This window comes from Hymenobacter translucens (genome assembly GCF_020685205.1).
GTDB lineage: Bacteria > Bacteroidota > Bacteroidia > Cytophagales > Hymenobacteraceae > Hymenobacter > Hymenobacter translucens.
This window is the reverse complement of the sequence record NZ_JAJERB010000003.1, coordinates 111,363-224,450: the sequence shown is the minus strand read 5'-3', so window position 1 is coordinate 224,450 and position 113,088 is coordinate 111,363. Positions and strand designations below refer to the sequence as shown.

General features: G+C 61.5%; 101 protein-coding genes, 1 tRNA gene and 1 pseudogene (2 of these 103 running past the window's edge). 47 read left to right on the top strand and 56 right to left on the bottom strand.

What is annotated here, in order from left to right; all coding sequences use genetic code 11:
• From LJY25_RS08145 to LJY25_RS08110, 8 genes are all read left to right on the top strand, one after another.
• Positions 1-13, top strand: the end of a protein-coding gene (locus LJY25_RS08145) for a hypothetical protein (RefSeq protein ID WP_227607827.1). The gene continues 287 nt to the left of window position 1, outside the view; only the last 13 of its 300 coding nucleotides appear in the window; its start codon lies beyond the left edge, outside the window; its stop codon occupies positions 11-13.
• A 1-nt stretch (position 14) separates the two neighbouring features.
• Positions 15-1,289, top strand: coding sequence for a hypothetical protein (locus tag LJY25_RS08140; protein ID WP_227607826.1), 1,275 nt, complete (start codon positions 15-17; stop codon positions 1,287-1,289).
• A gap of 27 nt (positions 1,290-1,316) precedes the next feature.
• The gene (locus LJY25_RS08135) at positions 1,317-2,255 is read left to right on the top strand and encodes a DUF6712 family protein (protein ID WP_227607825.1); all 939 of its coding nucleotides are present in this window, start codon (positions 1,317-1,319) and stop codon (positions 2,253-2,255) included.
• Positions 2,252-2,740, top strand: coding sequence for a hypothetical protein (locus LJY25_RS08130; RefSeq protein ID WP_227607824.1), 489 nt, complete (start codon positions 2,252-2,254; stop codon positions 2,738-2,740). The genes LJY25_RS08135 and LJY25_RS08130 overlap by 4 nt, the downstream gene beginning before the upstream one ends.
• Positions 2,721-3,527 carry a hypothetical protein gene (locus LJY25_RS08125; RefSeq protein ID WP_227607823.1) on the top strand — a complete coding sequence of 269 codons (807 nt, stop codon included), beginning with the start codon at positions 2,721-2,723 and terminating at the stop codon, positions 3,525-3,527. The genes LJY25_RS08130 and LJY25_RS08125 overlap by 20 nt, the downstream gene beginning before the upstream one ends.
• Before the next feature lie 66 nt (positions 3,528-3,593).
• Positions 3,594-4,058 carry a hypothetical protein gene (locus LJY25_RS08120; RefSeq protein WP_227607822.1) on the top strand — a complete coding sequence of 155 codons (465 nt, stop codon included), beginning with the start codon at positions 3,594-3,596 and terminating at the stop codon, positions 4,056-4,058.
• Positions 4,051-4,590, top strand: a complete 540-nt coding sequence (locus LJY25_RS08115) for a hypothetical protein (protein ID WP_227607821.1) — start codon at positions 4,051-4,053, stop codon at positions 4,588-4,590. The genes LJY25_RS08120 and LJY25_RS08115 overlap by 8 nt, the downstream gene beginning before the upstream one ends.
• Positions 4,591-4,593: 3 nt before the next feature.
• Positions 4,594-8,340, top strand: coding sequence for a hypothetical protein (locus LJY25_RS08110; protein ID WP_227607820.1), 3,747 nt, complete (start codon positions 4,594-4,596; stop codon positions 8,338-8,340).
• Between the two features lie 86 nt (positions 8,341-8,426).
• On the opposite strand, the gene LJY25_RS08105 is transcribed toward LJY25_RS08110, so the two are convergent.
• Positions 8,427-8,498: transfer RNA gene (locus tag LJY25_RS08105), tRNA-Glu, on the bottom strand.
• Positions 8,499-8,746: 248 nt separating this feature from the next.
• On the opposite strand from LJY25_RS08105, the gene LJY25_RS08100 reads away from it, so the two are divergent.
• From LJY25_RS08100 to LJY25_RS08090, 3 genes are all read left to right on the top strand, one after another.
• Positions 8,747-10,528, top strand: a complete 1,782-nt coding sequence (locus tag LJY25_RS08100) for a glycoside hydrolase family 15 protein (protein WP_227607819.1) — start codon at positions 8,747-8,749, stop codon at positions 10,526-10,528.
• Positions 10,529-10,616: 88 nt separating this feature from the next.
• A complete protein-coding gene (locus tag LJY25_RS08095) occupies positions 10,617-11,651 on the top strand; it encodes an endo-1,4-beta-xylanase (protein ID WP_227607818.1) in 1,035 nt (344 codons plus the stop codon).
• Positions 11,651-12,118 carry a hypothetical protein gene (locus LJY25_RS08090; protein ID WP_227607817.1) on the top strand — a complete coding sequence of 156 codons (468 nt, stop codon included), beginning with the start codon at positions 11,651-11,653 and terminating at the stop codon, positions 12,116-12,118. Before LJY25_RS08095 ends, LJY25_RS08090 begins: the two co-directional genes overlap by 1 nt.
• A gap of 42 nt (positions 12,119-12,160) precedes the next feature.
• On the opposite strand, the gene LJY25_RS08085 is transcribed toward LJY25_RS08090, so the two are convergent.
• A complete protein-coding gene (locus LJY25_RS08085; protein ID WP_227607816.1) occupies positions 12,161-14,353 on the bottom strand; it encodes a bifunctional alpha,alpha-trehalose-phosphate synthase (UDP-forming)/trehalose-phosphatase in 2,193 nt (730 codons plus the stop codon).
• Positions 14,354-14,545: 192 nt separating this feature from the next.
• Between LJY25_RS08085 and gap the strand changes: the two genes are divergently transcribed.
• From gap to LJY25_RS08065, 4 genes are all read left to right on the top strand, one after another.
• Entirely contained in the window at positions 14,546-15,553 is a 1,008-nt protein-coding gene (gene gap, locus LJY25_RS08080) for a type I glyceraldehyde-3-phosphate dehydrogenase (protein WP_227607815.1), read from the top strand.
• 102 nt (positions 15,554-15,655) lie between these two features.
• Positions 15,656-16,525 (top strand): diacylglycerol/lipid kinase family protein, encoded by an 870-nt coding sequence (locus LJY25_RS08075; protein ID WP_227607814.1) that lies wholly within the window; start codon positions 15,656-15,658, stop codon positions 16,523-16,525.
• Between the two features lie 133 nt (positions 16,526-16,658).
• Positions 16,659-16,994, top strand: coding sequence for a translation initiation factor (locus LJY25_RS08070; protein WP_227607813.1), 336 nt, complete (start codon positions 16,659-16,661; stop codon positions 16,992-16,994).
• Positions 16,995-17,126: 132 nt separating this feature from the next.
• A complete protein-coding gene (locus LJY25_RS08065; protein WP_227607812.1) occupies positions 17,127-18,149 on the top strand; it encodes an LLM class flavin-dependent oxidoreductase in 1,023 nt (340 codons plus the stop codon).
• A gap of 98 nt (positions 18,150-18,247) precedes the next feature.
• Here the strand turns inward: LJY25_RS08065 and kdsB are convergent, their stop codons facing one another.
• Positions 18,248-19,000 carry a 3-deoxy-manno-octulosonate cytidylyltransferase gene (kdsB, locus tag LJY25_RS08060; protein ID WP_227607811.1) on the bottom strand — a complete coding sequence of 251 codons (753 nt, stop codon included), beginning with the start codon at positions 18,998-19,000 and terminating at the stop codon, positions 18,248-18,250.
• Positions 19,001-19,220: 220 nt separating this feature from the next.
• On the opposite strand from kdsB, the gene LJY25_RS08055 reads away from it, so the two are divergent.
• Both LJY25_RS08055 and LJY25_RS08050 read left to right on the top strand, forming a co-directional pair.
• On the top strand, positions 19,221-20,243 hold the full coding sequence (locus LJY25_RS08055; protein WP_227607810.1) for a LysM peptidoglycan-binding domain-containing protein: 1,023 nt from the start codon (positions 19,221-19,223) through the stop codon (positions 20,241-20,243).
• Position 20,244: 1 nt separating this feature from the next.
• Entirely contained in the window at positions 20,245-21,027 is a 783-nt protein-coding gene (locus LJY25_RS08050) for a TIGR02757 family protein (RefSeq protein WP_227607809.1), read from the top strand.
• A gap of 89 nt (positions 21,028-21,116) precedes the next feature.
• On the opposite strand, the gene LJY25_RS08045 is transcribed toward LJY25_RS08050, so the two are convergent.
• The 3 genes from LJY25_RS08045 to LJY25_RS08035 all read right to left on the bottom strand — a co-directional run bounded on the left by LJY25_RS08045 (position 21,117) and on the right by LJY25_RS08035 (position 24,559).
• On the bottom strand, positions 21,117-22,748 hold the full coding sequence (locus LJY25_RS08045) for a hypothetical protein (protein WP_227607808.1): 1,632 nt from the start codon (positions 22,746-22,748) through the stop codon (positions 21,117-21,119).
• 147 nt (positions 22,749-22,895) lie between these two features.
• Positions 22,896-23,531 (bottom strand): hypothetical protein, encoded by a 636-nt coding sequence (locus LJY25_RS08040; RefSeq protein ID WP_227607807.1) that lies wholly within the window; start codon positions 23,529-23,531, stop codon positions 22,896-22,898.
• A gap of 101 nt (positions 23,532-23,632) precedes the next feature.
• Positions 23,633-24,559, bottom strand: a complete 927-nt coding sequence (locus LJY25_RS08035) for a WD40/YVTN/BNR-like repeat-containing protein (protein WP_227607806.1) — start codon at positions 24,557-24,559, stop codon at positions 23,633-23,635.
• A gap of 339 nt (positions 24,560-24,898) precedes the next feature.
• On the opposite strand from LJY25_RS08035, the gene LJY25_RS08030 reads away from it, so the two are divergent.
• The gene (locus tag LJY25_RS08030; protein ID WP_227607805.1) at positions 24,899-27,316 is read left to right on the top strand and encodes an endonuclease MutS2; all 2,418 of its coding nucleotides are present in this window, start codon (positions 24,899-24,901) and stop codon (positions 27,314-27,316) included.
• Between the two features lie 128 nt (positions 27,317-27,444).
• Here LJY25_RS08030 and LJY25_RS08025 read toward each other — a convergent pair whose 3' ends face one another.
• From LJY25_RS08025 to LJY25_RS08005, 5 genes are all read right to left on the bottom strand, one after another.
• Positions 27,445-29,745 (bottom strand): phospholipase D-like domain-containing protein, encoded by a 2,301-nt coding sequence (locus LJY25_RS08025; protein ID WP_227607804.1) that lies wholly within the window; start codon positions 29,743-29,745, stop codon positions 27,445-27,447.
• Positions 29,746-29,906: 161 nt separating this feature from the next.
• Entirely contained in the window at positions 29,907-30,896 is a 990-nt protein-coding gene (locus tag LJY25_RS08020; RefSeq protein WP_227607803.1) for a fibronectin type III domain-containing protein, read from the bottom strand.
• A gap of 178 nt (positions 30,897-31,074) precedes the next feature.
• Positions 31,075-31,797, bottom strand: coding sequence for a phosphodiester glycosidase family protein (locus LJY25_RS08015; RefSeq protein WP_227607802.1), 723 nt, complete (start codon positions 31,795-31,797; stop codon positions 31,075-31,077).
• A 79-nt stretch (positions 31,798-31,876) separates the two neighbouring features.
• Positions 31,877-32,896: a UDP-N-acetylmuramate dehydrogenase gene (gene murB, locus LJY25_RS08010; protein ID WP_227607801.1), complete on the bottom strand. Its 1,020-nt coding sequence runs from the start codon at positions 32,894-32,896 to the stop codon at positions 31,877-31,879.
• A gap of 200 nt (positions 32,897-33,096) precedes the next feature.
• Positions 33,097-34,506, bottom strand: coding sequence for a sugar MFS transporter (locus LJY25_RS08005; protein WP_227607800.1), 1,410 nt, complete (start codon positions 34,504-34,506; stop codon positions 33,097-33,099).
• Between the two features lie 130 nt (positions 34,507-34,636).
• Here LJY25_RS08005 and LJY25_RS08000 point away from each other — a divergent pair, with 130 nt between their 5' ends.
• Positions 34,637-35,827, top strand: coding sequence for a THUMP domain-containing class I SAM-dependent RNA methyltransferase (locus LJY25_RS08000; protein ID WP_227607799.1), 1,191 nt, complete (start codon positions 34,637-34,639; stop codon positions 35,825-35,827).
• Between the two features lie 49 nt (positions 35,828-35,876).
• Here LJY25_RS08000 and LJY25_RS07995 read toward each other — a convergent pair whose 3' ends face one another.
• Entirely contained in the window at positions 35,877-36,347 is a 471-nt protein-coding gene (locus LJY25_RS07995) for a hypothetical protein (protein ID WP_227607798.1), read from the bottom strand.
• Positions 36,348-36,484: 137 nt separating this feature from the next.
• Between LJY25_RS07995 and LJY25_RS07990 the strand changes: the two genes are divergently transcribed.
• The 9 genes from LJY25_RS07990 to LJY25_RS07950 all read left to right on the top strand — a co-directional run bounded on the left by LJY25_RS07990 (position 36,485) and on the right by LJY25_RS07950 (position 46,691).
• Positions 36,485-37,300 carry a mechanosensitive ion channel family protein gene (locus tag LJY25_RS07990; RefSeq protein ID WP_227607797.1) on the top strand — a complete coding sequence of 272 codons (816 nt, stop codon included), beginning with the start codon at positions 36,485-36,487 and terminating at the stop codon, positions 37,298-37,300.
• A gap of 213 nt (positions 37,301-37,513) precedes the next feature.
• Entirely contained in the window at positions 37,514-39,742 is a 2,229-nt protein-coding gene (recQ, locus tag LJY25_RS07985; RefSeq protein ID WP_227607796.1) for a DNA helicase RecQ, read from the top strand.
• A gap of 162 nt (positions 39,743-39,904) precedes the next feature.
• On the top strand, positions 39,905-40,615 hold the full coding sequence (locus LJY25_RS07980; protein ID WP_227607795.1) for a DUF2306 domain-containing protein: 711 nt from the start codon (positions 39,905-39,907) through the stop codon (positions 40,613-40,615).
• A gap of 117 nt (positions 40,616-40,732) precedes the next feature.
• A complete protein-coding gene (locus LJY25_RS07975) occupies positions 40,733-41,500 on the top strand; it encodes a hypothetical protein (RefSeq protein WP_227607794.1) in 768 nt (255 codons plus the stop codon).
• Positions 41,501-41,537: 37 nt separating this feature from the next.
• Entirely contained in the window at positions 41,538-42,434 is an 897-nt protein-coding gene (locus tag LJY25_RS07970; RefSeq protein WP_227607793.1) for a hypothetical protein, read from the top strand.
• Positions 42,435-42,623: 189 nt separating this feature from the next.
• Positions 42,624-43,433: a helix-turn-helix domain-containing protein gene (locus LJY25_RS07965; RefSeq protein WP_227607792.1), complete on the top strand. Its 810-nt coding sequence runs from the start codon at positions 42,624-42,626 to the stop codon at positions 43,431-43,433.
• Positions 43,434-43,604: 171 nt separating this feature from the next.
• Positions 43,605-44,324 carry a pirin family protein gene (locus LJY25_RS07960; protein ID WP_227607791.1) on the top strand — a complete coding sequence of 240 codons (720 nt, stop codon included), beginning with the start codon at positions 43,605-43,607 and terminating at the stop codon, positions 44,322-44,324.
• A gap of 9 nt (positions 44,325-44,333) precedes the next feature.
• Positions 44,334-45,044 carry a GAF domain-containing protein gene (locus tag LJY25_RS07955; protein ID WP_227607790.1) on the top strand — a complete coding sequence of 237 codons (711 nt, stop codon included), beginning with the start codon at positions 44,334-44,336 and terminating at the stop codon, positions 45,042-45,044.
• 210 nt (positions 45,045-45,254) lie between these two features.
• Entirely contained in the window at positions 45,255-46,691 is a 1,437-nt protein-coding gene (locus LJY25_RS07950; RefSeq protein ID WP_227607789.1) for an erythromycin esterase family protein, read from the top strand.
• 99 nt (positions 46,692-46,790) lie between these two features.
• Here LJY25_RS07950 and LJY25_RS07945 read toward each other — a convergent pair whose 3' ends face one another.
• The 8 genes from LJY25_RS07945 to LJY25_RS07915 form a co-directional block, all read right to left on the bottom strand.
• Positions 46,791-48,656 (bottom strand): M2 family metallopeptidase, encoded by a 1,866-nt coding sequence (locus tag LJY25_RS07945; protein WP_227607788.1) that lies wholly within the window; start codon positions 48,654-48,656, stop codon positions 46,791-46,793.
• Positions 48,657-48,804: 148 nt separating this feature from the next.
• Positions 48,805-49,746 (bottom strand): M90 family metallopeptidase, encoded by a 942-nt coding sequence (locus LJY25_RS07940; protein WP_227607787.1) that lies wholly within the window; start codon positions 49,744-49,746, stop codon positions 48,805-48,807.
• A 177-nt stretch (positions 49,747-49,923) separates the two neighbouring features.
• On the bottom strand, positions 49,924-50,262 hold the full coding sequence (locus LJY25_RS07935; RefSeq protein WP_227607786.1) for a hypothetical protein: 339 nt from the start codon (positions 50,260-50,262) through the stop codon (positions 49,924-49,926).
• Between the two features lie 175 nt (positions 50,263-50,437).
• The gene (locus LJY25_RS07930) at positions 50,438-50,773 is read right to left on the bottom strand and encodes a hypothetical protein (RefSeq protein WP_227607785.1); all 336 of its coding nucleotides are present in this window, start codon (positions 50,771-50,773) and stop codon (positions 50,438-50,440) included.
• 21 nt (positions 50,774-50,794) lie between these two features.
• Positions 50,795-50,926 carry a hypothetical protein gene (locus tag LJY25_RS21225; RefSeq protein ID WP_262908700.1) on the bottom strand — a complete coding sequence of 44 codons (132 nt, stop codon included), beginning with the start codon at positions 50,924-50,926 and terminating at the stop codon, positions 50,795-50,797.
• A gap of 34 nt (positions 50,927-50,960) precedes the next feature.
• On the bottom strand, positions 50,961-51,320 hold the full coding sequence (locus LJY25_RS07925) for a low molecular weight protein tyrosine phosphatase family protein (protein ID WP_227607784.1): 360 nt from the start codon (positions 51,318-51,320) through the stop codon (positions 50,961-50,963).
• Positions 51,313-52,701 carry a DEAD/DEAH box helicase gene (locus LJY25_RS07920; RefSeq protein WP_227607783.1) on the bottom strand — a complete coding sequence of 463 codons (1,389 nt, stop codon included), beginning with the start codon at positions 52,699-52,701 and terminating at the stop codon, positions 51,313-51,315. Before LJY25_RS07920 ends, LJY25_RS07925 begins: the two co-directional genes overlap by 8 nt.
• A gap of 108 nt (positions 52,702-52,809) precedes the next feature.
• Positions 52,810-53,760 (bottom strand): YihY/virulence factor BrkB family protein, encoded by a 951-nt coding sequence (locus tag LJY25_RS07915; RefSeq protein WP_227607782.1) that lies wholly within the window; start codon positions 53,758-53,760, stop codon positions 52,810-52,812.
• Positions 53,761-53,875: 115 nt separating this feature from the next.
• Here LJY25_RS07915 and LJY25_RS07910 point away from each other — a divergent pair, with 115 nt between their 5' ends.
• A complete protein-coding gene (locus LJY25_RS07910; RefSeq protein WP_227607781.1) occupies positions 53,876-54,403 on the top strand; it encodes a DUF2062 domain-containing protein in 528 nt (175 codons plus the stop codon).
• Positions 54,404-54,457: 54 nt separating this feature from the next.
• On the opposite strand, the gene LJY25_RS07905 is transcribed toward LJY25_RS07910, so the two are convergent.
• From LJY25_RS07905 to LJY25_RS07880, 6 genes are all read right to left on the bottom strand, one after another.
• Positions 54,458-55,402 carry an enhanced serine sensitivity protein SseB C-terminal domain-containing protein gene (locus LJY25_RS07905; RefSeq protein ID WP_227607780.1) on the bottom strand — a complete coding sequence of 315 codons (945 nt, stop codon included), beginning with the start codon at positions 55,400-55,402 and terminating at the stop codon, positions 54,458-54,460.
• A gap of 127 nt (positions 55,403-55,529) precedes the next feature.
• On the bottom strand, positions 55,530-55,943 hold the full coding sequence (locus LJY25_RS07900; RefSeq protein WP_227607779.1) for a c-type cytochrome: 414 nt from the start codon (positions 55,941-55,943) through the stop codon (positions 55,530-55,532).
• Positions 55,940-56,629 (bottom strand): SCO family protein, encoded by a 690-nt coding sequence (locus LJY25_RS07895; protein ID WP_227607778.1) that lies wholly within the window; start codon positions 56,627-56,629, stop codon positions 55,940-55,942. Before LJY25_RS07895 ends, LJY25_RS07900 begins: the two co-directional genes overlap by 4 nt.
• A complete protein-coding gene (locus LJY25_RS07890; protein ID WP_227607777.1) occupies positions 56,626-57,063 on the bottom strand; it encodes a hypothetical protein in 438 nt (145 codons plus the stop codon). Before LJY25_RS07890 ends, LJY25_RS07895 begins: the two co-directional genes overlap by 4 nt.
• A 31-nt stretch (positions 57,064-57,094) precedes the next feature.
• Positions 57,095-57,871: an oxygenase MpaB family protein gene (locus LJY25_RS07885; RefSeq protein ID WP_227607776.1), complete on the bottom strand. Its 777-nt coding sequence runs from the start codon at positions 57,869-57,871 to the stop codon at positions 57,095-57,097.
• A gap of 339 nt (positions 57,872-58,210) precedes the next feature.
• Positions 58,211-58,726, bottom strand: a complete 516-nt coding sequence (locus LJY25_RS07880) for a DUF4112 domain-containing protein (RefSeq protein ID WP_227607775.1) — start codon at positions 58,724-58,726, stop codon at positions 58,211-58,213.
• A gap of 162 nt (positions 58,727-58,888) precedes the next feature.
• Here LJY25_RS07880 and LJY25_RS07875 point away from each other — a divergent pair, with 162 nt between their 5' ends.
• On the top strand, positions 58,889-59,878 hold the full coding sequence (locus LJY25_RS07875; protein ID WP_227607774.1) for an aldo/keto reductase: 990 nt from the start codon (positions 58,889-58,891) through the stop codon (positions 59,876-59,878).
• Positions 59,879-60,099: 221 nt separating this feature from the next.
• Here LJY25_RS07875 and LJY25_RS07870 read toward each other — a convergent pair whose 3' ends face one another.
• Complete coding sequence (locus LJY25_RS07870; protein ID WP_227607773.1) at positions 60,100-61,548, bottom strand: diadenylate cyclase; 1,449 nt, start codon at positions 61,546-61,548, stop codon at positions 60,100-60,102.
• A 227-nt stretch (positions 61,549-61,775) separates the two neighbouring features.
• Here LJY25_RS07870 and LJY25_RS07865 point away from each other — a divergent pair, with 227 nt between their 5' ends.
• On the top strand, positions 61,776-62,033 hold the full coding sequence (locus LJY25_RS07865; RefSeq protein ID WP_227607772.1) for a hypothetical protein: 258 nt from the start codon (positions 61,776-61,778) through the stop codon (positions 62,031-62,033).
• A gap of 43 nt (positions 62,034-62,076) precedes the next feature.
• Positions 62,077-62,343: a hypothetical protein gene (locus LJY25_RS07860; protein ID WP_227607771.1), complete on the top strand. Its 267-nt coding sequence runs from the start codon at positions 62,077-62,079 to the stop codon at positions 62,341-62,343.
• A 37-nt stretch (positions 62,344-62,380) separates the two neighbouring features.
• On the opposite strand, the gene LJY25_RS07855 is transcribed toward LJY25_RS07860, so the two are convergent.
• The 8 genes from LJY25_RS07855 to LJY25_RS07820 form a co-directional block, all read right to left on the bottom strand.
• Positions 62,381-63,640: a BaiN/RdsA family NAD(P)/FAD-dependent oxidoreductase gene (locus LJY25_RS07855; protein ID WP_227607770.1), complete on the bottom strand. Its 1,260-nt coding sequence runs from the start codon at positions 63,638-63,640 to the stop codon at positions 62,381-62,383.
• Positions 63,641-63,680: 40 nt separating this feature from the next.
• Complete coding sequence (locus LJY25_RS07850) at positions 63,681-65,459, bottom strand: chloride channel protein (RefSeq protein WP_227607769.1); 1,779 nt, start codon at positions 65,457-65,459, stop codon at positions 63,681-63,683.
• 113 nt (positions 65,460-65,572) lie between these two features.
• Positions 65,573-66,400, bottom strand: coding sequence for a mechanosensitive ion channel family protein (locus LJY25_RS07845; RefSeq protein WP_227607768.1), 828 nt, complete (start codon positions 66,398-66,400; stop codon positions 65,573-65,575).
• A 94-nt stretch (positions 66,401-66,494) separates the two neighbouring features.
• Positions 66,495-66,860 (bottom strand): magnesium citrate secondary transporter, encoded by a 366-nt coding sequence (locus tag LJY25_RS07840; RefSeq protein ID WP_227607767.1) that lies wholly within the window; start codon positions 66,858-66,860, stop codon positions 66,495-66,497.
• A gap of 2 nt (positions 66,861-66,862) precedes the next feature.
• Entirely contained in the window at positions 66,863-67,171 is a 309-nt protein-coding gene (locus tag LJY25_RS07835) for a hypothetical protein (protein WP_227607766.1), read from the bottom strand.
• Between the two features lie 74 nt (positions 67,172-67,245).
• A complete protein-coding gene (locus LJY25_RS07830) occupies positions 67,246-68,247 on the bottom strand; it encodes a transglutaminase family protein (protein ID WP_227607765.1) in 1,002 nt (333 codons plus the stop codon).
• A 68-nt stretch (positions 68,248-68,315) separates the two neighbouring features.
• The gene (locus tag LJY25_RS07825) at positions 68,316-69,254 is read right to left on the bottom strand and encodes an alpha-E domain-containing protein (RefSeq protein ID WP_227607764.1); all 939 of its coding nucleotides are present in this window, start codon (positions 69,252-69,254) and stop codon (positions 68,316-68,318) included.
• A 79-nt stretch (positions 69,255-69,333) separates the two neighbouring features.
• Positions 69,334-70,803 (bottom strand): circularly permuted type 2 ATP-grasp protein, encoded by a 1,470-nt coding sequence (locus LJY25_RS07820; protein WP_227607763.1) that lies wholly within the window; start codon positions 70,801-70,803, stop codon positions 69,334-69,336.
• A gap of 529 nt (positions 70,804-71,332) precedes the next feature.
• On the opposite strand from LJY25_RS07820, the gene LJY25_RS07815 reads away from it, so the two are divergent.
• Entirely contained in the window at positions 71,333-72,403 is a 1,071-nt protein-coding gene (locus tag LJY25_RS07815; RefSeq protein WP_227607762.1) for a zinc-binding metallopeptidase family protein, read from the top strand.
• Positions 72,404-72,568: 165 nt separating this feature from the next.
• Here LJY25_RS07815 and LJY25_RS07810 read toward each other — a convergent pair whose 3' ends face one another.
• On the bottom strand, positions 72,569-73,003 hold the full coding sequence (locus LJY25_RS07810; protein WP_227607761.1) for a nucleoside deaminase: 435 nt from the start codon (positions 73,001-73,003) through the stop codon (positions 72,569-72,571).
• A gap of 126 nt (positions 73,004-73,129) precedes the next feature.
• Positions 73,130-76,099, bottom strand: a complete 2,970-nt coding sequence (locus tag LJY25_RS07805) for a PD-(D/E)XK nuclease family protein (protein ID WP_227607760.1) — start codon at positions 76,097-76,099, stop codon at positions 73,130-73,132.
• 237 nt (positions 76,100-76,336) lie between these two features.
• Between LJY25_RS07805 and LJY25_RS07800 the strand changes: the two genes are divergently transcribed.
• Positions 76,337-77,260, top strand: a complete 924-nt coding sequence (locus LJY25_RS07800; RefSeq protein WP_227607759.1) for an alpha/beta hydrolase — start codon at positions 76,337-76,339, stop codon at positions 77,258-77,260.
• Positions 77,261-77,347: 87 nt separating this feature from the next.
• A complete protein-coding gene (locus LJY25_RS07795; protein ID WP_227607758.1) occupies positions 77,348-77,500 on the top strand; it encodes a hypothetical protein in 153 nt (50 codons plus the stop codon).
• Positions 77,501-77,598: 98 nt separating this feature from the next.
• Here the strand turns inward: LJY25_RS07795 and LJY25_RS07790 are convergent, their stop codons facing one another.
• A complete protein-coding gene (locus LJY25_RS07790) occupies positions 77,599-81,030 on the bottom strand; it encodes a UvrD-helicase domain-containing protein (protein ID WP_227607757.1) in 3,432 nt (1,143 codons plus the stop codon).
• A 132-nt stretch (positions 81,031-81,162) separates the two neighbouring features.
• Between LJY25_RS07790 and LJY25_RS07785 the strand changes: the two genes are divergently transcribed.
• The 3 genes from LJY25_RS07785 to LJY25_RS07775 all read left to right on the top strand — a co-directional run bounded on the left by LJY25_RS07785 (position 81,163) and on the right by LJY25_RS07775 (position 83,765).
• A complete protein-coding gene (locus tag LJY25_RS07785) occupies positions 81,163-81,732 on the top strand; it encodes a hypothetical protein (protein ID WP_227607756.1) in 570 nt (189 codons plus the stop codon).
• Between the two features lie 214 nt (positions 81,733-81,946).
• Entirely contained in the window at positions 81,947-83,182 is a 1,236-nt protein-coding gene (locus LJY25_RS07780) for an exo-beta-N-acetylmuramidase NamZ family protein (protein ID WP_227607755.1), read from the top strand.
• A 226-nt stretch (positions 83,183-83,408) separates the two neighbouring features.
• A complete protein-coding gene (locus LJY25_RS07775) occupies positions 83,409-83,765 on the top strand; it encodes a hypothetical protein (RefSeq protein WP_227607754.1) in 357 nt (118 codons plus the stop codon).
• 80 nt (positions 83,766-83,845) lie between these two features.
• Here the strand turns inward: LJY25_RS07775 and LJY25_RS07770 are convergent, their stop codons facing one another.
• Positions 83,846-84,265: an acyl-CoA thioesterase gene (locus LJY25_RS07770; RefSeq protein ID WP_227607753.1), complete on the bottom strand. Its 420-nt coding sequence runs from the start codon at positions 84,263-84,265 to the stop codon at positions 83,846-83,848.
• Positions 84,266-84,790: 525 nt separating this feature from the next.
• On the opposite strand from LJY25_RS07770, the gene LJY25_RS07765 reads away from it, so the two are divergent.
• A complete protein-coding gene (locus LJY25_RS07765; protein WP_227607752.1) occupies positions 84,791-86,746 on the top strand; it encodes a DEAD/DEAH box helicase in 1,956 nt (651 codons plus the stop codon).
• 182 nt (positions 86,747-86,928) lie between these two features.
• Here LJY25_RS07765 and LJY25_RS07760 read toward each other — a convergent pair whose 3' ends face one another.
• The 3 genes from LJY25_RS07760 to LJY25_RS07750 form a co-directional block, all read right to left on the bottom strand.
• Positions 86,929-87,381: a ferritin-like domain-containing protein gene (locus LJY25_RS07760; protein ID WP_227607751.1), complete on the bottom strand. Its 453-nt coding sequence runs from the start codon at positions 87,379-87,381 to the stop codon at positions 86,929-86,931.
• Positions 87,382-87,595: 214 nt separating this feature from the next.
• Positions 87,596-88,825: a BaiN/RdsA family NAD(P)/FAD-dependent oxidoreductase gene (locus LJY25_RS07755; protein WP_227607750.1), complete on the bottom strand. Its 1,230-nt coding sequence runs from the start codon at positions 88,823-88,825 to the stop codon at positions 87,596-87,598.
• A gap of 100 nt (positions 88,826-88,925) precedes the next feature.
• Positions 88,926-89,777 (bottom strand): Rossmann-fold NAD(P)-binding domain-containing protein, encoded by an 852-nt coding sequence (locus LJY25_RS07750; RefSeq protein WP_227607749.1) that lies wholly within the window; start codon positions 89,775-89,777, stop codon positions 88,926-88,928.
• A gap of 116 nt (positions 89,778-89,893) precedes the next feature.
• On the opposite strand from LJY25_RS07750, the gene LJY25_RS07745 reads away from it, so the two are divergent.
• Positions 89,894-90,769 carry an SDR family oxidoreductase gene (locus LJY25_RS07745; protein ID WP_227607748.1) on the top strand — a complete coding sequence of 292 codons (876 nt, stop codon included), beginning with the start codon at positions 89,894-89,896 and terminating at the stop codon, positions 90,767-90,769.
• 107 nt (positions 90,770-90,876) lie between these two features.
• Here the strand turns inward: LJY25_RS07745 and LJY25_RS07740 are convergent, their stop codons facing one another.
• From LJY25_RS07740 to LJY25_RS07710, 7 genes and pseudogenes are all read right to left on the bottom strand, one after another.
• Positions 90,877-91,725, bottom strand: coding sequence for a DUF1571 domain-containing protein (locus LJY25_RS07740; RefSeq protein ID WP_227607747.1), 849 nt, complete (start codon positions 91,723-91,725; stop codon positions 90,877-90,879).
• A 127-nt stretch (positions 91,726-91,852) separates the two neighbouring features.
• A complete protein-coding gene (locus tag LJY25_RS07735; protein ID WP_227607746.1) occupies positions 91,853-92,164 on the bottom strand; it encodes a hypothetical protein in 312 nt (103 codons plus the stop codon).
• A 144-nt stretch (positions 92,165-92,308) separates the two neighbouring features.
• The gene (locus LJY25_RS07730) at positions 92,309-92,740 is read right to left on the bottom strand and encodes a hypothetical protein (RefSeq protein ID WP_227607745.1); all 432 of its coding nucleotides are present in this window, start codon (positions 92,738-92,740) and stop codon (positions 92,309-92,311) included.
• A gap of 479 nt (positions 92,741-93,219) precedes the next feature.
• The gene (locus LJY25_RS07725; RefSeq protein WP_227607744.1) at positions 93,220-93,780 is read right to left on the bottom strand and encodes a hypothetical protein; all 561 of its coding nucleotides are present in this window, start codon (positions 93,778-93,780) and stop codon (positions 93,220-93,222) included.
• Between the two features lie 64 nt (positions 93,781-93,844).
• Positions 93,845-95,134: a metal-dependent hydrolase family protein gene (locus LJY25_RS07720; RefSeq protein WP_227607743.1), complete on the bottom strand. Its 1,290-nt coding sequence runs from the start codon at positions 95,132-95,134 to the stop codon at positions 93,845-93,847.
• Positions 95,135-95,603: 469 nt separating this feature from the next.
• Positions 95,604-97,847, bottom strand: coding sequence for a S46 family peptidase (locus LJY25_RS07715; protein ID WP_227607742.1), 2,244 nt, complete (start codon positions 97,845-97,847; stop codon positions 95,604-95,606).
• A 275-nt stretch (positions 97,848-98,122) separates the two neighbouring features.
• Positions 98,123-98,222 (bottom strand): annotated as a pseudogene (locus LJY25_RS07710) (YkvA family protein); the annotation flags it as partial.
• Positions 98,223-98,598: 376 nt separating this feature from the next.
• Here LJY25_RS07710 and LJY25_RS07705 point away from each other — a divergent pair.
• Positions 98,599-99,120: a DinB family protein gene (locus LJY25_RS07705; protein ID WP_227607741.1), complete on the top strand. Its 522-nt coding sequence runs from the start codon at positions 98,599-98,601 to the stop codon at positions 99,118-99,120.
• A 408-nt stretch (positions 99,121-99,528) separates the two neighbouring features.
• Here the strand turns inward: LJY25_RS07705 and LJY25_RS07700 are convergent, their stop codons facing one another.
• The 3 genes from LJY25_RS07700 to LJY25_RS07690 all read right to left on the bottom strand — a co-directional run bounded on the left by LJY25_RS07700 (position 99,529) and on the right by LJY25_RS07690 (position 101,645).
• Entirely contained in the window at positions 99,529-100,152 is a 624-nt protein-coding gene (locus LJY25_RS07700; protein WP_227607740.1) for an AlbA family DNA-binding domain-containing protein, read from the bottom strand.
• 39 nt (positions 100,153-100,191) lie between these two features.
• Positions 100,192-101,067, bottom strand: a complete 876-nt coding sequence (locus tag LJY25_RS07695; RefSeq protein ID WP_227607739.1) for an SDR family oxidoreductase — start codon at positions 101,065-101,067, stop codon at positions 100,192-100,194.
• A gap of 152 nt (positions 101,068-101,219) precedes the next feature.
• Positions 101,220-101,645, bottom strand: a complete 426-nt coding sequence (locus LJY25_RS07690; RefSeq protein WP_227607738.1) for a DUF3127 domain-containing protein — start codon at positions 101,643-101,645, stop codon at positions 101,220-101,222.
• A 139-nt stretch (positions 101,646-101,784) separates the two neighbouring features.
• Between LJY25_RS07690 and LJY25_RS07685 the strand changes: the two genes are divergently transcribed.
• Together LJY25_RS07685 and LJY25_RS07680 are read left to right on the top strand one after the other, a co-directional pair.
• Complete coding sequence (locus LJY25_RS07685) at positions 101,785-102,726, top strand: isoaspartyl peptidase/L-asparaginase family protein (RefSeq protein ID WP_227607737.1); 942 nt, start codon at positions 101,785-101,787, stop codon at positions 102,724-102,726.
• Between the two features lie 79 nt (positions 102,727-102,805).
• Positions 102,806-103,372: a GNAT family N-acetyltransferase gene (locus tag LJY25_RS07680; protein WP_227607736.1), complete on the top strand. Its 567-nt coding sequence runs from the start codon at positions 102,806-102,808 to the stop codon at positions 103,370-103,372.
• Positions 103,373-103,444: 72 nt separating this feature from the next.
• Here LJY25_RS07680 and LJY25_RS07675 read toward each other — a convergent pair whose 3' ends face one another.
• Positions 103,445-104,344: a cyanophycinase gene (locus tag LJY25_RS07675; protein WP_227607735.1), complete on the bottom strand. Its 900-nt coding sequence runs from the start codon at positions 104,342-104,344 to the stop codon at positions 103,445-103,447.
• Positions 104,345-104,439: 95 nt separating this feature from the next.
• Positions 104,440-106,239, bottom strand: coding sequence for a M1 family metallopeptidase (locus LJY25_RS07670; RefSeq protein ID WP_227607734.1), 1,800 nt, complete (start codon positions 106,237-106,239; stop codon positions 104,440-104,442).
• A gap of 263 nt (positions 106,240-106,502) precedes the next feature.
• Here LJY25_RS07670 and LJY25_RS07665 point away from each other — a divergent pair, with 263 nt between their 5' ends.
• The 3 genes from LJY25_RS07665 to LJY25_RS07655 all read left to right on the top strand — a co-directional run bounded on the left by LJY25_RS07665 (position 106,503) and on the right by LJY25_RS07655 (position 110,161).
• Entirely contained in the window at positions 106,503-108,269 is a 1,767-nt protein-coding gene (locus tag LJY25_RS07665; protein WP_227607733.1) for a L,D-transpeptidase family protein, read from the top strand.
• A 324-nt stretch (positions 108,270-108,593) separates the two neighbouring features.
• Positions 108,594-109,229, top strand: a complete 636-nt coding sequence (locus LJY25_RS21430) for a helix-turn-helix transcriptional regulator (RefSeq protein WP_394799952.1) — start codon at positions 108,594-108,596, stop codon at positions 109,227-109,229.
• 761 nt (positions 109,230-109,990) lie between these two features.
• Positions 109,991-110,161: a hypothetical protein gene (locus tag LJY25_RS07655; RefSeq protein WP_227607732.1), complete on the top strand. Its 171-nt coding sequence runs from the start codon at positions 109,991-109,993 to the stop codon at positions 110,159-110,161.
• A gap of 136 nt (positions 110,162-110,297) precedes the next feature.
• On the opposite strand, the gene LJY25_RS07650 is transcribed toward LJY25_RS07655, so the two are convergent.
• Both LJY25_RS07650 and LJY25_RS07645 read right to left on the bottom strand, forming a co-directional pair.
• Positions 110,298-110,789: a hypothetical protein gene (locus tag LJY25_RS07650; protein WP_227607731.1), complete on the bottom strand. Its 492-nt coding sequence runs from the start codon at positions 110,787-110,789 to the stop codon at positions 110,298-110,300.
• A gap of 192 nt (positions 110,790-110,981) precedes the next feature.
• Positions 110,982-112,355 carry a DEAD/DEAH box helicase gene (locus LJY25_RS07645; protein WP_227607730.1) on the bottom strand — a complete coding sequence of 458 codons (1,374 nt, stop codon included), beginning with the start codon at positions 112,353-112,355 and terminating at the stop codon, positions 110,982-110,984.
• A gap of 289 nt (positions 112,356-112,644) precedes the next feature.
• Here LJY25_RS07645 and LJY25_RS07640 point away from each other — a divergent pair, with 289 nt between their 5' ends.
• Positions 112,645-113,088 carry the 5' portion of an NUDIX domain-containing protein gene (locus LJY25_RS07640; RefSeq protein WP_227607729.1) on the top strand. 81 nt of this gene lie beyond the right edge of the window, so the window shows 444 of its 525 coding nt (coding positions 1-444); the start codon lies at positions 112,645-112,647; the stop codon falls past the right edge of the window.

Here is a 113,088-nt window from a genome sequence, read left to right as displayed (position 1 = left end):
CCTGCACGTGTAAGATGGGACAGGAGCAGAATGTAGTCCAGGTCGGCGAAGATTTCTACGTCCTGAAGAAAGCCGGCGCCCTGGTTGAATTCACCGGGGGCCGGGTAAACGATACCAGCTTCGGCGGTGAAGACCTGAAGGTGGGCGGCCTGCGCATTGCTCCCTGGGGCAAAAACAACCTCAAGCCGCAGGAAATGCTCAAGCTGGTGTACGGCAACCACCTCAAGCCGCAGCTCATCACCACGGCCCGGGATTTCCTGCTCGGGGCGGGCCTGGTGGTGTACGAGCGGAAGATTGTGGCCGGCAAGAAGGTGCTCGAGGAGGTCATTGATACCGAGATGGAGGACTTCTTCGAGTACATCGACGGCGACAAGCTGCTGCTCAGCACGGCCTTCAACCTCGAATTTGCCGGTAACTACTTCTCGGCCTTCTCCCTGGACGGTTCCCGGAAGGTGGAGCGAATCAAATCCTTCGACGCCACCGACGTGCGCTGCTGCGTGACTAAGAAGAGCGACGTCGAGAACTACGCCATTCACCCCGATTGGGCCAACGTCAAAGCCGCTGAGGCGAAGATTGTGCGGGCCTACGACCCGCGCAACCCGACCAAGTACGGGGACTTCCTATACCAGGGCCGCGACTGGACCACCGGCCAGAAGTACTACGATATCCCGCCCTACTGGGGAACGGAGAAGTGGACCATCGTGAGCAACAAGGTGCCGCAGTTCCACATCAGCGGCCTCGATAACGGCTACAACATCAAGTACCATATCAAGATACCGAAGGACTACTTTTTGCAGTTCGGCGACGAGTCGGCCCAGAAGCGTGCTGAGGCGGACCTGATGGACTCGATGAACGAGATGCTGGCCGGCGTGGAAAATGCCGATAAGGCGTTCGTGTCGAAATACGGCGTCGACTCCCAGGGCAAGCCGATGCCCGGGTTCCAGATTGAGCCGATTGCCAACACGATGACCGACAAGGCTTACGAGTCGGTGAACCAGCAGGCCAACTCGGCCCACACCAGCGGCCACGGCATCGACCCGTCGCTGGCCGGCATCGACACCGGCAGCAAGTTTGGCGGCTCCGGCAGCGAGAAGCGGATTTCCTACCAGCTGCACATTGCCCTGCGCACGCCCACCAAGCGGAAAATCCTGCTCCGGCAGTTCCAGATTGCCAAGCAGCTGATGGGCTTCAACCCCAACCACGTGTACGGCTTCGCGGATATCGAAATCACCACCCTGGCCGAGTCCAAGTCGGGCAAGAAAGAGGGCGTGCCCACGGCTCACGAGTAGCGAAACTTCACTTATAAGTTAATTTCCATGTTGTTCTCAACGACTGAGGAGCTGAAGGAAGCACTCGGAAGCACGCACAAAAATCTCAACTTCGAGACCGTCAAGTCCTTCGTGGACCAGGCCGAAACCGTTCACCTGGTACCGGCCGTGGGCTTCGAGCTGCTGGCCGAACTCTCTGCCGGCGACGAGGAACTGAACGAGGCCCAGAAGGCACTCCGGAAGCACCTGCGGGCCGCTCTGGGGTACTACGCGGTGCTAGAGTCGGCTCCGTTCCTGGCCGTATCGATGGGGGAGCTGGGCATGATGGAGGCCCAGACCCAGAATATGACCGGCGCCCGGCAGTGGGTGTACAATAATTTCGTGCAGGCCGCCGCGGGCAACGGCGATAAGATGCTCGACGTGGCGCTGACGTGGCTCGAATTCAAGGCCACCGACTTCCCGACGTGGACCAGCTCCGAAGCGTACCAGTCGAGCCAGGAGCTGTTTATTTCGGGCGCGCACGTGCTGGGCAAGTACATCGGCATCGGCGACAGCCGGCGCACGTTCCTGGCCATGCTGCCGGCGCTGCGCCGGGTGGAAGACCTGAACCTGCGGCCGCTGCTGGGCGACGAGGCCTGCGACGAGTTGAAGGCCCGCATCGTAGGGCGCACCACCACGCCTGCCGACAAGAAGATGCTCGACCTGCTGCGGCCCGCGCTGGCCCACCTGGGGCTGAGCAGCGCCCTGCCGGAATTGAGCATTGCCATCACCGGCAGCGGGTTCCGTCTGCTCAGCGACAACGACAGCATCCGCCAGAGCCAGGCCGCCCCCGCCGAACGGGTGGCCGCCCTGAGCCGGTCAGAGGCCAGCATTGGCACCTCGTACATTGAGCGCCTGAAGCGCCACCTCGACGCCCTGCACCCCGAAGAGGAAAGCTCAGCTGCCTCGCTCTACGACAACGCAGGCAAACCCTCCTTTGTCGTATGAACAACCGTGCCCTTTGGATAAGCCTCGAAGTCGGGGCCGTCGTCGCCGGCGCCGTGAGCAGCTTTGTGGAGAAGCACATCTGGTCGCCGTCATACAGCTACTTTATGCTGATGCTGCTGCTCATTGTCGACCTGACGGCCACGGTGCTGCTTAAGCAGCGCAAGTTTCGGCGGTGGTGGCTGCTCATCCTGCCCGCCTACACGTTGGTGCTGAGCTTCGCCCACAGCTTCGGCACCCACGAGCCCGGGCTTATCTGGCTCCCGCAGGCCGTTATCGGCCTCGTGGTGCTGATTCACCTGCGCCGCCTGATTATCAACTTCGGCAAGCTCCAGCTGATGGACGACGACGTGGCCACCGTGCTCAATGCCCGCCTGAAGCGGCGCATCGATATGATTGAGGCCGAGAAAGCGGCGGAAGATGCCGCCGAAGAAGTACCTGAAACCGCCCCCGCTACCCTCCCCGAACATGAAGCAGTTCCGGCTTAACGGCAAAACCTTCGACCTGCCCACGTGCTGGGCCGACCTGACGGCCGCGCAGGTGCTGGGCCTGGCTCCCTACCTGTACGCCGAGCCCGCCCGGGGCGGGGTGAAGCTGAAGGTGCTGCGGGTGCTCTGCCCCAAACTGCCCCGCAAGCTGCTGGTTCTGCTCACGCCCGACAAACGATGGGACCTGTGCCAGGAAACGAACTGGATCTGGGCCGAGCCGGTCGACACGGCGGCCGTCACGGAGTTTGAGCACCGGGGCGTGCGCTACCTGCTGCCGGAGCCGAACCTGGCCGATGCCGTCGCCGTGGAGTACGCCATGGGGAATATCTACTTCCGCGCCTTCGCCCACCCCAAGAAGCCCAACGCGGCGGCCCTCGACCAGCTGGTGGCTACGCTGTGCCGGCCGGAGCGGGCGGGCCTCGATACGATGGACCCGGCCTGGGACGGTCAGCGCCGGGAGCGGTACAACGGCAAGCTGGCCGAGGTGCGGGCCGCCGCCCTGGCTGACTTGCCGTTGGCAACCAAGATTGTCGTGCTCCAGCATTTTCTCGGGGCGCAGCGCTTCATTCACCAGGGCTACCGGGGGTTGTACAAGAAGGGTGGTGCAGCAGTCCCCCAGGGCCCGCAGGCCGGGCCGGTTTCCGATGGGTCGGAAGTACTGGAAATGATTCACGCCCTGGCCGAGCGCGGCACCTACGGCAGCTACGAGGAAACGGCCTATACCAGCGTGCACACGCTGTTCTACAACCTGAATAAGCAGGCCCTGCGCCAGCGGGAAGAGCAGTAGTTGCGTCCTACGCGCCGGGCCTGCAGGAGCGCAAGTTGGGGTATTCACTCTAACCGCTTCGGGCTTATGCTACTCTTCGCTTACCTGGCTGCTTTCTACTCGGCCGTCTACTTTCTCTGTTGCAGCCGGCGTGACTGGCTGGCCCTGACGGCGGGCATGGCCGTGCTGCTGGCGGTGGTCGGCATTGCGGGCTGCGCCGGCACCCGGGAGCTGCCGCCGCTGGTGCGCCCGCTCGATATCGACTCGCTGGAGCGGGTGGCCCAGCTGCCGGCCTACCTAGTGCCGGCCCCCGCCCACGCCACGCCCCGGCAGCAGGCCGATTGGTTCGAGGCCCAGACGAAGGCCCTGAGCAACGTCGGGGCCCCGGTCGGCAAAATCAAGATGAAGAACGTCGGCAACGTGAAGGATAAGAGCCGCCAGAAGTCGAAAACCGCCACGGGCGGTACGCCCGGCTGGGTGTATGCGGTGGCTGGCCTCCTGGTTCTCGCAATCATCGTGCTCGTGCTCCTGACGCGCTTATTCCGTGGCTGAGGGCACGAACTACCAGGCCGATTTCCGGCGAATCATCGACGAGGAATTAGGCGAGTACTCCACCCACGTGCTGGAGCTGCTGGCGGCCGCGCTGCAGGCCCGCGGCCTCGTCCTCAGCGCCGAGCTGCTCAAGTCCCTTCAGACCACCGTGCTGGCTACCTCCGTCGAGCAGATTGCCCAAATGGGCGTCGAATTCGAGCAGTACGGCCGCATCCGGGAAATGAAGAACCTAGGCCGCACGAAAGCCCCGCCGATTGAGGAAATGGAGGCTTACGTGAAGAAAGTAGGCATCACCAACTTTCCCTACGTGCCCGGCTACGGCTTCAAGTCCCGCCCCCTGGGCAATGCCCGCACCATCAACCGCATTGCGTGGGGCCTGGCCCGGGCCAAGATGCGGGACGGCGGGCAGGTGCGCCCGAAGGCGTGGTTCGCCAAGAACTTCTACAAATCCATCAACCGCTTCATCGATGCCGTGGCTACGCGCTACGCGGCCCAGACCGGGACGCACATCGCCGGCAGCATCAAATTCTAAGTCATGGCTACCGTACGAAAGGATAAAGTCCAGATTGAGCTTGATATCGACGGTTCGCAGTCGAAAACCGAACTCGACAACCTCACCCGCAAGGCCGGGCTGCTCAAGGAGGATCTGAAGGGCCTAAAGAAGGGCACCCAGGAGTATATCGACAAGAACAAGGAAATCAGCCAGGTCAACACCCGCATGGCGGAGTTGCAGAAGCAAATTGGCCTCTCTTCGTTGTCCTACAATCAGCTCAATACGCTCAGCCGGCAGCTGAATCGGGAGCTGCGGGATCTGGCCCCAGGCACCGAGTCATTTATCCAGAAGTCCAAGCAGCTGCAGGAAGTAGATACCCGCTTCGCGGAGGTGAAGAAGGAAATCCGGGGTATTGATGACGAGTTGGAGAAGTCGGGCAACGGGATGCTCAACTTCCTCAAAAAGTCGGTGGCGTTTACCGGTATTCAGCTGGGCATTGAGTCGCTCGTGGGCAGCCTGAAGGCGTTGGCCAGCGAAAGCATCGATGCGGCGGCCAAGGGCAGTGATTCCATAGCCGACATGGAGAAAAGCCTGAACCTGTCCACGGAGCAGGCCCGGGCCCTGCGCGAGCAGCTGGAGGGAATTGACACCCGCACCAGCCAGGAAAACCTCGAAGGCATTGCCATTGCGGCCGGCCAGCTGGGCGTTGCCGCCGACCGGGCCGACGAATTCACCGAGTCCGTGGACCAGGCCGTCGTCGCCCTGGGCGACGAGTTTACGGGTGGTGTCGACGACGTGACCAAATCCATTGGCGGCCTACAAAAGCTGTTCAAGGAAACGAAGGAAATCGAGCCCGACAAAGCCATTACCAAAATCGGCTCCGCGTTGAATGCCCTGGGGGCCGATGGATCGGCCACGTCGCCGGTGATTGCCGAGTTCACGTCCCGCATTGGTCAGCTGGGCGACCTGGCTCCCGAGATTACCCAGACGCTGGGTCTGGGCGCGGCTTTTCAGGAACTGGGCCTGTCGGCCGAGATTTCGAGCGGCGGCGTGACCAACGTGCTGCTTACCGCCTCGAAGGAAACGGGCAAGTTCGCCCAGCAACTGGGCCTGACGGAGAAGGAGTTTACCAAGCTGCTTAACTCGGACCCGAACGAGATGCTGCTGCGCCTGGCCGAGAGCCTGAAGGGTGCCAGCAACACCGAAATCGTCAGCACCCTCGATAAGCTGGGCATCAAGAGCCAGGAGGCGACCAAAGTAGTTTCGCTGCTGGCGAACCAGACCGACATTGTGCGCCAGAAGCAGGCGCTGGCCGCCGCTGAGTTTGAGAAGGGCACGAGCCTACTGGAGGAGTTCAAGAAGAAAAACACCAACGCTGCCGCTGAAATCGACAAATCGGAGAAGGCTTTCGCCCGGTACCGCCGCGAGCTAGGGGAATTCCTGATTCCGATTTATATCAAGGCCCTGCAAACGCTCGGCTTATTCATCGAGGCACTAAAGGCCGCCCCTGAGTTCCTCAGTGAGAACCGGGCCCTGCTGCTTGCCCTGGGCGTAGCCCTGTTTACCCTCAACCTGCATACCATTCGGGCCACGGCCAGCACGCTCGCGCAGCTGGCCGTCGAGAAGGGGCGGGCCGTCGCCACCCGGGCCAGCGCCGCCGCACAGTGGCTGCTTAATGCCGCGATGAGTGCCAACCCCATCGGGATGGTTGTGGCGGCCGTGGCGCTGCTGGTTGGGGGCCTGATTACGCTTTACGAGCGCAGTGAGCGGGTCCGCGAAACGTTCGCGGGCCTCAGCGCGGTGGCTACGCTCGTGTTCAACAACATCAAGCAGGTGGCCATCGATACGCTCGGTAGCGTAGGCAAGCTGCTGCTGGGCGTGTTTACCGGCAATATCGCGCTGATTCGCTCCGGAATCAGTGATTTGAAGGGCGTCGGGGCCCAGGTATCCGAGGCTTACCACAAGGGCTTCCAGGAGCGTGAGCAGCAGGAGCACGCCAAGCAGGCCCAGGTTACGGAGCAGCGGAACGAGCTGAGGCAGAAGCAGGCCAAGAAGGCCGCCGAGAAGGAAGCGGAGGTCGACCGGCAATCCCGCATTGACGCGCTAAAGTTGCTGCAGGCGGATCTGGAACTTCGGCTGTCCAAAACCAAGGAGGGCAGTGAGCAGGAGCTAAAGCTGAAGCAGCAGCTGGTACTCGTGGCCCGGGACCTGGAGCTGGAGGGGGAAAAGAAGTCGGCTGCCGATAAAGCCGTCATTCGGGGCAAGGCCCAGGTCGAGTTGAATAAGCTCAATCAAGCCTACGCCAAACAGCAGGCAGAAGAAGCGAAGAAAGCCGCTGCCGAGGCCCTGAAGCAGGCAGAGATAGAGGCGGAAGCGGAGCGGGCCAACCTGAAGCGCCGGGCCGATCTGGAAAAGGACGCCTACAAGCGCCGGGCGGCTGAGTTGCGGGCCGCCGCCGTGGCGGAAGCGGAGAAGCTGAAGGGCACCGAAGCCCAAATTGCCGAGGGGCGCCGGCTGATTGCCGCCAAGCTGGAGCAGGACTTGCTTCGGCTGGCCGAGGAGCGCGTAGAGCAGGAAACGGCGATACTGCGGCGCATCGAGCAGGTCGACGCCGACATTGCCGTGCGCCGGGCCGAACGGGCATCGGGTAAGGCCAGCGCCAGCGGTAAAACTCTGCTCTATAAAGGGGGCGAGGCCGAAGAGGGAGCGGAGAAAGCGGCCAAGGCTGAGGCCCTGCGCCTGGCGCTCGAGGAAGATTTGGCAAATGACCGGCTGACGCTGGGGGAGAAGCTGGCTCTTCAGCGCAAGTACCTCGAGGACCGGGACCAGTTGGACGAGGATTTCACGGAGAGGGCGAAAAAGCGGGAACGGGATAAGGTGGCCACGTGGCTGGAGTTGAGCAGCCAAGCGATTCAGCTGGTGCAGGACTTCCAGAAGATTGCTACTGACAAGGAGCTCACGAAGATTGACAAGGATAAAAAAGCCCGTTTGCAGAAACTGGAGCTGGAGTTCGCGGCTGGCAAGCTGAGCAAAGAACAGTATGAGCAGCAGAAAGTCGGGATTGAGACCAATTACAGCGCCCAGAGCCGGGCAATCAAGAAGAAGGCAGCCGAAACGGAAAAGTCCTTCAACGTAGCCCAGGGTATCATCCAGGGCACATTAGCCGTGCTGAAGGCCGCGCCGAGCATCCCGCTGATGGTCGCTACCGGCATCCTCGCCGCTGGTGCCGTCGCCAAAATCATTGCGACCCCGATTCCGGAGTTTGCCAGGGGCGGCGTAGTAGGGGCTCCGCGCCCGGGCTGGCGGGAGCGGGTGCGGCAGTTCGCCCAGGGCGGCCGCATTAACTCGACTGCCGGCGTGGCCGACGTGGGCCAGCGCCACTCGGGCGGCGGCATCCGGATGGTCGACGGTGCTACGGGCGAGCACCTGGGCGAGTGGGAGCGAGGGGAGCCGTACATGATTCTCTCCCGCGACACCTACGCCAACAACAAGGAGCTAGTCGATGACCTGATTGATACCAGCTTGTACCGCGGCGGGGCACCAGTGCAGCGCCGCAAGGGCGGGGGCATCTACGCGGAGGACGGCGCCGTCGTAGGCGGCGGCACGGCGGCCATCGGCAAGGCCACCAGCAGCGCCGATCCGATTGTTGCGGCGGTCGACCGGAACACCGAAGCAATTAACCGCCTGCCGACCCGGCTCCGGATTGCCTGGGAAGAGGAGGACACAGGGCACGTCGAGGATGAATTAGCTGCTCGGCGGCAGTTGCGGAATTCAGCGCAAGTCAACTGATTTGCCACCCAATTTGCCACCCAAAAAAGAAAAAGGCCCTTAGCGTTGCGCTAAGGGCCTTTTTTCTCTCAAAACGACAGGGTTAGTAGTCCGTAGGGGAATCGAACCCCTGTTGGTAGAATGAAAATCTACTGTCCTAACCCCTAGACGAACGGACCAGGTGAAGTGCCTTAGTCGTTTAGAGTGGTGCAAAGATAATAGCGCGAATCTTCAGCGCAATACCCGGTTTGAAAAAAAAGCCCTCCACGCCGGAAATAGACTGACTTTCAGGGATAAAAATTTGGCGGCCCCGGGCAGACTGCCGTCTGAATTGAGCCTAAACAAGCAGTAACCCTACGTCCGTTGCCGGGGTAAACGAAGCCATGCCTTTCCACGGGCCTTCCTTAAATCCCTGCAACTCCTGCTCATGAGCAAACATACCTACGACATGGGCCTGATCGGCAACTGCGCCTATCTGGCCCTGATCCGGAAAGACACCTCCGTGGCGTGGCTGTGCTGGCCCCGCTTCGACAGCAGCTTCGTATTCGGCTCCCTGCTTGACCGGCAGAAGGGCGGCTCCTTCGCCATCTTGCCCGCCTCGGCCGACTTCCAGTCCAACCAGTATTACGTCGAGAACACCAACGTGCTGTGCACCGAAATCGAGTGTGCCGACGGCGCTTACCGGGTTACGGATTTTGCCCCCCGCTTCCCGCAGTACGACCGGTACTACAAGCCCCTGATGGTGGTGCGCAAGCTCGAGCCCCTGGCCGGCGCCCCCCGGGTGCGGGTCAGCTGCCAGCCGATGGGCAGCTACGGGGAGCAGACCCTGGGCCGACGCCGCAGCTCCAACCACATTGCCTACCTCGGCCTGGAAGAGGAAATCCGGCTGACCACCAACATTCCGCTCACGTACATCCTAGACGAGGAGCTGTTCGTGCTCAACGAAACCAAGTACCTGGTGCTAACCTACGGGGCCCCGCTCGAAGCTCCGCTGGAAAGCACCGTGGAGCAGTTTCTGCGCTCCACCGAGGATTACTGGCGGCAGTGGGTGAAAAGCACCAGCATCGGCTCCTTCTACCAGGCGCAGGTGCTGCGCTCGGCCCTGGCCCTCAAGATTCACCAGTACGAGGACACCGGCGCCATCATTGCCGCCTGCACCACGTCGCTGCCCGAAGCGCCCGGCAGCACCCGCAACTGGGACTACCGCTACTGCTGGATGCGTGACACCTACTATACCCTCACGGCCTTTAACAACATCGGCCACTTCGAGGAGATGGAGCGCTACTTTCACTATATCGTGAACACCACGGCCGGCGCCAAGGACCGCTACCAGCCCCTGTACGGCATCAGCGGCCGGGCCAAGCTCACGGAGGAAGAGCTGCCGCTGGAAGGCTACCTGGGCAACCAGCCCGTGCGCATCGGCAACGATGCCTACACCCACATTCAGAACGACGTGTACGGGCAGGTAATGCTGGCTTTGCTGCCCCTGTACGTGGACCGGCGCTTCGCCAGCAAGGAGCGGGCCGCCACCGCCAAGCTCATGTACCAGACGCTGGGGCTGATTCAGCAGACGATGGACATGCCCGACGCGGGGCTGTGGGAGTTTCGCCACATTGCCCAGTACCACTGCTACACCTACCTGTTTCACTGGGCCGGGGCCCAGGCTGCCGGCAAGCTGGCCCGCTACCTCGGCAACCCCGACATGGAAACCTTGGCCGACGAGCTGGCCGAGCAGGCCAGCAGCAAGATTGAAGGCTGCTTCGACCCGCGCCGGGGCGTGTACACCAACGCCATCGGCTCGCCCCACCTCGACGCCAGCACTATGCAGCTGATTTTGATGGGGTACCTCGACCCGGCCTCCGACCTGGCCCGCACCCACCTGGTGGAGCTGGAAAAAGAGCTGAAGACGCCCAACGGCCTGTTTTACCGCTACCGCCACGCCGACGACTTCGGCACGCCCGAAACCACCTTCCTGATCTGCTCTTTCTGGTACGTGGAAGCCCTGGCCTGCGTGGGCCGCCTCGACGACGCCATCCGGGAGTTCGAGCACCTGATCAGCTATACCAACCACGTGGGGCTGCTCAGTGAGGACGTGGACGCCCGCACCGGCTCGCAGTGGGGCAACTTCCCCCAGGCCTACAGCCACGTAGGCCTCGTGAATGCCGCGTACCGCATTGCCAAAAAGCTGGACCTGCCGAATTTTCTGTAGGCCGGCCGGTTTCCTTGCTTTCCGGTTTAGCTTTGAGGCCGACAAGTTTGCCCGCTGGCAGCATTGTCGGCCTCACTTGCTGTTTGTCGTGCTTCGATTCTGCCTTTTGCTGCTGACCCTCGTCGGCCTTGCTGCCTGTCAAAAGGAACCGCTGACGCAGTGCGACGCGGCCCAGCCCCTGCATGGCTACTATCCGTTTCCGGTGGGCGCGGCCATCAGCATGATCGAGCTGGGCCGGGGCACGGCGTACGATGAGCTGGCCCGCCGGCAGTTCAACAGCGTCACGCCCGAAAACTGCTTTAAGCCCAGCTACCTGCACCCCGGCCCCGGGCAGTATTACTGGGCGGAGGCCGACGCGCTGGCCGACTTCAGCCAAGCCAGCAACCAGCGCCTGCACGGCCACGTGCTGATCTGGCACCAGCAGCTGCCGGGTTGGATGTGGGCCTTTGCCGGCTCTCCGGCCGACTGGGAGGCCCTGTTTAAAGACCACATTCAGACCGTGGTCCGGCACTTTCGTGGTCGGGTGGCGGGCTGGGACGTGGTGAACGAGGCGTTTGAAGCCGATGGCACCCTGCGCAGCACCATCTGGAAGCAGCATTTGGGCGCCACCTACCTCGAAAAAGCCTTCCGCTACGCCCACGAAGCCGACCCTGAGGCGCTGCTGTTCTACAACGACTACGACCTCGACTCCAACCCCGTCAAGCGCCGGGCGGTGCTGAGCTGGCTCCGTACCATGCGACAGCGCGGGGTTCCCGTTCATGGGCTGGGTTTGCAGATGCACATCTCGATTCTGAACCCCGAGAACACCCAGATTGCCGAAGCCCTGGGCGAGGTGCAGCAAACCGGCCTGAAGATTCACCTGTCGGAAATCGACGTTGCGGTGAACCCGCTGGGCAAGGCGGTGACACCCAACAGGGAACTGCTCCAGCGCCAGGCCGACAAGCTCGCGTTTCTGGTGCGCACCTACCAGGAATTGCCCCGGGACCAGCAGTACGGCATTACGTTCTGGGGCATCAGCGACCAGAACACCTGGATTCGCCGCTACTTCCAGCGCGACGACTACCCCTTGCTATTCGACGACAACTACCAACCCAAACCCGCCTACTGCATCCTGGCCCGCTAATGACAAGAGTGCTTCTTCTTTTGACTGGTCTGGTCGTCAGCCAGTCGGCGGCTGCGCAGGTGGCCGTCACGTACTTCCCGTTTCAGTCGGTGCTGGGCGTCAGCTCCGATACCGAGCGGCGGGTGTGGGGCGGACTGAATCTGGAAACCAACACCTTTATTTCCAACGTGAACGTGGAAGTACAGGGCGTGGTGAATGTGAAGCGGGGTAGCTGGGTGAACTACTATACCGGCCTGGGTTTGAACACTAATCCGCTGTACGCGGTGAATGAGCTGCCGCTGGTCAACGGCTACTCGCTCACCTTCGGGACCCGCATCAAGCCCCTGCCCAACCACCGCAACCTTCAGGTTGTGTTTGAGCTGGCGCCCTACGCCAACCGCTACCTCGACGGCGGCTACCTCCGCACGATGCTGGGCCTGGCCTACAACTTCCGCCGCAACACCCCGGCAGCCCCGGTTTCGGAGTAAACAAGAAGCAAAAGCTATCAGCCGAGAGCTAGCAGCCAATAGCTATTGGCCAGCAGCTGAATCAGCTAACTCCCGCAGCAGAACGCGCACGGCCTGCCAGTCGGTGACGTGGTAGCGGGCCAGGGAGCGGACGGTCTGGCCGACCTTGATGGTATAAGCCGAGTCGGGAAGGGCCCGGAAAATGTCCTCGTCGGTCCGGTCGTCACCGAGGGCCAGGATGAAGTCGGCCGGGTAGGTGTCGACCCAGCGGGCCGTGGCGGCGCCCTTGTGCACGCCGGCATTCTTCACTTCTACCACCTTGTTGCCTTCCAGTACCTGCAGGTCGGTGTTCGAGGCCAGAAAGTGCAGGTGGTTGCTCAGCTCCCGGGAGCGCAGCTCGCCCAGGTCAGCATCGACGCGGCGGTAGTGCCAGGCCAGGGAAAATTCCTTTTCCTCGATAAACGCCCCGGCCGTGCGGTCGACGTGCAGCTCCAGCAGCGGGCGGATTTCCCGTTTCCAGAGGCTGTTCAACGGCTGAATCGTGGTCCATTCCTCGCCCCGGGGGCGCAGCCAGGCCCCGTGCTCACAGATCAGGTCGATGGGCAGGTGGCCCAGCCACTGCGCCAGGGTCTGCCGGTCGCGCCCGCTGATGACCACCACGCGGTTCCGCTCGTCGGCGGCCAGATCCGTCAGCAGCTGAAGCAGCTCCTGGTCGGGGCGGGCCCGCTGGGGGGCGCGGTTAAAGCCGACCAGCGTGCCGTCGTAATCCAGGAAGAGCAGGCGTTTTCCTGCCTGCCCATAGCCCTGTACCAACGCGCTCCGGGCGGCTTCGTCGAGCTCAAACGTAGCCAGAGTCTGCTGCTTGAGCTTGATGTACTGCAGGCGGTCCATGAACAGCTGCACCCAGTGGTGCACGTTGTAGCGCTGCACGAGCTCCTGCATGGCGCTCATCCGCTGGATCTGCTCTTCCTCGGGCATCGCCAGGGCTTCGCGCATGGTGTCGGCGAGCTGACTGGTATCGGTGGGGTTGATGATGAGGGCGTCGGACAGCTCCCGGGCGGCCCCGGCCCGCTCGCTTAGAATCAATACCCCACGCTGCTGGGTCTGGCTGGCTACGAACTCCTTGGCGACCAGGTTCATGCCGTCGCGCATAGGCGTGACGAGGGCCACGTCGGCCACGCAGTACATGGCCGACAGCTCCTCGAGGGAAAACGAGCGGTAGAAGTACTGAATCGGGTTCCAGGTAAGGGTGCGGTAGGTGCCGTTGATGCGGCCTACCAGCTCGTCGATTTCCTCTTTCAGCTCCTTGTACTTCTCCACCTGGTCGCGGGAAGGCACCACGACCATCAGCAGGCACACCTGCTCGCACAGCTCGGGGTAGCGCTTGAGCAGCAGCTCAAACGCCCGCAGGCGCTCGGCAATACCCTTGGTGTAGTCGAGGCGGTCGATGCTCAGGATGACGTGGGGCGTCTGCAACGCCTGGCGGTAGGTTTCGAGAACAGCCTTGGTTTCGGGCGTCGTCGCCAGCTGCGCGTACTTGTCGTAGTCAATGCCCATCGGGAAGGCGTCGACCTGCACCGAGCGGGAGCCGGCATCAATGAGCCCGTTCTGGTTGGCAAAGCCCAGCAGCTGGTGCACCGAGCTCAGGAAGTGGCGCATGTAGCCAAAGGTGTGAAAGCCGATCAGGTCGGCCCCGAGCATACCTTCCAGCAGCTGGGTGCGCCAGGGCAGCACCCGCAGGATTTCCTGGGAAGGGAAGGGGATATGCAGGAAAAAGCCGATGCTGGCTTCGGGCAGGGCCTTGCGCAGCAGCTGGGGCAGCAGCAAAAGCTGGTAGTCGTGCACCCAGATGGTGTCGTCGGGGTGAGCCACGGCCAGCACGGCCCGGCAGAATTTCTCGTTTACGGCCACGTACGATTCCCAGTACTGCTGGTCGTAGACCGCGTACTGCGCGAAGTAGTGGAAGGTAGGCCAGAGCGTTTCGTTGCTGAAGCCCTCGTAAAATTCCTTGATTTCAGTTTCGGTCAGGAACACCGGCGTCATGCTGTCGGCGCGCAGCTCCTCGGTTACCTGGGCTTCCTCGGCTTCGGAGTCGAGGTAGAGGCCGGGCCAGCCGATCCACTGCCCGTCGTTGGCTTTGTAGATCGAGCCCAGGCCGGTGGCCAGGCCGCCCTCACTGGGCGTGAACGACACACCGGCCTCGGTGCGCTGGGCTTTGGTAGGGAGGCGGTTGGAAACGATAAGGGTGCGGGGCATCGGGCGGATAAATGGTCGTAATGCCGGTTTCTACGGGAGAAAAGCGCCGGCTGACGAAAAAAGTAACGGCCCGCTATACGGTCGGGCTTGCTAAATCAGGCCCGATTTGGCGGTTATATACCCACCCCGTACCTTCGCTCCGCGTTTCCCAACCCCGGTCCCGCGCAGGGCCGTTAACCACTTTCCCGCATTATGGCTAAAATAAAAGTCGCCATCAACGGTTTCGGCCGCATTGGTCGCCTGACGTTCAAGTCGCTGCTCAGCCGCGACAACGTGGAAATCGTTGCCATCAACGACCTCACCGACAACAAGACGCTGGCTCACCTGCTGAAGTACGACTCCGTGCACGGCCGCTTCGACGGCACCGTGGCCTACGACGAAGAAAGCCTGACCGTAAACGGCGTGCGCATCGCGGCCCTGGCCGAGCGTGACCCCAAGCTTCTGCCCTGGGGCAAGATGGGCGTTGACGTAGTGCTCGAGTCGACCGGCCGCTTCGTGGACGAGGCCGGCGCTGGTCAGCACATCACCGCTGGTGCCAAGAAAGTAGTTATTTCCGCTCCCGCTACCGGCAACATCCCGACGGTAGTACTGGGCGTCAACGAAGACATCCTGACCGGCAACGAGACCATCATCTCCAACGCCAGCTGCACCACCAACTGCCTGGCCCCGATGGCCAAGGTCCTCGACGAGGTATTCGGCATTGAGAAAGGCTACATCACCACGGTGCACGCCTACACCTCCGACCAGAACCTGCAGGACGCCCCCCACAAGGACCTGCGCCGCGCCCGCGCCGCCGCCTACAGCATCATCCCCACCAGCACCGGCGCCGCCAAGGCCGTGGGTCTGGTGCTGCCCACGCTGAAAGGCAAGCTCGACGGCCTCGCCATGCGCGTGCCCGTGCCGGACGGCTCGATGACCGACCTGACCGTTATCCTGAAAAAGGAAGCCACGAAAGAGCAGATCAACGAGGCGCTGAAGTCGGCCGCTCAGGGTGCCATGAAGGGCATCATCGAGTACACCACCGACCCCATCGTGAGCATCGACATCGTGGGCAACCCCCACAGCTGCATCTTCGACTCCGAGCTGACGTCGGCCAACGGCACGCTGGCCAAGGTAATCGGCTGGTACGACAACGAGACCGGCTACAGCACCCGCACCGCCGACCTGATCCAGAAGCTGGGCGTGGCCATGAGCAAGTAGTCTTCGGACGCTGCTGAAAGTAAAAGGAAAGCCTGCCCGGTCCGGGTAGGCTTTCTTTTTGCGCCGCCCGTACCATGCAGTTCCCCGTACCCTTATCTCCCTATGGCCCGCATCTGCTTTATCTTAAACCCCATGTCGGGCACCAACCGGCAGCAGGACGTGCCCGCGCTGCTGGCTGCCGCCGCTGAAGAGGCCGGGGTGGAGTACGAAATCCAGCTGACGGCGGCTGCCGGGCACGCCACCGAGCTGGCCCGGGCCGCTGCCCGGGCCGGGTTCCGCATCGTGGCCGCGGTCGGCGGGGATGGGACGGTGAACGAGGTAGCCTGCGGGCTGCTGGGTACACAGGCGGCGCTGGGCATCGTGCCCCGGGGCTCGGGCAACGGCCTGGCCCGCCACCTGGAAGTGCCCCTTACGCTGGCCGGGGCCGTGCAGCGAATGGCGGCGCCCACCTTTCAGCAGATTGACGTGGGCCGCATCAACGGGCGGGCGTTTTTCTGCACCGCGGGCCTGGGCTTCGACGCCCACGTGAGCAAGATGTTTGCTTCGGCCGGCACCCGGGGCCTGAGCACTTACGTGAAGGTGGCGCTGCGCGAGTACCGCACCTACCAGCCCACGCCGGTTACCGTTACGCTCAACGAGCAGACCTTTGAAACCGACTGCTACGTGCTGGCCTTTGCCAATGCGGCCCAGTACGGCAACAATGCCTACATCGCGCCTCTGGCCGACGTCCGGGACGGGCTGCTCGACCTCTGCCTGATTGATGCCCTGCCCGTAACCCGGGCGCTGCGGGTAAGCCTGGGGCTGGCCCTCGGTAATCTGCCCGCTTCCAAGGCCGCTGTTTACCACACCACCCGCCACGTGCTGGTCCGGGCTGCCGCGCCCATCGGCTTCCACGTCGACGGCGACTACGTGGCCGACGCCCAGGAATACGAGGTGACGCTCACGCACCTGGAGCTGGAGGTAGCGGTTTAAGGGAGCGGTGCAGGTATCCGTGCGAGGGAAGCCTTAAATGGAGTGCACGGAATCAGAAACGCCCCCTTTGCTGTTCCAGCAACCACGACTGAAAAAGAAAAGCAGAACGCTATACTCTCCCAAAACAGACCTTATGAAGAACCGGCGCGAAGGGGTTGTTTACTCGACAAACCCCGACTTTGAATACCAGCAGACCGGGGGCGAAGAAGCCGTTACGCTGCCGCCCCAGCAGCAGAACCTGCGCGTGCAGCTCGACAAGAAAAGCCGGGGCGGCAAGCAGGTCACGCTCATCACCGGCTTCGTAGGCAAGGACGAGGACCTGCAGACCCTGGGCAAGCTGCTCAAAACCAAGTGCGCCGTGGGCGGCAACGTCAAGGACGGGGAAATCCTGATTCAGGGCGACTTCCGCGACAAGGTGCTCGACGTGCTCCTCAAGGCGGGTTACAAGGCCAAGAAAGCCGGGGGCTGAAATCATTATGTTGGAAAATCGGCATTCCTCGGCTACGCTCGGAATGACCGCCTTTGGTTTGGCTAAGGCACCCTTCGATTAACCCCCGGCTATTGAAACCCGCACGCAGAAATTAGCTTAAAACAGCATATCATGGAAATCGGAATTGACTCCTTCGCGGCCGCCCTGCTGGATAACGGCACCGGCACGACCCTGCGGGGCGCCGACGCCATGCAGGAGCTGCTCGACCGGATTGTGCTGGCCGAGCAGGTTGGCCTCGACGTGTTCGGCATCGGGGAGCACCACCGCCCGGAATACCTCGACTCGGCAACGGCCGTCATCCTGGCCGCCGCGGCCGCCCGCACCAGCCGTATTCGCCTGACCAGCGCCGTGACGGTGCTCAGCGCCGCCGACCCGGTACGGGTGTTCCAGCAGTTTGCCACCCTCGACCTGATTTCCCAGGGCCGGGCCGAGCTGGTAGTGGGCCGGGGCTCGTCCATCGAAGCGTTTCCGCTGTTTGGCTACGATCTGGAAGACTACGACGCCCTGTTCGCCGAAAAGCTGGATTTGCTGCTTCAGGTGCGCGACCAGGAGCACGTGCACTGGTCGGGCCGGTTCCGGCCGGCGCTGACCGGTCAGGGCGTGTATCCACGGCCGGTACAGCAGCCGTTTCCCATCTGGCTGGGCGTGGGCGGTACGCCGCAGTCATTCGTGCGGGCCGGGGCCCTGGGTTTGCCGCTGATGGTCGCCATTATCGGGGGCGAAACGCACCGGTTCCGGCCGCTGATTGACCTGTACCGGGAAGCCGGGCGCCGGGCCGGACATGCGCCCGAAGCCCTGCAGGTGGGCTTACACTCTCTGGGCTACGTGGCCGAAACCACCGAGCAGGCCGTCGAGGACTTTTACCCCGGCTACGCGCGCACCTTCAGCAAGCGGGCCCGGGAGCGGGGCGGAATGCCGGTTACCCAACCGCAGTTTGATGCCCAGGCCGGCCCGCTGGGCGCGCTGCTGGTCGGCAGTCCCGAGGAAGTGGGTGCCAAGATCCTGCGCCACAGCGAGGCGCTGGGCGGCATCAGCCGGGTTACGTTCCAGCTCGACGTCGCCACCCTGCCCCACGAAAAGCTTACCCGGTCCATCGAACTGCTGGGCACCCGTGTAGCTCCTCAGCTGCGCTGAAGTAAATAATAATTAGTAATGAATAATTAAGAAGTGATACTTTGGCAACCCTGCGTTTCCAGTCGAGTACCAAATTCTTAATTCTTAATTCTTAATTCTTAATTCTTAATTCTTAATTGAATTAAGGCTCGCTCTACGTCCTCGGGCGTATCGATGCCGAGGGTAGCCAGCTCGGTTTCGGCGGTCAGGATGCGGTAGCCGTGCTCAAGCCAGCGCAGCTGCTCCAGGCTTTCCGCCAGCTCCAGGGACGAGGGAGGCAGGCGCGTGATTTCCGCCAGGATGTCGGGGCGGTAGGCGTAGAGGCCGATGTGGCGCAGGTAACGGTGATGGTCAAGCCAGGCTTCGGGCGGGTGCTGGCGCTGGTAGGGCAGGGGGTGGCGGCTGAAGTACAGCGCGTAGCCCTGCCGGTCGAGCACAACCTTGGGCATATGGGGGCTGTGCAGCTCCTCGGCGCTGACGACCGGCTTGACGAGCGTGGCCAGCTGGGGCCGGGATTCATTGGCAAACAACTCAACCAGCGCATTGATCTGAGTTGGATGAATGAAGGGCTCGTCACCCTGGATGTTGATAATGCAGTCGACCGGAACGCCGAGCTGCTGGTAGGCATCGAACACCCGGTCGGTGCCGCTGGGGTGGTCGGGGCTGGTCAGCACGGCCTCGCCGCCGAAGCCCAGTACGTGGTCGAGAATGCGCGCATCGTCGGTGGCCACCACCACCCGACTGAGGTTTGCCTGCCGGGCCTGCTCCACCACGCGCTGAATCATGGATTTACCGCCCAGGTCAACCAACGGCTTGCCGGGCAGGCGGGTGGAGGCGTAGCGGGCGGGGATAATACCGATGGCGTTGACCATAAGAGCAGGAAGATGCGGGCGAGGAGTGAAAGCCCCAAGGGGCAACCAGGGCGGGAATTACGGCAGAAACGTGGCCGAAACCGCGGGTTTTGGCATTCGCACCACCAAAATGGCCGCAAACGGCGGGGAATATTTTATCTTTCGGCTGTAATTACCCGTTCGGAGCGTATTGCCGGCCTCTTTTTCGCCGCTCGCTGTTAACATCCCGCAAACCGCCTCTATGAACCGATTCTCGTTTCTGTTTGCCACGCTGGCCTTCACCAGCTTTTCTGCTTCTGCCGCTTCCTTCACCGTGCTGCCGCCCGACTCGATCGGGGTGGAATACCGGGGCAACAAAGTGCTGATCAAGCACAAGGTCGCTCCCGGCGAAACGCTTTATGGCATTTCCCGCAAGTACAAGGTTCCCGTCGACCAGATCGTGGAACTCAATCCCAAGCTGGCCGGTGCCCTGGCAGCGGGCCAGGTTGTCCTCGTGCCCCGCAACCGGGTGGTGCTGAATACGCCTACCCCGGCTCCCAAAACCGCCGCGGCACCTGCCGCTGCCCCCGGGGCCACCGGAAACAGCACCAAGGGCCTGACCACCGATGCCCAGGGCAACAAGGTGTATAAAGTAGAGAAAGGCCAGTCGCTCTTCGCCGTGGCCCGCCGCTTTGGCGTGACGCCCGACGACCTGAAGGAACTCAACCGCCTGCCCGCAGATGGTAGCCTGCGCCTGGGGCAGACGTTGATTATTATTCCCGCTCCCGGCACGGGCAAGTCGCCGGCAGCCGTTGCGGCAGCCCCGGCCAAGGTGGCCCCGGTGGCCCCGGCTTCCCGCCCCGAGCGCGACGACGAGCCGGACCGCCCCAAGGAGCAGCCCCAGCCCAGGGAAACGCCACGCGAAAAGGAAAAGGAAGTTATAGCCACCGTAACGCCGGCTCCCGCCGACAAGGAGAAGGAAGCGGAGGCGGCTCCCACCCGGGCCAGTGAAATTGTGCACCGCACCACCGAAAGCGGCCTGGCCGCCGTGATTGAAGGCAACATAACCGACAAGTACCTGGCCCTGCACAAAACCGCGGCGGTGGGTACCATCATGCAGGTGCGCAACATCATGAACGGGCAGTCGGTGTACGTGCGCGTCATCGGGCCCCTGCCCGACACCGGCGAAAACAGCAACGTGCTGATCCGCCTTTCCCGCCGGGCCGTGCAGAAGCTGGCCAGCCCCGACGCCCGCTTCCGCGTCGAAACGTCCTACGTGCCGTAGCGTGCCGAGCTTTGCGAACGAGGCCGAAGTAGGCCGGCTGCTCGAAGAGCGGTACCGGCGCTACAACCAGCCGGGCTTTATTGCGGCCGACCCCATCAGCATTCCCCACCGGTTTTCCCGCCTCCAGGACGTGGAAATCAGCGGGCTGTTTGCGGCCCTGCTGGCCTGGGGGCAGCGCAAGACCATCGTGCAGAAAACCACCGAGCTGCTGGCCCGGATGGATGACGCGCCCTACGAGTTTGTAACGCAGCATGAGGACGAGGACCTGAAAAAGCTGCTGGGCTTCTGCCACCGCACGTTCTGCGACACCGACCTTTTGTACTTCGTGCACTGGCTGCGCGGGCACTACCAGCAGCAGGACTCACTCGAAGCAGCTTTTCTGCACGGCACCAGCCAAAAGGAGCGGCTCGAGAGCTTCCACCGCCTGTTCTTCCGTTTGCCCGATGCCCCGCCGCGCACCCGCAAGCACGTAGCCACGCCCGCCCGGGGCTCGGCCTGCAAACGGCTGAACATGTACCTGCGCTGGATGGTCCGCCGCGACGAGCAGGGCGTGGACTTCGGCCTCTGGCGCCGCCTTTCGCCCGCCGAGCTGATCTGCCCCATCGATGTGCACGTAGAGCGCCAGGCCCGGCAACTGGGTTTGCTTTCCCGCCCCAAGGTCGACTGGCAGGCCGCCGAAGAGCTGACGGCCAACCTGCGCCGCTTTGATGCCCAGGACCCGGTGAAGTATGACTTCGCCCTGTTCGGGCTGGGGGTAGAGGAGAAGTCAGCGCTTAGAGGATAGGAGCCTGAGTCTCTGGTTTCAAGGATTGTTCACTAAAAAAGCCCAACTGGTTTACCAGTCGGGCTTTCTGCTGCACCAAAGCAGGTCACTTAAATCTTATACACGCTGAGCTTGCCGCCCAGCACGGTGATGCGCTCCAGCAGCAGGCCCGAGCCGGCACCGGTGGGCGAGAGGTAGTACTCTTTCTTGTCCGAGGCCTTGGCGGCGGGCTGCAGCCGCAGCTTTTCCAGGGCGGCGTAGGCCGGGGCGTCAAACGAGTTGATTTTCGAGCCGAGCAGGCGGGAAACGGTGTCGGTGCCGTCGCGCTTGTACAGCCAGAAGGGGCTTACGTAGTTGACCGGGGTGAGCAGGCCCTTCGTGCTTTTGTCCTTTTCCTGGTACGAGTAGCCCAGGTACTTCAGGTCCTTGTCGAGGCGCACCCGGAACAGGCCGCCGCCTCCGCCCATCATGCCGAACTTGCGGATACCGAACTCCAGGCTGCCGTCGAGCGGGTCGAGGCTGAACATGTAGGAGCGCATGGCCCCGGCCAGCTCGGAGCCGGCAAAGGCGTTGGGTGCGGTGGCCTTCATTTCCTTGGGGTAAAGGGTCTGGGTCTGCTGCACTACCTTGCCCGACACGTCGTAGCGCCGCACGAACAGGCCCTCTTGGTTGCCGAAGTCGCCATCCTTGGAGAATTCCCCGAAAATTAGCACCTCGCCGGTAGCATAGTCCAGAAAGAACTCCCCGATGCCGCCCGAGCTGACATCGTACTCGTCGTAGATGTACTTGCCCCGCGTGACGGCCTTGTAGAGGTGCTGCTGCTCCTGCAGCTGGGGCATGGAGTAGGCCGAGTAAGCGGGCTGGGTTTTGGGCTCCAGGCCCAGGGTGGTGGTGAAGCCGCCGGTAGTAGCGCCGTTGTTGTCGAGCGTCAGAATCTGGTATTCCATCGGCATGTCCCGGAACGACTCCTTTTTACCGTGGCCCTTCAGGCGACGGAACATATAGGTCTGGCCCGCCCGGTGGCCGAGGTAGCCCCACTCGTTGTAGAACACGTTCATGCGGGTCCGCTCGGGCGTCTCGGGCAGCTTGAGCAGGACCCGCTCCATTTTACGGGTGGCCATCGGGTACTTTTCCAGCACGTGCTGGGCCATGTCCTCGCGCTCGTTGCGCTCCTCGGTGATGCGGTACAGAACGCCGTCTTCCACGTAGGTGCTCAGCACCCGGCGGTCGACCCGCTTAATCTCAGCCGGAGCATCGAAGGCGGCGCGGTCCAGCTGGCCTTTCTCGTTGAGGTGCTGCACCAGCACCTGGCCGGCCTTCAGCTCCCCGCCCTTGCCCTGCTTGCGGGCTACGTTCTCGCTGATGATTTCGACCGCGTACAGGTCGTTGCCGCTGGTGTATACCTGCACCGGCGCCAGGGTGCTCGACGAGGTTTCTTCCTCGGCCTCGGCAAACAGGCCGGAGCGGCGGCTGCCACCTTTAATCTGCTGAAAGCGGGTCAGCTTGGCTTCCCATAGCGTCTGTCCGTCGGGGCCGAGGGTGCGGACGCGCACGTCGGGCGTTTCGCTGTTGGAAAGCAGCAGTACGGTGTTCTGGTTGGTCAGGTGCACCACGCCCCCGAGCATTTCCCGCGGGTCGAGGGAAATCGTCTGGACCGGCGTAGGCTGGGCAAAGACGGTTATGGCGCCCGGGAAGGTAGCCGTGGCAAGCAGGCCGGCGGCCAGCAGGATAAAAAGCTTCATTTGGTAGGTCTTAGGGACGTAGGTCGTAGGGCTTAGTGGGATGGTGATAGGGCAGGCCGTTGGCATTGGGCACCGGATACCTGGCAATTGGAGCAAGGCTCAGGAGCAGGCGACTAAGCCCTAAGTTCCTAAGACCTAAGCTCTGATTTAAAAGGTATAGCCGAGCTGAAGCTGCGTTTCGCGCACGGAAAAAGACTTCACCTTGCCCTCGCTTGAAAACTCGTTGTAGAACTGCCGGGCCACCGGATCGGTGCTCAGGCGCAGGTACCAGTCGGTTTTTCGGCCCCCGTACACCACCTCTGCCATCACGCTCGGGGCGCTGTAGGGAATCATGGGCAGGGTGTAGCCGAAGCGGTAGCCGGCCCCCAGGCCCAGCCCGAAGGTCGACTTGGAGTGCTTCGACGACTTGGCTCCATAGCGGTAGGTGGCGTACTGCGGAAAGTCGGCAAGCAGGCGCTGGTTGTCCTGCTGGTCGTTGGTAGCACCCTGGATGCCGCCGGTGGCGTTCAGGCAGATGCCCAGGGCCTGCTCGTCGCTGAACTGGTAAAGCGGGGCGCTGTAGCTTAGGCCGAACGTCAACAGCAGCGCGTCGCTGTTGACGGACCGCACCTCGTAGGTTTCGTTCTGGATGCCCGAGTCGAGCAGCTGCTCCACGCGCACGGGAGCCGTACCGCGGGTCATCACGGCTCCGCCCCCGATAAGCCAGCTGAAGTTGCTGATCTGGGCCTGCGCCGCTACCGAGGAACCGGCCAGCAGCAGGCCGGTAAGTAGAAATTTAGTCATTGGGGAAAGCGACTGATGGGATGTGGCTAGTTGATGAGTGTTGGTTGCTGCTTGTTGGGAGACAGAAGGGTAGAGCAGCTTTTTAAACAATCAGCAATCAACTAGTAATGAAACCGGGTAATCACGCCATCCTTGCTGACGGCGTAAAAGGTGTTGGCATCGGCGAAGTCGGCGGCGAGGTAGCTGCGCTGGAACGAAGCGCCGTCGGGCCCGTGCACCTGCACCCAGGGCGAGCCCTCCTTGCCGAACTCGGCGTGCTGGCGGATCACGTTGCCGTTGCCCACACCCACCACCCGGCCTTGCCACTGCGCCAGGCCATTAGTCGGAAAGGTATTGCGGGGGTGGGCCTCCAGGGTTTCAAGCACGGTGCCGTCGGGGCGGGCCTGCACGGCCCGGAAGCCGGTGATGCCAAAGGAGGGCACGCCGATGCCGGCCGTGCCCACCACAAAGTAGCTGCCCGAGCGAAGGCGCAGCACGTCGAGCACGTCCCGCTGGCTGCCCGAGCCCTGACTGCCTTTCTGCACCCAGGTAGAGCCGCCGTTGGTGGTCGTCAGCATCCGCTGGTCGTCGCCCACAACCATGCCGGAGTCGGGCGCAGAAAAGGAAACGCCCCGCAGGGGCGGAGCGCCAAACTGGGCCACAAACGAGTTAAACCAGGAGATGCCCCCGTTGGTGGTCTTGATGATGGAGCCGTTGCCGGCGGTAGCGTACCCGATCAGGCTGGTCACGAACTGCACATCCGTAAAGGTACCCCCCGCCCGCTGCTGCCAGGACTGGCCGCCGTTGGTGCTGTGCTGAATGCCGTACTCGGTGGCCGCCCAGATGGTGGTGGCCGAGGTCATCACCAGCTTGTTGATGGTGCCCAGGCCCGGATTCGGCGTCAGGGTCTGCCAGGTCTGCCCGCCGTCGGCGGTGGTCAGCAGCAGGCCGTTGCTGCCGCCCGCCACGCCTTGATTAACCGTGAGAAAGTCGATGGCGCGCAGCTCCTTACCGGCCGAAGCCGCCGGCTTCAGCTCCTCGAAGCGCATAGTGGAGAAAGCCAGGGGCTGGTACTTTTCTTCTTCAGTACAGGAAGCGACTAAAAGGCTTGTAAAGAGGAGAGGTTGTAGAATTTTTCGCATTAATCGGAATATAGGGAGGGCAAATCTATCAGGAATAGCCTGTATTCTGAATAAAGATTCTTCGTAAACTGAAAATAAAGCCGGTGGCCGGGTGCCCGCAGCCGGGTGACCGATGCGTAAGGCCCGGCTTGTGAAAGCCGGAAAAAATGCAGGCCGGATAAATCAGAGAATCTGAATCTTTCCGGGGCTGGCAGATGTTTACCTTCGCATCCCATTCCGATTTTATTCCTCATACCCGCACCTCACTTGATTTTACCGCAGAATTTCGAGCAGAAAATTGGCTTCGCGCAGTTGCGCGAGATGCTGGATGGCCTGTGTCTGAGTGCCCTGGGCCGCCAGTTCGTGGCCAAGATGACGTTCCAGACCAAGCACGACCAGCTCCATCGGCTGCTGCTGCAAACCGACGAGTTCCGCACCCTGCTGCAGTCGGGTGCCGACTTTCCCAGCCAGCATTACCACGACGTTCACCCGTATCTGGTGCGGGCCAGCCTGCCCGGTGCCTACCTCGACGTGCCCGCCTTCTTTGCCCTGAAGATGAGTCTGCGGACCATCCGCCAGGCTTTGCTTTTCTTCACCCAGGCCGAGGAAACGCTTTATCCCACGCTGCGCCTGCTGGGCATCGGCGTGCAGGTGGACCGCAACCTGCTGGCCGCCCTCGACAAGGTGGTGGACGACGAAGGGCTGGTGCGCGACAACGCCTCACCCTTGCTGATGCAGCTGCGCCAGGAGCTGATTGCCCGGCAGGGCATGCTGCGCAAGCAGATTGCCGGCATCCTGCGCCACGCCAAGTCCGAAGGCTGGATTCCCGGCGAGGCCGAGCCCACCATCCGTGGGGGCCGCCTCGTGCTGCCCGTCATTGCCGAGCACAAGCGCCGCGTTAAGGGTCTGATTCACGACGAGTCGGCTTCGGGCCAGACGGTCTTTATCGAGCCGGAGGCGGTGTTTGAGCTCAACAATGATATCAAGGACCTGGAGAATGCCTACCAGCGTGAGCTGATTCGCATCCTTACGGCCCTCACAGACCAGCTGCGTCCCCACATTGCCGACCTGCGCAAGGCGTACCAGTACCTTGGTCTGCTTGACTTTATCCGGGCCAAGGCCCTGCTGGCCGGTCGCCTCGAAGCCTCCCTGCCCGAACTGCACCCCCGCCCGCTGATTCAGTGGAAGAACGTGCGCCACCCGCTGCTGTACCTCACCTTCAGGGAGCTCAAGGACAACTCCCGCGAAGTGGTGCCGCTCAACGTGGAGCTGAACCCTGACCAGCGCATCCTGCTGATTTCGGGGCCCAACGCCGGCGGTAAGTCGGTAGCCATGAAGACGGTGGGCCTGGTGCAGTACATGCTGCAGTGCGGCCTGCTCATCCCGGCCGGCGACGGTTCGGCGGCCGGCGTGTTCGACGACATCTTCCTCGACATCGGCGACGAGCAGAGCCTGGAAAACGATTTGAGCACGTACTCGTCTCACCTGCTCAGCATGAAGCAATTCCTGATGTACGCCGGCAAGCGCAGCCTGGTGCTCATCGACGAATTTGGTACGGGCACCGAGCCTGCCCTGGGCGGAGCCATTGCCGAAGCCGTGCTCGACGAGCTCAACCGCGCCCGCTCGTTTGGCGTCATCACGACGCACTACACCAACCTGAAAAACTACGCCGAGCGGGCCCCGGGCATTGTGAACGGCGCCATGCGCTACGACCCCGAGCGGCTGCAGCCGCTGTACCGCCTCGAAATCGGCAAGCCGGGCTCGAGCTTCGCCATCGAAATTGCCCGTAAGATCGGCCTGCCCAAGCAGATCGTGGAGCGGGCCACCCAGCTCGTGGGCAAGGACAAGATCCGCTACGACCGGCTGCTGGAAGGACTGGAAAAGGAAAAGGCCGACCTCGAGCAGCGCTCCGCGGAAGCTGAAAAGCAGGAGCGGCGCATGAAGAAAGCCGCCCAGGAATACCAGGACCTCAAGCAGTACCTCGACGAAACCCGCCTCGACGTGCTGCGCGACGCCAAAGCCAAAGCCAAGCTTTTGCTCAAGGACACCAACCAGCAGATCGAGGCTACCATTGCTGAAATCCGCTCGTCCCAGGCCGACAAAGAGCAAACCAAGCAGGCCCGGCAGAAGCTCGACACGTTCGTGCGCGAGGAGCTGCAGATCGAGCCGCCCAAGCCCCGGGCCACCCGCGAAGCCGCTGACCCCGCCACGCTCAAAGTGGGCGACAAGGTCGCTCTGATGGGGCAGGAGGGTTACGGCGAAATCATGGGCCTGAAAGGCAAAACCGCCGAAGTTTCGTTTGGGGGCATGAAAACCCTGGCCAAGGTCAGCCAGCTGGAAAAGATCAGCCGGGCCGAAGTAAAAGAGCGGGAGCGGAAAGCCGAAAAAGCCAGCGTCGGTGGCGGGGGCAGCGGCATGGACATCACCGGCCGGATGGCCAGCTTCAGTCCGACACTCGATTTGCGCGGGGAGCGGGCCGAAGACGCGCTGCTAAAAGTCATGGCCTTCGTGGACGACGCCGTGATGCTGGGCATTCCCGAGCTGAAGTTTCTGCACGGCCGCGGCAACGGCGTGCTTCGTCAGGTCGTGCGCGACTACGTCCGCAAAGTCCGGGAAGTAGCCAGCGTAGCCGACGAGCATGCCGACCGGGGCGGCGACGGCGCCACGGTGGTCGTGCTGAAGTAGCGCCGAGCACCAGCTCGGCGTAACGCGCTTTACCCGCAGTAACGCTATAAAAAGGGCCCGCTCATCACTGAGCGGGCCCTTTTTATAGCGGCAGGCCAACAGCTAAAAGCCATCCGCCACTAGCCAACCTACTCCACTACCACGCGGCCGGTCTGGATCGACTCGGGCGTAACTACCTGTACCAGGTACAGGCCGCTGCGCAGCTGGGAAGCGTCCACGGTCAGGTCCTGGCCGGCGGTGTAAGGCTTGGTTGCGGTGAGTACCACGCGGCCGGTGGCGTCGCGCAGCGTGATGCTGACGGTGCGGGCCGAAGCGTCGGCCAGCTTGAGCTGGAACTGACCCCGGGCCGGGTTCGGGTACACCTGCATCGTGCTCTGCTGCACCGTACCGGAGCGGGTTGCCAGAATCAGGGTGCAGGGCGTGACGCCCGCGCGGTTCTGGTCGGTGATACGGCGGTAGAACTCCTGGTAGTACTGGTTCACGATTTTGGCGTCGTGCACAATCAGCGTGTTCTCGTCGTTTTCGGTGTTGGCCGAAAGGCTCCAGTTGTGTGAGCCCACGAACACCTGCGGGTCCGACTGCGAAGCGCCGGCATCCATGATGGCGTACTTGTGGTGCATGATGCCGGCCACGTTGTTCACCAGCACGCGGTTACCCAGCGAGGTGCGGATCGTGCGGAAGATGGGGCCGGAGGCGGTGCTGCTGGTCGTGTCGTCTACCAGCACTTCCGAGCAGCCGGCAATGTTGCGCTGCGCAACATGGTCGCGGATGGCGCGGCCGATGTCGCTTTGCGTGATGAGCATGGTGGCAATGTGCAGGTCGTTGTCGGCGCTCTGGATGGCTTCGATCAGACGGCCGTTCACGTTGTCGGTGGGCGAGAACCACGACTCTACCAGCTTGCCGCCGATGTTGAAGTAGTGCGGGGTGTTGTCGGTCTTGCGCGAGCCGAACACAGCCGTAGATTGGGTGCCGCCGCCCCACATCTCGTTGAATTCCATGGTGTACACCCGGGCCAGGCTCTGGTCCTGCAGGGCAATAGAGTTGTTGCGGTCGGTGCTTAGCTGTGCCGGGGTCCAGTTGGTGGAGCCGGTCCACACCCACGCCGCATTGGGGTTGGTGCTGTTGGCGTCAATCACCACAAACTTGTTGTGCATGATGTTCTGCGTGGTCTGGCGGCCTACGCGCGGGATGGTGGCGCTCAGGCTGTTCATGCTCAGGTTGGCGTTGGTGGCCTCGAAAATAACCCGCACGTTTACGCCCCGGGCCTTGGCGGCGTTTACCGCGTTCAACAATACCTGGTTGTTCCAGTTATAGATGGCCAGATCAATGGTTTCCTGGGCGCGGTTGATGTAGCGGGCCAGCGTATCGGCAATGGCGCCGTTGGGCAGGTACAGCGCGTTGTTGCCGGGCAGCGCCAGGCTCGTGTTCACGGGGTTGGTGAAGTAAGAGCGCATCTTACCGCTGGAAAGCGAGGCCGTAATCATCGGTATCACCCGGGACTCCGACAGGCCGGTGGCATTGCTCGAACTGGCCTTGATGTAGTACACTGTAGCCGGCTGCAGACCCGTAATGGCCAGGCTGTGCTGGGTGGTGCTGGAGGTACTGATAACGGCCGTAAAAGGACCCGCCGGCGTCGTGGCATACTCCAGCTTGGTATTGCCGGCGTTCTGGGTCAGGAAGTTTACCGTAAAGCCGGTGGTAGTGATGTTCGTGGGTCGGGGAGAGTTGAGCAGGTTCGGTGTGTTGCCCTGCAGGAAGTCGGTATAGAGGCGGGGCAGCAGCTGATAGCCATTGGCGCCGGGCGCCAGGTTCGTGAACTGGCTCATGATGCCGATGGCGTCGAAGGTCCCGGTCGGGGAGGGCTTGCCAATCAGGCCGTTGGGTCCGCTGGAGCCGGCATTCACGAAGAGCACCGTGTTGGGGTCGTTGTTGATCCGGAACGTCGTGTTGGAAAAGGCCGTCACCGGCGCCCCCGACAGCGTGTTGATGGACGTCAGGCCATTCAGGCGCACCAGCCGCCCCTCATACTGCTCGGCAAAGGCGGCGGTAAGGCCACCGGCCGGGAAGACTACCGGAGAGGGCAGCGGGCGGTTACCGGCCAGCACGGTGATGGACGTAACCGGGTCCAGCTCCAGCAGGCCGCGGAAATTTTTGAGCGTACCCGTTACCTGGATACTGTCGCCCTGGTTTATGCCGACGACGAGGGCCGGTGAATAGGCGGCAATACCACCGGTGGCGTCCTGCAGGTAGCGTATGTCGCGCAGCTCGGCCCCGTTGGTAACCACGCCCCGCACCGTGACGGTTGAGCCGGAGGCGTTAAAGCCCGGGTCCATGGCGCGGGCCGCGGCAATGGTTATGGGCGTCTGGGCCAGCGCCGGCCGGGCCAGCACCGCGCAGAGGAGTAAGGCGAGCAGCGTAACGTTTTTCATGCGGAAGTTGTCAGTAGGCAAAGGGGTGGCTGGTAGTTGATTAGGGATTGTAAAGATGCTGACTTTCAGTGAAAGTGTTTTTCCCGGCAAAAAGGGCGGGCACAGAAACACCCAGCCGGATTGGGCTGGGTGCTTCCCTGGAAAAGGCAAAGGCCAGCAGCTTATTCGTTGCCGTTCTGGGCCGTACGGGTACGGGGCACCGTGCGCTTCTTGGTATCGGTAATCATGGGCACCGGGGGCATCGTGGACGTACCCGCGGAATTGGTCGACAAAACCTTCACGTAGTACACCGTGCCGGGCTCCAGGCCTTCGATGGCGATATCGTGCTGAGTGGTTGGCGTGGCGTTCGAAACCTCGGTGCCCAGGTCGGAAGTGCGGCCGTACTGCACTTTGGTGGTGCCCGGGTTCTGGGTCCGGAAGCTCACGGTAAAGCCCGTGCGGCTCATGTTGGTGGGCACCGGCTCGCCCAGGATAATCGGCAGGCCGCCACCCAGCACGAAGTCGGTGCGGGTGCGGGGAATAATCTGGTAGCCGCCCGAGCCGCTGTTTGAAAACTGACTCACGATGCCGATGATATCAAAGCTGGAGGTGGGGGCGGGCTTGCCCACCACGCCTTCCTCACCGCTGGCCGCGATTGGAACGCGCAGCAACGCTCCGCTCTGCCCGTTCAGCCAGTAGTTGGTGTTGCCGGCAAACGTGGTGACCGGTGCGCCACCCGCCATCGTGACCCGGGCTACATCCTTGATTTTCACCAGCCGTCCCTCATAGGCTTCGGTGTACACCCGGTTCATCTCGGCCGATGATACTTCCGTCATGATGAGCTTGCGTCCTCCGGCCAGCTTGACGACGGCCGTTACCGGATCCATCTCCAACAGGCCGTTGTAACTTTTCAGGGTACCGCGCAGCTCCACGCTGTCGCCGGCTACCAGGGTGGAGAAGCCGGGCAGGCGCATGGCATAGGCCGCCAGGCCGGCATCCTTGTCCTGGATGTAGCGAATAGCGCCCAACTCGGGACCATTAAGGATAACGCCCCGAACAGCCACTGTGGCCCCGGGACCGGCCACACGGGCCGCAGAAATAGAAACGGGAGCCTGGGCATACGCCTGGGTGAAACCAGCCAGCAGGAAAGAAAGAAGAGTAAACGTTCTCATAGGTGCAAAACAATGGAAAGGACGATGACCGCGCGAGGAGGCTACTGCAAATATGCTAATTTTAAGTTTAGCCTGTTTGCGGCAATGGTGCAAAAAACCTGATAATATTTCAATTACCGCAGCCCGTTCGTCCAGACCGTGCCGGCCACTTACCTCCGATGAGCTGCGTCCGCAACTGTTACCGAACGGCTGTTACGCCAATGATAACGCCAAAATCACCATCGGTCTGCACCCAGTTCCGGGCTGGCAAATAGGTGCGGGAAACAAAGCCATCGAAGTACAGTGCCTGCTCGCAGCCCAGGCGCTGGAAATGCTTGGCAAAATTGTAAAAGTTGATTTTATCACGGGACATGGCGAATACCACCGTGCCGTCGGGCAGGATTCCAACCCCGTTGCGGATAGTGAGATTAGTCGATTGCGGCTGAAAAATTGATGGAATCCCGTTACGCACCACCAGCATGGGGCCCGACTGGGTAGCAAACCGGGGAGAGGCTACCTGGGTGAAGTCCGCCGTAGTGCAGATACCGGCGCGGCGGTCAGCCGTGATATAGAAAACGCCGTTGGGCTGCCGGTAGAAGTTGCCGGCACCCGTTCCGGTATTCAGGGGCGTGATGGTGCGGCCCTCCTGGATAAAGAGTCCGACCGGCGAGTAGTCGGGGTGGAACATGCCGCCATTGCAAGCGAAGACAAGGGTTTGCCCGTGCCCGCGAAGCCAGGCTTTCAGGTTGCCGAGGCTACCAAAGCGCTTGCCGTGGTCCTGCCAATACAGGCGGATTTCCTGAAGGCGCGGGTTAACCTGATAACTGATAATCGGATTTCCCGCTCGCTCAAGCCTGGAATAGGCCAGCGCGCCGGCGAGAAGGACTGCAAGCCCCGCCAGTGCCACCTTTGATTTCGTCATGGTAAAGCTGCCGTTGGCTTGCTGAGCGGAAGTCGGGCCTGCCATTGGGGCAGGTCGGGCTCAGACCTCTTGTTCGCGCTTACATAATGTTTACTTCGGGGTGCAGCTCCACGCCGAACTTCTCCCGCACCGAGGCAATGATCTGGTGGGCCAGGTCGCGGATGTCGCCCCCCTGGGCCCCGCCGTGGTTGACCAGCACCAGGGCCTGCTGGTCGTGGACGCCGTGGTAGCCCAGGCGGCGGCCTTTCCAGCCGCATTGCTCAATCAGCCAGGCGGCGGGCACCTTCACGCCGCCCGGGACCGGGTAGCCGGGCAGGTCAGGGTACCGGGCTTTCAGCGCATCAAAGGAAGCCTGGGAAAGCTCGGGGTTCTTAAAAAACGAGCCGGCATTGCCGATCTGGGCCGGGTCGGGCAGCTTGCTGCGGCGGATGCGGATTACGGCCTCACTTACATCCTGAGGCGTGGGGTCGGCCTCGATGCCCATGTCGGCCAGGGTGGTGCGGATGGCGCCGTAGCTGACGTTGAGGCGGGCCTGGCGGTGCAGGCGCAGCAGCACGCTGGTCACGATGTACTGGTTGCGCAGCGGGCCTTTGAACACGCTTTCCCGGTAGCCGAAGCCGCACTCCTCGTGGGTAAAGGTGCGCAGCCGCCCGGTGCTGATTTCCACGGCTTCGAGCCGGTCAAACGTGTCCTTCAGCTCCGCCCCGTAAGCGCCGATGTTCTGCAGCGGCGCCGCACCCACGGTGCCCGGAATCAGGGACAGGTTTTCGATGCCGCTGAGCTTCTGAGCCAGCGCGTACTGCACCAGCCCGTGCCACGACTCGCCCGCCCCGGCCCGGACCAGGGCCGTTTCGGCCGCTTCGTCCTGGTCGACTACTTCGAGGCCCCGGATTTCATTTTTCAGCACCACGCCTTCGAAATCCTTGGTGAAAAGCAGATTGGAGCCCCCGCCCAGGATCAGCTTCTCGGCCGAGGCTACTTCAGGCAGCGCCAGCAAGGCCCGCAGTTCCACCACGCTGGCAAAGCGGCCGAGCATCCGGGCCTTCACGTCGATGCCGAAAGTATTATAGGGGCGTAGGGAAACGTCGTGTTCGAGCATTATTTGGAGGAGCTAGGAGGCAGGAGTTAGGAGTTGCTACGCAGGAGCTGGGAGGAAATCCGCATAGTCATAATGCTTCGTTCGGCAAGGCAAACGCCAGCGCCGCCAAAGGTAAGCCCTTCGTCAGAGTGATAAAACTACTAGCTCCTCCTAAACAGCTTCTGTCTTCATCAACTCCAATCTCCTAACTCCTTCAGAAATTACCGGACCCGGTAGCCGGCTACGCTGTAGTAAAGCAGGTAGGCGTAGCACAGGGCGGGCAGGATAAAGGCGACGCGCAGACCGCCGCCGTGGGTGGCTACGAAGCCCATCAGCGGGGGAATGATGGCGCCGCCCACGATGGCCATAATCAGGTAGGACGAGCCCTGCTTGGTAAAGCGCCCCAGCCCGGTAATAGCCAGCGGAAACACCACGGGCCAGATAATGGAGTTGCACAGCCCGCAAAGCACGACCAGCCAGAGGGCAGTTTCACCGGAGCTGAAGATGGAGGCCAGCACGAACAGCGTACCGGCCGCGCAGACGCCGACCAGCAGCTTGCGGGCATTAAACCGGGTCAGCAGCGGAATGCCGATAATGCGGCCAATCATTAGCCCAAACCAGTACGAGGACACCAGCACGGCGCCCACAGCCTTGGTGAAGCCCGCCGACGTTTCGATGGGCTCGGGGGCGTGGCCGAACAGGGCCCCGGCCCAGCCGGTAGCCACGCTCAGGCCCCGCACCAGCTGCTGGGTAAAGGCGCTGAGCTGGCTGATGCCCTGGCTTTCGCCGTAGCGGATCAGAAACGAGCCCAGCCCGACTTCAACGCCCACGTAAAAGAAAATGGCGCCGATGCCCAGCACCAGATGGCGGTAGCTCAGGGCGGAAGTGCGACCCAGGGAACCGGCTTCGGCGGCTGCCGCGGCTTCCTCATCGGCGGGGATGCTTTCAATTTCAGGCAGGCGCACCAGGAAAAACAGGGCGGCCAGCACGGCCAGAAACACGGCCAGGCCAAGGTAGAGGGGTTTTACCAAGTTGGCTTCCTGGGTCAGGCGCTGCTCCAGGGGCATGGCCGCCAGCTGGGCCTTCAGCACGGCCGAGCCGCCAAACAAAATCAGACCGCCGATAAGCGGGGAGAGCGTACCGCCCAGGCCGTTGGCGACACCCACGATGCTGACCCGGCTGGCCGCCGTGCGGGCCGGACCGAGCACCGAAACGTAAGGGTTGGCCGCCACCTGCAGCAGCGTGACGCCCGCGCCGAGCAAGCTCAGCGCCAGCAGGAACAGGCCAAACGTGCGGGAGTTGGCTGCGGGCACGAACAGCAAAGCACCCAGGCCCATCACCAGCAGCCCCAGCACAATGCCGCGCTTGAAGCCCAGCTTTTCCAGCACCCGCCCGGCCGGCAGCGACATCAGAAAGTAAGCCCCGAAAAACGCCGACTGCACCGCCGACGACTGCAGGTCGGTGAGCTGACACACATCCTTGAGGTAGGGCATCAGCACGTCGTTGAAATTGGTGACGGCCCCGAACAGGAAGAACAGAGTGGTCATCAGCACCATCGGTCCCGCGTAGGAGCGGGTGGTGTCCGGAGTGGTAGGAGTGGTAGCGGCAGAAGTGGAAAGGGGAGCGGCCATGCAGGCGGGAAAGGAATAAGTGGGCCTTAAAGATAGGAATTCGCGCGAAGGGCCATTCAGCGTGTTATTCCGCGGGACCAGCTAAAACCCCGACCTTTGCGGCTTCCCTTTGCCTTCAATCCCCCCTGCTATGGCCGATAACCGCCGCGACGCCCCGTTTTTCATGACTGCCACCACCCAGTTCGGGCTGGAAGAGGTGCTGGCCCAGGAGCTGCGCGACCTCGGCGCTAAAATCGAGAGGATCGGCCAGCGGGCGGTGGAGTTTACCGGCCCCAAGCAGCTGCTCTACGAAGCCAACCTCTGGTGCCGCACGGCCATGCGCATCCTGAAGCCGTTTGCCGACTTCTACGCCCCCGACGAGCGCGCCCTGTACCGCGAAACCGGCCGCATCGACTGGAGCCAGTACATCCGCCCCGACCAGACCTTTGCCATTACGGCCGTGGTCAACAAGTCGAGCTTTGAGCATTCCCTGTTCGTGGCCCAGCTGGCCAAGGATGCCATTGTCGACCAGTTCCGCAACCGCACCGGCGAGCGGCCGAGCGTGGACGTGAAAAACCCCGACATCCGCCTGCACCTGCACATGCTGGAAAACGAGGTGTTGTTCTCGCTCGATGCCTCCGGCGACTCGCTGCACCGCCGCGGCTACCGCCAGCAAACCAACGCTGCCCCGCTCAACGAGGTGCTGGCCGCCGGCCTGCTGCTGCTCACCGGCTGGGACGGCAAAAAGCCGCTTATCGACCCGATGTGCGGCTCGGGTACCCTCCTCACCGAGGCGGCCCTGCTGGCCCAGCGCATCGCGCCGGGGCTGTATCACCAGGGAAAGTTCGGCTTCGAGAACTGGCCTGATTTCGACCGTGCCCTCTGGGAATCGGTGCAGCTCGACGCCCGCAACGCCCGCCTTGAGGAGCCCCAGGCTTATCTGGCGGGGTCCGATCTGTCGGCTGAGTTTATCGAGCTGGCCCGGCAGAACGTAGAAGCAGCGGGTCTCGAAGACTTTATCCGCTTGTCGGTGCGCGACGTGAAGGATGCCAAAGCTCCGGCGCGGGAAGAACCCGGCATCGTCATTATGAACCCGCCCTACGGGGAGCGGATCGGGGACGAGGCGGAAATGGCCGGGCTTTACAAAGTCATGGGCGACACGCTCAAAACCAGCTTCCAGGGCTACGACGCCTATATCTTCACCGGTAACCTGGCCGCGGCCAAGAGCGTGGGCTTACGCACCTCCCGGCGCGTGCCGCTGTTCAACGGTCCCATCGACTGCCGTCTGCTTAAGTATGAGCTGTACCAGGGCACGCGAAAAGCCCGGCCCGACGCCGCGTAAGCAGCACCGAGCCGGGCTCAGGCACAACCGGCGGAAAGCAGCCGGCAATCTACTCGGTAAAGGTAATGGCCGACGTTTTGGCAATAACCTCCGAGGATGTTGCCGAAGTCAGCCGCTGCAGGTAGAAGTAGCAGGTGATAGGGTGTAGGGGCGCCGGATTGGTCCGGTCCCAGATAGACGACAGGGGAGTAGAGATGCTCACGGTTCCCTTGCGGTTGGGAAGTACCACGGTGCCGTTGGAGCCGGAAAAGGTAGTGCTGGGGTTAGTCGACTGAAACTGCAGGGTTACGCGGTAGCCGTACTCGGATTTCTCGGAGTCGTCGAGGTTGTAGTTCAGCGTGGCCGTGACGGTAGTGGACCGGGAAACCAGCGCACCGGCGGCCGGCGTCAGGGTGGCGATGGTAAGCTCATTTTTAGATGCCACGGGCGGCGTGGGGGTAGGAGTTTCATCTGTTTCGCCGCAGCCAAGCAGGGCAAAAGTCAGCGTTAGACCGGCGCCGAAGCGCATCAATAGGGACATGGAATAGAGGTAAGGTGAATAAAGGCGGCAATTTACGCCTTTAGGCGGGCTTCGCTTCAGGCGGAGCGCCTTCCGGCGGGGGCAGGTCCCGCCTTTTGCTTATACTGTCCGGCCCTTCTTGCTTTCTTCTTTTGCCGATGAACCAACTATCTACCTACGCCCAGCAACTCCAGACCCTGGTGGTGCTTTACCTGCCTCGCTTTTTCATGGCCCTGCTGGCCCTGGCCATCGGCTGGTGGCTTATTGGCCGGGTCAGCCACTTTGTTTCCGTCAGCACCGGCCGGCTCGACGTTTCGCTCCGCTCGTTTCTGACCAGTCTGGTCAATATCGTCCTTAAGGTGCTGCTGCTGCTGACCGTGGCCGGCATGGTGGGCTTCGAAACCACCTCGTTCGTGGCCATTCTGGGCGCGGCGGGCCTGGCGGTGGGCCTGGCCCTGCAGGGTACGCTGGCAAACTTCGCGGGCGGAGTGCTCATTCTGATCTTCAAGCCCTACATCGTGGGCGACGTCATTGAAAGCCAGGGCAAGTCGGGGGAGGTCCGGGAAATCCAGATCTTCAACACCATCCTCGTCACGCCCCAGGGCGACACCATTATTCTGCCCAACGGCGCTACTTCCAACAACGTCATCGTTAACAAGACTGCCCAGAACAAGGCCCTGGTGGAAGTGCTGGCCGACGTGGACGCCTCCCACAGCCTGGAAGAGCTGCGCACCTGGGCCGTGCCCCTCCTGCTGACCGATGAGCACGTGCTGAAGGACCCGGCCCCGCAGGTGGTCGTGACGGCCCTCAAGCCCGGCGGCATGACGGTAGCGTTCCGCGCCTTTACGCCCGCCGCCCAGGCGGTAGGCGCCCACGGACGACTGATTGAGCAGCTGCAGCGGGCCCTGGCGCAGCAGGGCGTGAAGGGGCCCGTGCCGGTTTCGTACACCTATACCCGGGCACTGCCGGAGTAGATGCTAATCTTGCAGGGCATTCACCTGAACCCGGCTTACGGGTAAAACAAACAGCGCGGCGGCTCCGGGGTGCGGTTCAGCTACGGTGCTGCGGCCGGTGTACCGGCGGATCCGCAGATGCTAGCGGAAACCTCCTTTTGAGTGCACCATTTTAGCGACGCTATAGTTTGTCTTACCCCAGCAACTACCGGTTTACCGTCGTATTTTTACATCATGTTATTTGCCCCCGAAGCCCTGACTCCTACGCTCGCCTCCGCCCGGCGCGTGCTCAAGCAATACTATGGCTACGACCAGTTCCGGCCGATGCAGGAGGACATCATCCAGAGCATCCTCGACGGGCGCGATACGGTGGTGCTCATGCCCACGGGCGGCGGCAAATCGGTCTGCTTTCAGGTACCCGCCATCGTGCAGGAAGGCCTGTGCGTGGTCGTCTCGCCCCTGATTGCGCTGATGAAGGACCAGGTGGAAGCCCTGCGGGCCAATGGCGTGGCGGCGGCCTACATCAACAGCAGCGTAGGCCAGAGCGAGCAGAACAGCATTGCCGGCGACTCGCTCAACGGCCACCTCAAGCTGCTTTACGTCAGCCCCGAGAAGCTGCTTTCCCAGGGGTTTCTGCAATTCCTGCAGCGTCTGCGGGTGAGCATGTTCGCCATCGACGAGGCCCACTGCATCTCGTCCTGGGGCCACGACTTCCGGCCCGAGTACACCCAGCTCCGGCTGCTGCGCGACCAGTTTCCGCAGGTGCCCATCATTGCCCTGACCGCCACGGCCGACCGCCTCACCCAGCGCGACATCCAGACCCACCTGCGCCTGCACGAGCCCCGGGTATTTCTGTCGAGCTTCGACCGGCCCAACCTCAACCTGATCGTGCGCCCGGGCCAGGACCGCGTTACCAGCATCATCGACTTCGTGGAGCGCCGGCCCGCTGAGCCGGGCATCGTGTACTGCCTCTCGCGCAAGCAGTGCGAAACCCTGGCCCAGAAGCTCAAGGCCAAGGGCATCCGCGCCGGGCACTACCACGCCGGCATGACGCCCCTGCAGCGCGGCAACGTGCAGGAGGCGTTCCTGCAGGACGACCTGCAGGTAATCGTAGCCACCATTGCCTTCGGCATGGGCATCGACAAGAGCAACGTGCGCTGGGTGATTCACTACAACCTGCCCAAGAACATCGAGGGCTACTACCAGGAAATCGGCCGCGCCGGCCGCGACGGGGCCCCGGCTACGGCCGTGCTCTACTACAGCTTTGCCGACGTGGCTTCGCTGCGGGAGATGATTACCAAGGACGTGGATCCGCGCCTGGCCCAGCTCAGCGTAACCAAGCTGGAGCGGATGCAGCAGTTTGCCGAAGCCGCCACCTGCCGCCGCAAGATCCTGCTCAACTACTTCAGCGAGACGCTGGCCGAGGACTGTGGCAACTGCGACATCTGCCGCAACCCGCCCACCACCTTCGACGGTACCTTGCTGGCGCAGAAAGCCTTATCGGCGGTGGTTCGCACGCGGGAGCGGGTTTCCATCACCCTGCTCATCGACGTGCTCCGGGGCATGCGCAACCAGGCCGTGCTCAGCGGGGGCTACGACCAGATCAAAACCTACGGCGCGGGCGGCGACCTGAGCTACCTCGACTGGTACAGCTACATCCACCAGATGCTCAACGACGGCCTGCTGTACATTGCTTACGAGGAAGGCTATGCGCTGAAAATAACGGACCGGGGCCAGCAGGTGCTGAAAGGCCAGCTCACGGTGCCCATGAAGAAGTTCCAGATCACCGAAAAAGCCGAAAAGGTGACCCGGGCCAGCAAGAAAGCCGCCGCTGCCTCGGCCCCATCCGATTCAGCCACCGCACTGTTCGAGCGGCTGCGGGTGCTGCGCAAGCGCATTGCCGACGAGCAGAACGTGCCGCCGTACGTTATCTTCACCGATACCACGCTCCAGGAAATGGCCGCCGAGAAGCCCGTCACGCGGGTGGGCATGCTGGCCATTTCGGGCGTGGGCATGAAGAAGTTCGAAACCTACGGCGAGGCGTTTATCAAGGAAATCCTGGCCCACGGCGGCCGGCCCAACCCGGACGACGCCGAGGAAGCCGACCAGGACGAATTGCCAGTGGTGCCCTCCTCCCGCAAGCGTGAAGCCGGCGACACCCACGAGGCCACCTGGCAGCTGCACCGGCAGGGGCTGACGGTGGAAAATATTGCCCAGCGCCGGAGCCTGAGCGTGAGCACCATTCGGGCCCATATCGAAACCTTGTTCGCGAAAGGTTTCCAGATCCGGCTGGAAGAGTTTCTCACCATGGACGAGTACGCCGAAATCCAGACGGCCCGCGGCAAGCTCGGCGGGGAGCCGCTGTTGCGCGACCTCTACGACCACCTGCGGGAAAAGTACGACTACTTCAAGTTGCGCCTCGCCATCACCTACGAAAAGCGCCTCCGCGGCCAGCTAGCCTAGGTTTCCGATTCTGCTGACCTGATCCGAAGGCCCCGCCCGCTGTCCGACAGCAGGCGGGGCCTTGGTGTTCATGACAAAGCCGTAGAAAAATAATTACTATAGTAAATCATAATAATATACCAGCCACGTTATCCTGACTGAGCCCTCTGCCAGCCGTTTGCCATGCCTGCATCCCTGACGTTTCCCCGCATCCTTCAATTTCTGGCCGGGACCCTGGTGGGTGGCTTTCTGGTGCTCATGGCGACCAAAGTGTGGCCCTACCGCACGTTGGAGCCGGGTATTCACTTTCTGACGACTAAATCGGAGGCCACGAATTCCAGCTTGTTTTTCCGGATCGGTTTCTACGTGCACATCAGCAGCTCCCTGTGGGTGCTGGGCGCGGGCCTCGCGCAGTTTTTTCCGCGCTGGTTTCAGGGGCGGGCCCGCCTGCACCGTAACCTGGGCAAGCTTTACGTCGTGTCCATCCTGGCGCTGGCGGGGCCCTCAGGACTGATCCTCGCCGCTTACGCCAACGGCGGGCTGGTGGCCAAAGTAGGCTTCACCCTGCAGTGCATCGTCTGGATGCTGTGCACCTGGCAGGCTTACCGCCTGGCGCGGCAGCGGCAGTGGGAAGCGCACACCGCTTGGATGATTCGCAGCTTCGCCGTCACGCTGGCCGCCCTGAGCTTGCGCTCGGAAAGCTACCTGCTGTTTTACGTGTTCGGCACCAAGCCCATCGAAACCTACCTGACCGTCACCTGGCTGTCGTGGACCGGCAACCTCGTGCTGGCGGAAGTACTGATTGAGGTGGGGGCCGCCCGCCGTCTGCTGCGCCAGGCCCGGTTCTTCTCTCCCCGGCCCACGGTGGCCCCCGCGGCGGCAGTGGCGGCCTGATAGCCAGCTGGTTTTCCTGTTCTTCCTGCAACGCCCGGATCCCTTTCGAAGGGTCTATGGCGGCGGCGTGCCCTGCCTCATCCTTCTGATTCTGCTTTTCACCAAACCCTCTGTTCCATGAAGCTGCTTCTGATGCTGGTGGTCCTGTTCTCCACCGCAGCCGGCACTCCCCCGGCTATTTCCACCAAACAACCGGCCCGCAAGCCCGTAGCGGCGGCTTCGGCCAGTCTGGTAAGCCGATTCGATCTGGCGCCCCTGTGGTCGCTGCACGGTGATGGCGAAGCCGAAGCGCGGGTGATGCTGGGCTACCTCGGGCCGCAATACCGTCGGCTGGAGCTGGTATTTCAGAAAGTGCGGCGCGACCGTAAAAACCCGGCGGTGTATCACGTGGCGGGCAAAACCCGGGAGCGGGAACGGATTCTGCCCTTCACCGGCACCATTACGCTCACGTCGATGCGCAAAGTCCGGGTGCCAAAGGGCTGCAACTGCGCCCGGGAGTGGAATCATTATCAGGCCACCGGCCGGTTTCGGCTGACGGAAAGCGCGGCCGTGGAAGGGTCCGGCACTTTTTCCGGCACACTGACCATGATGTTTTCACGGACGCCCAACGGCGTTGCGTACCTGCCCGCCTACAAAGATGACTGGGGTTACACGGAAGGCAAAGGGGAGGGGACCACGTTTACCAGCACCTGGCGGAATCCTGAAAGCAAAAAGCCGCTCAACCTGCTCTGGGCAAGTAACTTCATGGAAATTGCCCCCACGGTGATGGAGAATTTCTACGCCGGTGACCGGGGCATGCACATCAACCCCCGGTATGCGCGGATGGGCTGGAACCGCTACTGGGAAAATGAGGAGTGGTGGGCTGATGACGAACCCATTATGTAAAGAATTCCTGCTATTTTACAATCGACATCTGTCCTCTATGAAAAAGCTCCCGCCCGCTCTGGCCGCTCTCGGCCTGCTTTTATCCACTTCCTGTCAGCAGCAGGCAGCTCCCACCCAGGCCACGGCAAAGGCCGAAACAGCAGCGCCGGTCCGAACGGTTACTACCCAGGCCGCTAGGCCGGTGGAGCCCGCCCCGGTACTCAGTCCCGAGATGCTGGCGTTTCTGAAGCAGCACGATCTGACCACGCTGTGGCCTAAAGTGTCGTCCGGAAGCTACTATAACCCGGTTCAGAACGGCTTCTTTGGCGCCGACCACTACCGGATTGAAGTGGTTTTCACCCGCGTGGTCCAAGACTCCGTGCACCCCGGGATTCTGCACGTAACCGGTAAAAACCGCTTCAAAAAAACGATTACTCCTTTCTCCGGGGAGATCATACTGGATCAGCTGCAGGACGCCGCGTTCGAAAACCACGATGCGGAAAACCCGGCCTATTCAGCACGCGGCTCATTTGTGCTACGCGAAGACCCGCAGCAGAAAAATGCCGGCGTCTTCACCGGAAAAGTAACGCTGGACTTCCGGCTGTACCCGAATGAAGAGCAGATCCTGCGCCTGTCCCATAGTATGGCACCGGAAGGGTACGCCGCCCGGGGAGGAGGTGCGACTTTTGAAGGCGAGTGGGTCAATAACGCTTCCGGGCAACGCAAGCCCTGCATCTGGGCCGACGACTTCTTCATGGTTGCCAACACGATTCTGCGGGACTTTGCCATTGCCGAGCGCGACGTCACCATCAACCCCCAGTATGTGCACCTGGGCTGGGATAAGTATTGGGAAAATGATGAGTGGTATGCCGAGGCGGCTGCCCTTACGGCCCAGGCCACAATCGATAGTATTTACGATAATGCGGCCCGAAAAGCAGCATCACAAGTAAATTAACCTGCTGAAATACATTTGCTTGGAGTACAAGGCGGTGCATGGGGAGAAGAATCATTTAGCAGAATGTCAAAAAAACTCTGCCTAAAAAAAACTTTTAGCTAAATGAATTAGTAAAGCCGGGGGCGGGTTAGTAATTTCACGAGCCGTTTCTGTTTTCTAGTAAGGCCTTTCCCCGGCTCCCATTCCACGATGATTAACACTAACCTTAAATTCTGGCGCCGTGAGCTGGGCCTCACGCAGTCACAAATGGCTGATAAGCTGGGGATCAAACGCTCCCTGGTGGGTGCTTACGAAGAAGGCCGGGCCGAGCCCAAGCTCGTGACCCTGGTGAACATGGCCCGCCTGTTCGGCATCACCCTCGACGCGCTGGTAACCACGGACTTTAGCCGCAAGTCCAACGCCAAGGCCGCGCTGCGGCAGCTGGAGCCGGCCACGAACTCGCCCGAGCCTCCGTCGCCCCGCCCGGCCGACCGGCTGCGCATCCTGGCGCTGACGGTCGACAAAGAGCAGAATGAGAACATTGAGCTGGTGCCTCAGAAAGCTGCCGCCGGCTACCTCAACGGCTATGCCGACCCGGAGTACCTTGAGGAGCTGCCTAAGTTTCGCCTGCCCATGCTCAGCTCCGGCGGCTCGTACCGGGCTTTCGAAATTGCAGGCGACTCAATGCTGCCCATTGCTTCCGGTACCGTCATCGTGGGCCGCTACGTCGATGACTGGCTGACGCTCAAGGACGGTACGCCCTGCATCGTGGTCAGCAACAAGGAAGGCATCGTGTTTAAGCGCGTGTTCAACCGCCTCAAGGACTCGTCGATGCTAACGCTGCACTCCGATAACCCGGTGTACTCGCCCTACGAAATAGACGTGGAAGACGTCGTGGAGATCTGGGAAGCCAAGTCGTATATCAGCAGCACGTTCCCCATTGCCGACCTCTCGCTCACGCGCCTGGCCAGCATCGTGCTCGATCTGCAGCAGCAAATGACGACCCTGAAGAAAGCCTAGCCTAACGCTAGGTTTAGTTAAGCTATAGGAAAAGCCCTGGCCGGGAACGGTTGGGGCTTTTTGCTTTACCTACCTGTTGCTATATAGGTTGGCGGCTGCTAACTTAACTTCGCCCGGACTTGCCCCGTATGGGCAAGGAACATTCGCTTATCAACGACCAAACGCCTTCCCATGCTTAAGTATATTCCGGCCACCAGCCGTCACCACGCCGCCCCGGCTCCCTGGCTCAGCAGCTACTTCCTGTTCTCCTTCGCCGATTACTACGACAAGGAAAACATGCATTTCGGGCCCCTGCGGGTGTTCAACGACGACAGCATCGCGCCCAATTCGGGCTTTCCCCAGCACCCGCATTCCGAAATGGAAATCGTAACGATTGTGCTCGATGGGGAAGTAACCCACGAAGACACGATGGGCAATATGACGACGATTCCGAAAGGGGAAGTGCAGCGCATGACGGCCGGTACGGGCCTGGCCCACGGCGAGATGAACCGCACCGACAAGCCCCTGCACATCTACCAGCTCTGGTTTTTGCCCAACCAGCGCGGTCTGCGCCCAAGCTACGAGCAGAAAGACCTGAACTTCCTCAGCACCAACAACAAGCTGATTCCGTTGGTGTCGGGCCAGAAGGTGCTGGAAGACGTGGTGTACATGAATTCCAATACGACCGTATACTGGGCCAACCTCAAGGAAGACAAGGAACTACAGTTTAAGACGTTTCCCATCCGTCTGACCTTCCTTTACGTAAAGGAAGGAACCATCTTCGTCAATGGCACCGAGCTGGGTCCGAATGATCAGGCCCGCATGACTGACGAGCACGTGGTCGATATTAAAGCCAGTAAAGACGCGCAGTTCATTCTGATTGACCTGCCTGCCGCGGAAGCTAACTACTAATCCCCCTGAATGAGTAAGCCCTTCCCCGCGTCGTTGATTCCGGCCGACGACGCGGTCCGCCTTCGCACGCTGTACCAGTACCAGATTGTCAATACGACTGCGGAGGCCATCTTCGACGACTACACGGCGTGGGCCGCACAGTTGTTTAATACCCCCATTGCGCTTATCTCCCTGGTGGATGATGAGTACGTGTGGTTTAAGTCGGTAACGGGCGCCGAGGGTATCCCCGGCCTGCCCCGCGCCGAAAGCATGTGCTCGGCCGCTATTCTACAGGACGAGCCCGTGGTAACCTCGGATTACAAGCCCGAAAGCTGCGGGCTTATCAAGCCGGACGTGGCCCAGGCCATCGGGCTGAAGTTCTACGCCGGCGCCGCCCTGCAAATGCCGGATGGGGCCCGCATTGGGATGCTGGCTGTGATTGGGCGGGAATTCCGGCAGCTTACCGACACTGATTCCGCGGCCCTGGCGCGGCTGGCAAAGCTGGTGAGCCAGACGATTGAGCTGCGCGTGCGCTACGTAATAGCCGATGAGCCGGAAGAATGGTCCAGGGCGCAGGCCGAGCTGACCGAAAGCCTCGACGAAAACGCGGCTCTGGCCCGCTACCTCAACAGCCGCAAGGAGGGCATCGACTTCGACGACGAGGAGGTCGCGCAGCTTATTTACCGCAGTTACGACAACCTAAGCAAAGTACTGCAGCGCCGGATGCTGCAGATGGCCTAAAAAGCCGGGCCCAGCGGCCCGGCTTTTTTTACGTGCGTCGTTGGTGGCTTTACCAGACGCCGGCAATCCTGTTTCAGCGTGCCAGCCCCGGGGATTTTCCGTATTAGTACGGCAAAAAATGCGTATTCCGCAACGAAGCCTACTGCCGTAAAAAAGAAAGCAGCCTCCGGTGGAGGCAGGCATCTGATGGGGCCAAAAGGCTGAAGGAAAATGGCAATCAACAATACGGCAAAGTGGCTGACGGTGGGTCTGTTTGTGCTTCACGCGCTGGCCTGCAGCCACCAGAAGAAAGACGACACCGCTTCCGGCGCGGCAGCGGCAGACTCGGAGCTGCCGGTCCAGCTTACCAGTGAGGGTGCCGCAACCACGGCAAAGGTGGACATTCCGAGCTACCCGCTGCGCTCGGAAAAAGACCTCGACCGGCTGATGGAGCAGGTCGGCAACGCCCGCGTGGTGCTCCTGGGCGAGGCCTCCCATGGTACCCACGAGTACTACGCCTGGCGGGCGGCGCTGTCCAAGCGGCTCATACAGGAGAAGGGCTTTGACTTTATTGCCGTGGAAGGGGAATGGGCCGATTCCTACCGCGTGAATGAGTTTGTGAAAGGCACGCGTCAGGACAGCGCGGCAGCCGTGCGTCTGCTGCGGCACTACAACCGCTGGCCCACCTGGATGTGGGGCAACTACGAAGTCGCCTCCCTGGTGACCTGGCTGAACGGCCACAACCAGCGGGCCGCCACCGAAAAAGTAGGCTTCTACGGCCTCGACGTGTACTGCCTCTGGGAAGCCCTGGCCGACCTCGTACCCCGTCTCGAAGGCCGTGACCCGGCCGCCGCCCAGGCCGCCCAAAAGGCGCACCGCTGCTTTCAGCCCTATAACTCCGACGCCCAGGACTATGCCATGGCCGTGGCTCGGGCCGACCGGGCCTGCGGGCTGGAAACCAGCCGGCTTTGGAAGTCGATGGAAAAGCTGACCGGAGGGGCGGTGCCCCAGGATGAGAACCTGTTTGTGGCCCAGCAGCACGCGCTGGTAGCCATGAACGGGGAGCGGTACTACCGGGCCATGACCAGCAGCAACACCGAATCCTGGAACATCCGGGACCGGCACATGATGGAAACGCTCAAGCGCCTGCTCGAGCGACACGGACCCAGTAGCAAGGCCATTGTGTGGGAACATAACACCCACGTAGGCGACGCCCGCTACACCGACATGGCCAGCAGCGGCGAAGTAAACGTGGGTCAGCTGGCCCGGCAGCAGCTGGGCCGCGACAACGTGTTTATCGTTGGGTTCGGTTCGTACCAGGGCTCGGTCATTGCCGCCGACGCCTGGGGTGCGCCCATCAAGCGGATGCCGGTGCCGGAAGCCAAGGAAGGCAGCTGGGAGGATCTGCTGCACGCGACCGGGGCCACCAACAAGCTGATTCTGTCCAAAGACCTGCGCGAAGTACCGTTTTTCAAGCGCCGTCTGGGCCACCGCGCCATCGGAGTCGTGTACAACCCCCGGGTCGAGCGGTTCGGCAACTACGTGCCCTCCGTCATTCCCCAGCGCTACGACGCGTTTATCTACCTCGACAAAACCACCGCCCTGCACCCGCTGGAAACGCCGGTGAAGGGCAACGAGCCCCCAGATCTGTATCCTTCGGGCACGTAGGCTTAGTGCCGGCGAAGCCAGCTCAGTCTAGCGAAGCACAACACAAAAAAGCGGGCGGGGCCTGTAGCCCCGCCCGCTTAAAAAACGAGCCCACCAGCATTACATCGTGTATTTGCGGCCCTTGTTCTGCTCTTTCAGGTAAGCCATCAGCGGCTGGAAGTAGTCAACCATGGCGCGGGCGGAGAGGTCCTCGCCGGTTTTCTCCTTGAGTACCACCCGCCAGTCGCGGGAGGCGCCGGGGCGCATGATGTCGGCCAGAAAGTTGCCTACTTCCTTGCTGCCATAGTAGTTGGTGGCATGCGGGTCCTGCTTCAGGATCTTTTTGGCAATGTGGTCGTGGAGCTGAAACAGAATGACGTAGCTAAGTGCGTAGTCGTAGTACTGGGCCGGGTCGTCGTTGATGTGGGTTTTGGTAGCGGGGTCCAGAAAGTTCTCACCCCGGCTCGCGGGCGGCACGATGCCCTGGTACTTCTTCACCAGCTCCCACCAGCGTGCGTTTAGCTGGTCGGCGGGCAGGTTTTCGGCATAGAAGCTGTTTTCCCACTCGCTCATCACCCCGGACGAGAACGGGATAAAGGTCACGTAGTTCAGGGCCTCCTTCAGCAGCGTCTGGGTCTGGTCGCTCTTGGCGTTGGCGGGAATCAGGTTCAGGCCCACCAGAAACGGCTTTTGAGTGGCAGCCAGGCCCATCAGGGAGCCCATGGCCTCGTGGTAGGCGCGGTTAGCCCCGCCCCGGAGCAGTACCGGCACCTCGGGGTTGGTGTAGGTGAGGTAGTAGTAGATATGGCCCAGCTCGTGGTGGGTGGTTTCGTACCACTCGGTGTTGGCCTCCACGCTCATCAGGCTGCGCACGTCATTCTCGAGGTCCATGTGCCAGGCCGAGGCATGGTTGTTTTTCTTGTAGTTGGCGTCCTTGGGCAGCGGGTAAAGGCTGCTTTTCTCCCAGAATACCGGCGGCAACGCCTGAAAGCCGAGGCTCTGGTAAAACCGCTCGGCCTGCTTTACCTGCCACTCCGCCCCCTTTTTGGCCAGCGCCGCGTCGAGGTTCAGGCCCTTCACGTCTACCATTGCGCTCCAGTCCTGGCCCCAGCGGTTGGGCAGCCAGGAAGCGGGCAGCATGTCGGGCACCTGCTTCACCCCGTATTGTTTGGCCAGCTCGTAGCGGGCGTAGGTGTGCAGCTCCCGGTAGAGCGGGCGCAGCTCATCGTTGATTTTGCGAACCAGCGCCATCATTTCCTCCCGGGTCATGCCGTAGTCGGAGGCCTGGTAGGTAAAGTAGTCGGGGTAGCCCAGCGCCTGCACGGTCTGGTTGCGCAGGCCGCGCAGGTTCAGCAGCCCTTCCTTGAGCGAGGGGCCGATGGTCTTGCTGGCCTCCCAGATCTGCTGGCGCTTGCGTGGGTCTTTTTCCCGGCGCAGCAGCTCGTCCAGGTCGTTGGTCGTCACCGACTTGCCCTGGTACTTGTAGTCGAAGCCGTAGAGCTTTTCGGTTTGCTGGGTTTCGGCCTTGATGCGACGCTTTACCACGTCGGCAATGGTCTGGGGCGAGTTGGCGGCGTTGTAGAGGGCCGTTTCCAACTGCTTTACCTGCAGGGGCGTCAGCTCGGATTTATGCTCGAGCAGCTGCTTGAGGCGGCTGATGTTTTCAGCGCTGCCGGTGAAAGCGGCTATGGCTTCGTTAGCACGGGCAGTAGCCACGGCGTTGGTGCTGTCGCCCTTCACAATGCGGGTATTGGAGCGCCATTCCGCCTCGGTCGACTGGGTGTAGAGCTTCTGGTAGGTGGCGGAGTACTCGCGCAGAAACAGGTCGGCCTGGGTTTTCCAGTCGGGCGGCGCGGGCGTGGCAGTTGCACTGGGTGAAGGGGGTGCCGGGGCAGTGGCGGTAGTAGTTGGGGCGGTAGGGGCGCAGGCCCAGAGCGCGGAGCCCAGCGTAGCCAGCGTGAGGCCGGAAAGGAGCGTTTTTTTCATGAGTGGGAAAAGGAGGGAAAGGAGCAGGGCACTAGTTCGTCGGCTAAAATAGCTACTTGCCCCTGAACGCCTCAGCCTCCGTGCTGTACCCGGTAGCTGCCGGGCGTCGGTAGCCCGAACTGACGCCGCAGAGCCGCGGTAGCACGGCCTAGGCAGCCTGCTGCTGAAGCATATGGCACTCTTTGTACTTCTTGCCGCTGCCGCAGGGGCAGGGGTCGTTGCGGCCGAACTTGCGGCGGGAGCGCAGCGTCTTAAGCCATTCCCGTGGGTCGGTAGCAAAGCGCAGGAACCGCTTCTTGGGGTTTTGGCGCAGGGCCCGGGTCAGCAGCTGGTACAGCTCGGGGTGGTTTTCCTGCAGTTTCTCGGGCTTCTCAAAAAAGTATTCGGTTACGACGGCAAAGAACTCGGCCTCGTTGGTACCGCCATAGTCGTTGATTTCCGATTTGCCGGCCCGGATAGCCTCGATCTCCCGCGCCATGACCTCGGCCCAGGGCTGCAGCAGCTCCGGCGGCAAGGCCAGCTTCGGCACCCCGTCGATAATGCCATCAGCCTCGTCGAGCAGGTGCGCAAACTCGTGAATGCCCACATTCTGCCGGTCAAGCGAATCCTGAAAGCCCCGCTCCAGCGAAGCTTTGGACAGGTGCATATAGTGCTGATTCTGGAAGTTGCGGACGCTGCCCAGGAGCTGGCCCTGCAGGGGGGCAGTTTCTTTGTTGGGGTCCTGCTTTTCCCGCCAGGCGTCGGGCACAATCAGCACCTCGCTGAGGTTGCCGTACTCCCAGCCCCGGAAGCCAAAGGTGGGAATAATGGCCGAGGCGGCTACCAGCACCCGCGTGGTATCGTCGACCTCGGTTTGCAGGCCGGTAATGCGCGTCTGAGCCAGAAACACCTGTACCTCGCGCTCAAACCGCTTTTTTTCCTCCACGGTCAGCGACAAGTAAAACGCGACCCGGGTAGCCAGGGTCTGCCGCCATTGCTCCGGGAACTCCGCCGCCAGAGCCGCGGCTTTAATGCGGGCGCCGCGCGTTACGTAGCGGTAGAAAAAAAAGACAATCACGGCCAGAGCAGCCAGGGCAATCAGATAATTCATGGCCGGGTAAACGGTTCCTCCACGCGAAGGTTAAGCTTACTTCCGCTGCCCCTGCTAGTGCCGGTAAGACGTCGGGGGAGAAAACGAGCAAGGCCAGAACCTCTTGCGGAAGTTCTGGCCTTTGCCGTTTTGCTGAATTCATACGTTGCTTTCAACAGGAGGCGGCTGCAATTGACGTTACCGGATAACGACGGTAACCGTGTACGAATTACCGGCTACCAGCATGTTGGTGACGCTGGTAGTGCCGCCCAGCGAGCCTTTCGAGGCTTCTACGGTATAACGCTGGTCGCCATCAAGGGTGAACGTGGCTTTGCCAAAGCTGTTGGTAGAAGAGGATTCGTCGGCGGTCGTCGAGCCCGTCTTCATCACCTTTACCGAAGCTCCCGACTGCAGCGTACCGGCGCTGTTGGTAACCGTCACCTCCAGATTGGAGTCAGGAACCGTTTCGGTTATTTCACACGAGGTGAGGGTGGTGGCAAACAAAGCCAGGGCAGAGAAGAGTAAACGGTGTTTCATAGGTGCTTTGAAAAATGATTAATCCTTCAAAATTATGGACGCCGCATAGGATTGGCAATACCTACTTCTAGGTATTTTCATGATTCAGCTCATTCATTTTACAAGTTCACCGTCCTGTATCTTTAGTAAGTAGCCTGGCTAGCGTACCTGCCTGTCGTGCTGCTGTGGTGGATGTTTACCGGTTGGTCAGCTGCTGGTTGGGGTCACGGCCCAGGCGGTAGGTGGCTCCCAGCCGCACGGCGTAGTTGTTGCCCAGCACCGCCAGGGCAGCTGACTGCGGACTTTTAGCCCCCTTATAAATCTGCCCGTCCACATTGAGCGAAATGCGCTGACTTCGCCAGCCCAGTCCCACGCCGGGAAGGAGAGTAGGATAGGCATAGTCGGGCTCGTTGGAGCCAGAGGTAAAGGTGGAGCTGGTTACCGTTGGCTTGGTGGCGCGGTTTAGCTTGTAGCCAAAGCTGAGCAGCAGCTTTGGCTTCCCTGGCAAGGGCACAAATACCCGCAGGCCCATGCGTGCGGTTGCCAGCCAGGCCTAGTAGTCAACCAGGCTAAGGTTGCTGATGGTGTTTTGGCGGGTGCGGCTTTTAAAGCGGCTTGCCGTCAGCGCCCCGAACACGCCTACTCGTTGTTTGGGCTGCAACCGATCAGGAAGGGAAGCAAGCATACGCGCATAAGCAGGAAAAGAAATCAGCTAAAAATCAAAATTGCGGCAGCAGGGCCGCTAGCTTCCGGTGGAGCAGCGCTACCAGCTCCGGAGCCTGAAACTGAAATTGGTCGGGGATGCGCAGAATGATCAGGGACTTGCCGGCCAGCTCCCCGGCAAATTTCTCCCGCAGGCGGTCGGCGTGGCGCCGCTCCATCACCAGCACCACGTCGGCCCAGCCGAGGTGCCCGGCCGTGACGCGCACCCGGGCACCGGGCTCGGTTCCGGCCGAGCGCGCCTCGTAGTGCGGGTGGCCATCGAGCAGCCGCTCCGCCGTGAGGCTGCGCCACCGGTTCTGGCTGCAGATAAACAGCAGCTTACGCGGTTGCTCGACGGCTTCAGTTGGTTTACTCAACCAGCGAAACGCGAATCTTGCGGCCCTTGATCTTGGCGCCCGTTACCCGGTTGGCTACTTCCTGAGCCTGCTGCCGCGGCACGGCCACGTAGCTGTAGTGGTCGAACACCTCGATGTGACCAACCGCCTCCCGCTCGAGGCCGCCGTGGGCCATGAACGTGCCCACCAGGTCGTGGGCGCTGACCTTGTCCTTGCGGCCAGCCGATACGTGCAGGGTACTGTTTTCGGGGCGCGGGGCCTTGGGAGCAGCCGGGGGCAGCTTGGGCGCATGCATCGGGGCCCACTGAATGGTTTCGGCCACCGGCCACTTCTTCACGTGGCTTTGCTCGGCGGGCGTGGCCAGGATGTGGGCAGTACCCACGGCCCCGGCACGGGCTGTGCGGCCGGCCCGGTGCTGGAACTGGTCGGCCTTGTCCGGCGACTCGTACTGCACGACCGTGTCGAGGGCCGTTACGTCGAGGCCGCGGGCGGCTACGTCGGTGGCCACGAGCACCTGGCTCGAGCCGTTGCGCAGCTTCATCAGGGCTTTGTCGCGCTCGGGCTGGGGCATCTTGCCATGCAGCACCTCGGCGGCCACGCCCCGGCCCTGCAGGAAGCGGGCCAGCTCGACGCACCGCTCCCGGGTGTTGCAGAAGATCAGGGCCCGGCCGGTATCCGGCTTTTGCAGCAGGTGATAGAGGGCGGCGGGCTTCTGGTCGATGGTGCCCACGTGGCCCAGCAAGGTCAGGTTTTCCGGCAGGTTGCCGTCGTCCTGGCCGGCGTCCACCACGCGGGGGCGGGTGAGGTTGGCCCGGATGAGGTTGAGCACCTTGTCCGACATCGTGGCCGAGAACAGCAGGGTCTGGCGCTGCCGGGGCAGGCGCTTGACAATCTCTACCAGCTCATCCTGAAAGCCCAGCTCCAGGAGCTTGTCGGCTTCGTCGAGAATCAGGACCCGGAGCTTGTTGGGAATGATGGTGCGCTGCTCCAGGTGGTCGAGCAGGCGGCCGGGCGTAGCCACTACCACGTGGGGAATCTGCCGCAGGCTCATCTTCTCATCGCGCATGGCGTGGCCGCCATAGAAGGCCGCCACCCGCAGGTTGGGAATGTACTTGGCCAGGCGCTTCAGGGCGTCGCGCACCTGCAGGGCCAGCTCCCGGGCGGGCACCAGCACGAGCACCTGCATCGAGTCTTCCTTGATTTCCAGCTGCTGAAGCACCGACAGGCCGTAGGCGGCCGTTTTACCCGAGCCGGTGGGCGCCTGTCCGGCTACGTCCTGTCCGGCCAGGGCCATCGGAATAACTTCGGCCTGCACGGGCGTAGGGGCGGTGAAGTTCAGCTCTTCCAGGGCTTGTAAAAGGGCGGGAGCAAGGCCGAGGTCGGCAAACGTGGGAACACTCATAATTCAACTATTTCCGACAAAGGTAACGCTTCTCGGCCGCGCGACCTGAGTGGGGCGTAATGAGCCGGGGCAGCAGCTGGTTTTGAGCTGGTCAGCCAGCCTGGCCTGCTACTCGCCAATCCGCTCTGAAGACACGTTTACCAGCCGGTAGCTGACAGCGTACTTTTTCGGGCGAATGTCCATGCCCACGTAGTGCGCATACACTTTGGTGAAGCAGGCTCCGAAGTAGAAAATCATGGCCGAGTAAAACACGAACAGCAGCACGAGCACAATGCTGGAGGCGTGCCCGTAGATGGGGCCTAGGTTGCGGGGCACCAGCAGGTGGCCCAGCACAAACTCGCCCAGGTCAATCATGACCGCCGTAAAGGCCGCCCCCCGCCAGACGGCCCGCCAGGGAACGATGGCATTGCTCAGGTTGCGGAACGTAACGGCAAACCAGGCCGCCAGAATCAGCAGGGACATCACCTGGTTCAGGACCATCACCAGGTAATACACGAACGTGGCGTCGAAGGGGCGGATGTAGTCGGCGAAAAAGGCCAGGGCTGCATCAAAGGCAAAGGCTATTAAGGACAGCAGGCCGGTCACGACCAGCACGCCCAGGGACCGGAGCCGCTCCTTGTAGATCTTGGCAAACCGCCCGGAGTTTCGCAGCAGCCGCACCTGCCAGATCTGGTTCAGGGAGTTCTGGATGATGACAAACAGCGTGGTGGCAATAAACAGCAGAAAGCCGAAGCCCAGGGTGGCAACCAGCCGGTTCCGCTCCCCGTTGGTCACATTCTGCAGGATCTGCTCGAACAGCTCGGTGGCGGAAGACCCCAGCAGATCCGAGAGCTTGGCCAGCAGCAGCTCCCGCACGATGGATGTGGAATAGAGGGAGCCCAGGAACTGAATCAGGATAATCAGGATCGGGGGCAGGGCGAAGGTGGTGAAGAACGCCGTGGCCGCGCCCAGCCGGAGCGGGTCGTTAGCCGCCAGCTCCTTGGCGGCCCGCTTGAGGAGCAGAAAGAAATCCGTCCAGACTTTACGCCGGGGCTGACCCGGCTCGCGTACATTTGTCATCGGCCTCGCGTACTAACTGCCGGCGTGGGGCCGTTCGGTGGAGGTGACGAAGGTAGGCTGAACCTGCCTTTGGCGCAATGCCACCGGTTTTCCTGCCTCGCTATTCATTGCTGCTTTGCCCGTCCTGCCGACTACTCCGCCGTCTGCCCCTCCCTCGTCCGCTGGCTGGCTGCGTCGGCGCGTGGTCGACCCGCTGCTGGATCTGCTTAAGCAGGGCTTGTCGCCCAGTCAGCTGGCCCTGACCATTGCCCTGGGAGTAGCATTTGGGGTAGTGCCGGTGCTGGGGGCAACGTCGCTGCTGAGCACCTTTGCCGCCCTGCGCCTGCGGCTGAACGTAGCGGCTATGCTGCTGGTCAGCCACCTGCTCAGCCCGGTGCAGCTGCTGCTGCTTATTCCGCTGTTGCGCCTCGGCGCCCGGCTGCTCATCAAAGGGCACGGCCCGGAGCTGACACTGGCCAAGCTCAGGTATTTGTTTGCCCACGACTGGAGCGGGGCCGCGCAGCTGCTGTGGAAGGCCAGCCTGGGCGCCCTGCTGATCTGGGCCCTGGCGATGGTGCCAATTGGCCTCCTGCTGTTTTATGGCCTTCGCCCGCTGTTCCGCCGCATTGCCGCCCGGCAGGCTACCCCCGACTCCTCGCTGTAACGCAAACGGCCCGCTGCAAAGCGGGCCGTTTTTGTGATGACAAAAGTCCAGCCGCTACCCGCGCTGGTAGACGGGCTTGGTCTGGCGCAGGTAGTTGGCCAGCTGATCGTCCGGGTCGGGGCTGACGACGAGCATATCCACCAGCTGGTGTTCCCCCAGGTTGCCGCGGACGGCTTCGCCCAGGTCCTGCAGGAACGCGTGGTCCTCGCCTTCCACGTCGAAGGCCAGCAGCAGGCGGGGCGGCTCGGGGCTGTCCTGCACGTGCATCTGGGCCAGGTACACGGTTTTGACGGTCGGAATGGTGGCGCAGGCCGAGCGGATAGATTTCGCCAGAGCCTCGGGATACTCCGCCGGCTGGCCCAGCAGCACCTGGGCTTCCTGCCCTTCGGGCAGGGGAGGAGCCTCAAACAGGCGGCCGGCCAGCAGGTCGGCCAGCTCCTCGGCTTCCAGGGGCTTGCCCACCGGCGAGAAGGGGTTCAGCATGCAGTTGGCCCCCTGAATCATCTGAAAGAAGTCGAAGCCCCGGGCCCGCAGAAAAGAAACAGGCTCCTTTACCACGCCCGCGTCATAGATGCGGGCCTCGGAGGTGAAGATGGCAATGCGGCCGTCATGCAGCACCTGCAGCTGCACCTCGGCACCTTCCGAAATCTTAATCTCTCCCGGCTCTTCGCCTTCGCGCGGGGCCGTCAGTACAATGAGGTTCTCGCGCAGCAGGGCCTGGTAGAAAGCCGGACGCGCCTCCACCTGCGTGGCGGCGTGCAGCAGCAGCTCCTCCAGAATGTTGGTGGGCTGGAAGGCGGGCGGGGCCGGGGGCGTGACCAGCGGCTGCACGGGCGGGATGCCGGGCACCGGCATGATAGGCGTTGCCGGCGCCGTATGCTTGGAGCCCTGGTAGCGCGGGCCGCTGGCTGGTTTGGCCGCCGGTTCCGACGGGGGCGTGGAGGCCGGGGCCGCCGGGGGTGTGGACGGCGTGGCGCCGGAATCTTTCTTGGATTTCAAAAAGTCAAACAGACCCATAGCAAGCAGATGATTTGAATAGGCAAGCTACTCATGATTACCGTAAAAACATGGCCCGGAAGCCGGCCTTGCACTGGAAAATTACGGTGCGGCCGCCGCCAGCAGGGCCTTAGCGTACGATGCTGCCCCCGCAGCCGGTCAGCTGCTCGGTGACTTCGCGGATGGTAAATACCTCGTTCGAATTACCCCAGGAGGTCTGTACGTAGTTCAGCAGGTTGGTGATTTCGGCGTCGGTCAGCGTGGCATTGCCCGGCATCACCTGCTGGTAAAGCTTGCCGTTCACCGTCATCGGACCGTTGGCTCCCTTGCGCAGCAGGCAGGCCAGGGCCGCGCGGTTAACCTTCAGGTAGTCGGAGCCGGCCAGGGGCGGAATCAGCTGGCGCAGGCCTTCCCCCGATTCGCCGTGGCAGTTCGAGCAGTTGGCGTCGTAAAGGCGGTGACCTTCGTTCTGCCGCTCGGTAAAGCAGCCGGCCAGAATCAGCAGGAACGCCAGCGCTCCGGCCAGACGCAGCAGGCGGCTCATTTTCCGGCCCGGGCTTTTTCCTCGGCCAGCAGCACGGGCAGCTCCTGCATAAGGCGTTCTACTTCCAGCGGGTTCATGCCGTCGTAGACCCCCCGGATCCGGCGCTGGGAGTCGATCAGGGCAAAGGCTCCGCTGTGGGCAAAGCCGCCGGCGACGGTGCTGTCTTTCTGGGCGGCTGTCATGTAGGCCCGGGCCAGGCTGAAGATAGAGTCGTGGGATGCCGTGGCAAAGTGCCAGCGGGCGGCGTTCTGAATGCCGAGGCGCTGGGCGTAGTCGCGCAGCACGGGAATGGAGTCGTGGGCCGGGTCGATGGTGTGGGACAGGAAATGCACCCGCTCGTCGCCCTTGAACTTCTCGTACACGCGCAGCAGCTCGCTCTGCATCTTGGGGCAGATGCTGGGGCAGGTGGCAAAGAAGAAGTCGGTGATGTAGACCTTGCCTCCAAAGGTGGCGTTGGTGATAACCTGCCCGTCCTGATTGCGCAGCCGGAAGTCCGGAATAGTGGCAATAACTGTATCGGCAGGGCCACCGTCGGCCCGGGGGCGAATTTCCCGCTCGCCTACGAAGGGCAGTTGCTCGGGCAGGTCGGCTGTTTCGGCTTTATCGGCGCAGGAGGTCAGGCCGGCAAAGCCGGCCAGCACAAAGGCAAACGCGCCCAGGGTGCGGCGCAGGGAAGTCAGGTTCATGTGCGGGGGGAAGTGGGTGTAGTACCGGTTCGGCGCAGCAGGGCGCGGGCCGAATCCTGGCTGGCGCGCATCAGCTGGCCTACGGAATCGATGCGCAGCTGCTGGGCCGCGTAGTAGGTGATGGCGCGGGCCGGAGCCACCGTATCGGCGGGGCGGCGGTACTGGTGCATCCAGTCCATCATGCCGGCCTCGGCGGCCAGCAGCTCCCGGCGGCGCCGGCTAACGAGCTGGGTGTCGGCGGCGGTAGCCTTCTGCAGCTGCTGGCGCAGGAGGTAAAGCTGGTCCATCTGCAGCATCAGCTCATCGTGCCTGGCCAGCACGGCTTTTTCGGCGGCTTCGGCTCGTTGCTCCTCGCTTTGCAGCGACAGGCAGGCGGGCAGGGCCGCCAGCAGCAAACCGGCCGGCAGCCAGGGGGAAAGACGAAAGATATTCACAGGGCAAAGGTAGAACGCAAACGCGGCACCATCACGCCCCCAGCTCGGCTGGTTCATGGTCCAGGGCCAGAATCCGGTCCTTGTAGTCGGTCGGCAGCAGGCTCGTACGGGCCCACCGGCTCAGGCCCAGGTGCTGCCCCCGGCGGTAGAGCGGCAGCACCGGCTGTAGCCACGACCACGCCCGCAGCTTCAGAAACTCCCGCACTACGGGCGGCACCACCAGGCGCTGGGCTTCGAGCAGCAGGCGGTAGCGCACAAGACCCAGGTGCTTGCGGTACTGCTGGTAAAGGTCGTCGGTGTAGCGGCTGTACTGCAGATCCTGGGCGAGGTGACGCTGGCGGTCGGGCAGCCAGGCCGCGTAGGAGGCGGGCAGGTCGGGGATGCCCATGCGCCGGCCGACCCGGATGAAAACGTCGAATACCTCCTGCTTTTCAGCTTCCGTCGTCGGCCGCTCCAGCACCTCAAAGGCGCTGATGGAGTAGTGGATCAGCATGTAAAGCACGTCGCGGTAAGCCCAGTCGGGAATGGCCGCGCCCCGGCTTTTCTCCACGGCGGCGTGGATGCCGGCAATGGTGTCGATGGCCTGCTCGGCCCCGGTGCGGTCTGCAAACACGATCTGGCGGGCGTAGGTGACGGTCGAAAAAAGCCGGGCCAGCGGATCGGCGGGCAGGCGGCCGGTGAAGTAAAGCCAGTCGACGGCCTTGTTCAGGGCAAACTCGGCTGCCGCCCCGGCAAAGATGAACAGCACCGTGTCGGCTTTGCCCCAGATCTGGCGCACCACGGAGCCGGGGGAAACGAAATAAGTCATAGCAGAGGAAAGCAACAGCTGACTGGTCGCAGCTAAACTATAAGCCGGACGAAAGGATGCCCAGGTTGGGTAATTCCCATTCCCAGGAGAAAATCAAAGAACGGTGTAAAATTATAAAAAGTACTTTGTAATACAAAGTAAAATCAAGCTGAGAAGGTGGAATGATATGGTCATTCCGAGAGTACCGAGGAACCCAAGCCCCGCGCCGTTGACCCAGCGTGAGAACGTTGCTTCTAACTTCTAAAAAGAGCGTCATTCCGAGCTTCCTTCGGAATGACGCTCTTTTTAGAAAACGATTCTCCCTGCTCTGACCAACGACGTGCTATCATGAGCCAAGCCCTACCAGAGGTGTTGCTGGCCGTATTGCCAGAGGTAGGCTGTCAGGGACCATAGCCCCCAGAGCAGCAAACCCAGGAAAATCAGGAAGCCCACCAGCACAACGATAAGCAGCCCTTTGCCGCTGCCGGTGTGCTTGCCTTCGGCGTAGTGCTGGCGCAGCAGCTTCACGTTCCGGTCGTTGCTTTTGTAGGCGAAGTCAAACAGATTGCCCAGGATCGGAATGGCGCCCACAACGGTGTCCAGCAGGATGTTCAGCATCATGCGCACGACCAGACTACCGCTGGCCCCGTGCTTCATCATGGTCATCAACAGAGCGCCGGATACGGCAAAGGTGGACAGGTCGCCCACGATGGGCAGCAAACCCAGGATGGGGTCGAGGCCGAAGCGGAAGCGGGTGCCCGGCAGGCGAAACTGACTGTCCATCAGCCGGGCAATGCCTTCGACCCAGCGCAGACGCTCATCCGAGTCGAAAGTAGGGGTGGTGGAGTTGGTGGCGGTAGGACGGAGAGTGGCCATGGCGGGGTCGTTTAGGCGTATTAAACGGGCCCGGCCGGAAAACGGCTGTTAAACCCGGCTCCGCGCCGTCGCTACCTTTCTAGCTGCTGGTCGTTATCTGCTCAGTGTTTAAAAGCGTAAGCAGCAAGCAGCAATCAACCACTAACCAGCAATTCTTAAGCAATGGAACAACGCACACTGGGCCGGCAGGGCCTGCAGGTTTCGGCCCTCGGACTGGGCTGCATGGGCATGTCCGACTTTTACGGGCAGACCAACGATGCCGAAAGCATCCGCACCATTCACCGGGCACAGGAGCTGGGCGTCACCTTCTTCGATACGGCCGATATGTACGGACCTTTCAAGAACGAGGAGTTGCTGGCCCGGGCCTTTGCGGGGCGCCGGGAACAGGTGGTGCTGGCGACCAAGTTCGGCATCGTGCGCGACCCGAATAACCCCGCCGTCCGGGGTATCAACGGCCGACCGGAGTACGTGAAGAAGGCCTGCGAAGACTCGCTGCGCCGCCTGAAAACCGACTACATCGACCTGTACTACCAGCACCGCGTCGACCCGCAGACGCCCATTGAAGAAACCGTGGGGGCCATGGCCGGGCTGGTGCAGGAAGGCAAGGTGCGCTTTCTGGGCCTTTCGGAGGCGGCTCCTGAAACCCTGCGCCGCGCCAGTGGCGTGCATCCGATTTCCGCCCTGCAAACCGAGTATTCGCTCTGGAGCCGGGACCCCGAAGACGAGATTTTGCAAACCTGTCGGGAGCTGGGCATCGGCTTTGTGCCCTACAGCCCCCTGGGCCGGGGCTTCCTGACCGGGCAGATCAGACGCTTTGAGGACCTCGATGCCGACGACTACCGCCGCCACACGCCCCGGTTTCAGGGGGAGAACTTTCAGCGCAACCTCGACGTGGTAGCCCGCATCCAGGAGCTGGCCGAAGCCAAGGGCTGCACGCCCGGACAGCTGGCCCTGGCCTGGGTGCTGGCGCAGGGCCCGGACATCGTCCCGATTCCCGGCACCAAGCGCGTCTCCTACCTGGAGGAAAACGTAGCCGCCCTAAGCCTTAGCCTTTCGAAAGAGGAGCTAACGCAAATCGAAGAAGTGGCTCCCCGCAATGCCATTGCCGGACCCCGCTACCCTGAAGCCATGATGGCCAGCGTGAACGGGTAATTTTATTTATGTGCTGATGTGCTAATCCGTAGGTATTGCGCGCATTCCTAACTAAAGTGGGGTCGCGGCCGGCCGGAGCAACACAAAAACACTCTAAGCAAGAAGCCCCGATGTACGCATACGTCGGGGCTTTTTGGTCAGGAACAGTTTAGCGCAGTGCCCGTGATGGATAGCCTCGTAGGAAACTGAGGCTCCCTCAGCCTATCGGGACAGCAATAAAATCACCGCCGGATGGGTGGGAGCAGGTCGATGAGCCCGTCTTCGCTGACGACGACGGCCAGACAAGGGTAGCGGCTGCTTTCCACGTAGCGCAGGGCTGAGTTGTAGCGGGAGCCGCGGGACGAGTCGCCTTTCTCGGTGGCCAGGCCGTCGAGGATGGCCCCGATGGCGTAGCAGGTGCCAGCGGGGTTAATGAGCACCGCCCCGTCGATATTCGTGACGAGGCGCAGCACCGAGGGCGTGATAATGCGCGGGGCTACCCGGAAGCACTGCCGGGTTAGGCGCACGGCTTCCTGGGCGGCTCCTTCGCTGATAACCAGAATAGTACCATTCGGCTGGGTGGTGGCTTTCTGGGTCAGCTCCCAGAGGTAGGCGACTCCGGCCGTGTCAAGACTGGGAAATACCCGCTGTACGGCTCGGGCAAAGTTGTTCTCGTCGACCTTGCCCTGGGGCAGGCGGGGCGTGTTCGACACCACCTTCATCATCACCTGCCCGTCGTGGCTGAGCTCCCAGCTGTAGTGCTTGGTGAAGTGAATCACGAACGTAGGCTCGTAGTTGGGGTCCGACGGCTCCACCAGGTAGCCCAGGCCGAATACGTCGGACGCATCCGTGACCAGGGCGGTGCGGCCTTCGCTCAGCTCCAGCAGCTTGCGGATGGAGCGGTGGTCCCGCAGGGGAATGGGCGTCTCCAGGGTCAGGACCGGCACTACGGCGGCATGGTGGCGCTTGGCCACGAGCATGGTGCCGATGCCCTCGTCGCCCTCGTGGCGCAGGGCGGCCACGCCGTTGCAGGCGTCGTAGAGGCCGTGGGTGCCAGCGGCGGCCCGCAGCATAAACCGGCGGCCGGCGGCGCGCAGCACCTCGTTGTAGTCGCGGTCCAGGATGGGGCGGTCCTCATCGGTTTCCGACTCGCGCAGCGCCCGGGAGCAGTCCTGCAGAAACTCGTACACGGCAGCATTGACCAGGGAGCCGGGGCGGGTGGTGCCCTGGGTGGGCAAGGAGTAGTAGCTGCCGTAGGCCTCGGCCGAAAGCTGGAGCACCACAAACACCAGGTAGCCGTGCACGCTCACCGGCAGGGCGCAGAAGCTCACCCGGTCCTCGTGCAGCGAGGCGGCTACGTAGTTGGCGGTGAGCTTGGTGGCCCGGCGCAGCAGCTCATACCAGCGGCGCTTCTCAAACCGGTCATGGTCGGCCGGGTGCAGATGGTACACAATTTCCCGGGGGCCGTCGGGCTCCAGCTCGGCGGCCATGGTTTTCACGTTGGCAAAGTCAGCCGGAGAATAGCGGTGGGTGGGGGGCTCCACGACTACGGCCTGGGGCTCATCGGTTTCGCGGGCCGAAGCCAAACCCAGCAGGAAGACCTCGGGCTTCAGGTTACGGTCGAGAAGGTTGAAGACGCCATCAGCAAACAGCTGAGCCGTGACGCGAAACAGGCTTTGGTGTTCCCACATAGGGTATTCGGGTGGTCGGCGGAAAGGTGCCGCGAGGCAGTATACTACTACTTACGCGAAAAAGTACCATAAGGTAGAGCCTCAAAAGGCCGGCATTAGCCGGTTCGGCCCAACTTTCTGGAAGCAGGGCGGTTAAAAAGACAAATCTTTCCCGTGGCGGGCTTGCGAAACGCTTTGGCTGCCTGTATCTTGGGCTACCGGGTTGCCGGTGCCAAACTCCTGCTGCCATGGTAGTTATCGAAGCTGTTCTGGGCCTGATCTGCGCGATGGCGATTCTGCCGCTCGTCACCGGCTACTGCGCCTATAGCCACGGCCGCTCGTTCTGGCTCTGGTTTGCTCTGGGCTGCGTGCTGCCTATCGGTTCCTTTTTCGTGCTCTTCGCCCTGCTTTACCGCGAGCAGCTCCTGAACCCGGGCCAGTACCTGGTCGATGAAGCCCGGGAAATCCTGGCCGAAGCCGAGCTGGCCGACACGGGGCGGCGGTAATTGGTCGTAAGCTTTTTAGGTAGCTGTTTTTCTGTGTTTTTAAATGACACTGTACTTCAAGCGCCCGTGGTACGAAGCTGACAGTGGATCTTTGACTGGCGGGTGGGGTACATCAGTATGGCTTTTTGAGACTGATATAGAGGGAATGGCACTTCGTCAGATAATACTTTATGCCAATGGGCAACACCTGAAATACAGCCTGCAGAACCCTGATGACGAATATGGGTTCCTTGCTGATCAAGCACTGGACCTCGGAGAGTTCGAAGAGTTCAGGATTACTAAAGATGAGTTTGATGAAGCGTGGAAATGACCAAACGCTGCCAAGTTTTCGGTGAGATGGAGGCTGACTAGCTTAGTACACTGGTTGATTTCTCCAGCCATTCCACCACGCCCCGCGCGGCCCAGGCTCCGGTACTGAAGCAGCCCTGCAGCAGGTAGCCGCCCGTCGGGGCTTCCCAGTCGAGCATTTCCCCGGCTACAAAGGTGCCGGGCCGGCGGTTCAGCATTAGGTGGCCATCAACTTCCGCAAACGGTACGCCCCCGGCGGTGGAAATAGCCTCGTCGAGGGGGCGCAGGCCCGTAACGGGCACGGGCAGGTTCTGAAGCAGCCGGGCCAGCATTGCCGGGTCGGCCGTGGCTTCGGGTGGAGCAACCTCGCGCAGCAGCGCCGGCACCGGTGCTCCCAGACTTAGCTGCTGCTGGAGAAAGGAAGCCAGGGATTTACCGTTGCGGGGGCGCTGCAGCTTCTGTTGCAGCTGATCCGGGTGCAGGTCGGGCTTGAGGTTGAGATGCAAAAAAGCTGGACCGGCGGCCAGGGCCTCCCGCAGGGGTCGGGTGAGGGCGTATACCGGCGTGCCTTCCAGGCCATAGTCGGTGAGCAGCACTTCCCCCTTCAGACTTTCATTTCCGCAGCGTAGGGCAATATTCTTTAGCGGAGTCCGGCCCGCTTTCTCCCGGAAGAAAGCCGACCACGCCACCTCGGCCCCGCAGTTAGCCGGAGCAAATGGCCGGGTGGAAACCCCGATTTCGGCTAGCAGAGCAGTCCAGCGCCCATCCGAGCCGGTCTTGGCCCAGCTGGCGCCACCCAGGGCCAGTACCGTGGCGGCCGGCTCAACTAGAAACTCAGTGTCGGCTGCTTCATCGCGCAGGCGCAGCGTCTGGGGGCCTTCAAATCCCAGCCAGCGGTGACGGGTTTTCAGCGATACGCCCAGCTGCTGCAGGCGCAAAAGCCAGGCGCGGAGCAGCTGGGCCGGCTTGTAGTCGGCGGTAGGAAACACCCGGCCGCTCGTGCCTACGAACGTTTCGATGCCCAGCTCAGCGGCCCACCGGCGCAGGTCGGCCGGGGAGAAGTAACGTAGAAAGCTTTCGAATGTCGGGTGCCGCGAGCCGTAGCGCGTGGCAAACGCGGTCAGGGGCTCGTCATTGGTCAGGTTAAACCCGCCGTGGCCGGCTACCAGAAACTTGCGCCCCATCGTCGCCTGGGCCTCGTACACCACTACCCGACAGCCCGCCTCGGCCAGTCGCTGCGCCGCCAGCAGCCCTGCCGGCCCGCCACCGATAATGGCAACGGGTAAAGTTGCGAGGTTATGCGGTTGGGAATGCGTCATAGTCAGCTGCTCTCCCAAAGGTAAGGCAGCAGGATACCTTTTATTCGCTTTCCTTGAGCAGCTGCCGACGGTAGCCGGCCAGGATGGCGGATTTCAGGATAAAGCCCACGTACTTGCCCTTGTTGACTACGGGCAGCGCCCAGGCTCCGTGCTGATCCATGCTGCCCAGGGTATCGAGCAGACTGTCGCCGGGCTCAATGATGGCCGGCGGGGGCGCCATCAGGTCCGCCACGCGGATGGTGTTGTAGTGTTCGTCGTCGAAAAGCGCGTCGCGGATGGTGTCGACGGTGACCAGGCCCACGAGCTGCTGCTCGGCATCAACCACCGGAAAAATGCTGCGCGTGGAGTGCCGGAATACCGTGACCAGGTCGCCCAGCGTGCTTTCGGGGTGAATGGGCATGAAGTCGGTCTGCACCATCGAAAGCGGATCAAGCTGGGCAAACAGGCCCCGGTCCCGGTCGGCGTGCACGATTACGCCCTTCTGCACGAGCTTGCGGGTGTACACCGAGTAGGGCTCGAAGTAGCGGGAGATGAGGTAGGAGCTGGAGGTAACCAGCATCAGCGGCACGAACAGGGCGTAGCCGCCGGTAATTTCGGCAATCAGAAAGATGGCCGTGAGCGGGGCGTGCACCACCCCGGCCAGGGTGCCGGCCATGCCCAGCACGATAAAGTGTACTTCGGAAATCGGGTACAGACCGCTCAGGTTGATGAGGCGGGCAAAGACGAAGCCGCCCAGGGCGCCGGTAAACAGGGACGAGCCGAACATGCCGCCGTTGCCGCCCGCGCCCACCGTGATGCAGGTGGCAAATACCTTCAGCAGCATACTGGCCGTGGCGACCAGCAGCAGAATCCACACGTTCTCGTCGCGGTACACCGAGAAGATGGAGCTGTCGGTGAGCTGCTCGGGCTTGCCAGCCAGCAACGCCTGCACAATGTTGTAGCCTTCGCCGTAGAGGGGCGGAAACAGGAAAACCAGCAGGCCCAGCGCCAGGCCGCCCAGCACCACCTTACGGAACGTACCCGGCCACCGCTCAAAGAAGTCGTCGGCCCGGAAGTACACCCGCAGCATGTACACCGACAGCAGCGCCGTGCCCAAACCCAGCATCACGTAGAACGGAATGGCCTGCACCGGCCAGCTGTTGGTAATCAGCACGAAAGGCTGGCCCTCGTACAGGCCTTTGGATACCACCGTAGCCGTAGCCGAGGAAATCAGCAGCGGAATAAAGAACGGGGCCGACAGCTCCGACAGCACCACTTCCACCGCGAACAGCACCCCGGCAATGGGGCTGTTGAAGATGGCCGCCACGCCGGCCGCCGCGCCACAGCCCACCAGCAGGCGCCGCTCCCGCCGGCTCACGCGCAGGATCCGGGCCAGGTTGGAGCCCAGGGCCGAGCCCGTTACGGAAATCGGGGCTTCCAGACCCGCCGACCCCCCGAAGGTGACGGTGAGAAACGAGGTAACGAGCTGGGAGTACATCTTGCTGCGGGGCACGATGCTGTTCTGCCGGGCGATGTTGTAGATGACCGGCCCGATGCCCCGGCTAAGCGTGCCGCCCAGGAAGTAGCGGGTGAACAGCACCGTGAGGGCCACACCGATGATAGGGTACAGAAACAGGGCAAACACCCGCTTTTCCTCGGGTACCCAGGAATACAGCAGCTGCTGGGCGCCGTGCACGGAGGTTTTGAGCAGCACCGCCGCCAGGCCGGCGGCCAGCCCCACCAGTACGCTCATCAGAATCAGGTAGACCCGGTCGTTGATGTGACGCAGGCGCCACAGCAGCAGGGGGCTCAGAATCCGATGAAACGTACTTCTAGGCATGGACGAGATTCTGAGTACGACTTCGCCCGGTCAGGAGCGGGCTACCTTAGCACAACGAAGGTTAGCAAAAATCGGACATATCCGACGGCCTTCACGGCAAAAGTTGCCCTGCTTTACTGTACCGACACCGGCGCGGGGTAGCCCTCCCGCACCAGCATATCCTTGACGCCCTTCAGCAGGTCACTCTTGAGTACCAGCGTGCCGCGCCGGTAGTCCTCGGAGTAAGTCCAGAAGTACACCCGGATATCGGCCGAACTCGGCGTGCTTTTTTCCACGATGACGTAGGCCGTGTGCGGGTCTTTGGCCTGCACCTCCTTGTTAGCCTGCACGTAGCTCAGCAGCAGCTCTTCGACCCGGTCGGAGTTGGGGTCGTCGCCCAGCTCCACGCTGACCACGAAGTCCTGCCGGATGTAGCCGTCCCGGGTATAGTTGGTCAGCGGCTCGCGCAGCACCATGGCGTTTGGCAGAAAGATGTGCTTGCCATCGAAGGTTTTAATCAGCGTGGTGCGCAGACTCAGGTCTTCTACTTTGCCCACCAGGTCCTTGATCTGCACCGTGTCGTGGATGCGGAAGGGGCGGTTGAAGGCCAGCACCACCCCGGCCAGGAAATTTTCGGCAATGTCTTTCAGGGCAAAGCCCACGATAAAGGCCGACAGCCCCGCGCCGGCCAGCAGACCGCCCACCATGGCGGTAAGGCCAATAACTTCCATGGCCAGCACGATGCCGGCCAGAATAAGGGCCCATTTGCTGAAGCGGGTTAAAAACTCGGCCATCAGCGGGTCGTGGGACTGGGCCTGCAGCTTGCCGCCGATAAGGGCGCTCAGCCGGTTGGCAACGATAATCGCCAAGACAAAAACGATGAACGCAATCAGCAGCTTGGGCGAGATGTAAAGAAACTGCTGCCAGTAGCTGTTCAGGACGCGGTGTAGATCTGCAATCATACGGGTTCAGGTGTGAGCCGACGCTGCCGACTCTGACAGCGCAGCCTCAAAAGCCGATGTACGAAGGAGTGCGAACGGAAGGTTCGGTTGCGCGCTACCGTGGGCGGTTGAGCAACTGCCGGAAGTACAGGGCTCCCAGCCCGTAGGCCAGCACGTCAAGCGGGTCGGCCACCGCAGCGGCGGAAAACCGGGGCAGCAGTACTTCAAACCATATAGTCAGGTAGATCCAGGCCGCCAGAATCCAGGTGTCGGGAAGCTCAAAGCCGGGGTTGCGGTGCACCCAGCGGCGCTGCACGACCAGGGCCAGCGTCAGAATCACCGGCAAAGCCAGCGCATCGGACAAATAAGCCGTGAGCAGTGGGGGCAGGGGCAGCTGCCAGAAATGGCGGTTGCCCTGATAAAGCAGGTACGTCAGCAGGGGCAGCCAGAAAGCAGCCTGCCGGAACTCCCGGGGCACCACGGCTAGCCGGCCAGCATGGTCAGAAACCAGAGAATAAAAGAAACGGTGGCGCCAAAAGCCAGCTGCCCGCCCCGGATGATAGTCTTGAAAAAGCGCAGCACCGGGCCATCCCCGGGCTTTATCTCCATCAGCATGAACTGCGGAAGCGGCTCGTTCCGGGCGTGCTCCTGGGCCTGCTCGCTGCGGTTTCGTTCCGGGTCGAGCAGCTGCCCGCACCGCTCACAGGTGTCGTTGGAATGTTGTTGCCACTGCGACCAGAACCCGCAGTGGGGACACTTCTTGGAAGCAGAAAGCGGGGCATGTTCCTCCATGCCGCAAAGGTAATGCAGCAGCGGTGGACCCTATATTGTTTATTGAAAAAATGCTATACCAATGAGGCTGGCTCTCACTGCTGCTGCTGCATCTGCATTTCCAAGTGGCGCCGGTAGGAGTTGGTGGGCGCCTGGCCGGGCTCCGGGTTGTGCTGGTCCTTCACGTCGCGGGAGTAGCTGAACAGGTGCTGCGGCTCAGCAGCCGCGTCGTTCTGACCTCCGTCAATGACGACCGAAACGTCGAGGCGGTGGGAGCCGGTGCCCTTGTAGGTGCCCTTCACCGGGGTACAGTCCGGGAAGTTGCGGCCAATGGCCACCCGCACGTGCCCGTCGTTGACGATGCAGTTGTTAGTCGGGTCGAGGCCCAGCCAGCCGTAGAAGGGAATGTAGGCTTCCACCCAGGCGTGGGTGGCCCCGGCTCCGCGCACGCCCTCGGCCTTGGGGCACACGTAGCCGCTCACGTAGCGGGCCGGAATGCCAACCATCCGCAGCAACGCCAGCAGCATATGGGCAAAGTCCTGACACACGCCGGCTTTAAGCCGCCAGATTTCTTCGGCCGGCGTTTCCACGTTCGTGACGCCCTGCTGGTACTGAAAGTTGTCGAACACGTATTCCGACAGCACCAGCGCGTTTTTCAGGGGCTTATCCACTTCGCTTACCAGCCCGCTCAGGATTGCTTTCACCTCGTCGGCAGCCGGGAAGGCCTCCTGGGTCAGGAAGTCGATAAAGGCCAAGTCGTGCTGCAGGGCGCGCAGGTTTGCCCACTGCTGGTCGGCCGGCAGCTCATCCATCGGAAACTGAATCGGCCGGGTTACCACGTCGGCCACCGACTCGATGACCAGCACCGTGTGCGGCTGGAGCACCGTGAACATGCCCACGGTGTTGCCGAAATGGTCGACGAAGGTGTTGATGATGGTTTCATGGGCCGTGCCGGAGTCGTGGGAAATCATGATTTCGTGCCGGAGCACTTCCAGCCGCTCGTCCTCAAGCGGGTAGAGCATGATTTGGTTGGCACAGTCGATAACCTCGGCGGCGTAGGTGTAGCGCGTGATGTGCTTGATGGCGTACGAAGGCATTGCGTTGGGTGGTAAAGGCGCGGGGTGGGCTGAGGAGGGTAGAAAGGAGCCGCGGCGGCCGGCGTGGGTTAGTAGCTTCTGCCGAAGTAGTAGTTGCCGAAGGCCCCGGTGATGTCGAGCAGCTCCTGGCGGGTTTCCAGCAGAAAGCGGTTGAGCTGCTCGGGCTCGGCTGCGGCCACCGTGCTGTAGCGGACGTGGTTGGTCAGGCGGCCGATCATAAACTCCAGCTTCTCGTAGCTTTCCGGCAGGCTGTCGGGGCGCAGGCGCTCAAAATACCAGGTCAGCTGGTGCAGGCAGGAGTAGAGGGAGTGGGTAAAGTAGGGGTTGTGCAGCATAAACTGCAGCACGCTGTCGGCGTTGAAGTTGCCGCGGTAGGTTTTCAGGTACAGCTCGTGGCCGAACCGGGCATGGAGCAGGTTGCGCAGCTGGTGGGGCTCCGGGGCCGGCTGGCGGGCGTCGCCAAACGAGGCCCACTTGATGCGCAGGATGTCGGTGGTTTGCAGGGCCCGCTCCAGCAGCTTGCCCAGGGCCAGGTAGCCATAGCCCTCGTCGCGGGGCATGGTGCTCTGCACGGCGCCTGTAAACACCAGGCTGTGGCGCATCAGCGTGTCGATGCCCGAAACCGGGTCGCCCTGCCGGACCTGCTGGGCTATTTCGGTGCCGCGGATGGCGTGGTAAAAGTCGTTGAGGCACTGCCACACTTCCCGGGTGATATGGTCCTGGGCGGCGCGGGCGTTTTCGCGGGCCTGTAGCACGTTGTTATACACCGAGGCGGCATTTTCCCGGTCCAGGATCAGGTGGTCGAGCACCCAGGTCGTGTCGCCTTCGTTCGACGAAAGCTCGTCCGGCGTCCGGCTGCCGTAGGAGGAAAGCAGCGGGCGCCAGCTGAACTCCGCCGGGCTGTCCTGGGAGGTGTGGTAGTGAATGCGGATAACCTGCAGCATGGCCCGGGTGCGCTCCATGTAGCGGGCCAGCCAGTAAATCGTATCAGCAACGCGACTGAGCATGTTTCTAGCTGTTAGCTATTAGCCGTTAGCTGCTAGCTGTGTATGAATGAATAATTGAAAAAGAGCGAATAGCTAACTGCTAGCCGCTGGCCGCCCCGGATTCCGGGCCTAGTACCCAGGTGTCCTTGCTGCCCCCGCCCTGGGAGGAGTTTACCACCAGGGAGCCTTCCTGCAGGGCGACCCGGGTCAGGCCGCCGGGCACGATGTCGATGCCGCCCGGGCCGTAGAGGGCGTAGGGCCGCAGGTCGACGCGCCGGGGCTGCAGCACTCCGTTCAGGTAGCACGGCGTCGAGGAGAGGCTGATGATGGGCTGGGCAATAAAGCTGCGCGGGTCGTCGGTAATGGCCGTGCGGAAATCCGCCATCTGCTCGTCCGTGGCGCTGCTGCCAATGAGCATTCCGTACCCGCCCGACTCGTTGGTGCGCTTGATGACCATCTGGTCCATCTTTTCAAACACCATTTTTCGCAGGTCCGGGTCGCTCATCTGGTAGGTGGGCACCGAGTTCAGAATCGGCTCCTCCCCCAGGTAGTAGCGAATCATGTCGGGCACGTAGGAGTACACGGCCTTGTCGTCGGCCACGCCATTGCCCATGGCGTTGATGATGGCCACGTTGCCCTTGCGGTAGGCCGCGTAGATGCCGGGCACGCCCAGGGCGCTGTCGGGGCGGAACACCAGCGGATCCAGAAACTCGTCGTCGACGCGCCGGTAAATCACATCCACCTGCTTGAGGCCCCTGGTGGTTTTCATAAACACGTAGTGGTTGTGCACGATCAGGTCGCGCCCTTCCACCAGCTCAATGCCCATCAGGCGGGCCAGGGTGGTGTGCTCGAAGTAGGCCGAGTTGTACATGCCCGGCGAGAGCAGCACCACCGTCGGGTCGCTCACGTGGCGGTTGCCCAGGGCCTGCAGGTTGCGGAACAGCAGGTCGGGGTAGTCCTTCACCGGCAGCACGTTATTCTTGGGCAGCAGATCGGGGAAGATGCGGGAGGTGATGCTGCGGTTTTCCAGCATGTACGACACGCCCGAGGGCGTGCGCAGGTTGTCTTCCAGCACGTAGAACTGTCCGTCCGCGTCCCGGATCAGGTCCACGCCCGCAATGTGGGTGTAGATGTCGTAGGGCACGTCCACGTTCATCATCTCCCGCAGAAACTGGGGGCAGGAGTAAATCAGCCGGGCCGGAATCAGCCCGTCCTTGATGATGAACTGCTGGTGGTAGATGTCCTTGAGAAAGATGTTGAGCGCCCGCAGGCGCTGCTTGATGCCGGCCTCGATGTGCAGCCATTCCTGGTGCTGAATAATGCGCGGAATCACGTCGAAGGGAAAGATCTTCTCGATGCCTTCCCCGCTGCTGTACACCGTAAAGGTGATGCCCTGGCTCATAAAGAGCTTTTTGGCCAGCTCGTCCTTGCGGGTCAGCTCCGCCGCCGGCAGGTCCTCGATGGCCGACACGAAGTTGCGGTACTCCGGACGGATCTGGTTTTGATGAAACATCTCATCCCAGACGTTGGGCTGCTCCTGGTAGGCCTGCAGCAAAGAGTTTTCTTTCATTGGAATAGCCTGTGGCCCTGGCGGGTAGCCCGGCCCCGGGCGGGGAGCCGGGAGACGGCGAGTAGATAGGGGCCGGTATACAACGGGCTTTTACGTCCGGCAGGAGTGCGATGTTGTATTTTGGCTATGAAGTCGGACCGGCCGGCAGCTGACTTGTTCATCGTCAGTCGAAAGAAAACGCACAACTCCGGTTTCGCGCGGCGGCGGGTTGGTTTGCCGTGGAGCTTGTAATGGCCTGTTTTGTCTCGCTTGCCGGCCTGGTAGCTACCGTCGAGCCTCTCGGCCGGCTACCGTTGTGCTTGGAAGGCCAGAACACAAGAAGCACGATGAAAGTATAATTATATCAAGTTGGTGGCTTGGTGGCGTTTGGCAGGCTTGGGTTGCCCTCCGGAAGCTGAACCGGCAAAACCAATCAGCCGACTGCTCGTTTCACCTGAAGCCGGAAAGCCGGGTAGGATAGTTTCTGCCCGTGTCGGGCCCCGTAACCAGCCGGTCGGTGGTCATCCCCCAGCCGGATTATTTTAAAGTTATGAAGCTATTTACGTGCAGCCACTGCGGGCAGCAGGTTTACTTTGAGAACGACCAGTGCGAGCAGTGCCGCCACCCGCTGGGTTTTGAGCCCGGCCAGCTGCAGCTGCTGGCTTTACATAACGACGGCGCGCAGGTGTTCCTGCCCGTGGGGGAAGGCCAGGACCAGATCCGGTACCGCTATTGTGCCAACCATGCTCAGCAGGCCTGCAACTGGCTGGTGCCCGCTGCTGAAGAATCAGAATTCTGCCGGGCCTGCGCCCTGAACAGCACCATTCCCAAGCTGGACGTGCCGGAGCACCTGACGCGCTGGCAAACGTTGGAAAAAGGCAAGCACCGCCTGATCTACAGCCTGCTGCGCCTGGGGCTGCCGGTCGTCAGCAAAGCCGAACAACCCGACACCGGGCTCACCTTCGAGTTTCTTTCCGACGAGCAGAAGCCCGATGGGGAAAAGGTGATGACCGGCCACGACAACGGACTCATTACCATCAACATCGTGGAGGCCGACGACATCGAGCGGGAAATGGCCCGCCGGGCCATGCACGAGGTGTACCGCACCGTGCTGGGGCACTTTCGCCACGAAGTAGGGCATTACTACTGGGACCGGCTGATTGACAATACTCCATGGCTCGAAGAGTGCCGGCAGCTGTTCGGCGACGACCGGCAGGACTACAGCGAGGCCCTGAAGAAGCACTACGAGCAGGGCGCGCCCTCCGACTGGCAGGAGCACTTCATCAGCGAGTACGCCACCACCCATCCCTGGGAAGACTGGGCCGAAACCTGGGCCCACTACCTGCACATCATCGACACGCTCGAAACGGCCCACGCCTTCGGCCTGGAAATAAAGCCCAAAGCTGCCGCCGACGCCGAGCCCGTCAGCGCGGATATCGACGTGGACCCGTATCATCTGGCAACCATGGAGGCCATTCTCGACCAGTGGCTGCCCCTCACGTTTGCCCTCAACAGCCTGAACCGCAGCATGGGCCTGCCCGACCCGTACCCGTTTATCATCAGCCCCGACGTGCGCCGCAAGCTTGATTTCGTGCACCGGGTCTGCAAGCAGCGTGGCTGATAGTTGTCAGTTGTTGGTTGTTAGTTGTCGGCTGCTAGTGCTGTTATGACAACTGACAACCAACAACTGACGACCAACATCCAACAACAGCTAACCAGCTCTAAACCAGAAAAGCGCGTAGCCTCCGAGGAAGCTACGCGCTTTTTAATTGACCAGCAGGCTTGGCTACAGCTCCATGATGTCCTCGTTCCAGAGGGTGGGCTCGGCTTCGATGAATTCCTCCATCATCTGCACGCACTCGTCCAGGTCCAGGTCCACGACTTCCACGCCGTGGCTTTCCAGAAAGGCGCGGGACTCGCCGAACGTGCGCGACTCGCCCACCATCACCTTCGGAATCTTGAACTGCACGATGGTGCCGGCGCACATGTAGCAGGGCATCAGCGTGGTGTAGATAACCGTGTCGCGGTAGCTGCGCTGCCGGCCGGCATTGAAGAGGCAGTCCATTTCGCCGTGCTTGATGGGGTTGTCTTCCTGCACGCGCTTGTTGTGCCCGCGGGCCACGATTTTACCGTCGCGTACCAGCACTGAGCCGATGGGAATGCCGCCCTGGCTGCGGCCGAGCCGCGCCTCGTCGATGGCGGCCTGCATGAATTCGTCCATGAGAATAGTTTTCAGGTGAGTTTGAAAGAAGGATGGTAAAGTAGGAAAGTCAAAAATAGCATTCCAGCCAGGGTTTACGGCGCATTGCTTGTCGCAAGCTCAGGATGACAAATACATAAGTGTTTGCTACCGGGCGCAGATGCCGCGATAGGGGCAGTACTGGCAGCGGTCCAGGTCGTCGGTTTTGCGGATGGGCTCGGCCGGGTCCAGCATCCTGCGGGTCAGCTGAGCCAGCAGCTCTTCGCCCTTGGTCACGAAGGTGGTGCCGTCCTCGGTCAGAAAGCCCATTTCCGCGGTCATGGGGCCGGCACTAAGGTTGCGCAGGGAGATGATAGCGGCATCGGCGGCGGGCCGTCCGGCCCGCTCGAGCATAAAGCGGTACAGCCAGAGCTGCCGCACCTTGTCGGCCGAGGAAGTAGCGTCGGCGAGCAGGCGCTGGGTGGCTGCGGCAGCATCGTCGCCGCGCTTCTGTAGCTTCAGATCGTAGGGCTGCACCAGGCCGGTTTTGTAGTCCACGACGCGGATGCGGCCATCGGGCAGCTCGTCGAGGCGGTCGGAGTAGCCGAATACCAGCAGGTTGAGCGTATCGCCGGCGGGCAGCGTGACGGGAACCCGGGCTTCGAGGATTTCCTCCAACGCCACCACGCGCAGCGGCAGGGCGCCGGGCGTGTCGGCTAGGCCTTCGAGGTAGCGCCGCACGAGCTGGGCGGCCACCTGGCTCAGCACGTGGTTGAGGCCTTCATCGGGGCGGGCGTGCTTGTCGTCCTGCTCGTGGCGCATGGCCTTTTCCAGCTCGGCCGGAATGGCTTTCAGCAGCGCCGGAATATCGGGGGCCGCCACGGCCTGTTGCGCTTTTACAAAAGGCCGCAGCAGGTTTTCCAGCGTTTCGTGCACCACCGTGCCGAAGCTGTCGGCCCCGAGCTTTTCCTCCACCTCGTCGGCCTCCTGGAACTTGGCAATGCGGGCAAAGTAAAACTGCAGGGAGCAGTTCAGAAACTGGTTCAGGGCCGAGGGCGACAAACCCCGCTCCAGCACGGCGCGCAGGGCGGCCAGCATTTCGGGGTCTTTTTCCAGCACCAGGTCGCCGCCGTACTCACGCTTCGGAAGGCTGGTGCCGTCCTCATCCTCCACGCTGGCGGTCAGGTCGCGCAACGTTAGATTGGGGTTCTGGGGCTGCAGGTCGTTTTCAATCTGCAGCAGGAAGCGGCTCCGCTCCCCGGTGCGGGTGCCTTCGGCTCCGGGCAGCACGTGCAGCAGGTCCACGCGCCGGGCCCGCTGCAGCAGGCGCCAGAACTGGTGGGCCGTGGCCGCCTCGTGGTCGGCGTAGGTGGGCATGTTGAACTGCGTGAGCACGTCGTAGGGAAACAAAGACGTGTTGTTTTTGGGCGCCGGGAGCACCCGCTCGTTGCAGCTCAGAATAATGACGTGGTCGAAGTCCAGGGCCCGGGTTTCCAGCAGGCCCATCACCTGCACGTCGGCAATGGGCTCCCCGCTGAAGGGCAGGCGGGTCCGGGCCATCTGCTCGTACAGAAACCGCCGGAACGAGCGTACCGACAGGCGCTGCTCCCGGCAGTCAAACACCGAGTCCAGGCGCTTGACGAGAGTAAAGAACAGGTACAGGTATTCCGCCTCGATGGCCGAGTGCTGGTCGGCGTAGGCCTGCTTGAGCAGGTCGATAAGCGTATAGCAGGCGGCAATGATATCGTCGCAGGTGTCCCAGGTGGCAAACAGCGCCTTGACCAGCGGGTGCTGGCGGCCGATGACGAGCAGCTCCTGAGCCGGGAGCAGCACGGCGTTGCGGCGCACAATCTCGTTGCAGACCTGTTCCAGCAACCCGTGGTAGGTGGGGTCGGGCTGCTTGTCGAGCCACTGCTGGTAACGGCGTAGAAACGGGTGCTGCAGCAGCTTGCTGACGGCAAGGTGGTGGTAGCGCGGCACGCCGTAGCCGGTTTCGGGGCTGCCTTCGCGTACGCCGGTCAGGTGCACCTCAAACAGCAGATCGACGAGGTTGAACAGCGGGGTGCTCTGAAAGCTCAGGCCCATCGTCACGTTGTACGCCGGCACCGCCTCGGGCGGCAGGCCGTGCAGCACCGGCAAAAGCAGGGTTTCGTCGGGCAGCACAATGGCCACCCGCGCCGTAGGGTCGAGGGTGCGCGACTCCGCCAGCAGCTGCCCGGCCACCTTGCCCTGCATGCTGGCGTTGGCGACGCCCACAAACTGCACCTGCCGGGTCAGGGTGCGCAGCAGATCAGCCGGGCCGCCGAAGCTTTCGTTGGGCAGCTCCCACTGCTTGCGGTAGCGGCGCAGGTGCTGCCCGGCCCGGTTAGGCGAGTCGTTGTCCATGTAAAACCCATCCCCGTCAAAGCGCACTTCGGCCAGGTTCTGCTTAAGCAGCAGGCGAATCAGCCGCTCCTCAGCCCGCGACAGTGAGCCCAGCCCCAGAAACACGTGCCGGGCCAGGGGAGCGTCGTTTTCAATCAGGTTCTGCACCCGGTTCACGGCCAGCCGGTACGCCAGGCCGGGGTAGGCGAGGCGGTCCTGCTCCATCCGCTTGCGCAGGCGCCAGTACACTTTCTCGAGGTCGTCCCAGAAGCGGAAGTAGGCCACCGTGGTGCTGCTCGACGCGGGCGCGTCGGCCAGCTGCCACCGCTCCAGGGCCTTGGCCTGGGTGAGGTACTCAAACACCTTGCTGGGCGTGGCCAGGTTCTGGTCGAGGTTCGAGAAATCCTGGATCAGCAAGCCCGACCAGCCTACGAACTGGTCGAAGTCGAGCTTGCGGTCAATGTCGCGCAGAATGTCGAACAGCATCAGCTGCAGGGCAATGGGCTCTTCTACCTGCACGCCGGCCAGCTCCACCATGTAGTCTTCCATGGCCGCCACCCGGGGGCTCCACAGCGCCGAGCCGAGGTCGGCGGCCAGGGCCAGCTCATTTTTCAGGTACACCACCGCGCGGCGCGTGGGCACCACCAGCACCAGATCCGACAGCTCGGACCCCGGGTAGCGGGTCAGCAGGTCGCGGGCTGCCTGGGTGAGAAAGGGCAGGGCTGCGTCGGTCGCAGCGACCGGAACCGGGGACGTGAAAGGGGAAACGGGCATGGGCAGGAAAAACGAACCGTACCGAAAGATACGCTGCGGTAGGGTTTGCTGCGGATTTTTTGCGGCCCGGGGCCTGGTCTGACTCAGCGCGAGGCACCAGCCCCGCGTATAGTGGCCGGCACTGCGCCCGTATTATTTAACGAAACGCGAAGCCGGAGCATCGCGCTACCTTGCAGCTTTAGCTACGACTCGCAGCCATATAACCTGCCGGCCCGGTATTGCCCGCCTTATCCGCCTATGAACCGTATTCTGCTGACTTTTCTCCTCCTGCTCATATGCCTGCCGATGCTGGCTCAAAGCAACGCTACAATTCCGCTGTACACGGGCACGGTGCCCAACTCCAAACCCAGCTCGGTGCAGGAGACGTCGGTGACGCTGGACAACGGCGGGGTTCGGATTTCCAACGTCATCCAGCCTACACTGACCATATTCCGGCCCGCCGCCGACCAGGCAAACGGCACAGCCGTCATCATCTGCCCCGGGGGCGGCTACACCCGCCTGTCCATCGACCACGAGGGCTACAATGTTGCCAGGCGCCTCAATGAGATGGGCATTACCGCTTTCGTACTCAAGTACCGCTTGCCCAATGAGAAGTCCCAGCCCGAGAAAACCCTGGCGCCGCTGCTCGACGCCCAGCAGGCCGTGCGGCTGGTGCGGGAGCGGGCCCGGGAATTTGGCGTGAACCCCGCCCGGGTGGGTTTGATGGGTTTTTCGGCCGGCGGCCACCTGGCCTCAACGGCCGGGACGCAGTTTGCCCAGCCTGCCGGCGCTGCCAGCTCCTCTACGTCGGTGCGGCCCGACTTCCTGGTGCTGCTGTATCCCGTTATCAACCTGTCAGACAGTCTGATGCATGGTGGTTCCCGCACCAGCCTGCTCGGCGCCGCGCCTACTGCCGAGCTGATCCGGCAGTACTCCAGCGACCGGCAGGTGACCTCCCGCACGCCCCCGACGTTTCTGGTGCACGCCGGCGACGATAAGAGCGTGAAGGTGCAGAACAGCCTGGTCTTCTACCAGGCCTGCCTCCGCCACGGTGTGCCGGCCGAAATGCACATCTACCCGAAAGGCGGCCACGGCTTTGGGCTCAACAACAAAACCACGAAAGATGACTGGACTCAGCGCCTGCAGAACTGGCTGGATGCCAACGGCTGGCTAACCCGGTAAATGGGCAGCAAAACGTCCTTCCACCGGTGGTGGAAGGACGTTCCGGCACTGAGCAGGTTAGCTCCTAGGCTAAGCCAGACGGCCTTAATGCTGCCGTTCTATGTTCAGGAAACAGGCTGCCGGGGGATGGTTCTGCTGCCGGCCTTTGTACATAGCGACGGGAAAAATGCAGAAGTGGCAGAAGCCGTGATTTACTGGGAGCAGGGTTGCGTGCTGCCCGCCGAGTTAGGCATAGCGTAAAGTCGCTGCGCTTAAGTGAGCTGGGGGCGTGGGCAAAGGCCCGGACCATGTACATCGTTCCGCAGGTATCGTACCGACTGACAACTAGCAACTATCGGCTAAAACACAATCACCTCTTCCGAGTCGAAGTAGTACAGCACGCACTGCACGTCGGTGTAGCCCAGCTGCCGGAAGAGGGTGGCGTACCGCTGCAGCACGTGGCGGTGCTGGGGGCGGGGCGGGGGCACCTTGAAGTCGAGCAGGGTGACGCGGCCCGGGGTTGGGCCAAAGTTGGGCTCGAAGATGATGCGGTCGGGCTTGTAGTCCTGGCGGGGGGCACCGCCGACCAGGATTTCCCGCTCGGTTTCCACCGACACCTCGGCGCTGAAGTAGTGGGCCAGCTGCGGGTTCTGCACCGTGCGCCGCAGCAGCGTCAGCAGCGTAGGTTTCTCCCGCCCGCTGACCAGTCCTTCGGCCACCAGCTGGGCTGCCACCCGCTCCACGTCGGCAGCCAGCACGGTGCGGCGCAGGGCGTAGTGGAGCTTGCGGTTCCATTCCTGCTGCACCTGCTGGTCGTCGAAGTCGAACACGGTGTTGGCGTGGCGCCGCAGCCGCAGCCGCTCTTCCCAGGGCGTGGTGCCGAGGTTGGTCAGGTGCAGGGTTTCGGTAGCCGCGTGGTGGGTTTTCAGCTGAGGAACGTGGCGGGCGGCATCGGCCAGAATGTAGCCCGTGCGCTCGTCTTCCCACTGGCTCTGACCCACGAGGTAGCGGTGCAGCAGCTCGGCCACGGTGCGGGCCTGATCACCGGCGTCAGTTTCGACCTCACTGCCGCGCGACGAGCTGGCAGCCAGCTTTTTGGGCTGGCGGCTGATGACGTACAAGCGGTGCCGGGGCCGGGTAAAGGCCACGTACAGCATGTTCAGGCCTTCGAGAAACGTCTTTTCCAGCTCCTCGGTGTATTGTCCGGCCAGGGCGGTGCGGGTGAGTGCCTTGGTCTGACTGACTACCGCAACGGGCGGCATGCCGGGCACGGGCTTGGCATCTTCCGGTAGCCGGCCCCAGAGCAGGGTGTCGCGGAAGGGCGTCAGGCTCCAGTCGGCAAAGGGCACGATGACGACGCCGTAGGCCAGGCCCTTGGCTTTGTGCACGGTGGTGATGGTGATGGCGTCGCGGCCGGCGGGGGCGTTGATGCTGAGCTTGCTTTTCTTCTGCTCCCAGTAAGCCAAGAAGTTATTGAGGTTGTTGCCGTTGCGCAAACTGAACTCGAGCGTCAAATCCAGGAAGCGGAACAGGTACTCGCTTTCCTCGTTGCGGCCCAGCAGCCCGAAGGTGCCCACCAGCCGCTCGGTCAGCTCGTAGAGGCCCAGGTTGCCGGTTTCGCGCTCCTGCACGTCGTAGCCCAGGGCGCGCAGCTCGTCGAAGAAGGGCAAAGACTTTTCCTGATTGGCCAGCGCGGCAATGTGGCGGGCCCGGGCCGGGGTCGGCGACGCGCCGAGCACCACCTTGTCCACGAGCAGCAGGGCCTCGGCCCGGCCCAGGGTGTCGGCGGGCCGGTTGAGCACCCGGAACAAGGCCACCAGCAGGTTCACCACGTCGGCAAACTCCAGGGACAGGGAATCAGCGGAAATGATGGCGTAGCCCCGCTCTTTCAAAAACTTAGCGACCCGCCGGCTGCTGTCGCGGCGGCGGCAGAGCACGGCTAGGTCCTGGAGGCGGAAGCCGTCGGCCAGAGCCTGCTCCACCAGCTGCAAAGTCAGGTGCAGGGTGCTTTCCTGGTAGTCGAGCACGTGGTCGGGCGCCAGGTCGGGGATGGGCGTACCAGTGTAGGTGCCGGAGGCGAAGTCGAAAATGCGGGCCGGGGCGCCGTCTTCGGTAAACAGCAGCTCGACGTGGCCGGCATTGCCCGAACCCAGCGCGCTGGCGGGGGCTTCCTGGCGGAAATGCTCGTCGTAGATGCCCTGCACCAGCGGCAGCTGGGCGTGGGTCTGACTAACATGCCCGAAAAAGTCGTTGTTGAAGCCGATGATTTCCGGGGCCGAGCGGTAGTTCTGGTTCAGGTTTTCCGACTCCAGGGCCTGGTCGAGGGTGAAGTAGCGGCCTTCGAGCAACTCGCGCAGCTCCTCGTCCTGGATGCGGCCGTAGAGGTACTGGGTCTGGTTCTGGTGCAGGCGCAGGATCTGCTCCATCTCGCCCCCGCGCCAGCGGTAGATGGCCTGCTTGGCGTCGCCCACCGCGAGGCTCAGGTTGCCGGTCGAAACGGCGTTTTCGACCAGGGGCAGCAGGTTGTTCCACTGCAGCACCGAGGTGTCCTGAAACTCGTCGATGAGCAGGTGCAGGTACCGCTCGCCCATCCGCTCGTAGATAAACGGCACCGGCTCGCGCAGCACGATGCCCGCAATGCGCCGGTTGAACTCGGCAATGAGCACGATGCCCCGGTCCCGGCTCAGCTGGTCCACGGCCTTACTCAGCTCGCTCAGCAAGGACACGTGAAAGAGGTAGGGCAGCATGCCGTTCACCAGCACGTAGTCGGGCAGCAGGGTGGCGCGCAGGGCTTCCAGCTCGGTGTAGGCCTCGGTCAGCGCGGGCTTCACGGCGTCGACGCGCGCCTTGTCGGCGGCGGTTTTCACCTTGCCGCTGTACCACTTGTCCTGCTCGATGGTGGCCCGCACGTAGCTGTTGGCTTCCTTATCGGTGCTTAGCCGCTCTTCCCATTTCGTGACGTAGCCCAGGATGCCGCTTTTGCCCTGATATAGGTCGGCGTCGGTTACGGCCGCCGCGTCCAGGGCCGCCAGCGCCTTGGTACTCACGTCCCGGAAAGTGGCCTCAATCTCCAGCTTGCGCTGCTTGAGCGTTTCGTGGAGGCGGCGGTAGTCCTGCAAGGACATCTGCTGCAACTGGGCCACGGCTTCGTGCACCGGCTCGGAGAGCAGAAAGCGCCCGAACTCGACCAGCTCCTCGGGCAGGTTGTTCCAGCTCCGGCCTTCGTCGGCCTTGCTGAGCGTGTAATCGGCCAGGGAGCGGGACAGCAATGCGGCGTTGGGGTCGCGGTTGACGCGGTCGAGCAGCAGGGCTACGGCGCTTTGCAGCACCGCGTCGCCGTCGAGCTCTACTTCGAACGTGGCGGGCAAGCCCAGCTCCCGGGTAAAGGCCTGCACGATGCGCTGCACGAACGAGTCGATGGTGCTGACGGCGAAGTCGGCGTAGTGGTAGAGCACCAGCCGGAAGGTGGCTGCTGCCCGCTGCCGCAGCTCCCGGCGCTGGTCTTCGGGTGTTTCGGCGCTGCGGGGCAGCAGGCCGTCGGCGGCCAGCTCTTCGGCAATTTCGCGCAGCAGCTGGTCGTCAGATTCGGTTTCGTAGGCAAACCGCCGGAGGGCGCCGATGATGCGCTCCTTCATCTCGCCCGCCGCGTCGTTGGTGAAGGTGATGGCGAGGATGCTCTTGAAGTAGGCCGGGTCGTCGGAGCCCAGGGCCAGTTTTAGGTATTCCTTGGTCAGCTGGTAGGTTTTGCCGGAGCCGGCGGACGAGGAGTAGACGCGGAACGTAGCGGGCATGGGCAGGGGAGAAGCAGCCCGTAAAAGTAACCAGGATACGGCGGAAAGCTGGTGGATTCGGGTAGCTTTACGATAGCCTGTAGCGGTTACGGGCAGTATTCCCGCGCTCAGAACCGCACAAACTCGAATGGTATGCGTCGCTTTAGGAATGGTTACCTGATCCTGATTTTACTAGCTTCCCCACTGCTTCTTTCTGGATTCAGACAAAATACAAGTGCATACATTATATCAGGACATCTTAGAAAAAATCCTTCTGACCCATCATGGTACATTGAAGGGGTGAATATTCTTGTTAAAGACGACAATGAGGTTTTGGCAAAGAATACTACTGACAGTAAAGGTGACTTCGAGTTAATCCTGCCATCTGTCAAGGGTAAGCACCTGGACTTTTTTGCTACTGGTCTTGGTATTGATACGCTGCTGATTGCATCAATTGAAAAATCCGAAAGCAGCTCATTTGAAATGACATTTTACATTCCTGGCGTTATTAAACGAAATGTTCTAACAAGAGTAGTTTGCCCTAAATGCAAGCGTTCTAATCACGTTTATGAAATCTGGTATGGTGATGCGCCGGTTGTAACTACTCGCGTCAGCAAGTCGGGAGCCACAACCTATAGTCCGATATATAAAGGGAAATATCAGGGAAGCTGTATCGTTCAACCGGCCAGCTACTACTGTGACCGTGATAAACTGAAGTTTTAGAACCTGTTTGAGGTTCTCCAAGATATTCTATCTCGTCATGCTGAGCCTGCCGAAGCATCTCTACCGCTTCGTTGTGGTTACTCATCCAACGGAAGCGGTAGAGATGCTTCGACTCCGCTTTGCTTCGCTCAGCATGACACTGCCCCAACTTGCTCTTAACAACTGGCATTTATCATTTCGTGTCACCCACTACCATTTTTGCCCCTCACTCCTTATGAAAACACTCTCCGCCGCACTGCTCCTGCTAATCTCCGGCGCCCTAACCGCCAATACCAACGCTCCACCAGCCGCTCCCGAAACAGCGAAACCAGCTACGAAGGACAAGGAAATTGTCACCGGGGCCGACCAGACCAAAGCCTACCTCAGCTACCTACGCGGCAAGCGGGTGGCCGTGCTGGCCAACCCGACGACTATCATCGGCAAAAAGCATTTGGTGGACAGCCTGAAAGCCAGCGGCGTCAATATCGTCAAGGTGTTCGGGCCGGAGCATGGCTTCCGGGGCAACGCCAGCAACGGGGCCCATGTGGTGGACGAGAAAGACCCGGCTACCGGCATTCCCATCATTTCCCTGTACGGCCGGAAGCGCAAGCCCAGCGCCGAGGACCTGGCCGACGTCGACGTGTTCGTGTTCGACATTCAGGACGTGGGCTGCCGGTTCTACACCTATATCAATGTACTGCGGGAGGTGATGGACGCCTGCGCCGAAAACAACAAGGAGCTGATGATTCTGGACCGGCCGAACCCCAACGGCTACCTCGTCGACGGCCCCGTGCTGGATATGAAGTTTCGGTCCGGCATCGGTCAGTTTCCCATTCCCGTGGCCCACGGCCTGACCATCGCGGAGTTTGCCCGGATGGTGAACGGCGAGAAGTGGCTGCCGGATGGCCGGCAGTGCAAGCTCAGGATCATTCCGGTGCAGAACTACCGCCACGAGCTGCCCTACACGCTGCCGGTGAAGCCTTCGCCCAACCTGAACACCCAGCAAAGCATTATGCTCTACCCCTCGACCTGCCTGTTCGAGGGCACGGCGCTCAACCACGGCCGGGGCACGCAGTTTCCGTTTACTATCCTGGGCAGCCCCTTGCTCAAAGACAAGTACGCCTTCTCCTACACGCCCGTCAGCCTGCCTGGCATGAGCGAGACGCCCCTGTACATGAACCAGGTCTGCTACGGCCTCGATCTGCGGCAGTACGACGTGGCTAAGCTGCGGAAAAGCAAGCAAATCAACATCGAGTGGATGATCGAGCTCTACAACGCCTACCCCGACAAGGCCCGCTTCTTTGACCGGACCCAAAGCCGGGAAATCGGCAACATCGACGGCCTGGCCGGCACTTCCGACTTTCGGGAGCAGATTGTGGCCGGCAGGTCAGCCGCCGAAATCCGGAAGTCCTGGGAGCCGAAGCTGGCGGCCTATAAGGTGATGCGGAAGAAGTACCTGCTGTATCCGTGATATTCCTTGGTGAGTATGGGTTTTGCCGAAGACGCTAGCCCACGAGCAGACGTGAAAAGTAGCATTGATGGAAATGGAAGTAGCAGCCAGAATACCGCATAAATCCGCTAATTTGGCTGGCTTTACGCAGTAAAACCGTACGTAAAGAATTACTTTGCGCAGTGGTATCTGCGCAAATGCGAATGTTAGTGACAATCATAGACACCACAACTTATATGAGAAGATAATGGTTGGAGAATATATTAAGGATGTTCTAATACCAAAACAAGACGGCTGGATAGTTTTACGGACGAATAAACAGTTTTATTCTTTGAAATTGGGTGGCGTCGATAGAATAGAGCAAATAGAGTTAGGCCAATACGATAGTGTGGATTTTCCACTAATAAACAAGTTGGTTGCGAGGGTGCTTACTGATGAATTTATTATTTTATTCGAAACTGCTGGTGGAGATGCCATGATTCACTCACCTGATGCATTTATTGACGACGAGGGGAATACTTCTTGTGGAGTTACATACTTGTCGGAAGAAGAATACCAAGAAGTGCTGAAGGATTATGAGGGTCTATTGATTGAAGTAAGTTAGATTGAACTTGAGGCTGATACTGTTTTGCTAGCTTGACAGATGGTGGGCCGAAAGCTCCTCCTGCGGCAAGCTGCAAAACGTTACCCCACTGCCACGCGCAGCCGCCGCTCCACCTCCGGCGTCACCCGCTTAGGGCGCTGCGTGACGGGGTCGAGCAGCACCCACTGGGTTTCGGCCTCGCAGAGCAGCACGCCGTCGGCGGCCCGCTCGATGCGCACGAAGCGCTGGCACTGGGCCCCGCGCACCTCGCCAATCCAGGTGGTGCCGCGCAGCTCCTGGCCCAGCAGGGCGGGCTTGTGGTAGCGCACCCGGTGCTCCATCACCACCCAGACGTACTGTTCCCGCTCCCCCGGCGGAAAAGCCGTCAGCCAGTGCGCCCCGGCTGTTTCCTGCACCCAGCGCACGTACACCACGTTGTTGGCGTGGTTGAGCTCGTCGATGTCGGCCTCCACGACGGAGAAGGTGTGGGAAAACCGGAAGGAGGGAACTGGTTCAGTCATGGGCACGAAGAAAACCTTATTCAACGTCATCCTGAGCAGTGCGATCCGAAAGTCGACGTAGCCAAGGACCTTCTCAGACTTGAACGAGTCGGTGTTATGATTATCGTTCTGCGTTGATAAGGTCCTTCGGCTGCGCCTCAGGATGACAATTTCTAAACGGTGCAGGTCCGGGAAGCCTCATCAGCTGCCGGCGGTGGAATAAGCGGTTGGCCAGTAAGTAAATATAGCTTTGTTTGCAGCGAAGGAAACGCGAAATCCGGTTTCTGCGTTGGCCCTAGTTCTGAACCCAACAGCTGGGCTATTTGCACGGGTAACTAGCAATTTTGCAATATTTCCCGTACCTTTGCAGCCGCATTTGAGAATGGCCCCGTTCCGCGCAGCTACGGCTGCTTTTTGTAAATTTCTGGCCGTCATCGTCTTCTGTCCGTTGCTTCCGTCGCTTGTCGTTGTAGTTGAGTGGGTGAAGAACGTCGCTGAATCTGCTGTTTTCAGAGCTAGTGTCTCCCATTCCATCTAAACCAAGACATGGAAAAAGTAAAATTTGAAGAGCTGAATCTCTCTGAAGAGATGATGCGCGCTATTTCGGACCTCGGCTACGAAGAGGCTTCGCCCATTCAGACCGCCGCTATTCCGGCCCTGCTGGCCGGCCACGACGTAATCGGCCAGGCCCAGACCGGCACCGGCAAAACCGCCGCGTTCGGTATTCCCGCCATCGAAGGCATCGACACCAACAACCGCGCCGTGCAGGTGCTCGTGCTGTGCCCCACCCGGGAGCTGGCCGTTCAGGTGTCCGGTGAAATCCAGAAGCTCGGTAAGTACAAGCGCGGCCTGGCTGTGGTGCCCATCTACGGCGGTCAGAGCTACGACCGGCAGTTCCAGGCCCTGGAGCGCGGCGTGCAGATCGTAATCGGTACGCCCGGCCGGGTAATGGACCACCTGGAGCGTGGTACGCTGAAGCTGGACCAGGTAAAGAAAATCATCCTGGATGAGGCCGACGAGATGCTCGACATGGGCTTCCGCGAGGACATCGAGATTGTGCTGAGCAAGATGCCCGAAGACCGCCAGACGGTGTTCTTCTCGGCTACCATGAGCAAGCCGATCATGGAGCTCACCAAGAAGTACCAGACCAACCCCCAGCTCGTCAAGGTAAACCATCAGGAGCTGACGGTTACCAACATCGAGCAGATGTACTACGAGGTGCGTAACCCCATGAAGAAGGATGTGCTCACGCGCATCATCGACATGTACAACCTCAAGTCGACCATCGTCTTCTGCAACACCAAGCGCATGGTGGACGAGTGCGTGGCCGAGCTGCAGGCCCGGGGCTACTTCGCCGACGGTCTGCACGGCGACATGGGCCAGGCCCAGCGCCAGAACACCCTCGACAAGTTTCGCAAGGGTACGCTCGAAATCCTGGTTGCCACCGACGTTGCCGCCCGCGGCATCGACGTGGAGAACGTGGAGGCCGTGGTAAACTACGACCTGCCCGCCGACGAGGAATACTACGTGCACCGCATCGGCCGCACCGGCCGCGCCGGCAAGCTGGGCAAGGCCTTCACCTTCGTGAGCGGCCGCGACATCTACAAGCTGCGCGACATCATGCGCTACACCAAGGCCAACATCAAGCAGGAGCGGATTCCGTCCTTCGAAGATGTGTCGGAGGTGAAAACCACGCTGTTCCTGAACCAGATCAAAGAGATGATCGAGAAGGGCAAGCTGGAGAAGTACGTGGCCCGCGTGCAGCGTCTGCTCGACCAGGAAGAGGACATGACCTCGCTGGACGTGGCCGCCGCCCTGCTCAAGATGACCATGAAGGAGGACAAGCAGGCCGAGAAAAGCCTCGAAGCCGGCCGTCAGGCCGGGGCCGTGCGCGCCGGCTTTACCCGCCTGTTCGTCACGATGGGCAAGAAGGACCGGGTTCATCCCCGCGACATCGTGGACCTGATTGCCGAAAACACCGCCCTCACCGGCAGCAAAGTCGGCGACATTGCCATCTACGACAAGTTCAGCTTCGTGGAAGTGCCGTCGGAGTTTGCCAACGAAATCATTGAAAAGCTCGGCCGCAGCTCGATTCAGGGCCGCCCGGTTGCCTTCAACATTGCCACGCCCCGTCAGGAAGGCGATGCGCAGCAGGAAGGCAACACCCGCGGCCCCGGCGGCTTCGGTGCCGACGACAACCGTCCCGCCCGCCGGGCTCCGTATGGCGACCGTCGTGAAGGCGGCAGCTCCTACGGTGGTCAGCGCGGCGGCAACAGCTTCGGCCCGAACCGCACCGGCGGCTCGTCCTACGGCGGCGGTCAGCGCACCTACGGCAGCGGCGGTGGCTACAAAGGCAACCGGGACGGGGGCGGCAGCTCCTACGGCGGGGGCTACAAAGGCAACCGTGACGGCGGCAACTACGGTGGCGGCTACAAAGGCGGCAACCGTAGCGGTGGCGACAGCGCCCCCCGCGCCCCGCGCAGCAACGACTACGACGAATAGAGACTAGTTGACAGTTGTTAGTTGTCCGTTGTCAGTTCTGACTCCGATTTACTAGACAGCTTCACAAAAAAAGCCCCGCCAGTATCTGGCGGGGCTTTTTTTGTGAAAGGCACCAGGCTGGTTAGCCGCTTTATATAAAGCTATTTGATAAAGCTATTTGCTGACAGCCATTGGTTTAAACCTTATTTACCGGCCGCGGCGTCGCGCAGGCCGCGGATGGTGTTGTGAGCTTCCATGATGCCCTGGTACTGCTTTTCGATGATGGTTTTCAGCTGGCCGGGCAGGTTCTCAGCTTTCAGGGCCGTCTGGTAGGCTTTCACGGCGTAGTCTTCGCCGCGCTCACACTCATTGAGGATGCTTTCGCGGCTCTTGCTGGTAATGGCGGCTTTCAGGTTAATAAAGGCGCGGTGCACGGTGCCGGTAATCGAGCTTTCTTCCTCGGCTTTCAGGTTGAGGCGGTGCATCTGGTCTTCCAGCTCGGTCAGGTAGCCGTCGCGCTGCACGGCGTACTTCTTGAAGATATCCTTGAGGTCCTGATCTTCTACATCGGTGGTAGCAGTAGAATAGCCTTTCTCACCGTCCTTGAGAGTTTCGAGCAGTTCGTTGAGCAGGGCTTGGGTGGCTTTGGCTTCCATGGTTTGTTTTCGTTGGTGTATAGAAGAAACGAGTTGTCTTTCCTTTACTGCCAACACGAAGGCAAGGTTGCAGGTGGCCAGGTCTTAGGTACTTAGGGCTTAGGGCTTAGTCCAAAACGTCAGCCTAGGCATAGTGCAGGAAAAAATCGGTTCTCAGTGGCCGTTATGGCCCATTTCCGAAACCTGGCGTCAGGAGGCGAGTACCTTTTATGCCCTAAGCCGCCATTGCCCGGCCGGCCAGGTAGCCGGTGGTCCAGGCGGCCTGAAAGTTAAAGCCCCCGGTGATGCCGTCGATGTCGAGCACCTCCCCGGCAAAGTGCAGGCCCGGGTGCAAACGGCTTTCCATGGTTTTCAGGTTGACCTCGCTCAGCGGGATGCCGCCGCAGGTCACGAACTCTTCTTTAAAGGTGGTTTTGCCCCGCACAGCCAGCGGCATCCGGACCAGCAGCTCAATCAGGCGGTTCTGCAGCTTCACGGCCAGCTCGCTCCACCGCGTTTCGGTCCCGATGCCGGCCTGTTCCACGAGCGTGCGCCACAGCCGCTGCGGCAAACCCAGCAAGGGGTTGTTCAGGATGCCTTTCCGGCCGTTGTCGGCGCGAAACGTAAGCAGCCACTGCCGCAGCGTCTCCTCCGAGTGGGGCGGTACCCAGTTTACCAGGGCCGTTCCCTGGTACTGCAGCTCGTGCAGGCGGCGGGCACCCCAGGCCGAGAGCTTAAGCACAGCCGGGCCACTCACGCCCCAGTGCGTTATCAGCAGCGGCCCTTCGTAATCCAGCTTTTCGCCGGCCAGCACCACCCGGGCCAGCGGCACGCTGATGCCCATCAACTCCCTGAGCGGGGATTCGGGCACGTTGAACGTAAACAGGGAAGGAACCGGCTCGACCAGACTGTGGCCCAGGGCCTGGAGCCAGGCGTAGCTTTCGGCCTTGGGCGCCCCGCCGGTAGCCACCAGCAGCTTCCGGACTGCTAACATCTGCGCGTGCACTCCGGTCAGCTGGAGCTGGTAGCCCTGGTCGGGCAGGGGCATGATGCTGGTAACTGCGGTGCTGGTCAGGACGCGGACCCCGGCCTGGCGGGCGGCTTCTTCGAGGCAGCGGGCAATGGTTTCGGATGAGTCGGTGACGGGAAACATGCGGCCGTCGGCTTCCGCCTTGAGCTGGACGCCGCGCTGCTCAAACCACTGCACCGTGTCCTGGGCCCCGAACTGGCGGAAGGGCTCCTTGAGCTGCTTGCCGCCCCGGGGATAGTGCTGCACCAGCTGAGCTGGGGAAAAGCAGTGGTGCGTTACGTTGCACCGCCCTCCGCCTGATACCCGCACCTTGGCCAGTAGCTTGGGACTTTTCTCAATCAGGTACACTGTCAGGCCGGGGTTGGCCTCGGCGCAGGCAATGGCCCCGAAAAATCCCGCTGCTCCGCCGCCCAGCACCGCTACCGTCGTTTCCATTGTATTCACCGAACAAAGGTACGGCGGGAAATTGGTGGCTGATTGCGGGGTGTGGATGCTTCAGCAAAGAGTAGCGTCCTTCATAAACCCGGACTAGCAGCTAGCAATACTCCAGGGCCTCCAGCAGGTTGTCGTAACGGAAGGTATAGTCGACGGTGCGGCGGACGAGGTTGCTGTCAATGGTTTTGCCCCCGGCGGAATCCTCGGCTTTAAACGTGGGCGGGGCCAGCCCCAGGTACTGCGCGGCAGCAGTGTAAAAGTCGCGGCGGCAGGGGTGGTGGGTGGCGCAGGCGTTAAAAGTGTAGCCCCAGGCCTGCTGCCGGATAATGCTGGTCAGCAGACCGATGCAGTCGTCGAGGTGAATCAGGTTGACCGGGGCGTCGGGGCTGGGCAGGTCGTTCCGCCCGGCCAGAAACCGGCCCGGGGGACGGTCGGGCCCGAAGAGCCCGCCCAGCCGCACCACGGTCGACAGCCACTGGCCCTGCCGGGGTGTGAACTGCCCCTCGGCGCGCAAAAGGTCTGACTGAGCGTCCGGGGACGACACCGCGTCGGCCTCCCGCATCGGGCGCATTTCGTTGGGATACACGCTGGTAGAGCTGACGAAGAGCACATTGCGGACACCCAGCTCCCGGACTGCATTGGCCACCGGGCGGAGCAGGTTGGGGTAGCCGCCGGCCGCGGCGGTCCGGGGCGGCACGTTCAGCACCAGCACGTCGACGCCGGTGAGCAGGGTGCGCAGGGTATCCTGGTCGGTAGACGTGATATCGGGACCAAGCTGCAGCAGGTAGGGGGTGATGCCGGCGTCGCGCAGGGTCAGCAGCCGGGCGGGCGTGGTGGTAGAGCCGGCCACGGCATAGCCCTCGGCTACCAGCGCCCGGGCCAGGGGCAGACCCAGCCAGCCGCAGCCCAGTACGGCCACCGTGGGTTTATCAGAAGAGGAATAGTCCGTCATGCAGGGTCAAAGGTGGGAAAATTTCCCACTTCTGAATTTATTCCTTTGCAATCCGACAAATCCCGTTCTTGCGACTTTCCAAGCGGTTTCCCTCAACCCTCTCATCCCCCGTTTCTATGTCTGCTTACACTCAACCCATGCTGCGCGACAATGCCCTGCAGGGCAAGACCATCGTCGTAACCGGCGGCGGCACCGGTCTGGGCCGCGCCATGACCACGTACTTTCTTCAGCTGGGCGCCAACGTCACCATCAGCAGCCGCAAGCTGGACGTGCTGGAGAAAACGGCTGAGGAGCTGCGCCAGCAGACCGGCGGCAAGGTGCTGGCCGTGCAGTGCGACGTCCGCAAATACGAGGAAGTAGAGCAGATGCTGCAGCGCACCATCGACGAGTTCGGCGGGGTCGACGTGCTGCTTAATAATGCGGCCGGCAACTTTATTTCGCCTACGGAGCGCCTCACCCACAAGGCCTTCGACGTCATCGTGGACATCGTGCTGCGGGGCTCTTACAACTGCACCCTGGCCTTCGGCAAGCGGTGGATTGCCGACAAGAAGCCCGGCACAATTCTCAATATCGTTACCACTTACGCCTCGGTGGGCTCGGCTTACGTGGTGCCCTCGGCGGCGGCCAAAGCCGGCGTGCTGGCCCTGACCCGCTCCCTGGCGGTGGAATGGGCCAAGTACGGCATCCGCTCCAATGCCATTGCCCCCGGACCATTCCCTACGGAAGGAGCCTGGAGCCGTCTGTTTCCGGCCCCGCTGGCCGAAAAGCTTGATCCGGCGGCTTCGGTGCCGCTCAAGCGCGTAGGCGAGTACCAGGAGCTGGCAAACCTGGCCGCCTACCTCGTTTCCGACTTCTCGGCTTACGTCAACGGGGAGGTCGTTACCATTGACGGTGGCGAGTGGCTCAATGGAGCCGGGGAGTTCAACAAGCTTGAAATGATTCCGGCCCCGATGTGGGACCAGATCGAGGCGGCCATGCGGGGCAAACGCTAGCTGGTTAGCTACTACCCAGCCATTAGCCTTTCGCCGGATAACCGGCCAATCAACAAAACACCCCGGCCCCACCGTGCAGCCGGGGTGTTTTGTTGATGCCTAATAGGCTAAAACTTATAGCCTTTGTAGGTCTTCGTAAACTCAGCGGGCGCAATGGGTTGGTTGGCCACGACGTTGGTGAACTCAAACTTTTCAAACAGGCCCTTGTCATCCACCACCTGCACAACGACCGGAAGGTACTGCTTCTGGTCGACGCAGACGATGGTGCGGCGGCCGTACGCGTTGGGGACCTGCAGTACCTTGCCCTCGGGAATCGGCTCGTCGATGGCAACGCCGTTCCGCTCCATTATGCGGTACTCGCCGCAGCCAAACCGCTCGGCCACTTTCGCCACCGTCTCGCCCTTGCCGACTTTGTAGGTCACGTATTTAAACTGCGGAAAATCCGAGCGCAGGATGTAGCAGGCCCGGCCCAGCACGGTGGTGTCGCCGGCGTAGCGGAAGCTGCGCTCAAAGCTGCGGTCCTGCCGCAGGGAAGAACCGTGAATAAGGCTGGAAATGGTACCGAAGCCGGCGTTCAGCACGCTGTGGTGCTGACTGCGCCGCATCATGCTGCCGTTCGGGTTCAGGCTTACCGTCACGAATGGAAAGCTGTTGGGGTACACCCACGCGTCGCCATTGTTCTGACCCGCCACCCACAGCACTTCGATTCCCTTTTCGTTGCGCAGGTAGATGCGTAGGGGAGCGTACGCCATCTTAATGTTAGACTGCGCCTGCTGGCGGACGCCGTTTACCCGTTCCTGGGCCCGGGCGGTGCAGCGCAGGGTTTTCAGGTTGTCAATTGAGCTGGAGAGGCGGGTGATGAGCTGCTCTGTCGTGATTTTTTCGGGCGGGCTAGCGGCAGCCAGGGCCGTGAGTACCAAAGCAATAGGAACCGGCAGCCGGAGGAAACGAGTCATGCAGAATACGGGTGGAGTAGCAAGAGAAGCCGGCTGCCCGCACAAACTGCGCCGAAGCCGATGCGCAAGTTACTTAAGCCCCGGCAAAGATGACAGGCTTGTTCCCACCACGCCGTTCCCGCCGTCTTTAGTTCAGGCTGATCTGCGGAAAGCGGGCCGAAGCGCTATCGAACACGAACAGCTCGTCAATTTCCACGCCCGCCAGAAACCGGAACAACGGAAACTTCTCTACCAGCTTCTGAACGGCGGCCGCGCTGGCCGCATTTATCGTTACCCACCCCTTCGTGCGGTCAGCGCTGATGGCGTAGGTTTCAATGATGGTTTGTTCGATGAGGTCCGAAATATGGGCCCGGTGGGTTGGAATGAGGGAAATAAAGTCCTCATCGAAAAAGTCGGGTAAACGCAGGGTAACGACAAATCTGGCCACGATAAAACGCATAGGTCCGCTGATTATAACGCTTGACTGCCCGGAAAGTTGATATCCGGCTACTGCGACAACCCCGGATATTGCACAAAAAAAGTCCCGGTTTAGAACCGGGACTTTTGAAGAACTGAGCTGAGTGGAGCTGTAGCCTATCGTGGCTTACTTACCGCCCTTGCTCTTGCCGTTGTTTTTGTCGGTGAGCGTAAGCGTAATCGTACCGTTCGGGTCGGTGACGGCAACGGTATTGTAGTTGCGAACGACACCGTCGGAGGTGGTTTCGGTCCAGGTAGAGTTATACACCAGACGCTGCGCAGGGCGGGCGGAAGCCGGTACTACCCCTTTCCAGACCGACATCGCATGTCCCGAGGGAGTAATCAGAAATTTCTCCTGATTCATGTCCAGACAGCTGCCAAGCCCGGTTACGCCCAGCAGGGTGTTGGTAATGCAAATCCGGCTCTCGGTTTTAAGCATGTAGGCGCCATTGCCTTGCTGCGTGGCTCCGCTGATTGTACTCTGGGCCTGGGCTGAAGTGCTGCCAATGGCGAAGGAGAGCAAAGCACCGGCGGCAAGGGACTGAAGAAGATTTTTCATCTGAAGAGCTGTTTAGTTGTGGGAGTTGAATTCTGGCTGATCCACCAAATAACGTACCACCATTGGGTCCGATTGCAGACTTGCTAACACGATAAACGGAAAACAGCTTGCAGAGACAAGTAGTATGCTTTTATTATAACTATTCTCAGGTTAAACGGATTACCGCCGCGAAGTCTGCTGGGAAGCCAGTAAACGGTTCGGGTTCTGGTATCAGCGCTGCTTTGGCTGTCGGGCTTCGAACTCAGCCCGGGTCAATAGGCTGAGGCGGCGGGTGTGGGGAACGAAGCACGAGATGTACTGCTCGCCTAAAACGATGTGCTCCCGGGCAAGTCCCTGGTGCTGGTATAAAAGCAAAGTGCAAATATCGGAGGGCGTGATGAACGGCAGCTCGCCCGGACCGTGAGCATGTAGCGTGGCCCGTGCCGGTGGGCCCGCCGGACTGCCAATGGCCATGAAGGCAGCGTGCAGCTTTTTTCGCTTTAGCAGCCGGCCTTGGGGGAGTAGCGGAGCAGCAGGTCTCCGCCCAGGGGCGTCAGGCCGGACAGGGTGGTGCCGGTCAGCACATACACCCGCACCTCCCCGGCCCATTCCAGCACTACGGCATTAAGTGAAGTGCCCGGGGCCGGAACCGTGCCGGCCAGCAAAGGCTGGGCATCGTGCTCGGCCTGCCGGCGGAAACTCAACAGCCGGAGCTCATGCTCCGACAAAGCCCGGCCGCCTCGGCGACGGGCACCTTTAGGAGATATATGGTGGCGGCCAAACCGGAACTCCGCCAGCACGCGGGAAGCAGCAGTCGGGCCGCCTACCAGCAGGGTCCGCACCGAATCGGCAACGGTGTAGCTAAGGGTCGCGGTTACGAAATGGGAGGCAACGCCGGTGGTAGGCAGCAGGTCGGTAGCCACCCAGGAAGCCCGCTCTGCCTCGTACAAAGCCACGCCTTCGCGCAGCAGCTCCCGGCGGATTGACTCAAGGTTGCCCTGGGCCGTAGCCGAAGAGGAAAGCACCACCCCCAGGGCGGTCAGTAGATATCCGCGAAACATACCCGATAACTATAGTGCGCTAATCGGGCTAAGTATAGCATTTTTAATCTGTTGCCGGCTGGGGCTAGGGCTTTTTATACAGAATGCCACCTTTCATAACGAGCTGAATCTCGCGCAGCACCTTGGCGTCCAAGGTTGGGTCACCAGACACGGAAATCAGGTCAGCCAGCAAACCTGGCCGGATGTGGCCCCGGTCGGGCAGGTGGAGAAGGTGGGCATTGCCGCTGGTAGCGCCGCGCAACACGTCCAGAGCCGACAGCCCATAGTCCTGCACCAGCAGTTCGAGCTCCCGGACATTGTCGCCGTGGGGGAACACGCCCACGTCGCCTCCAATGACCAGCAGTACCCCGGCTTTCCGCGCTGCGGCCATGCTTTCGCGCTTTTGTCGCAGACGATCGGGCTCGGGGTCGGTTCCCTTGCGCCAGCCCTGGTACTGCGAGATGGCGTCGCCGGCGGCGACGGTGGGACAGAGGGCTACGCCGCGCTGCTTCATCAACCGAAATACCTCGGCCGTGCCGCCGTCGCCGTGTTCAATGGTTTCGACGCCGGCCAGGGTAGCCCGCCGCATGCCCTCGGGCGTGGAGGCATGCGCCACTACCGGTCGGCCGGCGGCTTTGGCGGTCTGCACAATCAGGGTCAGCTCTTCCTGTGAAAAGGTGGGGCGCGACGGCTCGCCCTTGCCCCAGCGGTAGTCGGCGTACACCTTGATAATGTCGGCGCCCTGGCCGATCTGCTCCCGCACGGCCCGGATAAGGCCGTCGGTGCCATCGGCTTCCTGGGCGCCCTGGGGCACTGCCACATCAACCGACAGTTTGGGCCCGTAGCTGCCGGTGGCAACCAGCGCGCGGGTAGCTACCAGCAGGCGGGGACCGGGAATATGTCCTTGTTCGATGGCCTGCTTGAGGCCCACGTCGGCGTAGCCGGCTCCTTCAGAGCCCAGGTCCCGTGCCGTGGTAAAACCCGCCAGCAGGGTGCGCTGGGCGTGAGCCGTGCCCCGGGCCACCCGCAGCGCCACCGACTCGGTCAGCACCTGGTCGTTCCAGGACGTTTCGTTGTAGGGATGGAGCAGCAGATGGGAGTGCCCCTCGATCAGACCAGGAAGCAGGGTCTGGCCCGGCAGGTCCAGGGTGCGGGCATCGGCCGGGGCAGTAACCTGCGTTGCCGGACCGGCAGCTTTTATTTTGTCGCCTTCTACCAGCACTACCCAGCCCGGGTGCACGTCCTGACCATCAAAGACAGCGGCCGGACGCAGCAGGTAGGAGGAAACCGGCGGAGCGGGAGGAGTAAGGGCGAGGCAGCCTACACCTAACAGGCTCAGGCTGAAAATTTTGGTAAGCAGAGGAGAGCTAAGCATCGCCAAAAGATAGCCGGAAAAGCAGCGGGAAGGCAGCGGCCGCGTTGCAGCCGACGCATTAGGCTCGTCAGTAGCGCGCTGGTCGTTCGGTGGCGCGCTTAGAATGCATAGCTGCAACTCTGGTCTCGCCGCTCAGCCAGAGCGTGGCGTTGTGCGGAATAATGAGGTCGATGAGGGAGTTCTTCAGGACAAATGTGCGGGTATGCCCCAGGAGAATGGGCTTTACCGGAGCACAGGACTTTAGTTGGACCGAGTCGGATTGAGCTGCTAATCGGGCAGCAGGCACATCAGAAAGAAAGGATGCGAATCATGTAAGGATAAGCCCGGGCAGGCAATAGGCTGAGCAATGGGCGCACAAACCTACGGGCTTCCGCCGAATGGTACGAACCGAACTGGAATGAATCCAGGGCGAAAGCAAAAAGCCGAAGCATGCGCTCCGGCTTTTTGCTAAAATGTGTGGGTCACGGTGCTACGCTTTCTGCTTGCGCTTCACTTTGATTTTCTGCACCTCCTTGCCCGGCGCAGTCTGGGAGCCGCCGACCAGCGTCATTTCCTTGACGAGGTGGCCGGCGCCGGCGTACTTGTCGACTACGAACAGCATATAGCGCACGTCAAGGGTAATGTTGCGGACCCGGTCCGGATCAAACATGATGTCGCTCATAGTGCCTTCCCAGTTCCGGTCGAAGTTGGTGCCAATCAACTCCCCGCGGCCGTTAATAACCGGGGAGCCGGAGTTGCCGCCGGTCGTGTGGTTGGTGGCAATAAATGCCACCGGCACGGTGCCGTCGACGGCGTAGGGGCCGTAGTCCTTGTTCTGGTACAATTCCACGAGGCGGGCAGGTACCTCGAAATCGGGATTGGTCGGGTCGGCCTTCTCCATAATGCCGTCCAGCGTCGTGTAATAAGCGTACTTGGCGCCGTCGGCGGGCTCGTAGCCGGCTACCTGTCCGTACGCTACGCGCAAAGTGGAGTTGGCATCGGGGTAGAACTTCCGGTCGGTCTGCATCTGCCGCAGGCCGGCCACGTAGGTGCGCTGCAGCAGGGCAATGTTGTCGGCGTGTTTGGTGTAGGTGGGCAGAATAGTAGCCCGGTAGTGGGTGATTACCGCGTTGATGAGCTGGGCGGCCGGGTCTTCGGTCAGGGGTTTGGTATTGCCTTTCAGCACCTCATCCAGCACGCGCATGGCGCCAGCCTGGGTAGCCAGCTGCGACTTTCCGTAGAGCTGGCTGGCAAAGGCGGTCCAGTTGCCTGTCGCAGGCTGGGTGCGGGCAATGGTCTTGACGTAGTCCGGCAGCAAGGCCGGGGGCGTGCCCTGCGCGTAGATCGGCAGCAGGGCGGCGGCTACTTTCTGGTCTGTAGGGGCATTGTAGTTTTTGAAGAAGTTGACCGTGCCTCCCCGGGCCTTTTCCACGGCCTTGGCCAGGTCGGCGGCGGGCACCTTCTGAGCTACCATTTCGGCCAGGGGCAGCAGGCTGTTGGCGTAGGCCAACAGCTCCACGCCCAGCACCGCCTCCGTGACGTAGTCACGGGCCAGCGTGTAGTCGCGGCCGGCGCGGTAATTTTGTTCAAGCTGGGGCAGCAGCTGCCCGTAGCCGGCCTTGCGGGCTTCGTCGCCGCCCTGCACCCACTGCGTGAAGCGGGCTTCCTGCTCCCGCTTGCGGCTGACGGCGTCAAGCTTCTTGAGGCCGCGGTTTTCACCGATCCACTTTTTCCAGTAGTTGGCCAGGCCGGCGTATTTGGCGGCATATTGAATGCGCACTTTGTCCGAGGCTTTCATATCCTGATCCAGGGCCTTGAGCTTGGCGTCGCGCACCTTGATCTTAGCCGGGTTCGAGACCGAGTAGGTTTCGTCGACGCCCCAGGACGTGAGGTACTCGTTGGTGCGGCCCGGGAACCCGAACACCAGCGTGAAGTCGCCGGGCTTGATGCCGCTCAGCGAGATGGGCAGGTGGTGACGGGGCGTGAAGGGCTTGTTAGCGGGAGAGTAGGGGGCGGGCTTGTTGTCGGGGCCGGCGTAGATGCGGAAGAGGGAGAAGTCACCGGTATGGCGGGGCCACATCCAGTTGTCAGTGTCGCCGCCGAACTTGCCGATGGCCGACGGGGGCGCGCCCACCAGGCGGATATCCTGAAATACCTCGGTGATGAACAGGTAGTACTCGTTGCCGTTAAAGAAAGGTCGGATAAAGCCCTGGTAGTGCGTGCCCTGCACGGCGGCCTGGGCCACCCGCTGAATGTTGGCCTGCACCAGCTTTTCGCGCTCCGCCTCCACGATGCCGGTGGTCGGCACGCCGGTCAGCACCTGGCTGGTCACGTCTTCCATCCGCACGATAAAAGTGGCCGTCAGCCCCGGGTTGGGCAGCTCCTGCTCCCGGTTCATCGCCCAGTAGCCGTTGGTGAGGTAGTCTTTTTCAACCGAGGAGTGCTGCTGAATCTGTCCGTAGCCGCAGTGGTGATTGGTAAGGAGCAGACCCTGGTTGGAAATGATTTCGCCGGTGCAGCCGCCGCCGAACTGAACCACGGCATCCTTGAGGCTGCCTTTGTTGACGCTGTAAATGTCTTCGGCCGTTAGTTTGAGCCCTTTTTTCTGCATGTCAGCTTCGTTGAGCTGCTTGAGCAGCAAAGGCAGCCACATGCCTTCGTCGGCCCGGGCCGGGAAGGGCAGCAGAGGAAGCAGGAGCAGAGCCAGCAAAGCCAGCCGTTGGGAGAATTGCATGAGAGAAGCAGGTGGGAGTTTGAGTTGCTAAAATACGGGACGGCGGGCGCAGTTCAGCGGAAAAAAGCCCGGACTGCAAACAGCCCGGGCTTTCAGTTCTGATTTTTATGCGGGAAAAACGGCGGGCTAGGAGTGTCCCAGCTCAGCGACCGGGGGCAGCGACTTGTCCGAAGCTGCCGGGGCGGGCGCTACGCCGGCGGCGGAGGTGGCCGACGTCTGTTCCCACTCCCGGAAGCGGGTAATTTCTTCGCTGAACTTGCTGATAAACCAGCTGATCAAACTCAGGTCGTCCAGGAAGCCAATGACGGGTACAAAATCGGGTACCAGATCAACCGGCGACAACACGTAGAGCGCCACGGCCACGGCCGACAGCACGGTGCCGGTGTCAATCTGCCGGTAAGCCCCCGTGACAAAGGCATTGATAAGGCGGACCACGGTCTGCATCAGGTCGATAAGCTGACTGATGGAGCCCTTGGTGCTTTTCTTGTCGGCCAGCTTGTCGGCTACTTCCTTCAGGATCATCACCAGCTGGAAGGGTTTGCCCAGCAGCTTGCCGGCCCGGCCGAGAAAGATGTTGAACAGGGCGTTTTTGGAAATTTTGAGGCCTTTTTCGGCAAGTGAGGACATAGCGGGAAAGAAAAGTGAAGGCGATGGTGCGGGCTTTGTACGCTCCCGGTAAAGTTGAGGTTGGAAAATGCCGCTTCCCTGCCGCAGATGCGTATATTTCGGCCCCACCGTAGATAAATCGGCTATGCGCCCCCTTTCCGGCCACTATCCCCCGTATTTCGAGAACTACTTCCGCCACGTCCCCGACCACGCCGACCCGCTTACCCAGATGCGGGAGCAGCCGGCCCAGCTGCGCGAGCTGCTCGGGGGGCTGTCCGACGAGCAGGGCCTGACGGCCTACGCCCCGGGCAAGTGGACGATCAAAGAGCTGGTGCTGCACATGCTCGACACCGAGCGGATCTTCGCCTACCGGGCCCTGCGCTTTTCGCGCGCCGACGCCACGCCGCTACCGGGCTTCGAGGAAAACGAGTACGTGCCGAACTCCGGCGCCAACGGCCGGACCATTCCCAGTCTGCTGCGCGAGTACGACGCTATCCGGCAGGCCTCCATCACGTTGTTTGAAAACCTGACCCCCGCTCAGCTCGACCGCGTGGGCACCAGCAACGGGCAGGCGCTGAGCGTGCGGGCCCTGCTGCACGTAATTCCCGGCCACGAAGGCCATCATCTGCAGATTTTGCGCGAGCGGTACCTACCCGTACTTGCGTAAAAGGCGCGTGACCGTATTGACCCGTAGCCTTTGGGTAAAGAGGTGATATTTCGTTTAACTTTCATAAACACCCCGCATCATGGCTAAAGCACAGGACGCCCGCAAAGAGAAGAAAAAGGAGCCCGCCAAAACCACCAAGGAAAAGAAGGCTGCCAAAGAAGAAAAGAAAAAGGCCCGCGACAGTCGCCAGGACTAGTTGCCTCTGCTCCCGGATCAAGCAAAAAGCCCGTCGATGCCCCCGTGCGTCGCCGGGCTTTTTGCCGCCCGGGCAGCCGTTTTCTACTCCTTATATATACGGTGTGATTTCGCCGGCAAATCGGCTGGTACTTCCTGGTTGGTTTAAAGCACCCGGCCACTAGCGTCCAGGTCTCAAAACCTCCTGCCTTCTGGCTCCCAGCTTCAAATTCCTCACAACGTATAGTACGGCTCCTTTTCCTTGTCGTGGTGACGGATGTAGCCGTGCAGAGTAAGCTTGATAAGGGTGCGAAAGGCCCGGCGCTTGCCTACGTTGATAAGCTTCATGTACTGGGGCAGGGTGATGCGCGGGTAGGAGCGGAGGTAGTCGAGCACGGCCAGCTCGTCCTTATTGAGCGGCAGCTTCTCAAACTGCGGCGCGGTTTCCCGCTCCAGGGCTTTTTCCGTGAGGCCGCTGGTTTGCACGCTCTCGTCGCGCACCCGCACGTAGCCCCGCCAGTCGTCGTCGCCGACCTGGGCCTTGTGGGGCTTGTGGCTGCTTTCCGGTACCGTTACGACCAGCACGATGCGGCCTTCCTCCTCGATTTCCTGAAACCGTAGCGTTAGCGGGGGCTCCACGTACAGCTCGGCCGCCTGCCGGAGCACGAACATTTCCTCCTCGGCGTCGCGCACGCCCACAATCCGCCCGTCATCATCGACGCCCACCAGCACCCGGCCACCGTGGGTGTTGGCCAGGGAAGCCAGGGTGCGGGAAATACGGGTAGGGTGGGTGGTTTTCTTTTTGAACTCCAGCCGCTCGCCCTCGCCCTGCGCAATCAGGTCCCGAAGTGCTGACATAGGTTTCGGATAATGGGGAAGAGAATGGTTAAAGCCGGCCTATTCGATTCCGGTTTCGTCGGCTGAAATCCGCCAGAGCCGGCTGGCATCGGCCCGGCTCTGGGCCCGGCTCGAGCAGCGGGCCGGCCTGCTGCCCTTGAAGTACCGCCCACTGATGCGGCCGGCTTCCGGGGCCGACGCCAGAAACACGGTGGTCTGGGCCCCGCGCTCCACGTCAATCATAAACGGCCGGGCCAGCCACCACATGGTTTTCATAAATGTCGATGTGTTCGGATTAATCAGCGTCGTGTCCACGATGCCGGGGTGCAGGGAGTTGGCGGTGACGCCGGTAAACTCCAGGCGGTGGGCCAGCTCATTGGTAAACAGAATGTTGGCCAGCTTGGAGTCGCAGTACGCGGTAAACGAGCTGTACTTTTCGGGATCGTTGCGCGCTTCCTGCGACGACTCAATCTGCCCGAGCCAGTGCGCTTCCGAGGCCACCGTCACGACGCGGGCGTTGCCGGCCTCTACCAGTTGGGGTATCAGCAGATTGGTCAGGGCGAAGGGCGCCAGGTGATTCGTAGCCCAGCTCATCTCGTGGCCTTCCCGGGTAATGGTGAGCGGACCGGGCATGATGCCGGCATTGTTGACCAGCACGTCGAGCTTGTCGAAGCGGCGGCCAAACTCGGCGGCCAGGTCGCGCACGTTGGCAATCAGCGACAGGTCGCAGAGCAGGGCTTCGGGCTCGGGCGCGTCGGGGGCCGCCGCCTGTACCGCCTGCCGGGCGTGCTCGGTTTTCTCGATGTGGCGGCCGACCAGCACCACCCGGGCTCCCCGGCGGGCCAGCTCCCGGGCCGTGACCAGTCCGATGCCCGCCGTGGCGCCGGTTACCAGCACCGTTTTGCCGAGCAGGGAAGGAGAAGCGGGAATTGCCATAGAAAAAGTGAAATCAGAAATCAAAGTCAGAACGTGCCGCTGCGGCCGGGGTTGTGCATTCGGGATTGGCGGCCGGCGCCCAGGGCGAAGAAAAGCAAAAATGCCGCCTCGTCTCCGGGGCGGCATTTGCAGGCAAAGCAAAAACGAAGCGCTTAGAAAGGCAGGTCGTTGTCGTCGTCCGAAGCAATGGGGGCCGCCGATTGGGCCCGCAGGTTGGGGTTCTGGTTTTGGGCCGGGGCTGCCTGGCGGGGAGCCGCCTGCTGACCACCGAAGTTGCCTCCGCCACCCTGACCGCCGCCCGTGCCGGCCTCGATGCGCCAGGCTTCGAGGTTGGTGAAGTACAGCATCTGGCCGTTCTTGTTGAAGCCGCGACCCCGCAGGTTGAAAGTAACTTTCACTTCATCGCCCATTTTGTAGGCGTCAATTAAAGCCGTTTTGTCCTGAACCAGCTGGAACTTGATATGCTCGGGGTACTGGCCCTCCTGAACTTCCAGCACGAACTCGCGCTTGCGGAATTTATCGCTCACCTGCTGTTCATCGAAAATTTCGTGCAGGCGGCCGGTAGCTTCGTAAGCCATAAAAAAAGAATATTGTGGGTGAATTGACTAAGCCAAACGTACGAAAAAAAACGCGCTTTGGCTACCCGGTCCGCGTATAACTACTCCGGTTCGAGGCCGTACCTTACCGGGAATTTTCGCCTTTCTCCCCCAGCTTTCCATGCCTTCAAACTTTGCAATTGCCGTACACGGCGGCGCCGGCACCATTTCCCGCGCCCTGATGTCCCCCGAACGGGAGCGGGCCTACCACCAGGCGCTCGAGCAGGTCGTGCAGGCCGGCTTCGAGGTGCTCCGCCACGGCGGGCTGGCCCTCGACGCGGTCGAGGTGGCTGTGCGGTTGCTGGAAGACTGCCCCTTATTTAATGCCGGCAGGGGTTCGGTCTTCACCCACGAAGGTCGCCACGAGATGGATGCCGCCATCATGGACGGCCGCAACCGCTCGGCCGGGGCCGTGGCCGGGGTGCGCAACATTCAGAATCCGATTTCGACGGCCCGCCGGATTATGGAGCACTCCGACCACGTGCTGCTGGCCTGGCCCGGGGCCGAAGACTTTGCCCGGGAGCAGGGGCAGGCCTTTCAGCCCGATGGCTACTTTTTCGAGCAAAGCCGCTTTGATCAGCTGCAGGAAGCCCGAATCACGAACACCGTTCAGCTCGACCACGGCTCCCAGCCCATCAAGGTTAAAAAGCTGGGCACGGCGGGCGCGGTGGCCCGGGACCAGCACGGCAACCTGGCCGCCGCTACCAGCACCGGAGGCATGACCAACAAGCGCTACTCCCGCATCGGCGACTCCCCACTAATCGGGGCCGGCACGTTTGCCGACAACCACACCTGCGCCATCTCCTGCACCGGCAACGGCGAATACTTTATCCGGGCAGTAGCCGCCTACGACGTCGCCTGCCTGATGGAGTACCGCGGGCTGTCCCTGGAAGAAGCCTGCCGCATCGTGGTGCACGACAAGCTGGCGCCGGTGGGCGGGGAAGGTGGGCTCATTGCAGTCGACGCCGCCGGCAACCTGGCTTTGCCTTTCAACTCCGAAGGCATGTACCGCGGCACCCAGACGGCCGACTCCCCGCTTGTAACCTCTATCTATAAGGAGTAGCTTGCGGGCTTATTGCCTGGCTGGCTTACCCCGGATTTCCGGAAACCAGAATCTAGTGAGCGTATAACCCCGTTTTTTCATGATCAGACTCGAGTACTTCGACCGGAACGACTTCCAGCAGCTAATTGAATGGGTAAAGGACGAGCAGCTGCTGACCAACTGGTCGGGCTCCCTGTTCAGCTTTCCCCTGTCGGAAGGCGCGTTGGAGTGGTACATCGAGGACAGCAACAGCCTGGGCACCTCCGACGTGTTCGTCTATAAAGCGGTCGATACCAAGACGGGGCTTACGGTCGGGCACATCTCGCTCGGGTCCATCAGCGAAACCAACCGCTCGGCTCGCATCAGCCGGGTACTGGTCGGCAACACGGCGGAGCGGGGCAAGGGCATCTGCCAGAAGATGATCAAGGCCGTGCTCCGGGTCGGTTTTGAGGAGCTCAAGCTGCACCGCATCACGCTCGGCGTGTATGACTTCAACGAGTCGGCGCTGCGGTGCTACGAAAAAGCCGGCATGAAGCGCGAGGGCGTGCTGCGCGACGTACTGCGCCACGGCGACGAATACTGGAGCCTGGTGGAGATGAGCATGCTGGAAGATGAGTGGCGCGCCCTGCACCCGCCCAAGCCGCCCGAAGAAGCACCCGTGGCATAGGGCTGAATCAAAATGTAAAAAGCCGCCCCTTCAACGAGGGGCGGCTTTTTTGTTGGCTTGACTGTCGAGGAGCTAGGCTACTGCCGGGGAGGCGGTGGCCAGGGCGGCTTCCTTGTTCACGTAGAACTTCCGCTCCTTGATGTTATAGACGTTGCCTTTCGCCAGCACGTGCAGGGTTAGATTCTCGAGCGACAGGGGAGTACCCTTCTTGGCGGCGGCCGAGTTGTTATGCACAATATGGTGCCCGTCCATGATGATGACCAGGTTGGAGCCGATGGTTTCAATCAGGTTGCCTTCGGTGATGAGCACGCCCGTATCCTCGCCCAGCCCGATTCCGATCAGCTTGGGGTGCAGACCCACCGACTCGATCAGGCGCCCGAAGCGGCCGCGCTTCACGAAGTGGGAGTCGATAACCACATTATTAATCAGACCCAGGCCGGTGCCCATTTTCACCGCGCCCTTCATCAGCGCATCCGGAACGCTGCCGCCCCGGATCATGATGTGCGACATGGCCATAGCACCGGCGCTGGTGCCGGCAATAATGAAGTCGGGCTCCAGCATATAGCGGGAGGTGAGGCGGTCCAGAAACTCGCTTTCCCCGAACATCTCGCGCAGCCGCGACTGGTTGCCCCCGCTCATCATGACCACATCGGCCGCCAGCAGGCGCTCCAGGTACTCAGGCTGCCGGGCGTCCTCCGGGGTCCGGATGTCCATCACGCCCACGTTCAGGCAGTTGAGCATCGCAAAGGACGACAGGTAGATCTTGGCCACTTCCTCCGGAATCATGGATGCCGTGGTGATGACCTCAATGCGCGGATCTGTTTTGCCGGACTCGGTCACGATGCGCTTCAGAATGCCGAGCTCAAAGAAGTTGAGGTAGGCCTTGCGGCGGGTCCGGGGATGAGGGTACGTGCCTTTATCTTCGTTGCCGCCGACGGCAATAAGTTTACCGAGAGGTTTTTGAGCTTTCAACGCTAAGAATCAACAGTCAGGAAAAAAGAAAATGTGCCGGGCGGAGCCAGCAAGCTTCGGGCCAGCCCCGGTTTCAAGGTAAAAACTTTACGGTTTTATCGGCCTACCAAAACGTCGAAGGTGCTGGTTGCCACGGAGTGATAGTTGGGGCGGGCTTCGGCGTAGAGCTGGCGGGCCCGGGCGTGGCCGTCGGGCGTTGCCAGCAGCGCCTTGTACAATGGAACCAGAAACTTACGCCGGCCCACCCTGGTCAGGAACTGGCGTAGCGGCCCGTTCACCGGCTCATACCCGGCCGCCAGCGCCCGTGGAAACCAGGCAGTCAGAATTTCGGCATTGGTGGAGGACGTAAACGTAAAGGCGTCGTCGAGCTCCTGGAGCTGCGCCAGAGAAAGGTCGGCGGGCAAACCCTGCAGGAAATGCACCCACTCGTGGCTGCTCCAGTCCGCCAGCGTCAGCTCCCGGGCCGGAGTCCCCTGCTGCCACTGCTGCAGCGCGGCTTCCACCGCCGCAAACCGCTCCGACGAAACCGGTGGGGCCCCGGCCGGAATCCCGGGCCCATTAATCCAGGCGTCGAGCTGCAGACGGTCTTCGAGGCCGGGCTCCTGGTCGAGCAGCTCCCGGCGCAGGTAAGTCACAAACGAGGCCGTGTCCATCGACTGAAAGCTGTGGCGGGCGAAGTACTCCTTAATAAAGGTGTCGAGACGGGCGCGGCCCACCAGCCTTTCGAGCGTGAGCAAGAGGTAGTCGCCCTTCTCGTAGGCAATTTCATTGAGTCCTTCGTCGGGGTCCCGGCCGGCCAGGTCGAGGTGGAGGTGGGTGTCCGGGCTACCGGCCCCAAGCTCGCCCATGGTGTGGAGCAGAGCGGAGTGGCCCAGCACCTGCAGCATATCGGCGTAGGGCTTGCCGTAGAGCTTCTCCATAATGCGCCGCTCGAAGTATACGGTGAAGCCCTCGTTGAGCCAGAAGTCGTTCCAGGTGGCATTGGTCACCAGGTTGCCCGACCAGGAGTGGGCCAGCTCGTGGGCAATCAGGCTGGTCAGGCTCCGGTCCCCGGTTAGAATGGTAGGCGTTACAAATGTTAAACGAGGGTTTTCCATGCCCCCGAATGGAAAGCTGGGCGGCAGTACCAGCAGATCATACCGTTCCCAGCGGTAGGGACCGTACAGCTCCTCGGCAGCGGCTACCATATTTTCCAGGTCGCCAAACTCGCTGGTGGCTGCAGGCAGGGTTTCGGGCTCGGCATACACGCCCGTGCGTCCGCTCAGGCTGCTGAAGTCGAGCCGGCCCACGGCCAGCGCCATCAGGTAGGAGGGAATCGGCTGCTCCATCCGGAACTCGTAGTGGCCGGCGCGGTCAAGCACCTGTGGATTGCCGGCACTCATCAACGCCAGCAGATCGGCCGGTACTGCTACGCGGGCCTCATACGTGAAGCGCACCCCGGGCGAGTCCTGGCAGGGAATCCAGGTGCGGGCCAGAATAGCCTGGGACTGGGTGAACAGAAACGGATGCTGCCGGCCGGCCGTTTGCTCGGGGCTTAGCCACTGCAGAGCGGCCGCCTCGGGCGTGGTACGGTAGCGGATGGTGACGGCCCGGGTATCGGGCCGGATGGCGATGCGCAAGGCCTGCCCCAGCACCGGGTCGTTTTCGGCGGACAGCTGAAAGGCAGTAGACTCGGCTTCGGTCTCACCCAGGTAAGTCGCCTCGATTTCCAGACTGCGCGCATCCAGGATCAGCTCCGTATGGCCGGCCGTGTTGTCGAGCTGCCAGGTAGCCAGCCCGGTCAGGATGCGGGCGGTGAAGTTGACGGCCAGGTCGAGGCGCAGATGGGTAACCCGAACCAGGTTGGGTTGGGCGAAGCTGTGCGGGTCCTGAAGGTAGGGGGCGGCAGTGGGCATAGAAGGCGGGAGGCAGGCGGGAGGGTGAAGCCCGGGATTCGGGGCAAAGATAACCACGGCCGGAGGCGGTTTCCACTACCAAAGTAGTAGAAGAGTATGACCAAAACGAGTAACTTGCCGGCTGAGGTAGCCCTGCCGGCGGTTTTACAACCCGACAGCAGGGAAAGGAGTACAAGCACAAACCCAGGTTCACCCCGTTTGGTTGGTCTAAGCACTGATCATTCTGCCGACCGGGCTTTTCACTTCCACCTCTCTCTCGCTTCATGAAGTCAACGACTCATTCATATTTTCTTCGCTTGTTCCTGTTCTGGGTAGTGGCCCTGACGGTTTTCGTCGCGGGCACTTCCTGCAGCCAGGATCAGCAGGACAAGATTAAGAACTCCCTGCCCGGTGACCTGGGCAAGGCACCGGGCGCGCAGCCCCTGCTCGATAGCGTATATGTGGTGCGGGCCATGCGGGCCGAGCCCAAGTTCAAGGACCAGGTCGACTGGGCCAAGAAGTTCTACCGGGAGCGGCAGTTCCGGCTGGGCTGGTTCCGTAACCACGAGCTCGTGCCCCAGGCCAAGACCATGCTGGGTGTAATCAATAAGGCAGCTGATGAAGGCCTTGATCCTAAGGATTATAAGGTCAAGGACTTTGATAAGCTTTTCGCTGATCTGGAAAAGGCGCAGGGCGACTCGGCCCGGCGTAATGCCCTGGAAAAGGAAATCGACGTTGCCCTTTCGGGTACATACTTTAACTGGGCCTCCGACTTTTACCGGGGCACGGTAGACCCGCGCCAGGTGAAGAGCATGGGCTGGAACGTCAAGCGCAACAAAATCAAGCTGCACCGGGCGCTACAAACCATTCTGCAGGAGCGGGAAAGCACCTACCCGTACTACGAGTTCGAGCCCCTGCACGAGGAGTACGACCGTCTGAAAAAGGCGCTGGCGGAGTACCGGACCATTCAGCGGAACGGCGGCTGGCCCGTGCTGCCCGCCGATACCAAGCTCAAGCCCGGGCAAACATCACCCACGGTAGAGCTGCTCCGCCGCCGCCTGCTGGGTGACGCCGCTACCGGCACGCCGGCTGCTTCGGCTACTACCCCGGTCCAGAACGTGTCCAACAAAACGGGTGCAGGTACTGCTCCGGCTGCCTCCGCTTCGGTGTACGACGAGGAGTTGGTGGCCGCCGTCAAGGAGTTTCAGAAGGATACCGGCCTGAAGACCGACGGCGTCGTGAGTGGGGAAACCCTGCGGCAGCTCAACGTTTCGGCCGCCGACCGCGCCGACCAGATTGTGCTGAACATGGAGCGGTGGCGCTGGGTGCCCAAGCGGTTTGAGCCCAGCTACCTGCTCGTGAACATTCCGGACTATACGCTGCATGTCATCGAGCAGAACAAGGAAGTTATGACGATGCCCGTAATCGTGGGAAAGACACTGAATGCCACTCCCGTGTTCAGCGACAAGCTCGAATACGTGGTGCTCTCGCCTTACTGGAACGTGCCCTTCAGCATTATCGACAAGGAGTTCAAGCCGAAGCTGATCAACAACCCCAACTACCTCGACCGGCTTGATATGGAGGTGGTAAAGGGCTCAGGTCGCAAGGCTGTAGCCGTTGACCCCAGCTCCATTGACTGGGCCTCAATTGATGAGAAAACCTTTAAGTATACCGTCCGCCGCCGGCCGGGCCCGAAGAATGACCTGGGGGAGGTGAAGTTTATTTTCCCGAACTCCCAGGATGTCTACCTTCACGATACCCCGCACGACGAGCTTTTCAGCCAGGCCAAGCGAGGGTTCAGCCACGGGTGCGTGCGCGTATCGGAGCCCATCAAGCTGGCCGAGTACCTGCTGCGCAACAAGCCCGGCTGGGACCGACAGACTATCATGGACACGATTCAGGCCCGGCGCGAGAAGTACATTCCCCTAAAGGAGACCTTGCCGGTGTACCTGGTTTACTTCACTGCTTGGGTGGATGCAGCCGGCCACGTCAATTTCCGCGACGACATCTACGGCCACGACAAGGCCCTGGCTAAGGAGTATTTCAACTAGCTGCTCCAACAAACGCTCTTGTAAGAACGAGTTCCTCCAACAAGAAGCCGACTGCACCGCAGTCGGCTTCTTGTTTTTTATGCCCTACATTCTTGCAGTGCGGGCATGAGATAGACCTACAGGAAGGCTGAAGTCTGCGTGCATTGAATAGGGAGAAAGAACCGTTTCCCTTAAAACTGCATAATTTACTTATGTAACAAATGTAATGGTTGTAATAACATAAGTAAACCACAGTATGCGTTATGATATAAATGTTAACTAACGAACAGTAACTCTTTATTCTCGCGTCTTCGAGTACATTTGTTAATAAACCACCAACTGGTGATGGCAAAGGCTATGGTTGAGCGAATCAGGGAGATCTTACAGGCACGGCAGCTTACGCCTACACAGTTTGCCGATACTATTGGCGTAGCCCGTCCTATTGTCAGCCATATTCTAAGCGGCCGGAATAAGCCAAGTCTGGAAGTGGTACAGAAGATAATCGGGGCCTTTCCTGATCTGTCGCTACCCTGGTTGCTTAATGGGCAGGGGACCATGGATGCCGGGTCACCGGCCCTTGCTCAACCGGAGCCTGCCAGCAGCCTGAAACGCACCCGTACTGCTTCCGATACTCCAGCCAAGGCCAACGGCACTCCTGCCCCCCTTAAAAGGCGCGAAAGCGTAGCACCGGAGCCTGATAGCGGCGCCAATGAGCTGCGGGCAGTTTCCACCCCAGCAGGGCAGACAGTTTTAGACCTTGCTGACCCGGTAGCTGAGCCCCGCCCGGCTAGTGCCCCGGTTAGTCAGCCAATCCTTCCAGTAATACCCTCTACCGTCGTTGAAGCAACCACCCGGGCTGCTCCCGCAGTAGCCAGTCCAGCAAGCCCGATACGGCCTGATAAGACGATCCGACGCATTGTGATCTTCTACCACGACGGAACGTTCTCCGATTTCCAGCCGGAACCAGGCACAGGGCTGTAGAACCTGGCTCGCTCTTTTTCAATCTGTTTCTTAGAAGTCATTTAACGCCGCGTAAGAGAGGTAGTCTTCGCCGTAGTGCAATTTGTCATGCTCCTGTCAGTAGCGCCAAAAGCTGAGATCGGGGATTGTTTTATCAATTGGTTGCGTAGCCTCTTGGACATGACTGTAGATAATATTATTTATATGTTTGTCGCGAATATCTACAGTGTGTAATTTGTTAGCATGGTGATTCGTAATTCATTTTATTTCATTCAGTTACGTGTTGACTATTGAAGTACTGATAGTGATAGTCAATAGGTTGTTTGTGGCTTCTGCAGGGTGATTTTGTTATATTTTAACTTAGTTGATAAACCACCTGGTAATTATTGGTCAGATGCTAAAAAACTTGACAGTCTGGTTGTCGCGGCAAAAGCCTAAAAGCTCGGTAAAACACCAGGCTAAGAATGTTAGCAGCCGGGGCGTAGCGTACCCGCGCTGGTTTCTGCGATGCCTGTACCGGGTGCTGCACCAAGGTCCTTCTACCGCTCTGAATGAGCAGTTGCCCGGCAGTAACTTTTGTTGTCAAATGTAACGTCCGGTTGTGCGCCGGATGGGAGACGGCATTGGTGGCTTGGCACTGATATTTGTCAATTTTAAATTTACCGGATACTGCCTAGTGCTTATTCAACCTAACGGTAGGAGCCCTTCGACACGTATGGCCGCAAGCGAAGTGCCTTTCGTTGGGCTTGGCAGTATTATAGTTTGGTGCTTACCTTTGGGCCATGAAAAAATATCGGTTGCTCACCCTGCTCGCTGCCTGCGCCTCGTTCTACCTGACGTCCTGCTCCCAAGCTCCTGATGCGGAGAAAGACCCCAATGCCGATGCCGCCTACAAGCGCGCTCACCGGGCTGAGGGGTACCGCGAAGCCCAGCGGAGCAACACCAACTACTAAGCTCGCTTGGCAGGCGGTTGGCTCCGCCGATTCTCTGCCCGCCGTTTATAGCTAACCGGATATATCAAACACAGCAAGGCCCACCCGTAACTGACGGGTGGGCCTTGCTGTGTTTGATATATCCGGCCGGGAGGGCTTATGTGCTCAGCAGAGCGTGCTCCGGAACCGGGAGTTCGGCCGCCGGGAAGGTAGGCAGCTCGATTCCTGCCAGCAGCTGGGTTTCAAGCTTCTCAGCCCAGGCCCGCAGGTACAGCACCACATGGTCCCGGTTGTTGTGACGCAGCGCCTCCCGCTGCTCAAAAGTTAGCATAGCCCGGATTGACGGGTCTGAGAGCCGCTCCAGGTGGGCGAGGTCGGTGCGGGTGAAGCCCAGGGCCAGCATTTCGTCAATAGTTTCATCGATGGGCAGGCCGCTGGTAGGACAATAGTCCCGCAGCTGCTGGTCCCAGTCGCCGTAGCGCTGCATGGCGCGCTCGTGAATAGCGCCCTTGGACAGTCGGGTGATCGTTTGGGCCAGATGACCGCAGTTGCAGCTGCCCATATGGCCCCACTGGTAGGGGGCCTCCGTGCTCAGCCGTTGCGCAGTAGTGCGCAGGGCCTGAATTACCGAAAGTGTGCTCTTTGCCATGATAACGGGTGCGTTTCGGGCTGTTGGTGGAGTTACCGTACCTCTTCTAAAGGACTTACAGGCCGTTTTTGTTTCAGCCAGCTATGCGTTCCAGTGGATTCGACGGCTGGGTACCCCTTAAACGCACAAAGCCGGAACCCCAGGAGTTGAAGTTCCGGCTTCGGATAGCGCCAGCGCGCTTAAAGCAAAGGCCTAACGGCTGCGGGAGGGGCGACGGCCCTGACCGCCGGACCCTGCCGGACGCTCCGAGCTGCCTCCCGAGCGGGGACGGGAAGAGTTTTGCTGGGGACGACCGCCACCGCCTTCGGAGCGGGGACGGGAAGAGCCGCCTCCGTCACCACGACCGGGACGGGCAGGCCGACCAGCCGGACCTTTCGGCCGCTGGATCGGGCCGCCGCCGTTGAGCAGAACCGGTGCCACGGCCGAGGTCGCGTAGGGATGTTGAGCGACGACCTCAATCTGCCGGCGAATCAGCTTCTGGATGTCCTGCAGGTAAGCCCGCTCCTCGTCTTCGCAGAACGAAAGGGCCACGCCGGAAGCCCCGGCCCGGCCCGTCCGACCAATGCGGTGAACGTAGGTTTCGGGCTCATTCGGGATTTCGTAGTTGATCACGTGGGTCAGCTCGTCCACGTCGATGCCACGGGCGGCAATATCGGTAGCGACGAGCACCCGGGTGCTGCCGGCCTTGAAGTTGGACAAGGCCCGCTGCCGGTGGTTCTGGGACTTATTGCCGTGGATGGCTTCGGCCGGAATATTGGCCTTGGCCAGGGTTTTCACCACGCGGTCAGCGCCGTGCTTGGTGCGGGTAAAGACCAGGACGCGCTTGATGGCCTTGTCTGACAATACGTGCTCCAGCAGATCAGGCTTGTCGTTTTTCTCGACCATGTACACCGTTTGCTGCACGGTATCAGCGGTGCTGGAAACCGGCGTTACGGCCACTTTCACCGGGTTTGGCTTCAAGATGGTGCCGGCCAGCTCCTGAATCACGCCCGGCATGGTCGCCGAGAAGAACAGCGTCTGCCGCGAGGTGGGCAGCTTGGGCAGAATCTTTTTGATGTCGTGGATAAAGCCCATGTCCAGCATCCGGTCGGCTTCGTCGAGCACGAAAACCTCGATGTGGCGCAGGTCCACAAAGCCCTGGCTCATCAGGTCGAGCAGGCGGCCAGGCGTGGCAATCAGCACTTCCACGCCGCGGCGGAGGGCATTGGTCTGGGGCAGCTGGCCCACGCCGCCGAAAATGACGGTGTGGCGCAGGGGCAGGTGCCGGCCGTAGGCGCCAAAGCTTTCCCCAATCTGGATGGCCAGCTCCCGGGTAGGCGTCAAAACCAGGCAGCGGATGCGGCCGGGGGCCTGACGCGCCACTTTGGCCGTCTGGCTCAGAATCTGAAGAATCGGAACGGTGAAGGCGGCGGTTTTACCCGTGCCCGTCTGGGCTACACCCAGCAAGTCGTGGCCATCGAGCACGTGCGGAATAGCCTGCTGCTGGATGGGGGTAGGGGTAGTATAGCCTTCCTCGTGCAGGGCACGGAGGATGGGCTCAATGAGATTAAGTTCGTCGAAGGACATTAACAGGGCTGAAAGAAGCGGCAAGGTAAAGGTTTAGCCGCCATTCGTGAAAAAGCGAGAGAAGGGTGCCAGCTCAGCCGTACGGAAACGGGCGCTCAGGCCGGGCGCCGCTAAACCCAGCGGCGGGGGGCTTTACCCGGGCATGGGCCGGTGGAAAGCGAGAGGCAAAATTGAGAAATAAAAAGCGGACGGCGGGCAGGCCTATTGCGTAAGCAGGCTTTCTTCGGGGCTACCAGGAATGGTCACGCCCCGGAACGGCATTCAAACCACTGCTAACTCAACAATAACGATGAAGATAACCCAACGGGAAATAGCCTATGATGGTCACTACAAGCTCAGCAGACTAATAGTTCGCGACGGTGACGAGGAGTACGTGCGGGAGCGGTTCGAACCCGGCTGGGCGGTGGCTGCGCTGGTGTTCAATACTGCCCGGCAGGAGTACCTGTTTACCCGGCAGTACCGCGTAGGTCCCGAAAAGGATCTGGTGGAAGTTGCCGCCGGCATGATTGACGGCGACGAGCAGCCCGAAGAGGCCATCCGGCGCGAAGTTCTCGAAGAGCTGGGCTTCGAAGTCGACCATCTGGAGCTCATTGCCCACTCATTTCCGTCGCCGGGAACCTCATCCGAGCGCATCAGCCTGTTCTTCGCCGAGGTCAGTCAGCAGCGCGGAAAGGGGGGAGGACTGGCCGAGGAAGGCGAGCATATCGAGCCCGTGCGCTTCACCTATGAGCAG

Excerpts from the sequence above, each read along its gene's own strand:
- LJY25_RS08140 (WP_227607826.1), top strand. The coding sequence starts at position 15 with ATGGGACAGGAGCAGAATGTAGTCCAGGTCGGCGAAGATTTCTACGTC.
- LJY25_RS08135 (WP_227607825.1), top strand. The coding sequence starts at position 1,317 with ATGTTGTTCTCAACGACTGAGGAGCTGAAGGAAGCACTCGGAAGCACG.
- LJY25_RS08130 (WP_227607824.1), top strand. The coding sequence starts at position 2,252 with ATGAACAACCGTGCCCTTTGGATAAGCCTCGAAGTCGGGGCCGTCGTC.
- LJY25_RS08125 (WP_227607823.1), top strand. The coding sequence starts at position 2,721 with ATGAAGCAGTTCCGGCTTAACGGCAAAACCTTCGACCTGCCCACGTGC.
- LJY25_RS08120 (WP_227607822.1), top strand. The coding sequence starts at position 3,594 with ATGCTACTCTTCGCTTACCTGGCTGCTTTCTACTCGGCCGTCTACTTT.
- LJY25_RS08110 (WP_227607820.1), top strand. The coding sequence starts at position 4,594 with ATGGCTACCGTACGAAAGGATAAAGTCCAGATTGAGCTTGATATCGAC.
- LJY25_RS08100 (WP_227607819.1), top strand. The coding sequence starts at position 8,747 with ATGAGCAAACATACCTACGACATGGGCCTGATCGGCAACTGCGCCTAT.
- LJY25_RS08090 (WP_227607817.1), top strand. The coding sequence starts at position 11,651 with ATGACAAGAGTGCTTCTTCTTTTGACTGGTCTGGTCGTCAGCCAGTCG.
- LJY25_RS08085 (WP_227607816.1), bottom strand. The coding sequence starts at position 14,353 with ATGCCCCGCACCCTTATCGTTTCCAACCGCCTCCCTACCAAAGCCCAG.
- gap (WP_227607815.1), top strand. The coding sequence starts at position 14,546 with ATGGCTAAAATAAAAGTCGCCATCAACGGTTTCGGCCGCATTGGTCGC.
- LJY25_RS08075 (WP_227607814.1), top strand. The coding sequence starts at position 15,656 with ATGGCCCGCATCTGCTTTATCTTAAACCCCATGTCGGGCACCAACCGG.
- LJY25_RS08070 (WP_227607813.1), top strand. The coding sequence starts at position 16,659 with ATGAAGAACCGGCGCGAAGGGGTTGTTTACTCGACAAACCCCGACTTT.
- LJY25_RS08065 (WP_227607812.1), top strand. The coding sequence starts at position 17,127 with ATGGAAATCGGAATTGACTCCTTCGCGGCCGCCCTGCTGGATAACGGC.
- kdsB (WP_227607811.1), bottom strand. The coding sequence starts at position 19,000 with ATGGTCAACGCCATCGGTATTATCCCCGCCCGCTACGCCTCCACCCGC.
- LJY25_RS08055 (WP_227607810.1), top strand. The coding sequence starts at position 19,221 with ATGAACCGATTCTCGTTTCTGTTTGCCACGCTGGCCTTCACCAGCTTT.
- LJY25_RS08045 (WP_227607808.1), bottom strand. The coding sequence starts at position 22,748 with ATGAAGCTTTTTATCCTGCTGGCCGCCGGCCTGCTTGCCACGGCTACC.
- LJY25_RS08040 (WP_227607807.1), bottom strand. The coding sequence starts at position 23,531 with ATGACTAAATTTCTACTTACCGGCCTGCTGCTGGCCGGTTCCTCGGTA.
- LJY25_RS08035 (WP_227607806.1), bottom strand. The coding sequence starts at position 24,559 with ATGCGCTTCGAGGAGCTGAAGCCGGCGGCTTCGGCCGGTAAGGAGCTG.
- LJY25_RS08025 (WP_227607804.1), bottom strand. The coding sequence starts at position 29,745 with ATGAAAAACGTTACGCTGCTCGCCTTACTCCTCTGCGCGGTGCTGGCC.
- LJY25_RS08020 (WP_227607803.1), bottom strand. The coding sequence starts at position 30,896 with ATGAGAACGTTTACTCTTCTTTCTTTCCTGCTGGCTGGTTTCACCCAG.
- LJY25_RS08015 (WP_227607802.1), bottom strand. The coding sequence starts at position 31,797 with ATGACGAAATCAAAGGTGGCACTGGCGGGGCTTGCAGTCCTTCTCGCC.
- murB (WP_227607801.1), bottom strand. The coding sequence starts at position 32,896 with ATGCTCGAACACGACGTTTCCCTACGCCCCTATAATACTTTCGGCATC.
- LJY25_RS08005 (WP_227607800.1), bottom strand. The coding sequence starts at position 34,506 with ATGGCCGCTCCCCTTTCCACTTCTGCCGCTACCACTCCTACCACTCCG.
- LJY25_RS08000 (WP_227607799.1), top strand. The coding sequence starts at position 34,637 with ATGGCCGATAACCGCCGCGACGCCCCGTTTTTCATGACTGCCACCACC.
- LJY25_RS07995 (WP_227607798.1), bottom strand. The coding sequence starts at position 36,347 with ATGTCCCTATTGATGCGCTTCGGCGCCGGTCTAACGCTGACTTTTGCC.
- LJY25_RS07990 (WP_227607797.1), top strand. The coding sequence starts at position 36,485 with ATGAACCAACTATCTACCTACGCCCAGCAACTCCAGACCCTGGTGGTG.
- recQ (WP_227607796.1), top strand. The coding sequence starts at position 37,514 with ATGTTATTTGCCCCCGAAGCCCTGACTCCTACGCTCGCCTCCGCCCGG.
- LJY25_RS07980 (WP_227607795.1), top strand. The coding sequence starts at position 39,905 with ATGCCTGCATCCCTGACGTTTCCCCGCATCCTTCAATTTCTGGCCGGG.
- LJY25_RS07975 (WP_227607794.1), top strand. The coding sequence starts at position 40,733 with ATGAAGCTGCTTCTGATGCTGGTGGTCCTGTTCTCCACCGCAGCCGGC.
- LJY25_RS07970 (WP_227607793.1), top strand. The coding sequence starts at position 41,538 with ATGAAAAAGCTCCCGCCCGCTCTGGCCGCTCTCGGCCTGCTTTTATCC.
- LJY25_RS07965 (WP_227607792.1), top strand. The coding sequence starts at position 42,624 with ATGATTAACACTAACCTTAAATTCTGGCGCCGTGAGCTGGGCCTCACG.
- LJY25_RS07960 (WP_227607791.1), top strand. The coding sequence starts at position 43,605 with ATGCTTAAGTATATTCCGGCCACCAGCCGTCACCACGCCGCCCCGGCT.
- LJY25_RS07955 (WP_227607790.1), top strand. The coding sequence starts at position 44,334 with ATGAGTAAGCCCTTCCCCGCGTCGTTGATTCCGGCCGACGACGCGGTC.
- LJY25_RS07950 (WP_227607789.1), top strand. The coding sequence starts at position 45,255 with ATGGCAATCAACAATACGGCAAAGTGGCTGACGGTGGGTCTGTTTGTG.
- LJY25_RS07945 (WP_227607788.1), bottom strand. The coding sequence starts at position 48,656 with ATGAAAAAAACGCTCCTTTCCGGCCTCACGCTGGCTACGCTGGGCTCC.
- LJY25_RS07940 (WP_227607787.1), bottom strand. The coding sequence starts at position 49,746 with ATGAATTATCTGATTGCCCTGGCTGCTCTGGCCGTGATTGTCTTTTTT.
- LJY25_RS07935 (WP_227607786.1), bottom strand. The coding sequence starts at position 50,262 with ATGAAACACCGTTTACTCTTCTCTGCCCTGGCTTTGTTTGCCACCACC.
- LJY25_RS07930 (WP_227607785.1), bottom strand. The coding sequence starts at position 50,773 with ATGGGCCTGCGGGTATTTGTGCCCTTGCCAGGGAAGCCAAAGCTGCTG.
- LJY25_RS21225 (WP_262908700.1), bottom strand. The coding sequence starts at position 50,926 with ATGCTTGCTTCCCTTCCTGATCGGTTGCAGCCCAAACAACGAGTAGGC.
- LJY25_RS07920 (WP_227607783.1), bottom strand. The coding sequence starts at position 52,701 with ATGAGTGTTCCCACGTTTGCCGACCTCGGCCTTGCTCCCGCCCTTTTA.
- LJY25_RS07915 (WP_227607782.1), bottom strand. The coding sequence starts at position 53,760 with ATGACAAATGTACGCGAGCCGGGTCAGCCCCGGCGTAAAGTCTGGACG.
- LJY25_RS07900 (WP_227607779.1), bottom strand. The coding sequence starts at position 55,943 with ATGAGCCGCCTGCTGCGTCTGGCCGGAGCGCTGGCGTTCCTGCTGATT.
- LJY25_RS07895 (WP_227607778.1), bottom strand. The coding sequence starts at position 56,629 with ATGAACCTGACTTCCCTGCGCCGCACCCTGGGCGCGTTTGCCTTTGTG.
- LJY25_RS07885 (WP_227607776.1), bottom strand. The coding sequence starts at position 57,871 with ATGACTTATTTCGTTTCCCCCGGCTCCGTGGTGCGCCAGATCTGGGGC.
- LJY25_RS07880 (WP_227607775.1), bottom strand. The coding sequence starts at position 58,726 with ATGGCCACTCTCCGTCCTACCGCCACCAACTCCACCACCCCTACTTTC.
- LJY25_RS07875 (WP_227607774.1), top strand. The coding sequence starts at position 58,889 with ATGGAACAACGCACACTGGGCCGGCAGGGCCTGCAGGTTTCGGCCCTC.
- LJY25_RS07870 (WP_227607773.1), bottom strand. The coding sequence starts at position 61,548 with ATGTGGGAACACCAAAGCCTGTTTCGCGTCACGGCTCAGCTGTTTGCT.
- LJY25_RS07865 (WP_227607772.1), top strand. The coding sequence starts at position 61,776 with ATGGTAGTTATCGAAGCTGTTCTGGGCCTGATCTGCGCGATGGCGATT.
- LJY25_RS07860 (WP_227607771.1), top strand. The coding sequence starts at position 62,077 with ATGACACTGTACTTCAAGCGCCCGTGGTACGAAGCTGACAGTGGATCT.
- LJY25_RS07855 (WP_227607770.1), bottom strand. The coding sequence starts at position 63,640 with ATGACGCATTCCCAACCGCATAACCTCGCAACTTTACCCGTTGCCATT.
- LJY25_RS07850 (WP_227607769.1), bottom strand. The coding sequence starts at position 65,459 with ATGCCTAGAAGTACGTTTCATCGGATTCTGAGCCCCCTGCTGCTGTGG.
- LJY25_RS07845 (WP_227607768.1), bottom strand. The coding sequence starts at position 66,400 with ATGATTGCAGATCTACACCGCGTCCTGAACAGCTACTGGCAGCAGTTT.
- LJY25_RS07835 (WP_227607766.1), bottom strand. The coding sequence starts at position 67,171 with ATGGAGGAACATGCCCCGCTTTCTGCTTCCAAGAAGTGTCCCCACTGC.
- LJY25_RS07830 (WP_227607765.1), bottom strand. The coding sequence starts at position 68,247 with ATGCCTTCGTACGCCATCAAGCACATCACGCGCTACACCTACGCCGCC.
- LJY25_RS07825 (WP_227607764.1), bottom strand. The coding sequence starts at position 69,254 with ATGCTCAGTCGCGTTGCTGATACGATTTACTGGCTGGCCCGCTACATG.
- LJY25_RS07820 (WP_227607763.1), bottom strand. The coding sequence starts at position 70,803 with ATGAAAGAAAACTCTTTGCTGCAGGCCTACCAGGAGCAGCCCAACGTC.
- LJY25_RS07815 (WP_227607762.1), top strand. The coding sequence starts at position 71,333 with ATGAAGCTATTTACGTGCAGCCACTGCGGGCAGCAGGTTTACTTTGAG.
- LJY25_RS07810 (WP_227607761.1), bottom strand. The coding sequence starts at position 73,003 with ATGGACGAATTCATGCAGGCCGCCATCGACGAGGCGCGGCTCGGCCGC.
- LJY25_RS07805 (WP_227607760.1), bottom strand. The coding sequence starts at position 76,099 with ATGCCCGTTTCCCCTTTCACGTCCCCGGTTCCGGTCGCTGCGACCGAC.
- LJY25_RS07800 (WP_227607759.1), top strand. The coding sequence starts at position 76,337 with ATGAACCGTATTCTGCTGACTTTTCTCCTCCTGCTCATATGCCTGCCG.
- LJY25_RS07795 (WP_227607758.1), top strand. The coding sequence starts at position 77,348 with ATGCTGCCGTTCTATGTTCAGGAAACAGGCTGCCGGGGGATGGTTCTG.
- LJY25_RS07790 (WP_227607757.1), bottom strand. The coding sequence starts at position 81,030 with ATGCCCGCTACGTTCCGCGTCTACTCCTCGTCCGCCGGCTCCGGCAAA.
- LJY25_RS07785 (WP_227607756.1), top strand. The coding sequence starts at position 81,163 with ATGCGTCGCTTTAGGAATGGTTACCTGATCCTGATTTTACTAGCTTCC.
- LJY25_RS07780 (WP_227607755.1), top strand. The coding sequence starts at position 81,947 with ATGAAAACACTCTCCGCCGCACTGCTCCTGCTAATCTCCGGCGCCCTA.
- LJY25_RS07775 (WP_227607754.1), top strand. The coding sequence starts at position 83,409 with ATGGTTGGAGAATATATTAAGGATGTTCTAATACCAAAACAAGACGGC.
- LJY25_RS07770 (WP_227607753.1), bottom strand. The coding sequence starts at position 84,265 with ATGACTGAACCAGTTCCCTCCTTCCGGTTTTCCCACACCTTCTCCGTC.
- LJY25_RS07765 (WP_227607752.1), top strand. The coding sequence starts at position 84,791 with ATGGAAAAAGTAAAATTTGAAGAGCTGAATCTCTCTGAAGAGATGATG.
- LJY25_RS07760 (WP_227607751.1), bottom strand. The coding sequence starts at position 87,381 with ATGGAAGCCAAAGCCACCCAAGCCCTGCTCAACGAACTGCTCGAAACT.
- LJY25_RS07755 (WP_227607750.1), bottom strand. The coding sequence starts at position 88,825 with ATGGAAACGACGGTAGCGGTGCTGGGCGGCGGAGCAGCGGGATTTTTC.
- LJY25_RS07750 (WP_227607749.1), bottom strand. The coding sequence starts at position 89,777 with ATGACGGACTATTCCTCTTCTGATAAACCCACGGTGGCCGTACTGGGC.
- LJY25_RS07745 (WP_227607748.1), top strand. The coding sequence starts at position 89,894 with ATGTCTGCTTACACTCAACCCATGCTGCGCGACAATGCCCTGCAGGGC.
- LJY25_RS07740 (WP_227607747.1), bottom strand. The coding sequence starts at position 91,725 with ATGACTCGTTTCCTCCGGCTGCCGGTTCCTATTGCTTTGGTACTCACG.
- LJY25_RS07735 (WP_227607746.1), bottom strand. The coding sequence starts at position 92,164 with ATGCGTTTTATCGTGGCCAGATTTGTCGTTACCCTGCGTTTACCCGAC.
- LJY25_RS07730 (WP_227607745.1), bottom strand. The coding sequence starts at position 92,740 with ATGAAAAATCTTCTTCAGTCCCTTGCCGCCGGTGCTTTGCTCTCCTTC.
- LJY25_RS07725 (WP_227607744.1), bottom strand. The coding sequence starts at position 93,780 with ATGTTTCGCGGATATCTACTGACCGCCCTGGGGGTGGTGCTTTCCTCT.
- LJY25_RS07720 (WP_227607743.1), bottom strand. The coding sequence starts at position 95,134 with ATGCTTAGCTCTCCTCTGCTTACCAAAATTTTCAGCCTGAGCCTGTTA.
- LJY25_RS07715 (WP_227607742.1), bottom strand. The coding sequence starts at position 97,847 with ATGCAATTCTCCCAACGGCTGGCTTTGCTGGCTCTGCTCCTGCTTCCT.
- LJY25_RS07705 (WP_227607741.1), top strand. The coding sequence starts at position 98,599 with ATGCGCCCCCTTTCCGGCCACTATCCCCCGTATTTCGAGAACTACTTC.
- LJY25_RS07700 (WP_227607740.1), bottom strand. The coding sequence starts at position 100,152 with ATGTCAGCACTTCGGGACCTGATTGCGCAGGGCGAGGGCGAGCGGCTG.
- LJY25_RS07695 (WP_227607739.1), bottom strand. The coding sequence starts at position 101,067 with ATGGCAATTCCCGCTTCTCCTTCCCTGCTCGGCAAAACGGTGCTGGTA.
- LJY25_RS07690 (WP_227607738.1), bottom strand. The coding sequence starts at position 101,645 with ATGGCTTACGAAGCTACCGGCCGCCTGCACGAAATTTTCGATGAACAG.
- LJY25_RS07685 (WP_227607737.1), top strand. The coding sequence starts at position 101,785 with ATGCCTTCAAACTTTGCAATTGCCGTACACGGCGGCGCCGGCACCATT.
- LJY25_RS07680 (WP_227607736.1), top strand. The coding sequence starts at position 102,806 with ATGATCAGACTCGAGTACTTCGACCGGAACGACTTCCAGCAGCTAATT.
- LJY25_RS07670 (WP_227607734.1), bottom strand. The coding sequence starts at position 106,239 with ATGCCCACTGCCGCCCCCTACCTTCAGGACCCGCACAGCTTCGCCCAA.
- LJY25_RS07665 (WP_227607733.1), top strand. The coding sequence starts at position 106,503 with ATGAAGTCAACGACTCATTCATATTTTCTTCGCTTGTTCCTGTTCTGG.
- LJY25_RS21430 (WP_394799952.1), top strand. The coding sequence starts at position 108,594 with ATGGCAAAGGCTATGGTTGAGCGAATCAGGGAGATCTTACAGGCACGG.
- LJY25_RS07655 (WP_227607732.1), top strand. The coding sequence starts at position 109,991 with ATGAAAAAATATCGGTTGCTCACCCTGCTCGCTGCCTGCGCCTCGTTC.
- LJY25_RS07650 (WP_227607731.1), bottom strand. The coding sequence starts at position 110,789 with ATGGCAAAGAGCACACTTTCGGTAATTCAGGCCCTGCGCACTACTGCG.
- LJY25_RS07645 (WP_227607730.1), bottom strand. The coding sequence starts at position 112,355 with ATGTCCTTCGACGAACTTAATCTCATTGAGCCCATCCTCCGTGCCCTG.